98 protein-coding genes and 2 pseudogenes (2 of these 100 cut by a window edge) are annotated in these 115,343 nt (G+C 59.9%); 47 read left to right on the top strand and 53 right to left on the bottom strand.

All coding sequences use genetic code 11. The features are described from left to right. Both ACIQWO_RS17125 and ACIQWO_RS17120 read right to left on the bottom strand, forming a co-directional pair. Positions 1-1,273: the 5' portion of a Na+/H+ antiporter gene (locus ACIQWO_RS17125; protein ID WP_402826432.1), read on the bottom strand. Its footprint begins 416 nt before the window's first position; the window shows 1,273 of its 1,689 coding nt (coding positions 1-1,273); it begins with the start codon at positions 1,271-1,273; the stop codon falls past the left edge of the window. An 88-nt stretch (positions 1,274-1,361) separates the two neighbouring features. After that, the gene (locus ACIQWO_RS17120) at positions 1,362-5,357 is read right to left on the bottom strand and encodes a DUF3683 domain-containing protein (RefSeq protein WP_402826429.1); all 3,996 of its coding nucleotides are present in this window, start codon (positions 5,355-5,357) and stop codon (positions 1,362-1,364) included. Positions 5,358-5,943: 586 nt separating this feature from the next. Here ACIQWO_RS17120 and ACIQWO_RS17115 point away from each other — a divergent pair. Both ACIQWO_RS17115 and ACIQWO_RS17110 read left to right on the top strand, forming a co-directional pair. Beyond that, a complete protein-coding gene (locus ACIQWO_RS17115; protein WP_402826426.1) occupies positions 5,944-6,402 on the top strand; it encodes a (2Fe-2S)-binding protein in 459 nt (152 codons plus the stop codon). A gap of 17 nt (positions 6,403-6,419) precedes the next feature. Beyond that, entirely contained in the window at positions 6,420-8,642 is a 2,223-nt protein-coding gene (locus ACIQWO_RS17110) for a molybdopterin cofactor-binding domain-containing protein (protein ID WP_402826423.1), read from the top strand. Positions 8,643-8,781: 139 nt separating this feature from the next. On the opposite strand, the gene ACIQWO_RS17105 is transcribed toward ACIQWO_RS17110, so the two are convergent. Next, positions 8,782-9,396, bottom strand: coding sequence for a YqaA family protein (locus ACIQWO_RS17105; RefSeq protein ID WP_402826420.1), 615 nt, complete (start codon positions 9,394-9,396; stop codon positions 8,782-8,784). Positions 9,397-9,538: 142 nt separating this feature from the next. Here ACIQWO_RS17105 and ACIQWO_RS17100 point away from each other — a divergent pair, with 142 nt between their 5' ends. The 4 genes from ACIQWO_RS17100 (at position 9,539) to queF (ending at position 13,652) form a co-directional block, all read left to right on the top strand. Then, positions 9,539-10,159: an NTP transferase domain-containing protein gene (locus ACIQWO_RS17100; protein ID WP_402826417.1), complete on the top strand. Its 621-nt coding sequence runs from the start codon at positions 9,539-9,541 to the stop codon at positions 10,157-10,159. A gap of 120 nt (positions 10,160-10,279) precedes the next feature. After that, positions 10,280-11,809 carry a threonine ammonia-lyase, biosynthetic gene (gene ilvA / locus ACIQWO_RS17095; RefSeq protein WP_402826414.1) on the top strand — a complete coding sequence of 510 codons (1,530 nt, stop codon included), beginning with the start codon at positions 10,280-10,282 and terminating at the stop codon, positions 11,807-11,809. Between the two features lie 57 nt (positions 11,810-11,866). Further along, on the top strand, positions 11,867-12,838 hold the full coding sequence (locus ACIQWO_RS17090; protein ID WP_402826411.1) for a 5'-nucleotidase: 972 nt from the start codon (positions 11,867-11,869) through the stop codon (positions 12,836-12,838). Then, the gene (queF, locus tag ACIQWO_RS17085) at positions 12,825-13,652 is read left to right on the top strand and encodes an NADPH-dependent 7-cyano-7-deazaguanine reductase QueF (RefSeq protein ID WP_402826408.1); all 828 of its coding nucleotides are present in this window, start codon (positions 12,825-12,827) and stop codon (positions 13,650-13,652) included. Before ACIQWO_RS17090 ends, queF begins: the two co-directional genes overlap by 14 nt. 15 nt (positions 13,653-13,667) lie before the next feature. Here the strand turns inward: queF and ACIQWO_RS17080 are convergent, their stop codons facing one another. The 5 genes from ACIQWO_RS17080 to ACIQWO_RS17060 form a co-directional block, all read right to left on the bottom strand. Next, positions 13,668-14,141 (bottom strand): hypothetical protein, encoded by a 474-nt coding sequence (locus tag ACIQWO_RS17080; RefSeq protein WP_402826406.1) that lies wholly within the window; start codon positions 14,139-14,141, stop codon positions 13,668-13,670. 43 nt (positions 14,142-14,184) lie between these two features. After that, a complete protein-coding gene (locus ACIQWO_RS17075) occupies positions 14,185-14,661 on the bottom strand; it encodes a hypothetical protein (protein ID WP_402826404.1) in 477 nt (158 codons plus the stop codon). A gap of 190 nt (positions 14,662-14,851) precedes the next feature. Then, positions 14,852-15,238 carry a RidA family protein gene (locus tag ACIQWO_RS17070; RefSeq protein ID WP_044457733.1) on the bottom strand — a complete coding sequence of 129 codons (387 nt, stop codon included), beginning with the start codon at positions 15,236-15,238 and terminating at the stop codon, positions 14,852-14,854. Between the two features lie 58 nt (positions 15,239-15,296). After that, the gene (locus tag ACIQWO_RS17065) at positions 15,297-16,805 is read right to left on the bottom strand and encodes an amidohydrolase family protein (protein ID WP_402826401.1); all 1,509 of its coding nucleotides are present in this window, start codon (positions 16,803-16,805) and stop codon (positions 15,297-15,299) included. Between the two features lies 1 nt (position 16,806). Further along, complete coding sequence (locus ACIQWO_RS17060) at positions 16,807-17,685, bottom strand: MurR/RpiR family transcriptional regulator (RefSeq protein ID WP_402826398.1); 879 nt, start codon at positions 17,683-17,685, stop codon at positions 16,807-16,809. 141 nt (positions 17,686-17,826) lie between these two features. Between ACIQWO_RS17060 and ACIQWO_RS17055 the strand changes: the two genes are divergently transcribed. Next, the gene (locus ACIQWO_RS17055) at positions 17,827-19,098 is read left to right on the top strand and encodes an amino acid deaminase (RefSeq protein ID WP_402826395.1); all 1,272 of its coding nucleotides are present in this window, start codon (positions 17,827-17,829) and stop codon (positions 19,096-19,098) included. 96 nt (positions 19,099-19,194) lie between these two features. On the opposite strand, the gene ACIQWO_RS17050 is transcribed toward ACIQWO_RS17055, so the two are convergent. The 3 genes from ACIQWO_RS17050 to ACIQWO_RS17040 all read right to left on the bottom strand — a co-directional run bounded on the left by ACIQWO_RS17050 (position 19,195) and on the right by ACIQWO_RS17040 (position 22,150). Further along, positions 19,195-19,710 (bottom strand): MarR family winged helix-turn-helix transcriptional regulator, encoded by a 516-nt coding sequence (locus ACIQWO_RS17050; RefSeq protein ID WP_402826392.1) that lies wholly within the window; start codon positions 19,708-19,710, stop codon positions 19,195-19,197. A gap of 4 nt (positions 19,711-19,714) precedes the next feature. Continuing rightward, the gene (locus ACIQWO_RS17045; RefSeq protein ID WP_402826389.1) at positions 19,715-21,316 is read right to left on the bottom strand and encodes an MDR family MFS transporter; all 1,602 of its coding nucleotides are present in this window, start codon (positions 21,314-21,316) and stop codon (positions 19,715-19,717) included. Positions 21,317-21,634: 318 nt separating this feature from the next. Beyond that, entirely contained in the window at positions 21,635-22,150 is a 516-nt protein-coding gene (locus ACIQWO_RS17040) for a DUF6471 domain-containing protein (RefSeq protein ID WP_402826873.1), read from the bottom strand. Positions 22,151-22,959: 809 nt separating this feature from the next. Here ACIQWO_RS17040 and ACIQWO_RS17035 point away from each other — a divergent pair. From ACIQWO_RS17035 to ACIQWO_RS17020, 4 genes are all read left to right on the top strand, one after another. Then, positions 22,960-24,312 (top strand): hypothetical protein, encoded by a 1,353-nt coding sequence (locus ACIQWO_RS17035; RefSeq protein ID WP_402826386.1) that lies wholly within the window; start codon positions 22,960-22,962, stop codon positions 24,310-24,312. 1,342 nt (positions 24,313-25,654) lie between these two features. After that, the gene (locus tag ACIQWO_RS17030) at positions 25,655-26,719 is read left to right on the top strand and encodes a hypothetical protein (RefSeq protein WP_402826383.1); all 1,065 of its coding nucleotides are present in this window, start codon (positions 25,655-25,657) and stop codon (positions 26,717-26,719) included. After that, positions 26,716-27,513 (top strand): hypothetical protein, encoded by a 798-nt coding sequence (locus ACIQWO_RS17025; RefSeq protein ID WP_402826380.1) that lies wholly within the window; start codon positions 26,716-26,718, stop codon positions 27,511-27,513. Before ACIQWO_RS17030 ends, ACIQWO_RS17025 begins: the two co-directional genes overlap by 4 nt. Positions 27,514-27,739: 226 nt before the next feature. Continuing rightward, positions 27,740-29,887 carry a hypothetical protein gene (locus tag ACIQWO_RS17020; RefSeq protein ID WP_402826377.1) on the top strand — a complete coding sequence of 716 codons (2,148 nt, stop codon included), beginning with the start codon at positions 27,740-27,742 and terminating at the stop codon, positions 29,885-29,887. Positions 29,888-30,454: 567 nt separating this feature from the next. Here ACIQWO_RS17020 and ACIQWO_RS17015 read toward each other — a convergent pair. Together ACIQWO_RS17015 and ACIQWO_RS17010 are read right to left on the bottom strand one after the other, a co-directional pair. Continuing rightward, on the bottom strand, positions 30,455-30,928 hold the full coding sequence (locus tag ACIQWO_RS17015) for a hypothetical protein (RefSeq protein ID WP_402826374.1): 474 nt from the start codon (positions 30,926-30,928) through the stop codon (positions 30,455-30,457). A 39-nt stretch (positions 30,929-30,967) separates the two neighbouring features. Next, a complete protein-coding gene (locus tag ACIQWO_RS17010) occupies positions 30,968-31,315 on the bottom strand; it encodes a hypothetical protein (RefSeq protein WP_402826371.1) in 348 nt (115 codons plus the stop codon). Positions 31,316-31,732: 417 nt separating this feature from the next. Here ACIQWO_RS17010 and ACIQWO_RS17005 point away from each other — a divergent pair, with 417 nt between their 5' ends. From ACIQWO_RS17005 to ACIQWO_RS16995, 3 genes are all read left to right on the top strand, one after another. After that, the gene (locus ACIQWO_RS17005) at positions 31,733-32,065 is read left to right on the top strand and encodes a helix-turn-helix domain-containing protein (RefSeq protein ID WP_402826368.1); all 333 of its coding nucleotides are present in this window, start codon (positions 31,733-31,735) and stop codon (positions 32,063-32,065) included. 426 nt (positions 32,066-32,491) lie between these two features. Beyond that, entirely contained in the window at positions 32,492-32,743 is a 252-nt protein-coding gene (locus ACIQWO_RS17000; RefSeq protein WP_402826365.1) for an excisionase family DNA-binding protein, read from the top strand. A gap of 308 nt (positions 32,744-33,051) precedes the next feature. Continuing rightward, positions 33,052-33,357, top strand: a complete 306-nt coding sequence (locus tag ACIQWO_RS16995) for a phospholipase D-like domain-containing protein (protein ID WP_402826362.1) — start codon at positions 33,052-33,054, stop codon at positions 33,355-33,357. A 155-nt stretch (positions 33,358-33,512) separates the two neighbouring features. On the opposite strand, the gene ACIQWO_RS16990 is transcribed toward ACIQWO_RS16995, so the two are convergent. Both ACIQWO_RS16990 and ACIQWO_RS16985 read right to left on the bottom strand, forming a co-directional pair. Further along, positions 33,513-36,044: a S8 family peptidase gene (locus ACIQWO_RS16990; protein WP_402826359.1), complete on the bottom strand. Its 2,532-nt coding sequence runs from the start codon at positions 36,042-36,044 to the stop codon at positions 33,513-33,515. A gap of 58 nt (positions 36,045-36,102) precedes the next feature. After that, positions 36,103-37,119, bottom strand: coding sequence for an AAA family ATPase (locus ACIQWO_RS16985; RefSeq protein ID WP_402826356.1), 1,017 nt, complete (start codon positions 37,117-37,119; stop codon positions 36,103-36,105). A gap of 512 nt (positions 37,120-37,631) precedes the next feature. Between ACIQWO_RS16985 and ACIQWO_RS16980 the strand changes: the two genes are divergently transcribed. Both ACIQWO_RS16980 and ACIQWO_RS16975 read left to right on the top strand, forming a co-directional pair. Further along, the gene (locus tag ACIQWO_RS16980) at positions 37,632-38,453 is read left to right on the top strand and encodes a hypothetical protein (protein ID WP_402826353.1); all 822 of its coding nucleotides are present in this window, start codon (positions 37,632-37,634) and stop codon (positions 38,451-38,453) included. A 132-nt stretch (positions 38,454-38,585) separates the two neighbouring features. Next, positions 38,586-38,987: a helix-turn-helix domain-containing protein gene (locus ACIQWO_RS16975; RefSeq protein ID WP_402826350.1), complete on the top strand. Its 402-nt coding sequence runs from the start codon at positions 38,586-38,588 to the stop codon at positions 38,985-38,987. A 1,438-nt stretch (positions 38,988-40,425) separates the two neighbouring features. On the opposite strand, the gene ACIQWO_RS16970 is transcribed toward ACIQWO_RS16975, so the two are convergent. After that, positions 40,426-40,821 carry a hypothetical protein gene (locus tag ACIQWO_RS16970; RefSeq protein ID WP_402826347.1) on the bottom strand — a complete coding sequence of 132 codons (396 nt, stop codon included), beginning with the start codon at positions 40,819-40,821 and terminating at the stop codon, positions 40,426-40,428. Positions 40,822-41,178: 357 nt separating this feature from the next. Here ACIQWO_RS16970 and ACIQWO_RS16965 point away from each other — a divergent pair, with 357 nt between their 5' ends. The 6 genes and pseudogenes from ACIQWO_RS16965 (at position 41,179) to ACIQWO_RS16940 (ending at position 49,656) form a co-directional block, all read left to right on the top strand. After that, positions 41,179-42,084 carry a transporter gene (locus ACIQWO_RS16965; RefSeq protein WP_402826344.1) on the top strand — a complete coding sequence of 302 codons (906 nt, stop codon included), beginning with the start codon at positions 41,179-41,181 and terminating at the stop codon, positions 42,082-42,084. A 163-nt stretch (positions 42,085-42,247) separates the two neighbouring features. Beyond that, on the top strand, positions 42,248-43,009 hold the full coding sequence (locus tag ACIQWO_RS16960; protein WP_402826341.1) for a hypothetical protein: 762 nt from the start codon (positions 42,248-42,250) through the stop codon (positions 43,007-43,009). Positions 43,010-43,162: 153 nt separating this feature from the next. Then, on the top strand, positions 43,163-44,590 hold the full coding sequence (locus ACIQWO_RS16955) for a DUF1254 domain-containing protein (protein ID WP_402826338.1): 1,428 nt from the start codon (positions 43,163-43,165) through the stop codon (positions 44,588-44,590). Between the two features lie 110 nt (positions 44,591-44,700). Beyond that, positions 44,701-46,194 (top strand): DUF1254 domain-containing protein, encoded by a 1,494-nt coding sequence (locus tag ACIQWO_RS16950; protein WP_402826335.1) that lies wholly within the window; start codon positions 44,701-44,703, stop codon positions 46,192-46,194. A 112-nt stretch (positions 46,195-46,306) separates the two neighbouring features. Beyond that, positions 46,307-46,528, top strand: a pseudogene (locus ACIQWO_RS16945) (transporter); the annotation flags it as partial. A gap of 221 nt (positions 46,529-46,749) precedes the next feature. Continuing rightward, positions 46,750-49,656, top strand: a complete 2,907-nt coding sequence (locus tag ACIQWO_RS16940; RefSeq protein ID WP_402826332.1) for an autotransporter outer membrane beta-barrel domain-containing protein — start codon at positions 46,750-46,752, stop codon at positions 49,654-49,656. 96 nt (positions 49,657-49,752) lie between these two features. Here ACIQWO_RS16940 and ACIQWO_RS16935 read toward each other — a convergent pair whose 3' ends face one another. From ACIQWO_RS16935 to ACIQWO_RS16925, 3 genes are all read right to left on the bottom strand, one after another. Further along, a complete protein-coding gene (locus ACIQWO_RS16935) occupies positions 49,753-50,565 on the bottom strand; it encodes a hypothetical protein (RefSeq protein WP_402826329.1) in 813 nt (270 codons plus the stop codon). 684 nt (positions 50,566-51,249) lie between these two features. Continuing rightward, on the bottom strand, positions 51,250-52,140 hold the full coding sequence (locus tag ACIQWO_RS16930) for a hypothetical protein (protein ID WP_402826326.1): 891 nt from the start codon (positions 52,138-52,140) through the stop codon (positions 51,250-51,252). A gap of 17 nt (positions 52,141-52,157) precedes the next feature. Then, positions 52,158-52,379: a hypothetical protein gene (locus tag ACIQWO_RS16925; RefSeq protein WP_402826323.1), complete on the bottom strand. Its 222-nt coding sequence runs from the start codon at positions 52,377-52,379 to the stop codon at positions 52,158-52,160. Between the two features lie 453 nt (positions 52,380-52,832). Between ACIQWO_RS16925 and ACIQWO_RS16920 the strand changes: the two genes are divergently transcribed. After that, the gene (locus tag ACIQWO_RS16920; protein WP_402826320.1) at positions 52,833-53,240 is read left to right on the top strand and encodes a RidA family protein; all 408 of its coding nucleotides are present in this window, start codon (positions 52,833-52,835) and stop codon (positions 53,238-53,240) included. A 155-nt stretch (positions 53,241-53,395) separates the two neighbouring features. Here the strand turns inward: ACIQWO_RS16920 and ACIQWO_RS16915 are convergent, their stop codons facing one another. The 6 genes from ACIQWO_RS16915 to ACIQWO_RS16890 form a co-directional block, all read right to left on the bottom strand. After that, a complete protein-coding gene (locus tag ACIQWO_RS16915) occupies positions 53,396-54,943 on the bottom strand; it encodes a DUF1254 domain-containing protein (protein WP_402826317.1) in 1,548 nt (515 codons plus the stop codon). A gap of 268 nt (positions 54,944-55,211) precedes the next feature. Next, positions 55,212-55,721, bottom strand: coding sequence for a flavin reductase family protein (locus tag ACIQWO_RS16910; protein WP_402826314.1), 510 nt, complete (start codon positions 55,719-55,721; stop codon positions 55,212-55,214). 121 nt (positions 55,722-55,842) lie between these two features. Then, positions 55,843-56,871 carry a methionine synthase gene (locus ACIQWO_RS16905; RefSeq protein ID WP_402826311.1) on the bottom strand — a complete coding sequence of 343 codons (1,029 nt, stop codon included), beginning with the start codon at positions 56,869-56,871 and terminating at the stop codon, positions 55,843-55,845. 26 nt (positions 56,872-56,897) lie between these two features. Then, positions 56,898-57,881 (bottom strand): DUF1852 domain-containing protein, encoded by a 984-nt coding sequence (locus ACIQWO_RS16900; RefSeq protein WP_402826309.1) that lies wholly within the window; start codon positions 57,879-57,881, stop codon positions 56,898-56,900. A gap of 32 nt (positions 57,882-57,913) precedes the next feature. Continuing rightward, complete coding sequence (locus tag ACIQWO_RS16895) at positions 57,914-58,585, bottom strand: epoxyqueuosine reductase QueH (protein ID WP_402826306.1); 672 nt, start codon at positions 58,583-58,585, stop codon at positions 57,914-57,916. Positions 58,586-58,720: 135 nt separating this feature from the next. Continuing rightward, positions 58,721-59,611 carry a LysR family transcriptional regulator gene (locus ACIQWO_RS16890; RefSeq protein ID WP_402826303.1) on the bottom strand — a complete coding sequence of 297 codons (891 nt, stop codon included), beginning with the start codon at positions 59,609-59,611 and terminating at the stop codon, positions 58,721-58,723. Positions 59,612-60,076: 465 nt separating this feature from the next. Here ACIQWO_RS16890 and ACIQWO_RS16885 point away from each other — a divergent pair, with 465 nt between their 5' ends. Further along, positions 60,077-61,144, top strand: coding sequence for a hypothetical protein (locus tag ACIQWO_RS16885; protein ID WP_402826300.1), 1,068 nt, complete (start codon positions 60,077-60,079; stop codon positions 61,142-61,144). A gap of 51 nt (positions 61,145-61,195) precedes the next feature. Here ACIQWO_RS16885 and ACIQWO_RS16880 read toward each other — a convergent pair whose 3' ends face one another. Together ACIQWO_RS16880 and ACIQWO_RS16875 are read right to left on the bottom strand one after the other, a co-directional pair. After that, entirely contained in the window at positions 61,196-61,942 is a 747-nt protein-coding gene (locus tag ACIQWO_RS16880; RefSeq protein WP_402826297.1) for an anti-sigma factor domain-containing protein, read from the bottom strand. Continuing rightward, positions 61,939-62,481 carry a sigma-70 family RNA polymerase sigma factor gene (locus tag ACIQWO_RS16875; protein WP_402826294.1) on the bottom strand — a complete coding sequence of 181 codons (543 nt, stop codon included), beginning with the start codon at positions 62,479-62,481 and terminating at the stop codon, positions 61,939-61,941. The genes ACIQWO_RS16880 and ACIQWO_RS16875 overlap by 4 nt, the downstream gene beginning before the upstream one ends. A 454-nt stretch (positions 62,482-62,935) precedes the next feature. Between ACIQWO_RS16875 and ACIQWO_RS16870 the strand changes: the two genes are divergently transcribed. The 4 genes and pseudogenes from ACIQWO_RS16870 (at position 62,936) to ACIQWO_RS16855 (ending at position 67,146) form a co-directional block, all read left to right on the top strand. Continuing rightward, complete coding sequence (locus ACIQWO_RS16870; RefSeq protein ID WP_402826870.1) at positions 62,936-63,451, top strand: fasciclin domain-containing protein; 516 nt, start codon at positions 62,936-62,938, stop codon at positions 63,449-63,451. Between the two features lie 169 nt (positions 63,452-63,620). Next, entirely contained in the window at positions 63,621-64,856 is a 1,236-nt protein-coding gene (locus ACIQWO_RS16865; protein ID WP_402826291.1) for an MFS transporter, read from the top strand. 28 nt (positions 64,857-64,884) lie between these two features. Continuing rightward, positions 64,885-65,390, top strand: a pseudogene (locus ACIQWO_RS16860) (GNAT family N-acetyltransferase). Positions 65,391-65,667: 277 nt separating this feature from the next. Then, positions 65,668-67,146 (top strand): amino acid permease, encoded by a 1,479-nt coding sequence (locus ACIQWO_RS16855; RefSeq protein WP_402826867.1) that lies wholly within the window; start codon positions 65,668-65,670, stop codon positions 67,144-67,146. Positions 67,147-67,239: 93 nt separating this feature from the next. On the opposite strand, the gene ACIQWO_RS16850 is transcribed toward ACIQWO_RS16855, so the two are convergent. Then, positions 67,240-68,370, bottom strand: coding sequence for an aminotransferase class V-fold PLP-dependent enzyme (locus tag ACIQWO_RS16850; protein ID WP_402826288.1), 1,131 nt, complete (start codon positions 68,368-68,370; stop codon positions 67,240-67,242). 139 nt (positions 68,371-68,509) lie between these two features. Continuing rightward, a complete protein-coding gene (locus ACIQWO_RS16845) occupies positions 68,510-69,316 on the bottom strand; it encodes a phosphodiesterase (RefSeq protein ID WP_402826285.1) in 807 nt (268 codons plus the stop codon). Between the two features lie 228 nt (positions 69,317-69,544). On the opposite strand from ACIQWO_RS16845, the gene ACIQWO_RS16840 reads away from it, so the two are divergent. Beyond that, positions 69,545-70,063: an RrF2 family transcriptional regulator gene (locus ACIQWO_RS16840; protein WP_402826282.1), complete on the top strand. Its 519-nt coding sequence runs from the start codon at positions 69,545-69,547 to the stop codon at positions 70,061-70,063. 73 nt (positions 70,064-70,136) lie between these two features. Here ACIQWO_RS16840 and ACIQWO_RS16835 read toward each other — a convergent pair whose 3' ends face one another. Together ACIQWO_RS16835 and ACIQWO_RS16830 are read right to left on the bottom strand one after the other, a co-directional pair. Continuing rightward, positions 70,137-70,730, bottom strand: coding sequence for an FMN-dependent NADH-azoreductase (locus tag ACIQWO_RS16835; RefSeq protein ID WP_402826279.1), 594 nt, complete (start codon positions 70,728-70,730; stop codon positions 70,137-70,139). Further along, positions 70,727-71,185 (bottom strand): GNAT family N-acetyltransferase, encoded by a 459-nt coding sequence (locus ACIQWO_RS16830; protein WP_402826276.1) that lies wholly within the window; start codon positions 71,183-71,185, stop codon positions 70,727-70,729. The genes ACIQWO_RS16835 and ACIQWO_RS16830 overlap by 4 nt, the downstream gene beginning before the upstream one ends. A 222-nt stretch (positions 71,186-71,407) precedes the next feature. Between ACIQWO_RS16830 and ACIQWO_RS16825 the strand changes: the two genes are divergently transcribed. Further along, positions 71,408-72,625, top strand: a complete 1,218-nt coding sequence (locus ACIQWO_RS16825; protein WP_402826273.1) for an NAD(P)/FAD-dependent oxidoreductase — start codon at positions 71,408-71,410, stop codon at positions 72,623-72,625. Positions 72,626-72,685: 60 nt separating this feature from the next. On the opposite strand, the gene ACIQWO_RS16820 is transcribed toward ACIQWO_RS16825, so the two are convergent. After that, the gene (locus ACIQWO_RS16820) at positions 72,686-73,612 is read right to left on the bottom strand and encodes a LysR substrate-binding domain-containing protein (RefSeq protein ID WP_402826270.1); all 927 of its coding nucleotides are present in this window, start codon (positions 73,610-73,612) and stop codon (positions 72,686-72,688) included. Positions 73,613-73,714: 102 nt separating this feature from the next. Here ACIQWO_RS16820 and ACIQWO_RS16815 point away from each other — a divergent pair, with 102 nt between their 5' ends. The 3 genes from ACIQWO_RS16815 (at position 73,715) to ACIQWO_RS16805 (ending at position 76,976) form a co-directional block, all read left to right on the top strand. After that, positions 73,715-74,920 carry an MFS transporter gene (locus ACIQWO_RS16815; RefSeq protein WP_402826267.1) on the top strand — a complete coding sequence of 402 codons (1,206 nt, stop codon included), beginning with the start codon at positions 73,715-73,717 and terminating at the stop codon, positions 74,918-74,920. A 67-nt stretch (positions 74,921-74,987) separates the two neighbouring features. Further along, positions 74,988-75,797, top strand: coding sequence for a 2,5-didehydrogluconate reductase DkgB (gene dkgB, locus ACIQWO_RS16810; RefSeq protein WP_402826264.1), 810 nt, complete (start codon positions 74,988-74,990; stop codon positions 75,795-75,797). Between the two features lie 63 nt (positions 75,798-75,860). Further along, a complete protein-coding gene (locus tag ACIQWO_RS16805) occupies positions 75,861-76,976 on the top strand; it encodes an alkene reductase (protein ID WP_402826261.1) in 1,116 nt (371 codons plus the stop codon). A gap of 15 nt (positions 76,977-76,991) precedes the next feature. On the opposite strand, the gene yddG is transcribed toward ACIQWO_RS16805, so the two are convergent. Further along, on the bottom strand, positions 76,992-77,900 hold the full coding sequence (gene yddG / locus ACIQWO_RS16800) for an aromatic amino acid DMT transporter YddG (RefSeq protein ID WP_402826258.1): 909 nt from the start codon (positions 77,898-77,900) through the stop codon (positions 76,992-76,994). A gap of 94 nt (positions 77,901-77,994) precedes the next feature. Continuing rightward, a complete protein-coding gene (locus tag ACIQWO_RS16795) occupies positions 77,995-78,906 on the bottom strand; it encodes a LysR substrate-binding domain-containing protein (RefSeq protein WP_402826255.1) in 912 nt (303 codons plus the stop codon). 180 nt (positions 78,907-79,086) lie between these two features. Here ACIQWO_RS16795 and ACIQWO_RS16790 point away from each other — a divergent pair, with 180 nt between their 5' ends. From ACIQWO_RS16790 to ACIQWO_RS16770, 5 genes are all read left to right on the top strand, one after another. Continuing rightward, positions 79,087-79,983, top strand: coding sequence for an amino acid ABC transporter permease (locus tag ACIQWO_RS16790; protein WP_402826252.1), 897 nt, complete (start codon positions 79,087-79,089; stop codon positions 79,981-79,983). Continuing rightward, entirely contained in the window at positions 79,983-80,783 is an 801-nt protein-coding gene (locus ACIQWO_RS16785) for an amino acid ABC transporter ATP-binding protein (RefSeq protein ID WP_402826249.1), read from the top strand. Before ACIQWO_RS16790 ends, ACIQWO_RS16785 begins: the two co-directional genes overlap by 1 nt. Positions 80,784-80,856: 73 nt before the next feature. Next, on the top strand, positions 80,857-82,173 hold the full coding sequence (locus ACIQWO_RS16780; protein ID WP_402826246.1) for an LLM class flavin-dependent oxidoreductase: 1,317 nt from the start codon (positions 80,857-80,859) through the stop codon (positions 82,171-82,173). 78 nt (positions 82,174-82,251) lie between these two features. Beyond that, positions 82,252-82,752: a flavin reductase family protein gene (locus ACIQWO_RS16775; protein WP_402826243.1), complete on the top strand. Its 501-nt coding sequence runs from the start codon at positions 82,252-82,254 to the stop codon at positions 82,750-82,752. Between the two features lie 40 nt (positions 82,753-82,792). After that, complete coding sequence (locus tag ACIQWO_RS16770; RefSeq protein ID WP_402826240.1) at positions 82,793-83,677, top strand: ABC transporter substrate-binding protein; 885 nt, start codon at positions 82,793-82,795, stop codon at positions 83,675-83,677. A 54-nt stretch (positions 83,678-83,731) separates the two neighbouring features. Here the strand turns inward: ACIQWO_RS16770 and ACIQWO_RS16765 are convergent, their stop codons facing one another. From ACIQWO_RS16765 to ACIQWO_RS16720, 10 genes are all read right to left on the bottom strand, one after another. After that, a complete protein-coding gene (locus ACIQWO_RS16765) occupies positions 83,732-85,141 on the bottom strand; it encodes a heavy metal sensor histidine kinase (RefSeq protein ID WP_402826237.1) in 1,410 nt (469 codons plus the stop codon). Further along, entirely contained in the window at positions 85,138-85,812 is a 675-nt protein-coding gene (locus tag ACIQWO_RS16760) for a heavy metal response regulator transcription factor (protein WP_402826234.1), read from the bottom strand. The genes ACIQWO_RS16765 and ACIQWO_RS16760 overlap by 4 nt, the downstream gene beginning before the upstream one ends. Positions 85,813-85,903: 91 nt before the next feature. Beyond that, positions 85,904-86,710: an alpha/beta fold hydrolase gene (locus ACIQWO_RS16755; protein WP_402826231.1), complete on the bottom strand. Its 807-nt coding sequence runs from the start codon at positions 86,708-86,710 to the stop codon at positions 85,904-85,906. 166 nt (positions 86,711-86,876) lie between these two features. Continuing rightward, positions 86,877-87,821 (bottom strand): NAD(P)H-dependent flavin oxidoreductase, encoded by a 945-nt coding sequence (locus tag ACIQWO_RS16750; RefSeq protein ID WP_402826228.1) that lies wholly within the window; start codon positions 87,819-87,821, stop codon positions 86,877-86,879. A gap of 105 nt (positions 87,822-87,926) precedes the next feature. Beyond that, the gene (locus tag ACIQWO_RS16745; protein WP_402826225.1) at positions 87,927-88,442 is read right to left on the bottom strand and encodes a MarR family winged helix-turn-helix transcriptional regulator; all 516 of its coding nucleotides are present in this window, start codon (positions 88,440-88,442) and stop codon (positions 87,927-87,929) included. 132 nt (positions 88,443-88,574) lie between these two features. Beyond that, positions 88,575-89,951, bottom strand: coding sequence for an MFS transporter (locus ACIQWO_RS16740; protein ID WP_402826222.1), 1,377 nt, complete (start codon positions 89,949-89,951; stop codon positions 88,575-88,577). Positions 89,952-90,030: 79 nt separating this feature from the next. After that, on the bottom strand, positions 90,031-91,698 hold the full coding sequence (locus ACIQWO_RS16735) for an AMP-binding protein (RefSeq protein ID WP_402826219.1): 1,668 nt from the start codon (positions 91,696-91,698) through the stop codon (positions 90,031-90,033). Further along, positions 91,691-92,500: an enoyl-CoA hydratase/isomerase family protein gene (locus tag ACIQWO_RS16730; RefSeq protein WP_402826216.1), complete on the bottom strand. Its 810-nt coding sequence runs from the start codon at positions 92,498-92,500 to the stop codon at positions 91,691-91,693. Before ACIQWO_RS16730 ends, ACIQWO_RS16735 begins: the two co-directional genes overlap by 8 nt. Positions 92,501-92,528: 28 nt before the next feature. After that, entirely contained in the window at positions 92,529-93,722 is a 1,194-nt protein-coding gene (locus ACIQWO_RS16725; RefSeq protein ID WP_402826213.1) for a CaiB/BaiF CoA transferase family protein, read from the bottom strand. Then, positions 93,719-94,480 (bottom strand): enoyl-CoA hydratase/isomerase family protein, encoded by a 762-nt coding sequence (locus ACIQWO_RS16720; RefSeq protein ID WP_402826210.1) that lies wholly within the window; start codon positions 94,478-94,480, stop codon positions 93,719-93,721. The genes ACIQWO_RS16725 and ACIQWO_RS16720 overlap by 4 nt, the downstream gene beginning before the upstream one ends. 250 nt (positions 94,481-94,730) lie before the next feature. Between ACIQWO_RS16720 and ACIQWO_RS16715 the strand changes: the two genes are divergently transcribed. The 5 genes from ACIQWO_RS16715 to ACIQWO_RS16695 all read left to right on the top strand — a co-directional run bounded on the left by ACIQWO_RS16715 (position 94,731) and on the right by ACIQWO_RS16695 (position 98,509). Beyond that, on the top strand, positions 94,731-95,675 hold the full coding sequence (locus ACIQWO_RS16715) for a hydroxymethylglutaryl-CoA lyase (protein ID WP_402826207.1): 945 nt from the start codon (positions 94,731-94,733) through the stop codon (positions 95,673-95,675). After that, positions 95,672-96,112 carry a PaaI family thioesterase gene (locus ACIQWO_RS16710; protein ID WP_402826204.1) on the top strand — a complete coding sequence of 147 codons (441 nt, stop codon included), beginning with the start codon at positions 95,672-95,674 and terminating at the stop codon, positions 96,110-96,112. The genes ACIQWO_RS16715 and ACIQWO_RS16710 overlap by 4 nt, the downstream gene beginning before the upstream one ends. A gap of 44 nt (positions 96,113-96,156) precedes the next feature. Then, positions 96,157-97,218 (top strand): porin, encoded by a 1,062-nt coding sequence (locus ACIQWO_RS16705; protein WP_402826201.1) that lies wholly within the window; start codon positions 96,157-96,159, stop codon positions 97,216-97,218. Positions 97,219-97,323: 105 nt separating this feature from the next. Continuing rightward, on the top strand, positions 97,324-97,953 hold the full coding sequence (locus ACIQWO_RS16700; RefSeq protein ID WP_402826198.1) for a glutathione S-transferase family protein: 630 nt from the start codon (positions 97,324-97,326) through the stop codon (positions 97,951-97,953). Between the two features lie 82 nt (positions 97,954-98,035). Then, the gene (locus ACIQWO_RS16695) at positions 98,036-98,509 is read left to right on the top strand and encodes a hypothetical protein (RefSeq protein ID WP_402826195.1); all 474 of its coding nucleotides are present in this window, start codon (positions 98,036-98,038) and stop codon (positions 98,507-98,509) included. A 22-nt stretch (positions 98,510-98,531) separates the two neighbouring features. Here ACIQWO_RS16695 and ACIQWO_RS16690 read toward each other — a convergent pair whose 3' ends face one another. Next, on the bottom strand, positions 98,532-100,133 hold the full coding sequence (locus tag ACIQWO_RS16690; protein ID WP_402826192.1) for a PLP-dependent aminotransferase family protein: 1,602 nt from the start codon (positions 100,131-100,133) through the stop codon (positions 98,532-98,534). A 297-nt stretch (positions 100,134-100,430) separates the two neighbouring features. Between ACIQWO_RS16690 and tauA the strand changes: the two genes are divergently transcribed. The 4 genes from tauA to ACIQWO_RS16670 all read left to right on the top strand — a co-directional run bounded on the left by tauA (position 100,431) and on the right by ACIQWO_RS16670 (position 104,963). Continuing rightward, positions 100,431-101,489, top strand: a complete 1,059-nt coding sequence (gene tauA / locus ACIQWO_RS16685; protein ID WP_322881420.1) for a taurine ABC transporter substrate-binding protein — start codon at positions 100,431-100,433, stop codon at positions 101,487-101,489. Between the two features lie 82 nt (positions 101,490-101,571). Continuing rightward, entirely contained in the window at positions 101,572-102,390 is an 819-nt protein-coding gene (locus ACIQWO_RS16680; protein WP_150665506.1) for a taurine ABC transporter ATP-binding protein, read from the top strand. A 154-nt stretch (positions 102,391-102,544) separates the two neighbouring features. Beyond that, positions 102,545-103,360, top strand: a complete 816-nt coding sequence (locus ACIQWO_RS16675) for an ABC transporter permease subunit (RefSeq protein ID WP_150665603.1) — start codon at positions 102,545-102,547, stop codon at positions 103,358-103,360. 199 nt (positions 103,361-103,559) lie between these two features. Next, positions 103,560-104,963, top strand: a complete 1,404-nt coding sequence (locus ACIQWO_RS16670; protein WP_402826185.1) for an amino acid permease — start codon at positions 103,560-103,562, stop codon at positions 104,961-104,963. A gap of 83 nt (positions 104,964-105,046) precedes the next feature. Here ACIQWO_RS16670 and ACIQWO_RS16665 read toward each other — a convergent pair whose 3' ends face one another. From ACIQWO_RS16665 to ACIQWO_RS16630, 8 genes are all read right to left on the bottom strand, one after another. Then, on the bottom strand, positions 105,047-106,132 hold the full coding sequence (locus tag ACIQWO_RS16665) for a hypothetical protein (RefSeq protein WP_402826182.1): 1,086 nt from the start codon (positions 106,130-106,132) through the stop codon (positions 105,047-105,049). Positions 106,133-106,269: 137 nt separating this feature from the next. Further along, on the bottom strand, positions 106,270-107,649 hold the full coding sequence (locus tag ACIQWO_RS16660) for a hypothetical protein (RefSeq protein ID WP_402826179.1): 1,380 nt from the start codon (positions 107,647-107,649) through the stop codon (positions 106,270-106,272). 45 nt (positions 107,650-107,694) lie between these two features. Then, a complete protein-coding gene (locus ACIQWO_RS16655; RefSeq protein ID WP_402826176.1) occupies positions 107,695-108,936 on the bottom strand; it encodes a hypothetical protein in 1,242 nt (413 codons plus the stop codon). A gap of 94 nt (positions 108,937-109,030) precedes the next feature. After that, entirely contained in the window at positions 109,031-110,260 is a 1,230-nt protein-coding gene (locus tag ACIQWO_RS16650; RefSeq protein ID WP_402826173.1) for a hypothetical protein, read from the bottom strand. Positions 110,261-110,565: 305 nt separating this feature from the next. Further along, positions 110,566-111,711, bottom strand: a complete 1,146-nt coding sequence (locus ACIQWO_RS16645) for a hypothetical protein (RefSeq protein WP_402826170.1) — start codon at positions 111,709-111,711, stop codon at positions 110,566-110,568. 267 nt (positions 111,712-111,978) lie between these two features. Further along, on the bottom strand, positions 111,979-113,265 hold the full coding sequence (locus tag ACIQWO_RS16640) for a hypothetical protein (protein WP_402826167.1): 1,287 nt from the start codon (positions 113,263-113,265) through the stop codon (positions 111,979-111,981). A 126-nt stretch (positions 113,266-113,391) separates the two neighbouring features. Next, on the bottom strand, positions 113,392-114,540 hold the full coding sequence (locus ACIQWO_RS16635; RefSeq protein WP_402826164.1) for a hypothetical protein: 1,149 nt from the start codon (positions 114,538-114,540) through the stop codon (positions 113,392-113,394). 118 nt (positions 114,541-114,658) lie between these two features. Then, on the bottom strand, positions 114,659-115,343 hold the 3' portion of the coding sequence (locus tag ACIQWO_RS16630; protein WP_402826160.1) for a hypothetical protein. Its footprint extends 461 nt past the window's final position; 685 of the gene's 1,146 nt are visible here — the last part of the coding sequence; the start codon falls outside the window, past its right edge; the stop codon is at positions 114,659-114,661.

Here is a 115,343-nt window from a genome sequence, read left to right as displayed (position 1 = left end):
GCCAGCGCACGCCGCGCAGCAGAATCGGCAACCCGAGGCTGCCACCAATAAGCGAGAGCAGAATCACGCCAGCGGCGAGGAAGATCAGCAGATCGCGTCCCGGGAACGGCGCACCGCCCGGCAGCGCCAGCGGCACGGAAAGTGCACCGGCGAGCGTCACCGCGCCGCGCACGCCGGAGAGCGCCGTCACGCCGGTAAATCGCATGCCCGGCTTCATCGTGATCTCGCCGCGACGCATGCCGAGGAAGTACATCACGCGCCACGCTACCCAGACCCAGCAGAAGCGCAGGACGATGAGCACGGCGGAAATCGCGCCGACGTAGAACATCAGCTCGCCGAGATTCGTCAGCGTCCCCCACAGATGCTCGCTCGGACGCAGCGCCGCGCGCACGATGTCCGGCAGTTGCAGGCCTAGCAACACGAACACCGAGCCGTTGAAGACGAATTCGAGCATCGACCACACCCCGTTGCCGAGAATGCGCGTGGCCGTGCGGGAATTCAGCAAATCGGTCGAGCTCACGGTCATGCCCGCCGCCACGGCCGCGAGAATCCCCGAGAAACCGAAGTGCTCGGCGAGCAGGTAGGCGGCGAACGGCATCAGCAGCAGAAGCAGCACGACGGTCGCGGGCTCTTCCGTGGAGGCGTCCAGCACACGGCGATGGAATTGCGTGAACAGCCACGTCACCGCCCAGCCCGCGAGCAGGCCGCCCAGCGCGATGATGAAAAAGGAAAACGTGGCGTTACCGATGGAGAAGATGCCCGTGGTCGCGGCGACCAGCGCGAACTTGAACGCGACGAGGCCCGACGCGTCGTTCATCATCGCCTCACCTTCGAGCACGTGCATGAGCCGCGTGGGCATGCGCATGCGTCCGGTGAGCGCTGAGACGGCGACGGCATCGGTCGGCGAGAGCACGCCGCCGAGCGCGAACGCGACGGCCAGCGGAATCGACGGAATCATCCAGTGGATGAAGTAGCCTACGCCGAGCACCGTGAAGATCACGAGGCCGAGCGCCATGGCGACGATCGGCACGCGCAGGTGCCAGAACTCACGCTTGGGCATGCGCCAGCCATCGGCAAACAGCAGCGGTGGGATGAACAGCAGGAAGAAGATCTCGGGATCGAGATCGATGTGCAGGCCCGCGCCCGGATAGGCGAGCGCGGCGCCCACGGCAATCTGCACGAGCGGGACCGGCAGGAATCTGACGAAGCTGACCAGCACGCCGGTCAGCGCCACCACAAACAGCAGGATCAGTGCTGTGTAGACTACCTCCATGCCACCTCCGAGGTCCCGGGAGTCCATCGTGTCCGACGTTCAAGCATCGGTCGCGTCCCCCAGAGGCGCACGAGGGGTGAGAGGTGCATCAGACCAGCACGCGTTCGATGCCGCCGTTGTTTGCATCCTTGACGTAGTCCACCAGCCACTGATCGCCCAGAATGTGCTTGGCGATCTCGACGACGATGTAGTCGGCGGTGACATCAGCGTCGTCGTTGTAGCGCGACAGACCTTGCAGGCACGACGGGCAGCTCGTCAGGATCTTGACGTCTTCCACCTTGCCGTCCGCCCGCAGCTTCGCCGCGCCCTTGCGCATTTCCTCTTCCTTGCGGAAGCGGATCTGCGTCGAGATATCCGGACGCGTGACCGCCAGCGTACCCGATTCGCCGCAGCACCGATCGTTCTTCTCGATCTTGTAGCCGTCGTTCTCGCTGCCCATCAACTGGTTCACGAGCTTGACCGGGTCCATCGTCTTGATCGGCGTGTGGCACGGATCGTGATACATGTAGCGCGTACCGTTCACGCCTTCGAGCTTCACGTTCTTCTCAAGCAGGTACTCGTGGATGTCCACGATACGGCAGCCCGGGAAGATCTTCTCGAATTCGTAGCCCGCGAGCTGATCGTAGCAAGTACCGCACGACACCACCACCGTCTTGATATCGAGGTAGTTCAGCGTGTTGGCCATGCGGTGGAAGAGCACGCGGTTGTCCGTCACGATCTTCTCGGCCTTCTCGCCCTGCCCCGATCCGCGTTGCGGGTAGCCGCAGCACAGATAGCCCGGCGGCAGCACCGTCTGCACGCCCACGTGCCAGAGCATCGCCTGCGTGGCGAGACCGACCTGCGAGAACAGACGCTCCGAGCCGCAGCCCGGGAAGTAGAACACCGCTTCCGAATCCACCGTGGTGGCCTTCGGATTGCGAATGATCGGCACCACCTTGTTGTCTTCGATGTCGAGCAGCGCGCGCGCCGTCTTCTTCGGCAAGTTGCCCGGCATTTTCTTGTTGACGAAGTGGATCACCTCTTCGCGCAGCGGCGGCTTACCGACCGTTGCGGGCGGGTGTGCCGTCTGCTTCTTGGCGATCTTCTTGAAGATGTCCGCACCGAAGCGTTGCGCCTTGTAGCCCCAGTCGATCATCACCTTGCGGGTGATGTTGATCGTCTCGGGATTGGTCGCGTTCAGGAAGAACATACCGGCGGCCGCGCCCGGATTGAACTTCTTCTTGCCCATCTTGCGCAGCAGGTTGCGCATGTTCATCGTCACGTCGCCGAAGTCGATCTTGACCGGGCAAGGCGTGGCGCACTTGTGGCAGACCGTGCAGTGATCGGCCACGTCGTTGAACTCGTCCCAGTGCTTGATCGACACGCCACGGCGCGTCTGCTCTTCGTACAGGAACGCCTCGATGAGCAGCGACGTTGCGAGAATCTTGTTACGCGGGCTGTAGAGCAGGTTCGCGCGCGGCACGTGCGTGGCACACACCGGCTTGCACTTGCCGCAGCGCAAGCAGTCCTTCACGCTGTCGGCAATCGCGCCGATGTCCGACTGCTGCATGATCAGCGACTCGTAGCCCATCAGCCCGAAGCTGGGCGTATAGGCGTTGCGCAGATCGGCGGGCAGTTCGGGCAGATTGAGCAGCTTGCCCTTGTTGAAGCGCCCTTCCGGGTCCACGCGCATCTTGTACGCGCGGAATTCGCCGATTTCGGCTTCCGTCAGGAACTCCAGCTTGGTGATGCCGATGCCGTGTTCGCCCGAGATCACGCCGTCGAGCGAGCGGGCGATGTCCATAATGCGGGCCACGGCCTTGTGCGCATCCTGGAGCATCTCGTAGTTGTCCGAGTTCACCGGGATGTTCGTGTGCACGTTGCCGTCGCCAGCGTGCATGTGCAGAGCGACGAACACACGACCGTGCAGCACGCGCTTGTGGATCGCCTGCGCTTCGTCGAGGATCGGCTTGAACTCACCGCCCGTGAAGATCTGACGCAGCTCGGCGCGAATCTCCTGCTTCCACGAAATGCGCACCGTACGGTCTTGCAGCAGATCGATGAGGCGCGTTTCCGGATGCTTGTTCAGACGGTCGTTCAGCGCGACGTTGATATCGCGAATGCCGTGACGGTTGAGCAGCGGAATGGCGTCGGCGAGCGACATCTCGAAGTTGTCGCGCAGATACTCCCAGCGAGCGCGCACCTCGCGCAGCATCGTAAGCGCCGTCTGCACGCGATCTTCGAGAAGTTCGGCCGACGGAATTTCGTTCGCGTCGTCCGTTTTGCCGAGCGGCAGGTTGCCCGCTTCGAAGAACGTTTCGAGCGCGTCGACCAGTTGCAGCTTGTTCTTGAGCGAAAGCTCGATGTTGATGCGTTCGATGTGATCCGTGTACTCGCCCATGCGATGCAGCGGAATCACCACGTCTTCATTGATCTTGAAGGCGTTCGTGTGACGCGCGATGGCGGCAGTACGCGAGCGGTCGAGCCAGAACTTCTTGCGCGCCTCGGCCGACACGGCGACGAACCCTTCGCCGCTCTTGCCGTTGGCCATGCGAATGACTTCCGACGTCGCTTGTGCGACCGCGTTGTCGTCGTCGCCGACGATATCGCCGATCAGCACCATCTTCGGGAACGCGTTGCGCTTCGACTTCGTGGCATAGCCCACGGCGCGCAGATAGCGTTCGTCCAGATGCTCCAGACCGGCGAGAATTGCGCCGCCCGCAGCCGTCTGCGCGAACATGTAGTCCTTGATTTCGACGATGCTCGGAATCGCTTCCTTCGCCTGGCCGAAGAACTCCAGACACACCGTACGCGTGTGCGCGGGCATCTTGTGCAGAATCCAGCGCGCGCTCGTGATCAGACCGTCGCAACCTTCCTTCTGAATGCCCGGCAGACCGGCGAGGAACTTGTCCGTCACGTCCTTGCCGAGGCCTTCCTTGCGGAAACGCTTGCCCTCGATCTCCAGCATCTCGGTCTTGAGCAGCACTTCACCCGGGGCGTGATTGCCGTCGAACCATTTCAATTCGAAGCGGGCGACCGGAATGTCGTGAATCTTGCCGAGGTTGTGATCGTGACGCGTGACTTCCAACCAGTTGCCTTGCGGATCGACCATGCGCCACCAGGCGAGGTTATCCAGCGCGGTGCCCCACAGCACGGCCTTCTTGCCGCCAGCGTTCATGGCGACGTTACCGCCGATGCACGAGGCATCGATCGACGTCGGATCCACGGCGAACACCAGACCGGCGCGCTCGGCGGCTTCGGCCACACGGCGCGTGACCACGCCTGCGCCCGAGAAGATCGTGCCGACCGGCTTGTCGACGCCCGGCAGTTGCGAGTATTCGACTTCGTCGAGCTGTTCCAGCTTTTCCGTATTGATGACGGCCGAGAACGACGTGAGCGGAATCGCGCCGCCCGTGTAGCCCGTGCCACCTCCGCGCGGGATCACCGTCAGCCCCAGTTCGAAGCAGCCCTTCACCAGCGACGCCATTTCGGCTTCGCTATCCGGCGTGAGCACCACGAACGGATATTCCACGCGCCAGTCGGTCGCGTCCGTCACGTGCGAGACACGCGACAGACCGTCGAACTTGATGTTGTCGCTGGCGGTCGTGCGGCCGAGCACCTTCTTCGCGCGACGGCGCAGTTCCGCCATCTTCTCGAACTCGGCGGCGAAGTCTGCCACGGCACGGCGCGCGGCCACTTCCAGTTGCTCGACGCGGGCAGCGCGTTCGCGGCCATGCGCGTCGGCGTGTTCGGCCACGTCGGCACGGCGACGCTTGTCGATCTCGTTCAGACGGTGATCGAGCGCGTCGATCAGCAGCTTGCGGCGCTTCGGATTGTCGAGCAGGTCGTCTTGCAGATACGGGTTACGGCGCACCACCCAGATGTCGCCGAGCACTTCGTACAGCATGCGTGCCGAGCGGCCGGTACGGCGTTCGGCACGGAGTTCGTCGAGGATCGCCCAGGCGTCCGCGCCGAGCAGGCGCATGACGATTTCGCGGTCCGAAAACGACGTGTAGTTGTAGGGAATTTCACGCAGACGCGGGGGTTGAGCGGCTACGGCATGCTTAGCGTCGTGCGGCTCGAAGGCGGGCAAGGGTGCGTTCATCTTGTCGGGCTCGTCATTGCGGCGGTGCATCCGCCGTCGGCGTTCGTCTCGCGGGACGCGCCGAAAGTCAAAATCGGGTATGCGCTGGGCGTGCCGACCGCAGGCGCAAGGGGTGCGCGCGGGCCGGCAACGGTCAATCTGCGGTCAACGAGATCGACGACTGCCGTGCAAGGACGCCGATGACGAATCGTGTTCGGTCATCGAGCAGAAGCACAGAGGGGTGAGGCAGTTGGTGCGCATGCCCAGATCTTTCTTCCGGCTTGGGAAAGTGTTGGTAGGGGAATGTAGGTCGAATTGTACTTCATTGCACCGCAACACGTCGGCGCCGCGCCGAAAACCCCTGCGTGACGCGTCAATCCACTCTTTTCCATCGCGTGCGAACCTGCGGCGCGCTTCATCGCTACGTTGATGGCGGCTTCACAACGACGCCGACGCCAGCACTCGCCCCTCACTTTCACCATAAAAGCAGACCGCTATATTCCTTTAGATACAACGACTTGCGTCGCACTTCTGAACTGAAATTTCCGTGGAATGGGAGTATGTTCTAGCCGTCCCCCGACTTATCCACCCATCAAGAGGTGTTTCCATGGCTTCGTTCCAACTGAACGGCAAAACGGTGAAGGTCGACGTCGACCCCGCCACTCCCCTGCTCTGGACCTTGCGCGACGCGCTCAACATGACCGGCACCAAGTTCGGTTGCGGCATGGCGTTGTGCGGTGCCTGCACCGTCCATCTCGACGACCAGCCCATCCGTAGCTGCGTCACCCCAGTCTCCGCCGTCGAAGGCAAGAAGATCACCACCATCGAGAACGTCGGTGCCGATCCGGTCGGCGCTGCCGTGCAGGCCGCATGGGTCAAGCACGACGTGCCGCAGTGCGGCTACTGCCAGAGCGGCCAGATCATGTCGGCCACCGCCCTGCTGCGCGACAACAAGTCGCCGAACGACGAACAGATCGATACCGCGATGGCGGGCAACATCTGTCGTTGCGGCACGTACGCCCGCATTCGCGCGGCCATCAAAGACGCCGCATCGTCGCTGGCCTGAGACGAGGAGACACCAACATGCGTGAACTTCGTTTCTCCCAACGTCCCGGCGTGGCCGTGGGCGACTTCACCGGCGTGAGCCGTCGTGGCTTCCTCAAGACGTCCGCGATTGCAGCGGGCGGCCTGATGCTGGAAATGTCGCTGCCCGGCATGATGCGCACGGCCAGTGCGCAGGGTGCGGCCCCGGCAGCGGTCGTGCCGTCCGCCTTCGTGCACATCGCCCCGGATGACACCGTCACCATTCAGGTCAACCGACTCGACTTCGGACAAGGCGTGCAAACGGCGCTGCCGATGCTCGTCGCAGAAGAACTCGATTGCGACTGGTCGAAGGTCCGTGGCGAGTTGGCCCCGGCCGCCGACGTCTACAAAGACCCGTTGTTCGGCATCCAGATGACGGGCGGCTCCGGCTCCATTGCGCACTCGTGGATGCAGTACCGGCGCATTGGTGCGTCGGCGCGTGCGATGCTGATTGCGGCAGCGGCCCAACAATGGAAAGTCCCGGCCGACCAGTTGCGCACCGAAAAGGGTGTCGTGCTCGGCCCGAACGGCAAGCGTGCCACGTACGGCAGCCTCGCCGCCAAGGCACAGGCCATGCCGGTACCGGCCAACGTTGCGCTCAAGGATCCGTCCGCCTTCCGCCTGCTCGGCAAGCCGACGGGTCGCCTGGACGCCAAGGCCAAGTCGACCGGCACGCCGATGTACGGCATGGACTTCAAGCTGCCGAACCTCAAGGTCGCGGTCGTGGCGCGTCCGCCGGTGTTCGGTGCCAAGGTGAAGTCGTTCGACGCCAAGGCGGCGAAGGCGGTCAAGGGCGTGCGCGACGTCCTTGAAATTCCGGACGACCGTGGCGGCACCGCCGTTGCTGTCATCGCCGATGGCTACTGGCAGGCGAAGACCGGCCGCGACGCACTCAAGCCCGAATGGGACACCAGCGGCGTCGAGCATGTCGACACCACGGCGCAGTTAGCCAAGTACAAAGAGATGGCGAAGACGCCGGGCACCGTCGCGATCGACGCCGACGTCTCCAAACTCAAGGGCGCACCGAAGACGTTGGTGGCCGAGTACAGCTTCCCGTACCTTGCGCACGCCCCGATGGAGCCGCTGAACTGCACGGTGCAGATCTCGGGTAAAGGCGCGGAAGTGTGGACCGGCACCCAGTTCCAGACCGTCGATCAGGCAGCGATTGCACGCACGCTCGACCTCAAGCCTGAGCAAGTGAAGCTGCATACGCTCATGGCGGGCGGTGGTTTCGGCCGTCGTGCGGTACCGACGTCCGACTATGGTGTCGAAGCCGCGCAGGTCGCGAAGGCATGGCATGGCGCGGGCCATCGCGAGCCGGTCAAGGTCATCTGGAGTCGTGAAGACGACATACACGGTGGCTACTACCGTCCGATGTACGTGCATCGTGCCGAGATCGGTCTGGATGCCAAGGGCAATGTACTTGCGTGGAATCACACCATCGTCGGCCAGTCGATTCTGGCGGGCACGCCGTTCGAGAAGATGATGGTGAAGAACGGCATCGACGGCACGAGTGTCGAGGGTGTCTCGGGCACCCCGTACGCCGTGCCGTTACGCCTGACGTTGCACAGCCCGAAGGTCAACGTGCCGGTGTTGTGGTGGCGTTCGGTGGGCAACACCCACACGGCGTTCGTCATGGAGACGTTGATCGACGAGTTGGCGAAGAATGCGGGCCAGGACCCGGTCGCGTACCGCTATGCGTTGTTGGGTGATAAGCATCCGCGTCACCGTGACGCACTGGCATTGGCCGTGGAGCGTTCGGGTTACGGCAAGACCAAACTGCCCGCGGGACAAGCGTGGGGTGTGGCCGTGCATGAGTCGTTCGACTCCGTGGTGGCGTACGTGGTGGTGGCGGAGATGCGCAACGGTGCACCGCGTCTGGTGAGTGCCACGGCGGGCGTGCATTGCAACTTCGCGGTCAATCCGTTGACGGTTGCAGCGCAGGTTGAAGGTGCGGCGTTGATGGGATTGGGCACGACACTGCCGGGTGCGGCGATCACGCTCAAGGATGGCGAAGTCGAGCAGAGCAACTTCCACCAGTACACGGTGGCGCGTCTGACCGACATGCCTGCGATCAATGTGCACGTGGTTAGCTCGGGCGATGCGCCGACGGGGATGGGCGAGCCGGGGTTACCGCCGTTGGCCCCGGCGTATGCGAACGCCGTCTTTGCGTTGACGGGCAAACGTCAGCGTGCGTTGCCGTTCGAGGTGACAAGCGCGTAAGAAGGTGGGTCCTGGGAAAGCATGATGGTGCGCCGGACCGGGGCCCCTTTCTGAACCGAGTTGGGTCTATGTCTGAGGGGCGGAAAGGGGCCCCGGTCCGGCCCCCGGACTTCGTGAGAACCACCGAAAGGGGCCTCACTCAGCCGATAAGCAGATGCTTGAACGGCGCGAAGATCCCTTGCCAGAACGATTCGGGCACACGAAGCATCAGGTAAGTGATGGCGATGTAGCGGAGTGTCTTACCGATGGCGATGTAGACGAGGCATGAGCGCCACGAGAGCCGGAGCCATCCAGCGAGGGTACACAGCGGATCGCCAACAACAGGCAGCCAGGAGAGCAGGAGCAGCGGCGGCCCGAAGCGGCGCATCCAGCGGCTGTAGCGCTCGTTCATGGGCGCTTTGCCGTCCGCGTCCCCCTTGCCTGCCTTCCCCTGCGGCACATCGACAGTCACGGCGACGCCACCCGCAGCAGCCGCCCGCGCATGGGCCCGTCGGCGCGCCTTGAGCCGCACGAACGCGCGCCGCGCCGCGAACCCCATCCACCAGTCCAGCATGCCGCCAAGCGTATTGCCCACGCTCGCCACGACAATCGCCGTCCAGAACATATGCGGATTGAGCGCCACGTAGCCGAAGAGCGCGGGTTCCGAGCCCATCGGCAGCAGTGTGGCTGAGAGAAACGACACGAGAAAAATGGCGGGCAGGCCCACGCCGGGCAACGCCAACACGCCCAGCAGCCAGGTGATGAACGACTCCATGCAGCTCCGCAGAAAGCAAAATCCGACCGAAAAACACCGCAACGCCACCGTCCCCGACCGACCAGACGGTCAGCTAACGACACGGCGAATGCGTGCACACGCGTTTGGCAGAAACAAAAAGTCTGGCGCATAATGCGTGACCATGACCCGACCCTCGACGCCGCCCGTGGCCATTCTACTGGCAGGCGGACTCGGTACCCGCTTCGACGCGGCGGGGCGCCGGAACAAGCTGCTCGCGCCGCTTCCCGGAGATCCCCTGAACCGACCCGTTGCCCTCGCCAGCGCCCACGCGCTGCTGGCCGCATTGCCGCGCGTGATTGCGGTCGTGCGCCCGGACTCGGCCGAGTTGGAGAACGTGCTGTTGCAGGCGGGTTGTGAAGTCGTCATGAGCCACGCCACCAAGCGCGGCATGGGCGCGACGCTCGCGGCGGGTATCAACGCCGCCGTCGACGAAGATCCGCCCCCGGGGCTCGAACATCTCGACGGCTGGCTCGTCGCGCTGGCCGACATGCCCTACATCCACCCGAATACCCTGCGCGCGATTGCGAACGGCCTCACGTCGCCCGAAGCCATCGTCGCGCCGAGTTATCAGGGACAGCGCGGCCATCCCGTCGCGTTCGGTTCCGCCTATACCTCGCGTCTTGCCGCCCTCGATGGCGACATCGGCGCGCGCGACCTGTTGATTAGCGAGCACATTACGATCGTCGATGTCGACGACGCCGGAATCGTGCGCGACATCGACACCCCAGACGACCTACGCTAGGGCGCGCACTCCCCTTTCCTGTTTCTCCCGAAAGACCAAGCGCGACCGCCCCGGCGGAAGTGCTGGTCTATCATTGTCCTTTTGTTCCTTGATGTGCCTAACCTGAAGAAGCCCTAAATCATGTCTGACGCAGCTCCCGACTACCTGAAGAAGATCCTGACCGCCAAAGTCTACGACGTCGCCTTTGAGAGCGAACTCGAACCGGCTCGCACGCTTTCCATGCGGCTGCACAATCGAATTTATCTCAAGCGCGAAGACAACCAGACGGTGTTCTCCTTCAAGATTCGGGGCGCGTACAACAAGATGGCCAACCTCAGCGAGGCCGAGCGCGAGCGCGGCGTGCTGACCGCGTCCGCCGGGAACCACGCGCAGGGCGTGGCCTACTCGGCCGCACGTCTGGGCTGCAAGGCCGTCATCGTCATGCCGGTCACCACGCCGCAGGTCAAGATCGACGCCGTGAAAACCCACGGCGGACGCGCCGTCGAAGTCGTGCTCGCGGGCGACTCCTACAGCGACGCCTACGCGCACGCCATGACACTGCAAGCCGAGCGTGGCCTGACCTTCGTGCCGCCGTTCGACGACCCCGACGTCATCGCCGGTCAGGGCACCATCGGCATGGAAGTCCTGCGCCAGCACCAAGGCCCGCTGCATGCCATCTTCGTGCCCATCGGCGGCGGTGGACTGGCAGCCGGTGTCGCCGCTTACGTCAAAGCCGTGCGTCCGGAGATCAAAGTCATCGGCGTGCAATCGGTCGACTCCGACGCCATGGCGCAATCCATCCACGCTGGCGAGCGCGTTCTGCTGAACGACGTCGGTCTGTTCGCTGACGGCACCGCCGTCAAATACGTCGGCGAAGAGACTTTCCGCCTGTGCAGCGAGTATCTCGACGAAGTCGTGCGCGTTGACACCGACCAGCTATGCGCCGCCATCAAGGATGTCTTCCAGGACACGCGCAGCGTGCTGGAGCCGTCAGGCGCACTGTCCGTGGCGGGCGCAAAGCTCTATGCCGAGCGTGAGAAGCTCAAGGGCGAAACGCTCGTCGCGATCACGTCGGGTGCCAACATGAACTTCGACCGCCTGCGCTTCGTCGCCGAGCGCGCCGAGGTCGGTGAAGCGCGCGAAGCCGTGTTCGCCGTCACCATTCCCGAGGCGCGCGGTAGTTTCAAGCGCTTCACCGAAGTGGTGGGCAGCCGCAATGTGACCGAGTTCAACTACCGAATTAGTGAAGCGTCCAGCGCCCACATCTTCGTGGGTATCCAGATGCACAACCGCGACGAAGGCGAGCGCATCAAGGCCGGTTTCGAGCGTCACGGCTTCCCGACGCTCGATCTGTCGAACGACGAACTCTCCAAGCAGCACATCCGCTACATGGTGGGCGGCCGCTCGGCACTGGCCAGTCACGAAGTGCTGTACCGCTTCGAGTTTCCGGAGCGTCCGGGCGCGCTGATGAAGTTCCTCTCGGCCATGAGCCCGAACTGGAACATCAGCCTGTTCCATTACCGGAATCAGGGCGCGGACTACAGCAACATCCTCGTGGGGATTCAGGTCCCGACCGACGAGAAGGCCGCGTTCCGCGACTTCCTCGCAACGCTCGGCTATCCTTACTGGGACGAAAGCGAAAACCCCGTGTACAAGCTGTTCCTCGGGTAAGTCACAACGTCCCCAAAGCACTCAACCACTGATACACGACAGGAAATCGCCGCCGCCATGCCCATCACGCTCGAGAACAAACTCGTTGTCGCGATCTCGTCGCGCGCGCTGTTCGACTTCGAAGAAGAGAACCGCGTGTTCGATGCGGGCGTGGCGAGCGGCGACGATCAGTCGTACATGCAGTATCAGCTCGACCGCCTCGACACGCCCGCACCAGCGGGTGTCGCCTTCCCGCTCGTGCAGAAGCTGCTCGCGTTCAATCAGGGCGGCGACACCAGTGGTGTGAATGGGGCCAGCGGTGCCGGTGACACGAAAGACAAACATCGCGTGGAAGTTGTAGTGCTCTCGCGTAACGATCCGGTGAGTGGCATGCGCGTGTTCCGCTCGGCGCGACAGCTCGATCTCAAGATTGAGCGCGGCGTGTTCACGCGCGGACGCGACCCGTTCGGCTATCTCAACGCGCTGGGGGCCCATCTGTTCCTGTCGGCGAACGAGCGCGACGTGCGCGGTGCCCTTGCCGCCGGTTTCCCGGCCGCACGCGTGTATCCGGACTCCGCGAAAAAAGCCGAATTGCATCCCGACGAAATCCGCATCGCTTTCGACGGCGACGCGGTGCTCTTCTCCGACGAGGCCGAGCAGGTCTTCCAGCGTAACGGCCTCGACGCCTTCCAGCAGCACGAAATCGAGCGCGCCGCCACGCCGTTGCCACCCGGCCCGTTCAAGCCGCTGCTGCTCGCGCTGCACCGTTTGCAAACCCTCGCAGGCCATGAAGTGCCGGTCAAAATCCGTACCGCGCTCGTCACAGCGCGTTCGGCCCCGGCACACGAGCGTGCCATCCGCACGCTGATGGACTGGAAAATCGACATCGACGAGGCGATGTTCCTGGGCGGGCTCGATAAAGGCGCATTCCTGCGCGAGTTCGAGCCCGATTTCTTCTTCGACGATCAGACTCGCCACTGCGAATCGGCGGCCCGCGTCTCCCCGACCGGTCACGTCATCAGTGGCATCGCCAATCATGACCACGCCTGAACAATCCTCGCTCGGCAAGGAAGTTGCCTACACCGAGCAGTACGACCCGTCCCAACTCTTCCCGATCGCCCGTGCGCCCGCGCGCGCGGAAATCGGTGTGCCTGAGGCCCTGCCGTTCTTCGGCGCGGACATCTGGAACGGCTACGAACTCTCGTGGCTCAACGAGAAGGGCAAGCCGCAAATCGCGCTGCTGACCGCGATGGTGCCCGCCGATTCGCCGTTCATCATCGAGTCGAAGTCGTTCAAGCTGTACCTCGGCTCATTCGCACAGACGAAGCTGGCGAATGTCGACGCCGCGCGCGCTCTGATCCAGCAAGACCTGTCGGAAGCCGCAGGCGCATCGGTGCAAGTGAAGCTCGTTGAGCCGAGCGGTTTTGCCAAGCTCCAACTCGACGAACTCGACGGCTTGCTCGTCGACCGACTCGACATCGATACCGACATCTACGTGCCGGATGCGTCGCTGCTCACCGCCGCGTTCGACGAAGCGCCTGTGGACGAAACGCTCGTGTCCAATCTGCTCAAATCGAACTGCCCGGTCACTGGCCAGCCCGACTGGGGCAGCTTGCAGATCCGCTACGTCGGCCCGCCGATCAATCAGGAAGGCTTGCTCAAGTACGTGATTTCGTACCGACGTCACACCGGCTTTCACGAGCAATGCGTGGAAGGGATCTTCATGGACATCATGCGTCGGTGCAAGCCGACCCAGTTGGCCGTCTACGCCCGCTACACGCGACGCGGTGGCCTCGACATCAATCCGTTCCGTACCAACTTCACGTTGCCGATGCCGGACAACGCGCGTACGGCACGTCAATAAGCGATACCTGGGCTGTCAGCCGAGATAGCCCAGCTTCGCCATCAGTCTCACCGCGGCGTTTCTGACGTTGGCGTATTTCGGCTCGCCGCCGCAACGCGCCATCGTCTCCCGCAACGCCTGGCACGCGCCGTCGAACTGCCTCAGTTCGATCAGACATTCCCCTACGCGATACATCGGCCCGGCGGCGTCCTCGTCCAAAAGCGCCGCCGCCATGAACAGCGGCAGTGCCGCCTCGGGCTCGCCCTGACGTTGCATCGATAGCGCGAGCGCCACTGCGTAGTCTGCTTCAAGCGGGCACGCTGACAGCAGCGGCGCAAAGCACTCGATGGCGTGCGCAAAGTCACCGCGCTCAAACGCCCCGTGACCACAGCGATAGACGGCGTCGCACTGCGCGGCGTCCCACGCGCCGGGACGCGGCAGGTCCATCGCGTCACGCTGCGCTTCGGCATCGCGCACCACCGCGAGCGCCGCCTCGATCTTTCCAGTCATGGACGTCGACGACGGTGCATGGCCCACAGGTTCCAACGGATCGTCAGACATAGTCACGTGACCCGCCCTCCCTCGGCGATTCGAATTGCACGCGCGTGCTCAGCGTCGTCATCTCACGCTCCGCCTCGCGCCGCTTCTTCAGACACTGGCAGACCTGTGCCAGACCGAAAGTCACCGCGAGCGCCGACAATCCCGCCATCCCTGAACCGATGCCCAGCCCCATCCACCGGTCCTGCTGCGCGACGTCCGAATCGTCGTCCGAGGCGGCGGCTTCAAGGCAGTAGTACGCGCCGGTCGTCAGCCCCAGCATACCCAGTACCGTAATCGTCACACCGGTCAGTCCCCCCGATAGCCCACCGCGCCCCAACCGGCTCATGGTCTGGGAGCGCAAGCGGACGTCGTCCGGTGTCACGGGGAAATCGATGGTGATGCGGGCGTCTTCGGCGGACTCGATGGCAGCCCGGTGCATGGGCGCAGTCGGTGCACGCGCCCCTGTCCCGCCAATGGCTCCTGATGTCACAGTGACCTCCTTTCGAGTTAGGAGGCTGAACATTGCACGCTTCCGGGACAACGAACCATCGAAGGCAAACCGCAGACTTTGCGAAACGGTAACGTCCGTCACGGTTAATCGGAAGGCACAACGTCGAAATAAAAAAAGCCGACGATGATCGTCGGCTTTCTCCATACACGGGACGCTCGGCAACGGTGACTTACGCAGCAGGCTTCTTGTACGCCACGCAGTCCACTTCCACCTTGCAGTCGATGACCATGCTCGACACGACACAGGCGCGTGCGGGCGGATGGTCGCCGAAGTACTCCTTGAACACTTTGTTGAACGACGCGAAGTCGCGCGGATCGTCCAGCCACACGCCGATGCGCATGACGTGCTCGGTGCCATAACCGGCTTCGGTCAGAATCGCGATCATGTTCTGGATCGCCTGATGCGACTGGGCGACGATGCCCCCGTCGATCACTTCGCCGTCTTTCATCGGGGTCTGTCCCGAGACGAACAGGAAGCCGTCGGCTTCGGTCGCGCGTGCAAAGGGCATGCGCTGGCCACCGGTGCCTTGCCCGCCTTCCACGCCATATCGTTTGATGCTCATCATCGCTCCTTTCAACGAATCGTTTTCAACAACACCGGCTCATGACAACAGTTCAAAGCACCGGCTGTGGCGTGCCGCGACGCACGAAGCGTCCGGCGCGCGCGTTCTGCGTCGGTGCGCGGTCCTGCCACGAAAGCACACCGTTGACCCACACCGCCGAAATGCCATACGCGGGTTGCATCGGATCGGTAAACGTCGCGGCGTCAGCCACGGTCACCGGATCGAACAACACCAGGTCAGCCCAATACCCTTCGCGCACGAATCCGCGCTCGCTCAGACCGAAACGCTCGGCGGAGAGGCCAGTCATCTTGTGGACGGCTTCCGCCAGCGGGAACAACGCCTGCTCGCGGCTATAACGTCCCAGCACGCGCGGGAACGCGCCCCACAGACGCGGGTGCGGCAACGGATCGTTGGGCAGCCCGTCCGAGCCGACCACCGTCGCCGGGTGACGCAGAATGCGGCGCACGTCATCTTCTTCCATGCAGTGATACACGGCACCGGCCGGTTGCAGACGCTTCGCCGCTTCCATCAGATCGACGCCCCAGTCGGCGGCAATCGTCGCGAGCAGCTTGCCGCCCTGATCGGGATGCGACTGGGACCACGTAACGAGAATGTCGAAGTCGTCGGTGACTTGTTTGAGATCGAGCGTCGACGAACTCGCCGTGTACGGATAGCAGTCGCAGCCGACCGGCTGAAAGCGCTGCGCCTTGTCGAGCGCTTCGAGGATTTCGGTGCTGCGTCCCCAGTTGTCGACGCCCGCACACTTCAGGTGCGAGACGACCACCGGCACGCGCGCATGACGTCCGATGCGGAAGGCTTCGTCCAGTGCTTCAAGAATCTCGGCGAATTCGGTACGCAGGTGCGTCGCATAAAGACCGCCTGCTTCAGCCAGCGGTTCGGCCAGTGCGAGAACTTCCTCCGTCGGTGCGGCATTCGCGTTCGCGTAAGCCAATCCCGTCGACAGCCCCAGCGCGCCGTTGTCGAGCGCCTCACGCAATTGCGCGCGCATGCCTTCGATTTCGGCTTCCGTCGCAGGCCGGTCGAGACGATCCATATGGTTGTTGCGCAGCGCCGTGTGGCCGATGAGCGCCGCCACATTGATCGACGGTTGCGCCTTTTCCAGCGCCTCGACATACGCGGCGAACGTCGGGTATTGGAACGCGTTCGCCTCGCCCAGCAGGTTCATCGGATCGGGCGGGTCGCCCTTAAGCGTGACCGGCGACGCGCTGATGCCGCAGTTGCCGACGACGACCGTCGTCACACCTTGCGACAGCTTCGGCGTCATTTCAGGCGCGCGCACGACGTTCGTGTCGTCGTGCGTATGGACGTCGATGAAGCCGGGGCTCAGCACGTTGCCGTTGCCCGCGACGACTTGCGTCGCCTGCCAGCCTGAGTGCCCACCCGCCGGTGTGATGGCGTGAATGCGGCCGTCGCGCAACGCCACGTCGAAGCGGTTGTCCGTCATGGGTGTGCCGGAGCCGTCCGCCAGACGAACGTCGGTGATCAGCGTATCGACCGTGCGATCGGCAAGATTTTCGCTGCGATCAATGATGTCAGTCATGTCAGTCTCCAAGAGGCTGACGATCGCCGCCGCCCCGATGTGTGTCGAGCACATATTTGATTCGTCGCAACAGCGCCTGACTCTGCGGCTTGGCGAGCAACGCCAGCTCCGTAGCCAGCACGTCCATAGCAAGCAGCATCGCGTAACGCGACGACGACGGTTTGAAAATGAAATCGGTTTCCAGCGCGCGGATCGGCAACACCTCGTCGGCAAGCGCCGCCAGCGGCGAGCCGGTTGCAGTGACGGCCACGACCTGTGCCCCGTATTCGCGTGCAATTTCGCAGGCGGACAGCAGCTCCGGCGTGTGACCGCTCACCGAGAAGGCGAGTACGACGTCCTCGCGTCCGAGCGTCCCGGCGACCATGCGGGCCAGCACGGCGTCCTGATAGCTGGCGACCGGACGCCCCAGACGCACGAGGCGGTAGCGCGCCTCGTCGGCCAGCAGCGACGACCCGCCGCCCATCCCGAACGCGTACACCATGCGCGCCGAGAGCAGTCGCGCAGCGGCACGTCGCACGGTATCGGGCTTGATGAGTCCGCGATGCACCTGCAACGTCGTCTGAATATCGTCGGCAATCCGGTCGATGGTTTCGCCGCCGTCTTGCCCGTTGGCCGCGCTCGCGCCAAGAAAGCGCTGGCCGACGACCGCCGCCTGCGCCAGTCGCAGCTTGAGGTCGCGCACGTCGCGGCAGCCCATCGCCTTGGCGAAGCGGGTCACGCTCGCCTCGCTCACGCCAGCGCGCTCGGCAAGCACGTTGATCGACGCCGCTGCGGCGCCCGCCACGTCTTCCAGCACGACCTGCGCGACTTTGCGCTCTGCCTGACTCAGGGCGTCGCTGCGTTCGGCAACGCGGGTCACGATATCGAAGGTTTCGGCCATATATCCAGTCTGTGCGGCGTCCCGAGAGTCGGACGCCCAATATTTGTTACTTTATAACAAAACTGTCAAACGCTGGTAATTAAACGCTATTATAGGAGCCATCCGGCGGCTTTCAGCGCACAGACATGAGGAGAGATGGGAATGAGTGATACAAACTATCAGCACGGCATGATCGATACCCTCAACAAGGGTCTGGGTGCGTTGGACGCGCCGCTCGCGCCCTCCAACGCGACCGGTCTGGGCTGGAATCTGCTGAACGAAGACCTGAGCCTGCCGACGGCGGTGCTCTACGAAGACAAGATCCGTCACAACCTCGCGTGGATGCAGCGTTTCGTGCACGAGTACGGCGTGAAGCTCGCCCCGCACGGCAAGACGACGATGGCCCCGAAGCTGTTCCGTCGTCAGTTGGACGGTGGCGCATGGGGCATCACGCTCGCCACGGCACAGCAGACGTACGCGGCCTATCACCATGGCGTGCGACGCGTGCTCATGGCGAACCAGCTCGTCGGCAAACGCAACATGACGATGATTGCCGACCTGCTGAAGGACGCCGACTTCGAGTTCTTCTGTCTGGTGGACTCGGCTGCTGCGGTGGCGCATCTGGGCGAATTCTTCCGCGCGCGCGGCCAGACGATTCAGGTGTTGATCGAACTCGGTGTGACGGGCGGCCGTACGGGTGTGCGCGACGCAGCGCAGCAGCAAGCCGTACTCGATGCGCTCACGCAGTATCACGACGCCGTCAAGCTGGCAGGCGTGGAAGTGTACGAAGGCGTACTGAGCACGGAAGCCGACATCCGCGCCTTCCTGCAACGCGCGGTGAGCATCACGCGCGAACTGGTCGCAGCGGGTCGCGTCGAGCGTAACCCGGCCGTGCTCTCGGGCGCGGGTTCGGCATGGTACGACGTGGTCGCGGACGAATTCGCGCACAAGGACGTGGGCGCGCCGCTGGATGTGGTGCTGCGTCCCGGCTGCTATCTCACGCACGATGTGGGTATCTACAAGGCGGCGCAGGCACAGATCGCGACGCGCAATCCCATCGCGAAGCAAATGCGCTCGCAACTGCAACCGGCGCTGCAACTGTGGGCGTACGTGCAATCGATTCCCGAACCCGAGCGCGCCATCATTGCGCTGGGCAAGCGCGACGCAGCGTTCGACGCGGGCATGCCGGAACCGGCACAGCAGTTCCGCCCGGGCGAAAGCAAGTCACCGAAGGCGACGCCCGAGCATTGGGAAGTCACCGGCATGATGGACCAGCACGCCTATCTGCGCATTGCGCCGGGCGACGACATCCGCGTGGGTGACATGATTGCGTTCGACATCTCGCACCCATGCCTGACATTCGACAAGTGGCGTCACCTGCCGGTCGTCGATGGCGACTACAACGTCGTCGAGATCGTGCAGACGTTCTTCTGATCGTCGTCACACCGTTTGTCGCCAACGTCGCAAAGAAAAAGCCGCTTCGAATTCGAAGCGGCTTTTTTGTGGCCGATGTCCAGCGGGGCAAGCGACCTATGAGGCGTTCTTGGAGGCTCGCTTCCGTGCGGGCGTGGTGTCCGTAGCGTTCGCAGCGTTCGGTGCAGCAGCCCCCGATTTCGCCCGGGACGCCACCGACTTGAACTGCGCCTCCAGGTGCACAAGCGCGCTCTCCAGCGTGGCGATCTCATCCGGCGTCATGCCTTCGAGCGTGTCGTCGAAGAAAGCCTGACGGCGTGGCGTCGCCTCGTCGTGCACGGCCATGCCCGCCTCCGTCAGCGTGACATTCGTCAGACGATTATCGTCGGGGTCGGTTGCGCGCGACAGCCAGCCAAGCGCTTCCATCGACTGGAGCTGTCGGGTGAGCGACGCTGGATCGAGCCGACAATGTTCGGCAAGAAACTTCTGAGAGCAGGTGCCGCGTTCGGCCAGCGAGAGAATGATGCGCCAGCGCGGGAGCGGATGCCCGACCTGCGCGTCGAAGGCGAGCATCATCGCGCGGTAGGTCAGACTCAGTTGCTGAATGACGTTACGTTTCAAAGCGGTCGGCATCGCGTCACTCCCCTGCTGGCGGCTGCGGCTGCGTCTTTACGCCGCGTGTCAGACGAATGAGCGGCACGCGTCGTACGAACCACAACCCGGCCAGTGCCGCTGCGAGCGATACCATCTGCCCGCTGTGAATGGCAGCGACGAGCGACGTGCGCGCCGATTCGATAAACAGCGCGCCGTTCTGGCCCATGTGCGCGAGCGTCATCAGAAAATCGCTTTGCGCCGTGGCGTTCACGAGGATCTGCGGGTCGGACAGTTGCGATGTGAAACGTGTGCCTTCGTTCGCCGCCAGCGCATCAGTAACGCGTGCCGTATAGCTGTGATTCACCAGCGTGCCGACGATGGCCGTCCCGAGCATCCCGCCGATCATACGTAGCGATTGCATCAGCGCGGTGGCAATGCCGAGGTGCGCACGCCCTGCGACTTCCTGTGCGAAGACCGTCAGGTTCGGCATCACGAAACCGAGGCCGAGACCTGCGAGGAACATGTACGCGGCGATCAGCAGATGCGAGGTGCCGCGATGCGTGGTGATGATGCCTGCGCAGGCCAACGCGAGCAGTAAGAAGCCGCCGTACAACATCACGTTCGGATTCCGCAGACGCGTAATCAGACGCCCGTTCACGATGCTGCCCACGGTGATACACACAACGAGCGGCGTGATGAGCAAACCGGTTTCGCGCGGCGAGAGTCCGAAGCCGCCTTGCAGCAGCAGCGGCGCGTAGAACAGTAGCCCGAACATCGAGAAGCCCGCAAAAACGGACAGCACGAAGAGCGGCGCGAGCGATTTGTCGCGGAACATCTCGAACGGCAGGATCGGATGCGAAGTGCGCTGCTCCCATCGATAGAGCGCGAACGACGAGACGACCAGCACAACGGCCAGCGTCACCACACCGCGCGAGAGGCCGTCGGCAGGCAGCCATTCGACGAGCATCTGCAAGCTACCGAGCGCTGCGGTGATGAGCACAGCGCCGAGCCAGTCGATGCTGGCCTTGCTGTGTTCTTCGGCGCGCATTTGCGGCAGGTGGCGTCCGATGAACCAGATGCCGAGCAAGCCGACGGGCAGATTGACGTAGAAGACCGAGCGCCAGCCGTAGGCTTCGGTGAGGAAACCCCCGAGCGACGGCCCGATGGCGTTCGCGATGCCGAAGGCGGAGCTGAGCATGACCTGCCAGCGCAGACGCACGTGAGGATCGGGGAACAGTTCCGGCACACACGCGAACGCGGTCCCGACGAGCATGCCGCCACCGATGCCTTGCAGGGCGCGAGCGAAAACGAGGAACGGCATACTGTTCGCTGCGCCGCAGAGGACCGACGCCGCCGTAAAGACGACGATCGCCGCCATGACGAAGCGCTTGCGGCCGTAGAAATCGCCGAGGCGTCCGAAGATGGGGACGGTGATGACTGAGGTGAGGAGATACGACGTTGCGACCCACGCGTAGTACTCGAACCCCTTGAGTTCCGCGACGATAGTCGGCAGCGCAGTCCCGACCACTGTCTGGTCGAGCGCCACCATCATCGTGCAGAAACAAAGGCCGAGCATCGCCACGAGCGACTGCCGGAAGGGCAACACCTGCCCCGCCGAGTGCGGGGTGCTAGGACTGGGAGCCATTTTTGGACGGATCAATGTTTGATCAGTCAACGATTCTAGCACGTTTGCTGCGTAGGGGATTCGGGGAGTGTTATGGAACGTTGCATCAGAAGTGACTATCGAATTGCATTAGAAGCGACTATTGGAGTTTTCAACGCCCCGGAACTCCCCGCCGGCAAAGCGATAGTCACTTCTAATGCAATACCGCGTTTTCCAGAAAGCAGCCATCCAGAGCGAGCCGCTCCCCGACAACAACGGCGAAGTGCCTGCTTACAAATTTGGCTTGTATTTACGGCAAACTGAGCTAGATTGGTAGGTAAAATAACCCACTCAAGGCACTTACTGCGACGAATTTAATCTTCCGTCCTGGGCTGCAATCACGTCCTTTCGGTCCAGAAATCGGTCGAGTGCAGGCATGGGCGCATCGCATGCGAGCATGATTAATCGCGCGAAAGAGAACGTCCCACCGAGTAACTCAGCACTCTGGGCTCCTTGGGCGAACGGCCCTTCTTGCTCGGCCATGATTCGCGCTACGCCCGCGGCTCCGCCAGGCGTAATGGAGGCGAGCTCCTGAAGATAGATGGCTGCACTGACCGCAAACCAATCCGAAGTACGCGCAAAGCAATCTAGCCACTCCTTCGGCATCTCATCGTCGCAAACGTGGAGCAGTTGCAGGAAGAAGGCGCACTGAAAGGAGCCTCGTTGGACTTTCCCATCGACACTTCTAGTTGATTCATCGAAACCCCGCCGACGAAAGGCATTGGCGACGTCGTCAAGCGCCATATCCTTTCGAGCCAGCACGACATGTGCTGCGCGCGAAGCAAGAGCAGTCCAGGGAGTCGGGACATGAGGCACGATTTGAATTTCCCTTGAAGTCGAGCAAACACAGGCGAAAATCGCAAGCGAAGCTGCGACGTCCTTGAGTAGCTGCGGAGGGGATGCAGACACCAAGCGTATCGCGTCACCTTCGTGGGCAGCAAGCCAATTTGCCCGCGAACCGCGTCGACATGAAGCGCATTAAGTTCGCGCAGAAATCGAGAATCATGGCAAACACACTTGCACACAGAAACCCTATCGCGTAACATGCGCATCGAACTCAACCAACAAACACAGATACCCCATTCGAATTTCTCCGAAATGGGGGTCGGCCGGCACCATCGCGATACCAGCAAAAACGGCAGTAGGTCACTACAAATGTCTATTTAGTACTATACGCCCGCCCGCCGGTTTCGTCAAACTCAACGCCAGGAGGACCGCACAACAAGAGCATTAACACACGCATATCCGAGGGAATCAGCCCCTCATTGTTGGAAAACGACCCGGTTGCACCCGGGTCGCCTCCGTGTGGACGACCGAAACGGCAGACCGCACGCGCATTCGCACACGCGCGCGCATTCTACCACGCCCGGCCCGCAGGCGTTCGTTCGTCCAGAGAAAACGAAACAGGTAGAAATGTCCGCACTCGCCATAACATCGGCGGGCGACCACAGCTGCGCATTTTGCGAGCGGCGCCCGCACATCACTCCCGACTTTGGCAACGCGCCCTGCGCATTCGCGCGGACGCCCGAGTCGCCACTCCGACTCGTGTCGTTCTGCGCTGCCTTACGGCCCGCGCAAATGAACACACTCGACTCTGCGTCGAGTGACGACTCGGGGGCGATGCGATGAATACAACGCTCGAGGACCAGCCGGAGCCCGCCGAATTCGAGGTTATCGCGGGCAATCCTTTTCTCGATGGTCTCCCGACGCCTCCAAGAACCTGTGCGGCCGCGATAAATCTTCTCAACGATACGGCGCGCAGCCGGCGGTACGTGAATAGCGCCGCGCCAGTCCACGAAGATGTCTTGCGAAACGCTGGTAGCGTCTACTGCGCGACGGCAGTGGACGGCACGATTCTGACGCGACTTCTTTCAGCGATAGCGGATTCATACGAGGAGCGTGATATTCGGCGCAAAAGCGCGCTCGTGATGGCACTCCGAGTGAACCAGCTCCTCTACACCCCGAGAGCTGAGCGGATACGGATGGAATTGCAGAGGCGGGCTGGGACCGTTCGCGGGCTTTCACCAAGCAACGCGGAAAACGAGATACGCATCCCCAACACCCAGCCACGTGCGCTGCTCGTGAAAGCTCCGTTGCGCATGGGACGACGAACACTTGCTAGCTTGCTTGAGGAGGTGATTGGCGCGGGGTATCGCCCAATAACGCTGGACGGCAATGGCGGTGCGATACGCAGTATTCAGCTACGCGTAGTCCGAATCAGTTGGCCGAACGACGGAACAGTGAAAGGCTTGGTACACGAATTCGCGGCCGCGATTGATAGGATTGCAGGCCGGAATAACGAGTTTGTCGAACTGGTAAGGCTGGGCTTCAAGACGGCCGGCGAGTTGGAAATCGCGATGCAGAGCGTCGCGCTTGCAGCCAACGTTGGCACATTGTTCGTCGAAGGTATCAACGTATCCACAACGAAATCCTCCGAATGCGAACAGATTTGGAACGTGCTTGCCACGTTCACTCGCAAAACCGGAATAGTGCTCGTGTGTTTCGCTACTCCGGCCGCTGCAGCCCTCGGATTGCAAAAATACATCTCCGTTATCGGAGACCTTACGACACTGGGAACGCACGAGCTCATACCCTCACGCACGTGCAGCAACCATTGGCACCAAGTCTGCAAGGCCAATTTCAACGCATTCGTTCGGCCCGTCACTGGCAACGATATGCCTGAGTGGCTGCCCAAGCTTCTCCTCGAGGTTACTAGAGGGCGCAACAGCTTGGTCAAAGCTTCGCTGCAGCATGTTGCGATGACTCTACTCGAGTCAGGCCTAGACAAACTTGAAGAAAAACACTTTCGCAAGTACTTGGAAAACGCTGTCGAGCCGTATCGCGAATCGTTTGAGGCGTTAACTATGGTCGCCGATAAGACGGTGCGCCTTACCTATACGTCGCTTCAGACCTTCGGCGATATGTTCACTTCCGTGCAAGCTGAGCACCTTCGCGTGAAGCCGCTGCTGGACGAATGAGGAGGCGCCAAATGTTCTTGACTCTTTTCAACGCCGCTCCGGGCGAATCTGCGTACAGCATCGCACGCTGCGCAAACGATACGAGCTACGATAGGCTCATCCACAGTGCGCTTTTGCCCTCGCATTGTCCAAACCCACCTTTGCTCGGCACCATCCCATGCAGGCTCGAGAAATTCTGCTCGGCAACCGAGGGCCACTACGGAACAGAACAGCAAATTCTTGCGAAGCGCACGCTGTTTCCTATGTATCACTCATGTTTGTCACTCGACGCATCGACGCATTTGTCGAAACAGATATGCCACGGGACCACTGGGCGCGTGATTTGCCCTGACATGCCCGCAGCCCAACGCGGGGTGAATCGATATGGATTGTATTGTCCCGAGTGCGCGAAACGGACGCGGGAACAAACCGGTCGCCATTGCTCTCTCGCTATTCATTGCATCCCGCACCTCGCTCGGTGCCCGACACACGACTGCCTTCTGCTGCTGTGTTCCCCGATTAGCTCTGACGAATTGAGTCATCGTGCAACTTCGACACCGGCACGCAGACGCAATGGCCGCCGACTCGCCGACGCATACGTCTCAATGATGAACTCGCAGGCGGTGGGGATGGCAGCACGGAGTACTCGCGAAGCGTTGATTGCGAGGGGATATTTCAGCAACGAAGGTCGATTAAAAACACTCGTGCTCATTCGTGACGTCACGTCAGCGCTCTCCGGTGGATTCGAAGACGCCAGAACCACAGCTTGCATGCACGCACTCGCGGAGCACCCCGCCCACCTGATTCCGATGCAGCATCGAGCTCAGCCTGTGCACCCGACGCACGTCGCATTGCTCATGTGCGCAATTCGGGCGTTCGACGGAGAGTCCGCGTGATTTTCACACTGACACCAGAGATTTGCTACGGGGAAGCTCTCGGACCGTATGTTGTGCGAGAAGCTTACCGGACAATGTCGCCCGAGTTGCGGAGGCACTTTACAGATGAGTCTTCACTGCTCGCGCCAGGCGGTGCCCGGCATATTACCGAGGCGTTCGGCCCTCTCGTCGGCTCTGAAGCAATGATATTTCGTCGCAACACGCTTCTTCCGGCATACGAAAGAATTCGGCCGGCATCCGAGTCACTCGAAGCCTTGTATCCGAGAATCGACCTAGAGGGACGCCCCTTCCGACGACGAAAAATTCTTGGATATGGGGTTCTTCCGAAAATGAGTCTCGGAATATGTCCAGATTGCCTAGAAGAAGAGGCTAATGCTCTGGGCGAACCCATCTACTCTCGAGTGCTTCTGCTACGCGCCGTCCGATTGTGTCCAGCACACGGTAGCGTGATTCTCGAGCCCTGCGAGATGTGCAACTCACAATGGACCCAGGTGGCAAAGTCCCCGCCTAAGCTGTCATGTAACTGTGGCGCCGCGCGCGCGCCGCGTACGTCGTGCACAACCGGTGCTCTGGCCACCACCGAAATCAACGTCGCGGTTGGATTGTCGCGTTTCTTGTCGCCAGAGACCGAACACTATCTCACGGAACGCGGCCTGCGATATGCGATGCACACTTCCGCACAAGCACGCGGTCTCATTAAGAAAAACGGGACCATTAACTGGTCACGCACGGCCGAACTTATTACGAAAAATGACGCGGTCGAATACAACCGCTCCATGGGATTCGGCTGGCCAGAAAGTCAGGCGCTGGGCAAAATTTTGAAGGGAAGAATACTCCCCAAAGACCCGATTCAAACCATCTACTTGCTCACCCTTCTAGCCGAAAGCTGGGGGGAAGTTGAGGAGTTCGCTCGGGACATTGAAGCAGTGGAGCGCTTCACGTCTAGGGCAACCCTCGTCCCCCAAAAAGCCAAGGGGACTGGCGCAAAAAGATATAGCGACGAAGAGATTAGGCGCGGAATGGAGTCGTTCAAGAAAGTACTCGATGCAAAGCCGCATCTGTCTCATCGGTCAGCAAAATTGGCTGTTCACCCTGACCTCCGAGGAACTATTACCGTCGCTCGGGCGAAAGAACACGGCATCAAATCGACTTCGCGTCGTGCAAGGACACCGGAGATTTCGGCACGGGATGCCAATGCGGAACAAAAACTACGCGACAAGTTGCCGGCGCTAATTCTGGCTAATCCCCCTTATCGATTTTCTGTAAAGCGATTGCTCAGCATTGCGCTTCCCTCGCACAGTGACCTCGCATACAAGTCCCCGCGATACCAACAAACTTTTGCGGCCGCGATAGAACTTGAAGAATCGCGGGCAGCGTACCTTCGTCGTCGACTTGCAAAATCGTTGTCTGAAGGAACGCTCTTGAGTCCCAGCATCGATGCTTCTACTTTGGCAAACATGTCCGAAGAGGAGATGGAGCAGCTCAAAAGAAACGAAAGATATCTTTTGCTCACGTGGGACAGCGTGAAATGAAAATTCTTGAGCTTCCCAAGGGGTTCGTTACGCCAGCCAGCTCCCGGCCCATATGGAGAGATGACTTTGGCGTACGCCATGGACAGACGTACAAGCCGCTTCATACCTCACAAAAGCCTGGACTGGGTTTGCGCGCGCAGGTTCAGTCTCCCAAGCTGGAGCGAAGCGTCCACCTGCTTTCCAGAGGGGAAATCGCGGCATTCTTCTACCTTCTTTACTGTCCATATGTCGTCGATATGCGCGAGCAGTATCCGGTCTACGATTCGGAAGCATTCATGCGCGCCCTGCGACAAGGCAAGCGTTTGCATAAATCGAAGTGCCTCACCATTGATTTCCACCTAACGCTTGCACTACCTCCAGATTTCCGGCACCACAGCCACTGGGTGTCAATCAAGTTCGATAAGACTGTCCTCAGTCAGCAGGATATTCAACGCGCCGAGCGCGAGTTTAACCTCGCAGACGACAGACAAAGCACATGGGAAATGATGGATAGTCGCGACTTCCCAGCTGGTCACCTTCGCAACTTCGCTGCGCTGTGGACTCATTTCAAGTTCACCCGGGCATGGGACCTCTACTCCGAAGCGAGCTATTTCGCACGTCGAATTCCCCAACGTTCACTGCGAGGGACAACGCATGACGTAATGACTCGCCACGCACGAAGCCTAGGCATTGGCGTTGACCATGCCTTTAGGCTGCTATCGACCGCTGTCAGCTTTGGGCATCTGTGGCTGGACCACAGCTTTCACTACTCGGCCGATAGAGCATTGCATTTGGATAGCCTGCACTATGAGTGATGAGCGGATTTCGACGAATACAGACATCCTCCTCCCTAGGCCTGTGGGAGCATTTGAGGCTGCTGAGTGCTTGGAACGCACTGACACTCGCTGGCCGGCAAACCTAGCCCGCTATTCCGTCTTTGAGTTCCTGTCAACGACTTACGTAGCCGTTGCATGGGTCCAGGATGTCCAAACCCTTTGGGCGATGAGGGTTGAGCTCGGCGTTCCGCCTCCACGGTGCAGAATGCCTGTCGCACTGCAGGTTCAGGACTCATCTCTATTGAAACTTGTGCCAGAGGATATCGTCAACGAGCACATGAGGGGTATTCTGAAAACTCCCGTCGACGCTCTGCCCGAAGAAAAGCGCCGCGGATACGTAACCCGTACGCGCCTGCTAAATGCGTTGGTCATGGTCGACCCATCTCAAATTGGCGATACAGACCGGTATTTGCTGGATATCCGATGCTTCATTGACGGGAAGTATCGTGAAGCACGCATCAAGCAAATCGCTGAGGAAATTGGCAGTTCACCGAGCTGCAAGCGCACTCACCTTTTAGAGCTTCTTACCGTCCACCTCTGGTGGCGCGGCGAACCGAACGCAATGCTATGCCGAACTGGCGCGCGAGGAGGCAAGGGAAAAGTGCGGGACACCCTGCCCGCAATGAAACCGGGCCCGCTTTCGCCCTCGGAGAAAAGAGCGAAAGCTGCAACCGAGGCCGGTGGCGGCGTGTGGAGTCGAACCGCCCAACGGTCGACGGCGACTGACGATGACGACGTCCTCGCTGCTTTGAAAACGCACTGGGCATGCGGTCAGAAGATTTCACTGACTAGCACCTACATCGAGTACAAGCGAGAATCAAGGAACCGTGGCGCGAAATCCCTTAGTTGGTGGTACTTCTATCGTACCGCGGATGTACTCATTCGGTTGCACAAGCTCGACGCAAAGCGTAACGGCAACAGAATCATGGCGCAGTATGGAACTGTACGACCAGGGAACTCAAGCGACGTAACCTGGGGTTCCCTGATGATTTCCGACATGGATGCATGGACGCCTAAAGTGGGGTCCATTTGGGGATGGGTGGCTGGGACCTATGAGCCACTTCCCGGCCTGGTCGTGCTTTTTTCAGTATGCCGATTAAGCGGCGCAATTACCGGGTACGAGATAGAGCTAAAGTCGGAGAAAGCGAGTTCTTATCGCTTCTGCGCGCTGTCGTCGCTTTCGGACAAGAGCGCCCGAGCGTTGGAACTCGGAATAACGGAGCACCTGGATGCGCTGGTGCACGGGTGGGCGGACGTCTACCTTGTGGACCACGGCCCCGGAAATGCGGCTGACGCGCGTGAGCCATTTGTCGAGAAAAGAATTGCTGGCGCACTGTTTACCCCCGCTCCCGCCCGTGGCGATTTTAAGCCGAACGTCGAGTCGATAAATAATTGCTTCATGAAAATTATGGCTGAGACGGTTGAAGGAGCCTTCACACGCAAGAGCGACCCGCTCAGTCGCGAAATTCGCAAGAAAGCAAAGAACGCTCCGGGAATTGACTTTGATGACTTTGAAAAGTGCATTCTCGAGACAATAATCTATCTCAACCGGACACGAGATTGCAGCCATTTACGTGACGACGTGATGCGCCGGAACGGCGTGACTATTAGGCCGCACTCAATTTTCAATTACCTCCAAACAGAACGTCGTCGGGGAGATGCCGCATTGAAGCTCTCCGAGAAAGAGCTACTTGACGCAATCATCCCTTGGATTCCGCGCCGGTGTCGGTCAGGGACTGTCAGCTTCGCAAACGCCACGTTTACGTCAAAGGAACTGATGGAGTATTCCAACTCATTGCCAGCGCGAGAGCGAAAAACGTTTCCCGTCGAAGCAAAAAGAATCGGTCCGCAGGGAGGTACGATACTTTGCAAACTTCGCGACGGCGCGATTCTAGAGCTACGTTTGACTGATGAATGCGCTCGTCAGTATGGCAATGCGTCATGGAAAGGTATGGAATACGTGCAACACGACATCAACGCTTCGAACGAAGAAGATGAGGATATACAGGTTGACTTGAAACCCCGTCCCCCGCGGAAAGAGAAGAAGAAGAAATCTAGCACGCTCACTGAGAATCAAAATGACATCCTGAGGGACGCTGAAGCTGGTCGCGGTAATCCAGAGTTATCGAAACAGCATCCGCGCCGCTCAAAGCCTGGAGCAGCCAGCACCGCTCACAACGACATCGCCGGCAGGCAACGTGCTGCCCATAAACCTCGGACGCCAGAGGAACCTTTCAACGGCGGCAACGGAAATATCGATTCGGAGGAAGAGGATGACGACCCCGTCATACTTGCCGCGCGTCAAGCCGAACAGCAGAGTCGAGAAAGAATGAAGGAAACGAGCAATAGCTAAGCACGTAATGCGTGTCAGCGCAGCGACCCGTGAGCTCAGCATTCGCACGTCGTTCCCGATGACGGCATGGTGCAATACCACGCGCTTTCGGCGGCGAAAGTTTGTTTACAACCAAAAGAGGCTGATTAGCCGGGTGATTGCTGCGACTAACCGAGCCATCTCGCGGTCAATACCGCTGACCCCGTGCCGGAACCAAATGAGTTTGTGAGCCGAACTTCCGATGCGTGCGGCACAAGCCAGAGTTCCTCAAGTCAATTAAGCCCGTAGGAAAGCGTTGCGCTATGCACGTAGCGCTGGAAACTAATGCTCCGTGCTTCAGGCGGCCCACATATTACCCTCCCACGGGAAGCATCGTTGAGGCCCTTCTCACACGAAGCTCCCGGTTCGGGACGTCGAAAATGGCTCTGCGCGCGATTTCGCCCCAGCCCATTTCACCAGCATCAGAAGTGACCCCGAATACGCATACGCCGTCCGAGGCGCCGTTGATGACGCTTCATGGCAATCAGGAACGGTAGTTGATTGACGTCGCTCACCATGGCTGCAAGCTTGAAACACTATTCGTTCCAACTACTGACCAGTAAGCAGGCGAAGTACGGATTGATTCGCCTGCTTCAGTGCATCAACATCGACTTGGTAGCCCAAAAGTCGATGCAAACCCAAAACAACCGCACATGACCTTGAATACCCGCCTTCGCAATGGACAACCACAGTGGTTATAGCAGCAGGCAAAGCGTCGACGAACTCGCGAATTTGTCTCGCATGGGCGGTTGTGAACGCGTCCGGAACCCGTTCCCGGGCTCGCGGAGAAATATTGGGATTGAGGTGGTCGACATCAGAAAAGCTGAGTCTCAACAGATGCTCGAACCCGCCGAGTTGCGCCGGCAGTCGGTCACTCGCAGTAATGGAAATTACGGCGACTGAGGACAACCGTGGCAGTTGTTCCGCATCGGCCCGTGACAGTGCGAATGCCTGACGCGGACCAGGGAGAGGCTTGTAGAGTCGTTGTATAACTTCTTTTAGTCGCTTTTTTTGCGCTGACATGTCGACTCCCTTCACACGCCAAACTCTCGTGTCCTCCGGCTACACCACTTCATCGAGCAACCTTCGCATCAGCGCCAGCATCCACTCACATTCAGCTACACTAAACACCCACTCGTGTGACTTCACCTTCCTCCAGACCGCCGGTTCGACGCGCTCGATGGTGAGCAGGAGCGTCCAGCCATTCTCCGTCGCCTTCTTCCTGCAGTAAGTGGCTAACTGACCTGCCATCCGTACGCACTCATCGTATCGCTCCTGCAACTCCTCGTTTGTGTAGCCGACGATGTACTTTCCATCGACGCGGCGCGCACCAATTTTCGGCTGGTAGCCCGGCACAACAGGAATAGTCACGTCGCGGGGAAAATCATCAGGAACCTGGGCAGAGGTCATCGCATTACTCCAGAGGCGCTGCTGTCATCGCGTTCCCCGTATCAGCACGACACCGAGTACGTTCAACACTGCAACTCCCGCAACTCACGTTACACGCGCTCGAGCTCTCTCCTCATGAGTTTTCCGTTGTGGCTCCTCGTTGGAGATGGTCGTGCATGCCTGCCGCAACAATATCGATGCGAATGAAGCGATAGCCAATCTCGTCGTCATCATCTAAGGGTCCGCTTCCAGGCGGTCTGGCTTGTCAGTTGGTACCCTCGAATCCGGGCGACTAGACGACCGGTCGAGCAAAGCCGCGTCGACACGCCAACATCTCGTCATGCACGCCACCTGAGCAAACGAAAAATTCGAGCTAGGCTCTGTAAATTCTACGAATTACGTAGAGATTGAGCAAGCCAATTCTACGAGTATCGTAGGATGACTAGCCAGCAACCTGCGACCATATTCGGACGTCGGCTCAGAGAAGCTCGGCGGCGGTTGGGTATTCCACAAGACGTGCTAGGGGTCCGGATTGGCTTGGACGAAGGGACCGCGAGCGCTCGAATCAGTCGTTATGAAACCGGCGTTCATGAGCCAACTTTTGGTATAGCGTTAAAGCTCGCTGAAGTCCTAAGTGTTCCGGCGGCGTACTTCTACTGCGACGACGACGGGCTCGCGGAAATAGTTCTGCTCTGGGGACGTTTGCCGAAGAGTAAGCGCAAGCACCTGCGAGCAATGGCTGAAGCTGAGCAATCGGGCGAAGGCGGATAACCGAGCATCGTGTCCATAAGAAATAGAAACGCATCTCTCGGCGGGCGAAAATCCGTTCGAAACCTTGTATCACGGGACTCCCAACCGTCTTTCTGGTGCGCAGCGAACCTCGAGGACACCCCCACGAAACCAAAAAAATCCTGTTTTCGAGCGCTTTTTCCAAAGAAAGGTGTTCGAAAACCGAAATATCCCTTCGCGCTCAAGCACTTGTCCACGCAGAATCTGCGCATACCCCCCCCGAAAACCGCTACAAATTCCTTCGTTTTTTGCACTGCTCGTCAACCTGCGGAACCGGCGTTCGTCGGTGTCGTTCACAGATGAACCTTTTGTATTGAAAAGGAGGCTCAATTCCTCCTCCTGCTTAATTGCCTTTGTCTCTGGCTTTGGCTAGGCTCGAATGGTGTATTGGCCACAAAGGACACCATCATGCCGACAGACAAGGACAAGTCGAGTCGAGCCTCTAGCTCAAAGCGAGCAGACGAGTTCATGTCCACAACGGACGCCGCGAAGGTGTTGTTTGTCTCCAGGTCGCACATCCTCAAACTCATCGACCAGGACAAGCTCAAACTGCACCACGTTACCGGGAACAACCGCTTTGTGAGGACAGACTCAGTGCAGGCATACCAAGCCGACCAGCAAGCAGCGATAGAGGCTTACCAAGCCGCGGCGAAGGACTAGGTTTGAGTCGGTGGCAGATGGCCTGGGGCGACGCGGAGCTGAACGCCAACAAATCTGATGACGCACATCACCACCGACTTGCCGTTCGTAGTAGCTCAGTTTGTCGAAGCCGGTTCGCCACGCACGCGTTCGCAGGCTGTGAATGCCAGCTTCGTCAATGTCTGCCAGAACCGCGGGTACCCACCGCAAGTCCGAGCTTCTTAGCAACCAGGTATCGGAATCCAATCTCGAGCTATTGGTAACCACGTATAACCACGCCCGTTGTACGTCTTGAACGACTGTGAACTACCTGCCCATGGCCTTGCGGCTTGAAGCTCCATGTAACTCCCTTTACTCGAGAAGAACATGTTGTCTCCGGGGTCGTAGTCGATTATTCGTTCGCCAGTGCGCCGATTGCAACCGCGATTAAACGAGCGAAGGACCGTTGCGTAGATGTGAAGGTGATTCTCGACAAGAGCCAAAGGTCACAGAAGTATTCCCGCGCGACGTACCTGCGCAACGCAGATTTCGAAGTGGTCATCGACACGAAGCCGGCCATCGCACACAACAGAGTGATGATTTTTTATAACAACGCGGTCTTCACGGGGTCGTTCAATTTCACCAAATCGGCTTAGCAGCGCAATGCTGAGAACGGGATGCTTATCCGCGGTGACTCGGCAACGGCGAAGGCCTACCGCGATAACTGGGAGAAGCGTTACAGCGTGTCGACCAGGTTCTAACCTGCGATAGACGAGTAGCCCCTGTCGCAGGTTGTAACGCTTGGTTAGCCTTATGAGTCGTCGCCAGGTATTTCGACGACAATTCCATTTTGCTCAATTGTGGTCGCTATCGGCGAATAGATGTCTGTATCTATGTCTTCGGCGACTTTCAGCGAGACGATAAGCGCATATCTGGCTGGTTGCTTCCATTGTTTTAGCTGCTTCCAGTCTTTCCACCATCCGCCCACAGGGAATACGGCTAGTTGCGACTTCGCAGCCAGTTGGACAGCGGTACCGGTCCACACATCCGAGTGCAGTGACCCCCGAGAACGGACGTGCATTCCGTAACGCCACAACGGAGAGTCGGGGTCATTGAATCCCGCCTCGTCCACCTCTCGTTCCACTTTATTTATCCGCTTCCTGAACTCCTGCGCGTCTTCAGTCGCTGCCTTCACTGCAAACCGAAGGGCGTGAGACTGATAACGAAACTTGCTTTGCCATCCGCGAGAGCTCGGATTTGGCTCAACGAAGTAGGAAAGAGTCACACGCAGCTCAACGTGCGTAGGGCCCAGTGCCTTCAGCTCCTCCGCAGGCCACGGCAGGTCATGCATTTGAAGCTCTCCGAGCGTTATATTCCCTTTGTCCCCTTTGATATAGGGGGTGAATTCACGCTGCAAAACGAGTGTTGGTCGATGATTGGTCGAGAACTCGGACCGCTCAAGGCTGGCCATGCCATAACCGTATGTGCGAAGAAGTTTTTCCCTATCATCTCGTTTAGGCTGCTCAGGGAGAGTTTTCTGCATAGCCGACGTGTATTCGGCTCCGTGAACTACCAACGCACGAATGGTCTCGGGCCAGTAGTCGGGATATCTGGCCTGTAGGTGCGCGCAGATGCGTGCCACTTCGGCTGCGGCGGCACTGGTATCTCCCGAAGCGGAGAAGGTATTGTCGTGAGGGGTGTGGGACGTGCTGAGGACTCTTAAGGAATCGGGCCCTATGTCGACCATGCCATATTTGTCATATGAACCGTTGCCGCCTTCAGCAACTACCTCGGGCTTTACCGGCCACGGCGAGCCCGACCAAAGCACAGAAGTTGTCGACGCGGGCGATATCTGTCCGGCAGGAGCGATGACCTTACTACCTTTGTGCTTCGCTTCGCCGACGTCGACAAGGTTTGTGCATGCCCCGACGGTCAATGCGTTCCATGACTGGGAAGGATTCTGCACGGGACTCTGCGCATTCTTGTCTGGATACTCTACCCATTCAGGCCAAGGAACATTTCCCGCGGATTGAACGAAGAGTCTCGGCACTCTCACATTCCCGTCCGCCTTGCCGTTAGGTGCGCCGATGTCAAGTGCAGCTCGGCCAAAAGCAAGTTGGTCTACTGACGCAGACCACTCTGATGGATTACCTAGTAAGTGCCCCACAGAGGTGGTCATCATCGCGAACACGCGCGACCGCTTAGCGTTCGCAATCTCCACTCGGCTTACGGAGTCGATGGTCACTGCCCCCCATAGCTTCGGAGGATTCACCCCATTGGGCGGGAGAATTTTTACCGATTCGAGTCGGTGAGGCAACTCAACCGATTGTGTAGATGCCAGTGCAGCGGAGAGGTCTCCATAGAGCGCAATGCCGGCCATCTCACTTCCGTGGCCGATATGGTCATCTTTCGGCCACTCGGGATGATAAGCGTGGATGTCGTCGGCATCGAGGGCTTGCTCCAACAACGGATGCCCGTTGTTTACACCCGTATCTAGAATGCAGACGTGTGGCGAGTCTTTGCCACCCACAGTTGTCCTGGCGGCGAGGCTAATCGCCCATTCGGCCTGCTCGGCCGGAGTCAGGTCATTAACGAAGAAGTCTGCATTTGGCTCAACAAAACGAACTTCTGCAATCATGTCGAGAAGCTCCATGGCTTGCTGGAATGCAGGGCGAGTACCATGCGCCGCAACTACCAGCCGGCCAGGAAACTGCACATATCCGGGCTCTACAGCGATGCCAACCTTCGCTGCTAGCTTAGCGAAAGAATTCGTGGCACCAATCGCTTTCCCCTCGGTGTGGCGAAGCCAAACCTGGAACCAATGCTTTTGCTCGTCTTCGGGTAACGCAGCAGAATCAGTCCACAACTCCGAGAATGCGGCACGCCGAATCTGGTCGATAGCGTTAACTAACAGGGCGTTCTTCGGTTTATCCGAATCCTTAGCGTTTTGAGTGATGTATTCGCTTACTCGTTTAACGAAGGCAGATAGTTTTCCATCTGGGACATGAAGAACTACCACGTCGTGGTCATCGTGAGATATGACGGTCAATATCTCGGTGCCATCCCGCTTCCACTCGAGCCCGGTATAGTCATAAGCGTTACGCGGTCGGAATTCTATGGCTATGGAAAGGCCGCGACGCACGGGAAGGCCCAGCGCATCGCGCTGAGCTTCAAGTTCTTCGATATCTACGGATAAGTCCTCAAGTTGCTTGAGGAGGCGCATACCATGCTGACCTCGGTCGCGCTGCGGAGCGGCGTCGCGTATGACATTACGAGGTGAGCGAAATTTTTCCCCGGTCACATATCCATCAATAGACAGGTGACTTTTAAGTTCGTCTGCCATTTCTCTTGAGTATGTATGTAGTTCTAATTACTCAAGAGTCTACCGCAAGTTTTACGAACTACTGAGCGCGGACATCGCGCCCCTGTGCGCGCTCCTCTAAATGCCGTGCGACACTGGACTGAGTGACGGATTTCTCCCCCTCCATAATGGCATCCTTAAGCGAGTCCAAGCATGCCTTCACGATATCAGCGTGCGACTCACCCTTTCCCATTTTCACAAGGTGGCGAAAATCCATTTCGTCGGTGGCAAATGTGCCCAAACTGTTCCTCAGCAGAGATTCAATCTGGCGCTCATCGGGCGCCTCATACTTGATAACGTCATCAAATCGACGGAATAACGCCGCGTCAAGGTCTTTTCCGTGATTTGTCGCAGCAATCAGCAGGCTCTCGGACGAATCCTGCTCGATAAGCTGCAAAAACATATTGAGTGTTCTTCGCATTTCTGCGACGTCGTGCTGGCTGCCTCGCTGCAAGCCGAGCGAATCAAACTCATCAAAGAAATACACGCCTCGCGTGGATTTCAGTGCGTCGAACACCAATCGTAGTTTCGAAGCACTTTCGCCCATGAACTTCGTTATCAGGCTATCAAAGCGCGCCGTAAAAAGCGGCAAGCGCAACTCACCAGCAAGCGCTGCAGCGCTCATCGTTTTGCCTGTACCTGGGGGACCGACAAGCAATAGCTTTCGTCGCGGACTTAGGCCATGAAGGCTCAACTGCTCATGATGACGCTGCTCCCTCAAGACGCGGTCCAACTTTCGCCGCACCTCCTCCGAAAGAACCATCTGTTGCAGGTTTTCCCGCGGATATTGAACCGTCAGTAACTCGGAGAGCTGCCCCTTAGGCTGCGCGAGCGGAATTGGACGTGCGCCCCCCTTTTCTTTTCCTGAGGGCACTGTGGATGTAGGCGTCCGGCCGGCCTTGGCTGCGTCGACAAGGTCACGCAACTCTGAGGCTAGCTTCGTATGCCCTCGATGTGCTTCATCGGCCGCCATTTGCATAGCAACCGCGAAGAAATGCTCTTGGTTGTCACCAGCATATGCGCGCAGTAGTGCCTTCAATTGGTCGGAACGAGCCATTCATAACCCCAAAAAGTCTTGGTGCAGAGTATAGAGCGATATCATAAACTGATGATGCTATTATGGCATTTACGTTGCAACTACAGCACCAATCATGATATTCCCCAAGTCTCAAGGTGAACTAATTCGGATGGTCCGTGGTAACAGTACGCAAGCTGAATTCGCTGCGTCACAGGGAATCAACAAGTCATGCCTATCACGCTACGAGTCTGAAAAACTCGGTGCCCCGACAAGGCTAATCAATTACTGTTTGCAGCGCCTCGCAGCAAGCGCAATGGAGAATGTCGGAGGCGCCAGTGCAATGGCAGATGCACTCGATTCGGCGAGACGGACTGTTGCTCAGTTGGAGCAAGCGCTTGCAAGCCCTCCCCAATAACTGTATGTATATACAGTATTTTCGCAAAATACAAGTGACCTCCTGATAGGCGCCTGTCGCGCGCTCCCTCCACTCACCCAGTGACCGCACAAGCGGTCGGTATAATTGCGCAAACCATCCACCAGGGAGTGTCCAATTGACACAACACGCCCACGCGGAGTATCAGCAGCACGTCGTTCACGCGAAGCGCCTGAAGTCACTCCCACGCCGGGACGTGCTGCGTGACTACTGGGCCAAAACCCTTCTCATACCCGATGGAGCTCGCCGCTTCCTGACAAAACACTTGCGAGCTGGAGATTCAGTACCAATCAACTTCGCCGTTCTCGTTGCCGATTGCATTCTTGCGGCACAGGATGTCTCGCCAGCACCGTCGGCGGCTAGCCCTCGAAAGGTCCAGCAGATTCGGACAGCAGCCAATCGCCTGCATGAGACTGTCTCGAATGTCGCTGCATTAACCCCAATAACGACTGACCTTGGGTTTCAGTCAGGCTTGGATGTTTTGCGTCATTGGGAGCCCTCGTCCGAAACGCCGTCGAGCAACAACAAAGGCAATCCGGAACGACGCGCATACATTGAGTACGTGGCACTGCGCTTTTATGAGAACTTCCGAGAGATTCACGTCGAAGCAGTCGGCGAGATAGTGATGTTGGTTTGGCCAAATACCCAGGACCGAACCGTTCGGCATGTGCTTTCAACAAGGCGCCAAGAAGAGCTCATTAAGGAGTTTGAAGCTGGCCTGCGCCAGAGAAGCGGAGCTGACACCGTCGCGCAAGTCGCTTTGGCCCGCATGAGAACGGACCGAGGGATTCAGTCGCTTGCTGCTGACGAGGAGAAAGTTGTGGCAGCCATTCTTCAGTTGGACCCAGCGAAGGGCAACACCGAACTGAGACAAGCCCTGCATGCGGCTATTGCGGTGCACACCTCACCCCCACTAGTAGAAGAGAAAGCTCCCGCTTAGGAAACGAAACTGCAGAATTCTGCAATTTGGCTTCCGGAAAACAGATTGCAGATTGCCGCACATTGTCGACCTTCGTTTCGAAGAGGCGGTGAGCGAACATTGCAACCACCCAAACACCACTTGGAGGTTGCATTGCTAAATCTCGAGCTCTTCCCGAACACGCTAGCTGGTGCTGACGCTCGTCTTCCGGAATTTCCTGTTGACCGTTCCGCAACGTTTGAAAAATTGCTCGAACGCTACCCTGGGAACGGCTATGGCCAACAATGCGCTCGAATGGCCCAAGCATTGTTTTTGCTCAGAACGGTCTCCACCCACGAGTGCCGCGCATTTCTCGACATCTACCATCCGAATGCACGCAAGCATGAACTCACTCTTGCCGGCATGCGAATAATCACCGAGCGCGGCTCAATGCGCACATCTCGCGGTGACGTTCGTCACATTGGCGTGTATGTGTTGCGAAGCCGAGAGCCGCAATCAGTCCAATGGGAAATCCCGCTCGACCAAGAATCTGCTCCGCGAACGACAGACGCGTGACCACAATGTGGCGTTCACTACGGGTCTACGATGTCGTAGTCTATGGCCAGTTTGACCTCCCGTAGTAGCTCTCGAACTACTACCTGCAGTACAGCATCTTTTGGCAACTTCATCTTCCGTCGACCGAAGGGCAAGATAAGCTCCACACCGTCTTTTGGCTCAACATCAATTGAGATGTCCCATGCGGGTGCTGCCGCTTTCACCACGATTCGGACGACGCATCCGCGGTAAGTCTCGTGCAATGAAATCACATACACCTCGAGGCGGGTTCATAGCAAACGATGCTCCGGCGCATCAACCAGGGGGACTGCCGAATAGTGACCCAGCCAGTGTAACCGCTGCGCCAACACTGGAAACGCCGTGGACATTCCTTACGCAGCTTTTAGCTCACAAGGTTGCCAAGCTGCCCACCAGTCTCGCCAAGTTAGCCCCGACACGCCACACAGCAAACACCCAAGCGCACGTGCATGACGATGAACTGGGTCCGCTTGTCGCATCGGGCCTCCGTGCGAACCTGTGCCAAACGACTCGCCCGGTATCGAAATACTGTGATTGCGGAGCGCGAGATGGCTATCGGCCAATCTCTCTGACGTTCAGGTCCGCGTAATTGCCTTCGCGGCTAACCCCGTTTGAATACTAACGCGCGGACCAACGGCTCTGGGGAGATTGACGTTTGACCTCTGTAGGGCTCGTCAAAAATAATGACCAGGGCCACGACCATTCCAATGGCTCCCATGTGGAAAGCGATGACAGTGTATCCGGCCGGCGTTCTCGGGAAGCGTCCGTTCATAACCGTGGCGCCGAGAATGAAAACCGACAACACCCACCAGAAGATGTCAGGCACCGTTTGCGTAGCACTTTCAAGCCGGCTCATTCGAAGGGTTTCAAGGTCCTGCACGGAGGACCTCAAAAAGGGGCCATACGTCGGGGAGGTGACCGCGAGAATTAATGTCTCCCCGACCAGCTTCGCCAGGACGTCTTCAGCGTCGGGAGAAAGTGCAGGGTCGTCTCCTCCAAGCGCCGGCCAATCCTTCGCGACGACCGTGTCCACATAAGCCTTCAGTGTTTGTTGTGCGTGTGCGGCATTTCTACCAGACGTGCTTCATTCCGACACGCTGCGCGTATTGATAAAAGCTCTGTGCGCCCCACGCCCCGGAGACATTGCTCCAGACATTCCAACGCATACCAAGGTCTGCATTTACGCCAATCGTCACCTCGTAGCGGTTGCTGGGATACATGCTGCTCAAGGGCAAATCGTTGAACGAGATGCTGCTCGAGACGTTGGAGTGCCAACACTTGGAGGTGATATAGACGGTATCTACGTGTGCACTGAAGACTGAAAAATAGCTGCAGGAATCAACCGATTTTCGCAGAGGGCAGAGACGACCGTAAGCGTAGAAACCGCCCCCCCAGCCCAGCCAACATTGGAGTGGGTGGACTAGCTTGGATTATCTGTTGATTTCCCTAGCGAAGATTCTGAAGGCTTCGTCAAAAACGACGCCATGCGTGTCAGTGAAGAATTCGCCAAGGTAACGCTTTTCGTTGACTCTTCACGCCCAGCGGTCCTCTGTGATTCGATGATTCTCTCGTATCGGCTTACGCCAAAATTGTACGCATTATCAACTGCGTCTTCTAGGCTCGAAAATGTCGGACCATCGTCACGCCGGAGACAGACCCACGCCGCCTTCTTCACGCCAATCGTATCCAGGCGCAGGAAGCACTGAGTAGAAAATTCAGTTTCTACTGGAGCGATGCGATAAATCCGAACCCTTAGCATCGCACCACGCAGTGGAAAAACTTGAAACTCATCTTTCCCTGGACTTGCGACTTTCATGATTTATCCGAAAATAGTAATTTAAATTACTAAAAATATCGACCACACCACATTAATAACTTCACGGAACATATTTTTTAAACAACAAAATAAATTCGTAATACAAATTACTACACGAATTATCTTCTGCTCAAGTTGTTGCAATCAACGCCGTTGCCTAAGTATATTTACTGCGACGTTTCATGGGTAACCGTCGACGGCGTGCAGCTTCGAACCGGAGTGCATTTCATGAACCAGCATTGTCGCAACTCGCGTTTATGGATTGATGAGGCTCGCGTCTACGCGGCAGCTACGCGAGCCCGCCACCGGCCGGGCTCTACGAGATTGATGTGCAGCATTGTGGCAGCGGGAACTTTCATGCTGGCACCAGACGTATCAGCTACCGAAGGAGCGTTGGGGCGACCGGTGGCAGGCACAAGCGTGTTGTCAGGTGTGGGCATAGTCCCACCTGAACCGATGACGCTATTTAGCCTTCAGCAGATTTATCTCGATGGAAGCGTCAGCGGAAATCGCCAAGTCCCGATTGCCGGAAGCACATCACTGGGGATTGACGCAAAAATCGCTTTCACCCTGGCTTCCATCTTGAGGGTTTGGGGAAGCAAGGGAAGTTGGAGCTTCGCGAGCGGCATCACGGTTCCATACATCTGGACAGAGGCGACGGCTAGTTTCTCAGCGGGCAGTCTAAGTCGCTCGAACAACGACCGCGCGTCCAACCTGTTCGACATGTACTTCACGCCTATCTCCGCGGGGTATCACTTCTCCCAGACAGACCATGTCGCGCTGAGTTTCAATCTGTGGGCACCAACCGGTCGGTACGACCCGAACGCGCTAGCAAATCCTAGCTTGAACAACTGGACGTTCGTCCCGCAAGTCGCCTATACCAAGCTCATCCCTGCCCATGGCCTTGAGTTCAACGCGGTGTTGGGATTTCAGTTTTACACGCGCAATACCGCAACGAACTATCAAAATGCGCCGCTGATGACACTCGACGTTATGGGACTTAAGAAATTCTCAAATGGCCTGGGTTTCGGTCTCGTGATGGGGACGGTGCAGCAGCTTGGCAACGACAGTGGTCCGACTGCCGACCGGCTAAACGGTTTCGTCGGCCGGGATTTCACATTGGGCCCCATCATCACGTTCGACACCAAGATTGCTGGAAAACATCCGCTCTCCGCAAGTCTTCGATGGGTCCCCAGCATATCCAGCACCAATCGCCTGAAGAGCACTACCACGGTTCAGGCGACAGCAACCCTGGCGTTCTAGAGCGCGATTCAGTCGGCTCTGTCATCAGAGCATTTGTCTACAGGCGCGCGTTGTTTCAACGGGGGCAGAGCGGCACATGTCAAGAAAAGTGAATGCAGGGTCAAGCCCGGTTTGTTGGCTGCGGTCGCGAACCAAATGTTTCCGGTCGCTTTCGCGGAGCTATGTGTTGCTGCTGGCGCTTTCGATAGGCCAATCCGCAATAGCACAGACGAGCGCCGATGACGCAAACAAGAGCAACAACCCGCTGAATCTCGCTGCATCGTTCAACGTCCAAAACTTCTACACGCCCAGCCTGTTTGGCGTGGGAGGTCACACGAACGACCTTTTATTGCGCCCAACGATTCCTCTGGGGCCGAATGGCCTTGTTCCAGTGCCTCAGATTTTTCGTGTCACGGTGCCCGTCAGCACTCGTCCGGACCCGAACGGCGGGTACAAGACCGGGCTGGGAGATATCAATCTCTTCGACATTTTCCTGCTTCATTCTGGAGAGACGGAAATCGGCGTGGGTCCGCTGGTCACGCTTCCTACCGCCACAGATAGAACACTCGGCACCGGGAAGTGGCAGGCTGGATTGTCTGCGGTCGTCGTCAATGCAAACAAGCAACGACTGCTCGGCGCGCTCGTCCAATGGCAGCATTCGTTCGCTGGCCAGAGCGACCGTCCAACGGTGCAATCGCTCACCACACAGCCATTTCTCATCTGGAACCTCCCGGAGGGGTGGTATCTCCGGTCCACGGGAACTTGGACTTTCGACCTTCAGCATGGGAACTACTACATCCCAGTAGGGCTGGGTGTCGGCAAGGCATGGAAGGGCGGGACCACGATTTACAACCTTTTCATCGAGCCGCAGTACTCGGTAGCACACTCAGGCAATGTACCCAAGTGGCAGATATTCGCCGGGTTGAACATGACTTTCGGAAAGTGAGCCGGCCGACGAGCAGCGTGTCTTGATGCAAGTAATTTCATAATCATTGCGGAGAACATGATGAGGAATCGACTTTTCAGTGTGTCCACAAGTCTTTTGGTGATTTCCACCATCGCGTGTGCGCCATCCTCATTTGCGCAGGGGACTTTCAGGATGACGACGCCGCTGCCGCCACAGATTCTCACGACCTCCCCCACACAGACACGACTCGGTCAACTCGAATTCACTGACGGTGTACCTACCCAAAAGACTGCGCAGTTGGTTTACGACAATCTTGATTTCCAGCGCGGCGTTGAAGCGTTTCTGAGCGGAATACCTGGGGCATCCCTGGTTGCAATGCGAAGCGGCCTACGAAAGCTTGGTCCGGACAATGGGACCATCGCTATCTTCGAAACGCTAATGGATTCGAAGTCACTTTTCCTGACGACAAACACGGAATCGGTGTACTTCTTTGGGTGGCTTGATTTGAAGAACGGCCCCGTCGTCGTCGAAGGCCCCCCTAATGTGCTGGGTGTGATTGATGACTTCTGGTTTCGCTATATCTCGGACTTTGGAAACGCAGGTCCGGACAAAGGCAAAGGCGGCAAATATCTCGTCGTGCCACCTGATTTCAAGGGAGACTTGCCAGCCTCTGGCTACCATATCGTCAAATCTGCTACGTATGGAAACTGGCTGGTCGGACGGGGCTTTCTTCAGAACGGGTCGTCTGGTCCGGCGGTGGCAAGCATCAAGGCGCATTTGAGGGTCTATCCGTACTCGCAAAAAGGCAATCCGCCGCAAACGCGATTCGTCAACACGTCTGGTATGTCGATGAACACTATCCATGCCAACGACGTGACGTTCTATGACGAGGTCAACCAGATTATTCAGGAGGAGCCCGCCGGTGCCTATGGACCGGATATGACCGGGATTTTTCGTTCAATCGGAATAGAGAAAGGCAAGCCGTTCACACCTGATGAACGGATGAAGAAAATCCTGGTGGACGCGGCTGCAGTTGGAAACGCCACGGCCCGGGCAATCGATTTTGCAAATCGAGACAAGGCCGCGCGTATTTACCCCGACAGGCATTGGAATACACCCTTTGTTGGCGGTAGCTATCAGTGGCTGGCAGATGGCGCACGCAACTTCGACGCGCGCACGATGTTCTTCTACGCGGCGACCGTCGACACGCCGGCCATGGCAGTTGCCATGCCAGGTGTTGGCTCGCAGTATGCCTCATCAAATACTGACGGCAACGGAGTGCCATTTGATGGGGCGAAGACCTACGTGCTGCACGTTCAACCAAACGTTCCTGTGAAGGACTTCTGGTCCATCGTTCTGTACGACACACAGTCCCGCTCGATGCTGCAGACGGACCAGCAGTTTCCCAGTGTTTCCAGCCAAAAAGACCTTGTGAAGAATGCCGATGGTTCCTATGACGTCTATTTCGGCCCGAAGGCGCCCGAAGGGAAAGAGCGGAACTGGGTCCAAACTATTCCTGGCAAGAGCTGGTTCACCATCTTCCGTCTCTACGGTCCGCTGGCACCCTGGTTCGATAAGTCATGGAAGCTTGACGATATCAAGGAGTTAGCGAGCAGATGAGCGGCGCTGCGTTTAGCCCGCCACCGATGCAATCCGTCTGCGCCTCTCCACTCAGGATGCGCCGAGTCGTAGCGTCTTGATAAACCGCAACACGCAACCGGGAGCACTTCATGAAGCAGAAGCACTGGCATAGACGCGCTTGCACTGTATTAGTCGCTACTGCATTGGCGCTGCCGGCGATAGCTCAAGCAACGGCGGCACGCACTGCAGCCGAGACATCACCCAACGAGAAACCTCCTCCAGGCCCGGTAGCAGGCACGCATCTTCCTGAGGCCTACGTGCGTCAGGTCGGAAAGCTAGCCTACTTATGGGGCTGGCCGATGGTGAATATCTACAATCGGTACATGGTCTTCTCAAAGGTGCCAGAAAACGGTTTAGGCGATGGCGTCTTGCCGGTTGGCCCACTGAATCGGCTCACCATGCTTGTCGACTACATCAAACCTGAAGAGCGTGCAGTTGCGACACCGAATCAGGACGTCGTCTATGGGTTTGGCATTCTCTCGCTCGATAAGGAGCCTGTAGTTTTTCAGGTGCCCGATTTTGGTGACCGATTCTGGGTCTACCAATTGGGTAACCAGCGAACCGACACGCTCGGTGGTGTTGGCAAAATGTATGGCACGAAACCTGGGTTCTACGTGGTAGCCGGGCCAGGTTGGAAGGGAACTGTCCCCAAAGGTATTAAGGGTGTATACCGCTCGCCGACCAATATCGGATACATCATCCCACGCGCATTCATGGACGATACCGCAGAAGACCGCCAAGCTATCCGGCCGCTCGTGAATCAGATTGTGTCGTATCCGTTGAGCGAGTTCGATGGCAAGGTCAAGACCAAGGACTGGAGTTCTATCCCCAAGCTATCAGACCCTGCGGGTGGCACTCAGGGAAGTGGTGGGGAGACGCAATGGGTTAAGCCTGAAAAGTTCTTTGACGAGCTCCCACAAGTCATGAAAGATGTCCCACCCCAACCGGGCGAAGAGGCGTTGTATGCGTGGATTAACTCACTGCTTTCCGCGGCTACTAAGGACCCTAATGTAGCGGAGACGCTTAGGCAATCTGCGGTCGAGGCCGACAAGGAATTGGTCACCGGGATGCATAGCTATTACTACGCCGGCGTTCCGGTGGGGAACAACTGGATTGCGCCACAGAACGGCGCACAGTTCGGAACCGACTACTTCAGTCGTACCGCGGCGGCCAAGGCAAACATTTTCGTAAACCCGAGAAGAGAATCCGCATATTTCGCGCAGGAATACGATGGGCAGAACCAGAGATTAACTGGCGAGCACGAATATCGGGTCACTTTCCCGAAGGGCGAGCTACCTCCCGTCAATGGCTTCTGGTCCGTCACGCTGTACGACGAAGCCCATTTTTTTGCGCCCAACGAACTCAACCGATTCTCGTTGGGAACGAAGAATAAGGACTTGAAGTACGCCGCAGATGGCTCCCTCACGCTTTACGTTCAAAACAGACGACCGAGTGACGACAAAGTTTCAAATTGGCTGCCGACGCCCAAAGGAGCATTCGAGCTATTCATTCGGGCCTACTGGCCGAAAGACAGAATCATGGGCGGGCAGTGGTCACCGCCTCAGGTAGAGCGGAGCAACTGAGTTCGGAACTAACATGAGACGCTAAGGGAGGCTGGGGCTTCTCTTAGCGTCGCTTTGGGCGAGACTCGCCGTGCGTTGTTTGGACGAAGACGTTGGGTTTCCGTCTAGTGATGGGACAGTTTCGCAGCTTGGCAACGACAGCGGCCCGCCCGCAGACCGGTTAAATGGTTTCGTCGGTCGCGATTTCACCTTGGGCCCCATCGTCGCGTTCGACACCAAGATTGCTGGGAAACATCCACGCTCCGCAAGTCTTCGATGGGTGCCCAGCATATCCAGCACCAATCGCCTGAAGAGCACCACCACGGTACAGGCGACAGCAATCCTGGCGTTCTAGGGCGCAATTCAGTCGGCTCTCCGCTCCACTGGAACCTGGATTTTCGCCCTTCAACATCGGAACTACTACATCCTCGTCGGGTTTGGTGCAGGCAAAGCATGGAAGAGCGGCACGACCATCTTCAACTTATTCGTCGAACCGCAATACTCCGTAGCCCACTCGGGCAACTTTCCGAAGTGGCAAATTTTTGCTGGATTGAACATGACTTTCGGAAAAATGAAATGAATCGCAAGCTCAAGGAACGCTCCGTTGTTTTCGGTAATGGGCGGCAACCACATTTGACCGCCGTTTCCGCAGCATGCGCCGTAGCCTTGAGCGTTACGGGCGTGGATGCATACGGACAGGCACTCCCTCCATCAACTGCGATATCCGTACCCGCCGGGACAAATGCCATATACACGAGTGGCACACAAAATTCGGCCACTGCGGTGCGTGTGAGCTCATCGGCAGGAAAAACCACGACACTTACGTTCGCCCCCGTGAGTGATATGTCAGTAACCAGCCCCATCAACACTGCAATTCAAATAATGGCGACGGGAGCTAATTCAATCGCCACTTTCAACATTGATTCAACCAGTGGTTATGGCGTTTCCATTCAGGGGATAGGCGGGTACTCATTCGGCGTTGTTGTCAGCGGCACTTCAGGCGGACAGGCCAGTGCGAATTTGGGTACGGGAACACGCATCACGACTGGAGGCGGCGCCTCAGGCGCTGGCTTGTGGGCGACGTCTGGTGGAACAATCGTCGGCGACCGAACGACGATTGTGACGAGTGGGGATTACGGCCAGGGCGCTGGCGCCGTAGGCGGAGGCTCAATCAAGCTATCCAACTCTAGCATCACGACATATGGCATCGGAGCGTACGGTCTGCTGAATCGTGCGAGCCACGGAACCTACGAAGGTACGGCAGCACTCGAATATGACGTAAGCTCAATTATCACGAGCGGGGCCTCGGCTCACGGCATTGATGCCGAGGGGAATGGCGCCACGATTGTGCGAGACTCGACGATAGTGACGTCAGGTACCGGCGCTTACGGTATCCGCCTCGTAGATTCAGATTTTGGCACCGTCTCCACTGGCAACCCGACTCTGACCATCATCTCCACAGGAGGCGGCGTCCCTTCGTCTGTAGCGACAAGTGGTGACAGTGCCCATGCTGTGGTCCTTCGAAATCTCTTTAGCGGAGATACAGCTTCATTGAACGCGACCGGAACGACGTTCCATGCGCAAGGAAGCAATGCTTACGGCTTGTTTATGACCGGGGTACCAGGCTCACATGAACATGCGGCGTTCAGTGCCTCAACGATTCAAAGCAACCAGTCCGACGCCATTCACGTTACTGGCCCAGATGCATCAATCACCTTGACGAACGGTTCAAGAGTGATAGCAGCTCAAGGGTTTTCCGCACTCAACGTCAATGCGGACGGCACTTCTGCCGGCAACGCGACGCTCACTTCCGATAGTTCGACACTCACAGGTCGCATTCTTACCGATGCCCTTAGCGTTGCGAACGTAGCCCTTCGCAATGGCTCGACATGGAACGTGACCGGCGACTCTAATCTAACGTCGCTGGAGAATAGCGCCAGCCGGGTCAACATTATCGCGAAAGCCAGTCAAAGCAGCACTCCAACAGCGCCAACGTCGTATACACCCATATTTGTTTCGGGAAACTACACCAGCAACAGCGGTAACCTTGAAATCAATACCTATCTGAATCTCGGCGGTCCACTATCGCAACAGTTCACAGACCGGCTGCTCATTGGCGGTAACGCGTCGGGCACAACATTGGTTGAGGTCAATTCTGTTTCCGGCAGCCCGGGACCAACGACCGCGTATCAAGCTCATACGCTTCGACGCACGTTAGCAGCACCTGAATATCATCTTTTCTCAGCTACGGACGGCATCTCTATCATTCAGGTCGCCGGGAACTCGACGCAGAATGCCTTTGCACTCAAGAACGGCTACGTTACCGCTGGGAATTTGCCGTTCCAGTACCACTTATACGCGTATGGCCCCGGCTCTGAGTACGGTGCCGCAGACGCATCACAGTCATTAGTTGGAACTACTTCCAGCTTCTGGGACTATCGGCTGCAGGCAGCATTTGTTACGCCTGACGGGCCGGTGACTCCCGAAGACCCCGTCCAGCCTGAACCTATCCCGGAGAACGCACGCCCAGAGGTCGCACCACAGGTTGCCTCTTACCTCTCGGCACCGGCTGCACTGTTGTATGCAGGATTGGTTGACATCGATACGTTGCATCGGCGACTGGGCGAAGTCAGAGACGACCGCGCGCTTGGGCGGGACCTCGGCGACGGGGAAGCATTTGTTCGTGTTTATGGTGGACATTTCAACTACAACAGCAACCGTTCGTTCATGCAGTACGGCTACAACGCGAATGGCGACTACAGTGCCGTTCAGTTTGGTGGCAACCTTTTTAAGCAGCGCGACACCGAGGGGATTTGGCGATTTGGCCTTGCCGGGTCCGTCGGCTGGCTGCACTTTGAGCCCGAGGCAGTTGACGGATATAGCGCGACTGCGGGCAATACTTACAGGCTCTCAGGGTACGCGACTTACCAAAGCACTCAAGGGTGGTATGTGGACAATGTGCTCTCCTTCGGTTGGTTCGACGGCAGAGTCAGTACTTCCGCCTACAGTACGGCAATGGACCTGCGTGGACGCGATGTTGCGCTGTCCGTCGAGACCGGCTATCCGATGTCCGTTGGAGCCGGCTTAAATCTTGAGCCTCAGTTGCAACTGGTTGGCCAGCATGTGTCCTTTAAGAATCAGGTTGATTCCGACGGTCTGCCAGTCAATATCGGAAGTCAGAACCAGTTTCTCGGTCGCATTGGATTGCGCCTGACGCGCCCCTTCGAGGTGGGGTCCGGTCGCGTGACGCCCTATGCCGCTATCGATTACCTGCATTCGTTCACTGACGGTACGCAAGTGAGCGTGGCTGGCGTGGGATTCACCAGCGGGAAACTGGGTGACTCGTTGCGATTGTCACTCGGGGCCAACGCGACCATGTCCGAGCGAATGTCGTTGTATGGGCGAATTTCCTGGGCTCAGGACGTGGGGAGCGCTGGTATGCGTGGATGGCTTTTTAATGCTGGAGCGCGGTTTCTCTTCTAAATTGCCGCTCGCATCAGGTTTTCCCTCGAAGGCTAGAAACGTCTGCTCAAACCTATAAGGTAGCAGCTTGCTGCAGACTGCGGCACGCATGTATTGCTATTCAGATGAGTCTTGAGTCGCCGCAGCAACAGGAACCGAGCGCTCTCGCGCGAACGTTGCCTCGGGCCCAAAGAGAATGGCGCTTTCGCCCGTGGGAGCCTCAGGCCAATGGGGGTGAATCAAGGAGCGGCAGTCGACCATGATTTCCTTCACATCCCCGTCCACGCAGTCGCGGTGTGCAGAAAGCTCACAACCGAGAAACGTCACCTCGTCTGGTCGGTTGACGACCACCAGGAAGGCCAGCGGGAAGAACTTCATAATCCAGATGGTCATCGAGTGACCGGACCGGATGTCCAGATAAGCAGCGTCTCTCACGAGCACTTGGTCTCGGTACGGATAGGGCCACCAATAGACTTCTAGACTCGCGGGGAGTGTGGTTCGTCTGTCGGTCAGGTACCGCGCTAGAACTTCGGTAATTTCACCTTTGCCGTACCGCCCCACGCCCTGTGCGCAGAGATGTCCGAGAACCGAGCGCATGATTTTCTGGGGCATGAGCCTCCGATGCGAGATTGGCCATGGCGACGTCATCACTTCGTGCACCCCTACCGAAAACTCAATCAGTGCTGGGTCATCGTAAGCCCCGAGGCCGTTGTTGCAGCCCGCGCATAAAGTTCGGTACTTCACGCCGTTCTGAAACTGACGGAACTTATGAGAAATCGGCTCGGCAGATAGCCTGCTGGCAATGTGGCGAAGCTCCATTTGCTTGACCAGCACTACGCCCTTAGGCGGTGTGTGGTCCTCCGTTAGCGCCCCATAGCCCCCGCAGATGTTGCAAACACCAATTTTCGGCCCCCTCGTTTGCAATAGCATCTCCCCCTCCACTTTCAAGTCTTGCGGTCTTTTGCGTGAAGTTTAGTGCCGGTTCAGCGGGGCTGATAGTCGCTTCAAATCTAGGATACATTCCGCAATCCTAACGCGCCCTAGATGTACACGCCCTCCGAGCCGGGCGCACCGCAATTAGCTTTCGCTGCCTCTTGCGCGGCTTGGTAGGCGAGTATCGACGCGATGGTGGGAGTTTCCTAGTGGCCCGATTACAGCAGCCTCGATGCTCAATCGAAAAAAACTGCAAAGCCAAGCTCAGCAAGCAATAGTCACTTCTAATGCAAAAATAGGAGCGAAAACTGAGCAAACAAACGACTCGCACGATACGCGTGCTTTAAAAAATCCCTCCATCCAAAGACGTGCGAGAAATCTCCTGAAAAATCACGGGCTTGAATTCAATAGTCACGTCTAATGCAATCTACCATGTTAATCGCAATAAAAACGGTAACGGCGTAGCGGGGTCGGGGTGCCCCGTAGGCCACGCTGCCGGGCAGCGGTCAAAGTGTTACGACCGCTTTCGGCCATGAACAGACCCTCGCTAGTTGCTTTGCTCCGACGTTCAGGAGACCGTTCGCGTCAGTAAACGGACATTTAACCGCGGAGAGCCCGCGTCGCGTCGTCGGCCATAATGGTTATGGGGCTATGCACCGATGGACGGTAGAAAAAGACTACTTACCGGACGTCGGGTAAACCAAAATTCACGATACGGGTGCAGGTTGGCAGCGCGTGCAGATACTCCAAGAATCTGTCTTTCGATAAATCAACGTCCGTTATCTCTATTTCCGAGTAGTCGATCTCGACAGGCCCATCCTCTCCTGTGAAGTTAGCCTTCATCATTCTCAATAAATTCAAAGGAGAAATTAGTCTTGGCACTGGCGGGTCATTCCGAAGCGTTGCGTGCAATGGCGCGGAACACCAAGTCGGGTTTTTCCCGAACAAGTTTTCGTAATAAAGATAATGAACCTTTCCGTCATTAAGCTCGGGAGTTCCATTAATCACGGGAACAACATTTAAATCCGTGAGCTTCCGTTTCGGCTCAGGCGGGATGCCTGTCGATTCAAGGAATCGCGGGGTACAATAAGAAACGTCAGCACCTTTGACTCTTGCTAAACGGCATAATGCTTCATGCTGACTAAAGGGGCGAATTTTAGTGCCTTTTGCATACACGTTTCGCCGCGTATCGAGCTTTGCCCGGAAAGAATTAGCTCCCGCAACGTATCCAAATGCACCAATCAGAGTGTCTCGCGTTTCTTTATCCTTTATCTTGCTTAAATTTCCCACCTTCTCCGTGAGTTTGTATTGGTAGAAATAAGCATAAAGAAACGCACTATCTGGTGAGGTTGTACCTGCTATTCGATTTTTCATCCATTCGAAAAACTGATCACCGGTGAATTTGTACGACGAATTATTTCTCGCGAAACCAAGATCGAATCCAACGTGAACTTCCTCTACCCCTGGAACAAAGGTTTCAAACCCATTAGCTGATAGAAGAGTTGAAAAATGCCGCTCCCAAACTGCGTGATAGCTGCGCTCGACCAATCCTTCGTTAAATTTTGCACTCATGCCACTTCCCCCGTGTATTAGAAAATAACGCATGGCGTTGGTTTTTTAGTTCCCTCGCGATCTTCGACGATCATACGCGATTCTATAACCGAGTTGCCTCTCGCCAACAGGGTCATAAACCATTTTTGCACTTTACGTAATTGCTCCAGCCACCGAAGTTCGATTGAAACGTCAGGATTGGAATATGGCCGCAGCACCGATTCGGTGTTGGGATCTTCGAAACGGTCAATAGTAGCCATTCGCCAGGGCTCCGCTCAGGGACCACTGAGGTCGAAGACTCATCCGTGACCTTCCTGCACCGAACGTCCGCTTCGCATTATGAAGCGCCGTTGATGTATCGACGTGCCGAGAGTCTGTCATGGGTCGCAATCCGCCGCTCGTTATCATCGGCGTAACCGACTTTATTCCTTTGCACTACGCAACTCGCTCGCCGCGGCGTGACCGTAACCGTTTGAACGAGGAATGGCGATCCCATTTGTTTTCAAGTAGTTGCTACGCGTCGTGGTAACCGTTTTTATTACTAATATCAGGAGGTGCTGTTAATCAAAAGGCGACGACCGTTTTCGGCCAATCGAAGTGGTGCAGTCCGATGCGACAGATGGCCGCGTCGGCGCGGATTTGACAAGCTTCCGCGTATAGTCGCGTTGACTTGAACACCGAATCGCCCCTCACTATCACGAAGGACCTGTTGCATGACCGACCGAGAAATCATTGTTCCCGATGGAATGGAGCAGATCGTTGAGCGCGCGGGCTACGCGCCAGCCGTCAAGGTAGGAACAACCGTCTTTTGCGCCGGGCAAGTCGGGCGTACACGTGAACTTGAGGTCATCCGCGATCCTGAGGCACAGTTCCTCGCGTGCTGGGAAAACTTAAAGACACTTCTCGATGCGGCAGGCTGTACGTTTGAAGACGTTGTCGAAATGACGACTTACCACGTACAAATGAGCGTACACATGCCGGTCTTCCGCGAGGTGAAGAACCGCGTCTTTCCGCGTGGCACATGTGCCTGGACCGCGATTGGAGTATCGGAGCTTGCGCATCCGGGACTGCTGACCGAAATCAAGTGCGTCGCGATACAACGAAGCGCGGCTAACGTGTAACCGTCCGCTATAGGTTTGAATGCGGCCGTCCGGTGCCAATGTTTGACTGTCTCCGTTAGGTCGAAAGCTGTCGTTTGCCCGTGGCTACATCCACCAGAAACAGACGGCCCCGAGCGAGGGGCCATCAACGTTCCCATGGAATGCTGCATGACGATCTATCGTACCTTCTCGACGTCGCTTGGCTTCCAACTCTGGTCGAAGAACGCCTGCTTCGGCCCGTACAGCCGTAAGATCACGAAAAAGCCTTCACCAGGCACCGTCTTCATCCAGTTCTTGCTCTGATTGGCAGGCGCCGTAGGCCCAAAGTACATATCCAGCGAGCCATCAGCGTTCATATCGGGCTTGTCCATCGTATTGATCGACGGGAAGGGCTGACCGTTGTCCAATCCGGAAGCAGTGTCCGGCTTGTAGACCGTGACCGACCAGAAGATGCTAGCCGGAATGTCCTTGGGCAAATGTAACTTGTACGACTTGCCGCCGGAAAGCGGGTCGCCATCCGAATCGGTAAACGCCACTGGGTACTTCGCCCCCATACCCGCCATGTTCACAGCCATTGCGGGACTTGCTGAATATGCAAGGGCAAAGAATCCTGTGCGCAGATCAAGGTACTTGAATGAGGGGCCTGTGAAGTCGGTATTGGCTGGGAACGGATTTACCCATTTGCGATCCGGATACCAACGTGTGTTCGGGACGATCGGCGGCGGATCATAGGCGATCGCGCGGCCAATTCGGAATGCCGTTTTCCCAGCTTTATCCAAAATGTCGCGCGCATGGTCGTCAGGCTTAAAGGGCTGTCCCTTGACGATTCCGATGCTGGCCAACATACCGCGCATGTCCGCGTCGGCCGAATCGACATATTCGCTGTCGACGAAGCGCGAGAGCATGTCGAATGCGGAACCGTCAGTCGGATAGAGCATGTACGGAGCCGCCGTCGATCCGTCAGGAAACTGCATCGCCTTCGCGGTACTCTTCTTGCCCAGCGGATAGATCCGGGTTCGCATGATCAGATCCACCGGTTCCGATAGATTGGCTGGGTCTTTGAAAAATGCCCGCCAGAACACGAACACGTTGTACGTTTTGGACTTGTAGACGATGTACCCCTTAGGAATCTCGCCCTGATAGTCCGGAGGGATAATCAGATAATTCGCGCCCTTTCCCTTATCAGGGCCAGGCAAGCCTACGTCACCGCACCAGACGTCCTTTGCATAGGGTGCCGGATACCAAGTTTTCTCCTTGACAGGCGCAGGGTTACAGATCGGACGTTGGAAAAAATCGTCCAAAATACCCTGCAGCCCCGGTGGAACCTCCAATACCATCGGACCATCGGTCTTAAGATCCAAATAACCCATCGCATAGATCACGTCTGAGTTTGGAGTCGTGACTTGGGTTTTTGCGTTCAACCGCTCCTTCCAGATCGGGAGAATGTTGTAGCCTTTACCGAACAGCTTCTCCGAGCCTTCCTTCATCGCGAAGATACTCAAGGCTGGCTGCGCCCAAAGATATGACTGCACCGCACGCTGAAAGAGAAGCTCGTCCTTGAGCGTGCGCGAGTCGCTTTGCGAGAGGTAGCCCTCAGTCAGTGGAATTCTGGCCAGTTCATCAAAGCGCGGTGTCTGCGCCCGGACGTTCAAAGCGCTGGTCGATATAACCGATACCATCGCGATCAAGATGACCTCGCGCATCCTCAGCCAATACGATTTCATTGTTTTCTCCTTGTCCGACGAGTCGATGCATTCAACTTGGCAGAGGCAAAAACATTCAGCTGACCCGAAGTGTCAGCTGAATTTTCAATACGTTTGCTTGAAACGAGAGCGATCTTAGGGCGCAGACCATGCGGCATACGCCGCTTCCCCTGAGATGCGGTGAGAGATCGATCCGCAAATGGATTACATCACTTGAACGATAAACAATGCAACACTCGACCGATATTGCTCGCGATTTGATAATTTTTATTACTAATATCACGAGCACTCACACCACTCCGTGATCGCCGATGTTGCGATACTGCCCTTTGAAGTACAGCAACGGCTGATTCGCTGCCGCATCCTGCGCGTCTAACGCCTTTACCTCGCCGATCACAATCATGTGATCGCCTGCGGCGTGCTCCGCGTAGATTTCGCAATCCAGCCAGTGAAGGCTTCCCGGAATGATGGGATTGCCCAGCGGCGAAATCCGCCAGTCGACGCCACGCCATTTGTCCGTGCCTCGTCGGGCGAACTGGTTGGAAATTTCCGCTTGATCTTCCGACAGGATGTTGACGGCGAAGCGTCCCGCCTGACGGATCTTGGGGTAGCTGGCCGACGTGGCCATCACGCTGAACGACACCAGCGGCGGATTCGTCGACACGCTATAGAACGACTGGCAGGTGAAGCCTAGCGGCTCGTCGTCGATGTGCGACGTGATGATCGTGATACCGGAGGCGTAGTGCCCGAGCGCTTCGCGAAAGCGCAATGGCTCGATGGCCGGACGGGGAAGTGACATAGCGGGGGAGAAATACCGGGGGGCAATTCAACTGGCGCAAGCCAACCCGCTCGCCACGCAAACCGATCCGTTCAGATCGGTAGCACGCCTGCGGGCCGACTTGCGCCGGACGGCTCAGACCTTAGTTCGACAGTTCGCGACGCACGATTTCCGCACCGGCACTCAGTGCAGCCAGCTTGCCGCGTGCCACCGCACGGGGCAGCGGTGCCATACCGCAGTTGGTGCACGGAAAGAGCTTGTCGGCATCGACAAACTTCAGTGCCTTACGCAGCGTGCTGGCGACTTCTTCCGGCGTTTCAATGGTTTCGGACGCCACGTCAATGGCCCCGACCATCACCTTCTTGCCGCGAATGAGTTCGATCAGATCGATGGGCACATGCGAGTTGTGGCATTCCAGCGAGATCATATCGATGCTGGATTTCTGCAGCTTCGGGAAGGCTTCTTCATACTGACGCCACTCCGAGCCCAGCGACTTCTTCCAGTCCGTATTGGCCTTGATGCCATAGCCGTAGCAAATGTGAACCGCGGTCTCGCACTTGAGGCCTTCAATGGCGCGCTCCAGCGTCGCCACGCCCCATTCGTTGACTTCGTCGAAGAAGACGTTGAATGCCGGTTCGTCGAATTGAATGATGTCGACGCCCGCAGCTTCCAGTTCCTTCGCTTCCTCATTGAGAATCTTGGCGAATTCCCAGGCCAGCTTTTCACGACTCTTGTAGTGATCGTCGTACAGCGTGTCGATCATCGTCATCGGGCCGGGCAGCGCCCACTTGATCGGTTGCTTGGTCTGCGCACGCAGGAACTTCGCGTCTTCGACAAACACCGGCTTCTGGCGGGCAACAGCGCCCACGACCGTCGGCACACTCGCGTCGTAGCGGTCGCGAATTCGCACGGTCTGACGGTTATTGAAATCGACGCCGCTCAGGTGTTCGATAAACGTCGTCACGAAATGCTGACGCGTTTGCTCGCCGTCGCTGACGATATCGATGCCCGCATGTTGTTGTTCTTGCAGAGACAGACGCAGTGCATCTTGCTTGCCCTGCACCAATTCTTCGCCTTCCAGCTTCCACGGCGACCAGAGTTTCTCCGGTTCTGCGAGCCAGGACGGTTTCGGCAAACTACCAGCAGTCGAAGTCGGCAACAATTTTTTCACGATGAATGACCTTGCGTTTAAGTGAGTCAATGAGCGTAGTTAGCGGACCACTGATCAAGCGTGGCGCGGTAGGGTTTGACGAAGTGCTCCTCGACAAACTTTCCCTGCTCGATAGCCAGACGGCTACGTTCTTCTCGATCGTAGACAATGCGAGTCAGCGAGTAATCCTGATGCTTCAGACTCGGCTGATAGGATTCCCCTGCGGCGGAATTCGCGTTGTAAATCTCAGGGCGATAGATCTTCTGGAACGTGTCCATCGTGCTGATGGTGCTGATCAGTTCGAGATCCGTGTAATCGCCCAGCAAATCGCCGGAGAAATAGAAGGCCAAAGGCGCGACGCTATTGCGGGGCATGAAGTAGCGAACTCGCAAGCCCATCTTCGCGAAGTACTCGTCGGTCAGCGAATACTCGTCCTGCAAGTATTCGGTGCCCAGCACAGGGTGCACATTGGCCGTCCGACGATAGGTGCGCGTGCTCGAAACGCTCAGGCAAATAACAGGCTGCTTGTTGAAGTTGGCTTTGTAAGTGTCAGAACTCACGAACGCCTTGAAGAGCTTGCCATGCAGGTCGCCGAAATTCTCCGGCGTGCCGAACTTCGGCTGATCCTTGTTGTGCGCCAGCAAGAGCACGCTGAAGTCGTAATCGCGCACGTACGAGGAGAAGTTATTCCCCGCCATGCCGTCGATATTCACGTTGTTCTTCTTGTCGAAAATACTGGTTTTCAATATTTCGATCAGCGGCAGCGCGCTTCCGTTGCTTTCACCACCAATGCTCATCTCGACGGAAATGATGTCGAGTTTGACGGTGTAACGGTCGCCCTTCGGATTGTCCCAATGCGCCAGCGCATTGAAACGGTTGTCGATCATCTGGAGGGTATTGCGCAGGTTTTCCTGACGGCTGCTGCCACGGGCCAAATTAGCGAAGTTGGTCGTGATGCGCGTATTGTCCGACGGGCGATAGTCCTCGTCGAAACTGATGCGCTTGATGGCGAATGTGAAATCTTGACTCATGATGATCTGACGCTCTGATTCTGAAATTAAACTTACTCGCCCTGTTCTGCGGTGTCGTCACCGTAGAACGTCACGCCGAGCTGAATGCGTTCACGACCGCTCTCTACACGATGCTTGTTCGTGTCGCGCAGCGAATAAACGCAGCCGCAGTACTCTTGCTGGTAGAAGTTCTCGCGCTTGCTGATCTCGATCATGCGAGCGGACCCGCCGCCTTTGCGCCAGTTGTATTCCCAGTACAGCATGTCGGGGTAGTGAGACGCTGCGCGCACGCCGCAATCGTTGATCTGCTGCATGTTTTTCCAGCGCGAGATCCCGAGCGAGCTTGTGATGACCGGGAAGCCATGCTCATGGGCGTACAGCGCGGTGCGCTCGAAGCGCATGTCGAAGCACATCGTGCAACGCACGCCGCGCTCCGGTTCGTGCTCCATACCTTTGGCACGTTCGAACCAGTTGTCGCGGTCGTAATCGGCGTCGACGAACGGAATCCCGAACTTCTCGGCAAAACGGATGTTCTCGTTCTTGCGAAGCTCGTATTCCTTGAGCGGATGGATATTCGGGTTGTAGAAGAAGATCGTGAAGTCGATGCCGGAAGCCTGAATGGCTTCCATGACTTCACCGGAGCACGGTGCGCAGCATGAGTGCAGCAACACCTTCTTGTGCCCGCCGGGTAATGCTAATGGCTTGCGTTCGATTGCGGACGCCATGAGAAGCTCCATGAATAACGCCCGCGTACATCGGACTAAGAGCTTCGAATTATGGTGTCCGACCCACCATTATGAAAATCGATAAATTCTCATGTTTCTATGAATGCCGTTCATGTAGGTTACGGCGATAGCGCCTCAGGCCTTGGCGGGCTTCTTCGCCTGCTCGATAAAGGCGCGCAGATAATCGGTGCCCATATCGGCCTCGCGAGCACCTAGATAGATGTGTTTGGCGATACCGTTCTTGCCCAGCCGGACGGGCACGACATCCATCTTGTCCGCGTACTCCAGCACCAGCCAGCGAGGTAGCGCCGCCACGCCCCGGCCGCTGGCGACCATCTGCATCATGATGTCGGTGGTTTCGATAGGCTTGTGACGCTTCGGCGTAATGCCCGCCGGTGTGAGGAACATGTTGTAGATGTCCAGACGGTCGACCGGCACCGGATAAGCCACCAGCACCTCGTTGGTCAGTTGCTTGGGCTTGATGTATTCCTCTTTGGCCAGCTTGTGATTGCTGGCAACGACCAGCACCTGTTCGTAATCGAACACCGGCTCGAAGACCAGCCCGGGCTTGTTCAGCGGATCGGGCGTGACCAGCAGGTCGATCTCGTAACCGAACAGCGCGCCGATGCCACCGAACTGAAATTTTTGTTTGACGTCGACATCGACATCCGGCCATGCGGCCAGATAGGGCGACACGACTTTGAGCAGCCACTGGTAGCACGGGTGGCATTCCATGCCGATGCGCAGCGCGCCCCGCTCACCTTGCGCGAACTGCTGCAAGCGTTCCTCGGCCAGGTCCAGTTGCGGTAGCACTCGGTTGGCCACCGCCAGCAAATATTGTCCGGCCTGCGTCAGACGCAGACTCCGGCCCTCGCGCAACCAGATGTTGGTGCCTAGCTGTTGTTCCAGCTTCTTCATGCTGTGGCTCAACGCCGACTGCGTTACGTGCAGCACACCTGCGGCGGCGGTCAGCGACCCTTGCTTTTCCACCTCCTGAACGATGGACAAATGGATACGGTCAAGCATGATGGATGAGCAGAATTCATATTTCGATGGGATGTCCGGATTCTACGTCATCAATTCGTGACGCAGCGAGAGGCCAAGCGACCCTCTACAGATTTTCTGGTTTTGGTCGATAAACCTTCGATCGACACCCTCCACCCTCTCGCTGCGCCAATGAAATTTACGTTCGTCACAACGGTCACTGTGCTCTGCGCCCTCGCGTCCTGCCCGTCCTTCGGGGTCAGTACACCGGGAGCGTTGCCATCCGCTTCGTCACCGGGGAAACCGCCATCGCCAAGCGGACGGTTCGGCATTGAGACGCCGATACCGGTTGAGGTCATCCGTCATGGGCTTCGCAACGAACGGATCGACCCGGACAGCCCTCAGGGCAAGCGGCTGACGGCGTTTCTGATGGCCGTTGCTAACGACCCTCGGCCCTCAAAGGGATTCGCGAGTTTCCCCGACATTTCATACAGTCCCGAGTCACGCATGCGTTTGCTGCGATTACTGGCAGCTCGTAGCAACGATCCGGCGAGCTTGTGCAGCGAGACGCCCTCGGCGCAGCCGGACTGGTTTCAGATGTCACGCACGATGTCACCGAAGGATTTCGACAGGAATATGACGCTGCTCGAACTCGTCACCCGGCAGGCCCCGAACGTAGCCGAGGAGCACTACGATCTGGGGGCACGGCTCGAAGCCAACGCCTGGCTACACAAACTGGAATCGAAGGTGGAGTCGTCGCCGGACACATCAACGACGCGAGACCAAGTTTGTCGTGGCATCCGTGCAATGGTCGCGGGTCTGGACAAGATGCCCGAGTCGGAGCAGCGGCGTACTTCTTACGAGGTATTCCGCGTGATGCAGCGAAAGACTACCGCCGCCGCATCCATTGTTGCGTCACCCCAGCGCTATTTCGACGAGACGTTTGACGAAAAGGCGTTGCCTGCGACGTTGCGTCGGCGACTGCCAGCCGACGGCAGCCATCCATTGCCATTCAAGCGCATCGTCTTCGAAGGCCGATGGGTCAGCGAGCTAGCGGGGGAATCGGGGCCTGTTCGCAACATCTTCGTCAACCGGAGGAACAACGGCGTTATCGCCGAGATGACGGAAGCGGGCGGTACAGATAGCGAAAATGCGCGAGTGTCCTATGCACTAAGCTACGGCTTTCAAGGCTTGAGAAATCAGCTTGTCATCGCAAAATGGGCTTATCACCTGAGTCAATTACGCACATTTCCAGATGTGCCGCTTAAGCCCGGCGATGCGTTGCCCGTCCCGGGCAGTCTGATTCAGGCTGTGGCGACGGAACCCCCATTGAGCGGCGACTATTTGCCGGTCAATCAATGTGAAATCGGAGAGAGTCGGCCAGCGTCCGAAATCGCACAGGGACTTTCCGGTGTGGCCGTCAGCGTGCAGTGCGTGTCACCTCGTCCGGGAAAGGGGCCTCCGTACATGGACCGCAGCGTCTGGCTGCAAGACTATGGCGTGGGGGTAAATCTTGAGTGGCGAGTCGATGGTCTGGCTGGCAGCTTTCAGATCGATAAGGTCGTGGTCGAGTAACGACCGTAGCCCCCTAACGCGGCCAGCGCTTCCTCCATCTGACACTCAGCATCAAGCCGGATGAAGCGCCCCCGTCGCGATGACCGGGCCGGTGGGTTGCCCGGTCGGAGATCCCCCAGGCGGTTCGAGAGAGACGGCAAGAACCGCAGCGGCACCGCGCAGCGCGACGGCCGTCGCATGGGGCAGCGGGATCGTCACCGTTTGCGCGGGATCGAAGACGCCGAGCGGGACGGGTTTGGCATCGCCCTGTACCAGCCAAAGCTCGGTCACTTTGTTCTCGGCAATCGTCGGCCGAGTCGCGGGGACGATGAGGAGTTGATCCTGTTGCGACGCGATGGTCGCCGTCCAGTGCGCAACACCATCCTGTCGCGCGATGGTCGCCACGCGATAGTCGAGCGAGACGGATGGCGTCGGCGTGCCACCCGGCAACGCGAACTTGAGCGCCACGGCGAGCAACACCAGCGCGGCAACACTCGCGCCGATGCCCAGCCATCGCCACAGTGGCAGAGAGTCCCAGAGCCCAATCGGCGGCACATGGGGCGTCGCACGGGTTGTTGCACTCGGTTGCGTCGGCCGGATCGCCTGCTCGACGCGCTGCCACACCCGATCCGGTGGCGCTTCGTGCGGCAAGTCTTCGGTCAGCGGCGTCAGATGATCCTGCCAGAACGTCAGTTGCGCCTGTAATGCCGGATTCGCCAATGCCTCCCGCTCCAGCGCCAGACGTTCGTCCGCCTCCATCACACCAAGCACATGCTCGGCGCAACGCAGATCGTCGTCGGAATGCGCGGGCGTGTTCATGGCTCAAGACACCCTTTTAGCTGCATCAGGCTGCGACGTATCCAGCTCTTCACAGTGCCCAGGGGGACGGCAAGACGCTCCGCGAGCTCGCTGTATGCCAGCCCACTGAAAAATGCCTCGCACACGGCATTGCGTTGTTGTGGCGGAAGAAGTTGCAGACAGTGTTCCAGTCGACGCCGGGCTTCGCTGGCCTCCGCCATCCGCAACGGCGAGGGGGTGTCGGCAGGGATATTGAGGGCGTGATCCTCGTCTAGCGACGCCTCACGAGACTGCCTCAGGCGGTCGATCACGCGGTTGCGAGCCAGCGTAATCAGCCAGGTCATCGCCGTGCCACGGGTGGCATCGAATGCTGAAGCGCGCCGCCACACGTTGACATAGACATCCTGCAGCAGATCCTCGGCTTCCGCACGGTCGGAAACCATGCGCACGATCACACCGAAGATCCGTGCCGACGTCTTTCGATAAAGCGCAGCGAACGCCTCGCGATCTTCGTTCGCGACGGCGCTCAGCATCGCGCCGAGCTCCTCGCGCGCAGCCATGCGTGCCTCGTCCGCAGGCGGGCGTGCAGACGTTGGGCGAGACCGATCTTCGCTTTCCCGGGATTCGTTCATGCGTGCAAGGCAGTCGCGAAAATCGCTACGGTGAGGTTCTGCGGAATATAGCATCTTCGCCTCCCGTCCGGATATGCATCGACATCAGGCCATTCAGGGCATTCGTGCCGTCAACAAGGAACGGCTTTCCTATCGACAGATACGTGCGGCAAGGGCAGACGGATGCATACCGGTCGCGCGTATCAGTCGCTTTTCGTTCGCGTCGGCCCTCGCTTGTGTCTGCGCAAGCGATCTTTTCGTCTCTTTGCATCCGATGGCGACATCGACTCGTATTTGACGTTGCTTCCACTTCGCGAAGCGCCATAGAACGGGTGAAGACATGAGAACGCAACGATTTGGTGGATTTCTGCTGGTTCTTCTCGCAGCCGGTTACTTCCCGGGCATGCACGCCACGGCGGCGTCGATGGACGGCAGCGAGAAGACCGTCATGGTGGGCGGGGCGGCGATGTACCCATCGAAGAACATCATCGAAAACGCCGTGAATTCGAAGGACCACACGACATTGGTCGCCGCCGTGAAGGCAGGCGGTCTGGTCGACACACTGTCAGGGCCGGGACCGTTCACCGTCTTCGCGCCGACCAACGAGGCCTTTGCTGCGCTTCCCGCAGGCACCGTCGACACGCTGCTCAAGCCTGAGAACAAGCCGACGCTGGTCAAGGTGCTGACGTATCACGTCGTCCCCGGCAAGCTTGGCGCACATGAACTGATGGGCATGGTCAAGAGCGGCGGCGGCAAGGCGATGCTCAAGACCGTGGAAGGCGACTCGCTGACCGTCCAGCAAAGCGGTAATGGGCTGACCGTCACCGACGACAAAGGCAACGTCGCCAAAGTCACCATCGGTGACGTGTTCCAGTCCAATGGCGTGATTCATGTCGTAGATAAGGTGTTGCTGCCCTGAGCGCACATCAGGCGCTAAGGGAAGTGAAGCCGCTGGCATCGCGCAGGCTTATTTTGCGCGGTGCCGCGTCCGACGTGAGGCGGTGATGTTGGTTTGGATGACGAGACGAATGCTCGAGGAACGCCGATAATGGCTCAACTCACTCCCCCTGCATCCACGCCTACTCGTCATGAAAGTCGCGCCTGGCTTTGCAACGCATCCGGACATCGATCTGGCCGAACGGTTGTCGCTTCGAATTCTCGTACCGTATCTCTTCGCCTCCATGACGCTCGCACTGGCGTACGGGTCGAGTTTTCTGCTGGCGGATGCCTTGCGCGCGACCGGGTTTCCTCCTGCCAGCGCAGGCACCGTCATCGGCATCGGCACCGTGGCCACACTGACCGGATCGCTGATCGCAGGCAGACTGGCGGAACGCATGGGCATCCTGCCGATGATCGCGGGCGCCGCGACGGTGATGGCGCTCGCCATGGGGTGCTTTTCGCGCGTTGGCGTCCACGGCATGCCGATGGCCTACGTCGGCGGATTGCTGCTGGGCTTCGGCTGGGCCGTCTTTTACATGCTCGCGCCGATTCAAATCATCCAGTGTCTGCAACCGAAGGCACGCATCGAAGCCTTCACGCTGCTATCAGGCGCGCAAATGTTGGGGATGGGGCTGGCCGCACCGCTGGGGCACGCACTAGTGCGTCAGTTTGGCAGCCCCACCCTCACGTTTGGTGTCTTCGCAGCACTATGCGTCGTTGCCGCAGGCTTCATGCTGCGAGTGAAGCACCATCTTTCGCAACACCCGCAGTTGCCCTTGAAGACCGTCGCCCTCACGACGTCTGCCGTGATGCAAGTATTGAGCTCGAAAACCGCATGGCCGATTGCGCTCATGGGCATCTCGGCGTGTTCGTTTACCGGCCTTTCCACGTTCCAGAGCCTTTACGCACAATCTCGCGGACTGAGCGCCGACCTGTTCTTCATTACGTTCACCATCACGACAGTGTTGCTTCGATTCACAGTGGCCTCCTCCATCGGCAAGTTGCCGCTGGGCCGCCTCGCCGTGTCATTGTTCGTCATCACGTTCGTCGGCATCGGCCTGCTCCTCGCCAATCCGGGAAGTGCGTCGATTTACATCGTCGCCACGGTGCTGTTTGCCACCGGTTACGGCCTGACCTATGCGACGTTGAACGCCATGGCCGTGAACGTCGCCGAGTCGCTAGGCATTTCGGCGGCAGTCGCATCGCAGGTCTTCACGCTCGGCTACTTTGCCGGGGCCTTCGGCTTCCCATTTGTCGCCGGACGTCTGGTCGCGGCTTCCGGCATCGATGCAGCCATCGTGACGATGCTCTGCCTCGTCGGCTTCAACGTGCTCGCCGCCGCCATCGCGCCGACGTTCCGAACCTTCCGGACGCTTAAGCGCTGAACGTATACTGCGTCCCTCCCCCCAATTGATGCACACCATGGAACCCCTGCTGCAACTGCGCAACGCGCGCCCGGCTGACGTCGACCGCTGTTATGAGATCGAAATCAGCGCCTATGAAGGCGACGAAGCCGCCACCCGCGAGAAGATCGCCACGCGCATCGACCAATACCCCGAGGGCTTTCTCGTCCTGACGCGCGACGAGCAGGTCGTCGGCTTCATCAACTCGGGATGCGCGCACGAAGTCGTCATGTCCGACGAAGCGTTCAAGGAACTGGTCGGCCATGATGCGGCCGCACCGAACGTCGTGATCATGTCCGTCGTGCTCGCCCCGGACGAGCAGGGCAAAGGCTACGCCCGCATGCTGATGACGGCCTTCGTCGAGCGTATGCGCGCGGCCGGAAAGGCGACCCCATCCACCTGATGTGCAAGGAGCGGCATGTCCCGCTGTACGAGCGCTTCGGCTACACATACGTCAAGCCGTCCCCGTCGGACCACGGCGGCATGGCGTGGCATGAAATGGTGATGACGCTCTGACGTCCACGGCTGGCAGGGACGGCTCAGACCATTCCAGCCAGCCCCGCCGCACCATTCCTTCGTGCCCAGCGCCCCATTGGGCGATTTGTTGCGCCAAAGCGGCACACCATAGGGAAAAGTAGTTCCACATCTGTCTCCCGCAGTACAATCCCCCCCACTCCGCATTCCCGGGGACATTTATTCGCACTTGAGGAACAGAACTTTGGCTTCATCGGAACACGACCCGTCCCGTGCTGGCAGTGAGCCGGGCGCATCGGCTTCGTCCGCACCGTCCGAATTGCGCCGCACCTTGTCGGCACGCCACCTGACGATGATCGCCGTCGGCGGGTCCATCGGCACCGGCCTGTTTGTCGCCTCGGGCGCGACCATCGCGCAGGCTGGCCCCGGCGGGGCGCTGCTCGGTTATGTGCTGATCGGCCTCATGGTCTACTTCCTGATGACGAGTCTGGGCGAACTGGCTGCCGCCATGCCCGTGTCCGGCTCGTTCTCGACCTACGGCGCGCGTTACGTCGACGAAGGCTTCGGCTTCGCACTAGGCTGGAACTACTGGTACAACTGGGCCGTCACCGTCGCAGTGGACCTCGTGGCCGCCCAGCTCGTCATGGCGTACTGGTTCCCCGACATTCCCGGGGTCTACTGGAGCGCCCTCTTCCTTGCGATTACCTTCGGCCTGAATGCGTTGTCGGCACGCGGGTTCGGCGAAGCCGAATTCTGGTTCGCGCTCATTAAGGTGATTGCCGTGCTGGCTTTCGTGGCGATGGGCGTGATGATGCTGCTGGGCATCATTCGCGGCGGTGAAACCGGCGGCGTGGCCAACTGGGCAGTGGGCGACGCGCCTTTCGCTGGCGGCTTTGCGGCACTGATCGGTGTAGCGATGGTCGTGGGTTTCTCGTTCCAGGGCACCGAACTCATCGGCATCGCAGCGGGCGAGTCCAAGGATCCGGCGCGTAATCTGCCGCGCGCCGTGCGTCAGGTCTTCTGGCGCATTCTGCTGTTCTATGTGGCAGCAATTCTCGTCATCGGCCTGCTGATTCCGTACACCGACCCGCATTTGCTGCGCAATGACGTGACCGATATCAGCGTCAGCCCGTTCGCATTGATCTTCGAGCGCGCGGGTCTGCTCGGCGCAGCGTCGGTCATGAATGCCGTGGTGCTGACCTCGGTGCTCTCGGCAGGCAACTCGGGAATGTACGCCGCAACGCGCATGCTCTACAGCCTCGCGCGCGACGGCAAGGCGCCGAAGATTTTCGGCAACATCTCGCGCAACGGGGTGCCGATGTCCGCACTGCTGGCGACGGCCGCGGTCGCCGCTCTGTGCTTCTTCACGTTCGTGTTCAGTCCCAACGCCGTCTACATCTGGCTGCTCAACACCTCGGGCATGACGGGCTTCATCGCGTGGCTGGGCATTGCGATCAGCCATTACCGCTTCCGTCGCGGCTATGTCCGGCAGGGCCACGATCTGGCCAATCTGCCTTACGTCTCGCCGTTCTTCCCGTTCGGTCCGATCTTCGCCTTCGTGCTGTGCCTGATCATCACGCTGGGCCAGAACTACGAGGCCTTCCTTCAGGACAAGATCGACTGGGGCGGTGTGGTAGCGACGTACATCGGCATTCCACTGTTCTTGTTGATCTGGGCGGGGTACCGGCTCGTGCGCGGGTCGCATTTCGTGAAGTATCGCGACATGCATTTCCCGCACGGACAAATGCGCGCTCGCACGAATTCGACGGATGGGGAATCGGTTGGGGAGACGGCCTGAAAGGCTGACGCTTCAGACGCACATTCGGACATTCTGCAAGGGCGAAGCGGTTGATCTCCAGTCCGCCCTTGCAGTAATTTACGACTTCAGAAATTACTTCAACACGCTGTCCAGCGCCTTCTCGAACCGGTTCACGGCCGCGTCGACATCGTTGAGCTTGTCCAGGCCGAACAGGCCGATACGGAACGTCTTGAAGTCTTCCGGCTCGTCGCAACGTAGCGGCACACCGGCCGCGGTCTGCACGCCCACCTCGGCGAACTTCTTCCCCGTGCGGATGCCATCGTCGTCGGTGTAGCAGACGACAACACCCGGCGCTTCGAACCCTTCCGCCGCCACGCTCTTAAAGCCCTTCTCCGCCAGCAGCGCACGAATGCGTCGGCCGAGTTCGAGCTGTTCGTCGCGCACTTTCTCGAGACCGTCGGCTTCCGTTTCCTTGATGACCTCGCGCAGCACGGCGAGACTGTCGGTGGGCATGGTGGCGTGGTAGGCGAAGCCGCCCTTCTCGTAGGCTTCCATGATCTGGAGCCACTGACGCAGATCGCACGCGAAGCTGGTGCTCGTGGTGCTGTCGATGCGCTCACGCGCGAGTGCGCCGAGCATCACCAGTGCACAGCACGGCGATGCACTCCAGCCCTTCTGCGGGGCGCTGATCAGCACGTCCACGCCGCACGCCTGCATATCGACCCACACCGTCCCCGACGCAATGCAATCGAGCACGAACATGCCGCCCACGGAATGCACCGCGTCGGCCACGGCGCGAAGATACGCGTCGGGCAGCATCATGCCCGAGGCCGTCTCGACGTGCGGCGCAAACACCAGATCCGGTTTCTCTGCCTTGATCGCGGCGACCACTTCATCGATGGGTGCGGGGGCAAACGGTGCTTGCCGTCCTGCCTGAACGGGACGCGCCTTGAGCACCACCGTCTCCGACGGAATGTTGCCCATGTCGAAAATCTGCGACCAGCGGAAGCTGAACCAGCCGTTGCGAATGACCAGACACTTCTTGTTCGTCGCGAACTGGCGCGCCACGGCTTCCATGCCGAAGGTGCCGCTGCCCGGCACGACCACGACCGACGTCGCGTTATAGACCTTCTTCAGGCCATCGGAAATGTCGCGCATCACGCCCTGAAAGCGCTGCGACATATGATTGACGGAACGGTCGGTGTAGACGACCGAGTATTCGAGCAAGCCGTCGCGATCGACGTCGGGGAGTAATCCTGGCATGTCTGCCTCCGATAATAGTTATGTGAATCGGGCTGGAACAGATTCTAACGAAATCCCATTGCCAGCGCCCTGATGGAAAGCCCCGGCCCGCTCAGGGTTCTCCATGACACCCGCCTGCCACCTGCTGCCTGCCTCCGACTTACATGCCGCGCATGCCCGCGTCCTCGTCCACGAGCGCCGACTTGTCGAGATAGTCGTGGAAGCGCACCGTCACCTGATCGTCGGCGAGCAGCACCACGGCGTACGCGGGCGGCTCGTGGCTCTGGCGGACCAGATCGACCGTGTGCATATCGAACGGCACCTGATGGTTCAGACCCCGCATCGTCGAGTACGGAATGCCGTGCCAGCTTCCGCACACCGGTCGGTGGACGTGACCGAAGAACAGGTGCCGCACGTTCTTGCGTCCGCCTACGCACTTCAGGAACGCCTCGGGATTCGCCAGCCCGAGGTGATCGAGGCTAGGAATGCCGATGTCGAACGGCGGGTGATGCATGAACAGATACACCGGACGATCACCTGCCTCGTCCAACTGACGCGCAAGCCACGCCAGTCGCGATTCGCAGTAAAGCCCGCCATGCTGACCTTCGTCCAGCGTATCGAGCATCAGCAGCGTGCCGTCGCCCAGATCGAAGCGGCCCTGCACGAAACCGTCTTCGTCGCGCAGACGCTCCGGAAACGATCCGGTAAATGCCGAGCGCAGGTCATGGTTGCCCATCAGCGGGAAGACGGGGAACGGCAGGCGGTCGAGTTGCTCGCGCAATGCAGCATAGCCCGTCGCTTCGCCGCGATGCGTCAGATCGCCGGTGATGACGCAGCACTGCGCGTCCGTGTGATTCTCGAGAATGTCGTCGACGCACGCGACCAGACGCGCGTAGGGATCGAGGCCGTACAACGGCTCGCCCGGCGTGACGAGATGGGTGTCGGTGATGTGAATGAACTTTTCCATGCGGATACGCTTTCCCGGGGGGAGGAACAGGTGTCGAGGGGATAGGCCAACAATGCCCATCGCGCAAGAATAGCGTGTGACAGACGGGTGCCATCGTACCCCGGACGCTCAACACCGGGATGAGCTGCCAGCATCATCCGCAGCTTCGGCGTTATAATTACGCCGATCCGCTCGGTCGCCGTTATGAAAACGCCGCCCGCGAACGCAAACAACGTCACCCCCAATACCATGTCCTTCATCAGCACTGGCGTCGAATACAGCCTGCACTGTCTGCTCTACCTTGCGGATTCGTCCGCCGGTGTTCGCGACGCCAGCGTGCGCGATCTCGCCGAGATGCAGGGCATTCCGGTGGAATATGCCGCCAAGCTCTTTACCCGCCTGTCCAAAGCCGGGCTGGTCGTGGCGACGGAAGGGGTACGGGGCGGATACTCGCTGGCGAAGGACAGCAAGGACATCACGGTGCATGACGTCGTGGTCGCCATCGATGGCGAGAAGGGCCTGTTCGACTGCCGCGAAGTGCGACGTCAGTGCGCGCTGTTCGAAGGGGATCCGCCCGCGTGGGCGTCGAAAGGAAAGTGCTCGATCAACGCGATCATGCAATCTGCCGAAGAGAGCATGCGGGCCGAGTTGCGCAAGCACACGCTCGCCGATCTGGCCGCAGGCGTGAACGCGAAAGCACCGGCCACGTACGGCAAGCGCGTCATCACGTGGTTCGACGACCGCGCTGCGGCACGGCGTGCGCATTAACGCCAGACACCGGCACTAACACGCACGCAATACCTGGCGGCCGCGCCACCTTCGCGCGACCGCGTCCCATCATTCACCGTTCGAGATAACGGCTCAGATCCCGTTCGCAGTCGAGCATCGCCTGCTCAGCCTGCGGCGGCATGACCATCCCCTGCATGGGGAAGAACGTCACATCTTTGATGCCGATGCAGCCCAGCGCGTGCCGGAGGTACGGCGTCAGAAAGTCCGGTTGACGGGCATTCTCACCAGTGTGAAACCCGCCGGACCCGATGATGACGATGGTCGGCCGGTCCTTCAGCAATCCCACTTTGCCTTCGGGCGTGCTCGCGAACGTGCGCCCGATGCGCAACACATAGTCGATCCACAACTTGAGCGCCGCTGGCACCGTGAAGTTATGCATCGGTGTGGCAATCGCAAGAAACGACGTGGCCTCGATCTCTTCGATCAGTTGCTCGGACAAGACAAAATGCGTTGGATCCGGCTCTCTCGACGTAATGGCCGTCGCGTAGTCGACCGAGATCGGCGGCAAGGGCGACGCAACCAGATCGCGAACGATCACCGGACCGTCGCCGTAGCGCCGGGCGTTGTTTTCCAAAAACGTGTGGGCCATGCCGAATGCACGGCTGGCCGGACCATGCGGGCTGGCGTTAAGCAGAAGACTTCTCATCGGCTCGCCTCACGCGACGTCGTCAACGGTTCCACAAAGTGCATGCCCTTCGCGAGCAGACCGTTGCGGAAATAGAACCGTTGCGCGAGCGGCATATGCAGCCCGGTATCCAGCACGAAGTTGGCACATCCCGACTCGCGGGCAATCGCCTTGACCTCGTTCAACAGTTGCGACCCTGCGCCGCCCCGCTTGTTATCGGCCGCCACGACAAGATCGTCGACATAGACGAACCGACCGTACAGCAGGTTCGTCACGTGACGGTAGCCCGCGAGGCCCAGCAGGCGTTCGCCGTCGAACGCGCCCAACAGCCGGTATGACTCCTTGCGCTGAGCCTCCACCTGCTCGACGAAAGCCTCGGCGCTCGCCAGATGCGGGCGAAGTTCCTTCATGACGGCATAGGCCGCGTGCACCGCGTCGGGCGTCTCAAGGTGTTTGAAAGTAAGCAACGTATTCATGATCTCTCTGACAGTCGTTCACTGAAGACTCTATCCGCCGGGTTTGCGATGGACCAGTGACAAGAACTGTCGAAACTTCCGGGACAAGACACGAACCGAGCATGTCATCTGCAAAAAATACTTGCGCGATGAAACGCCGACTCATAGAATCGGCGTTATCGGATCACAACGATAACCGCCGCAATTCATCTCCTCCCCCCCGAGTTTTCAGGAGTAATCAGCATGACCCAACGTATTCTTGTCATCGGCGCAGGCTTCGCCGGAACGTGGAGCGCTCTGGCTTCTGCGCGTCTGCTTGACATGGTCGGACGCACCGACGTGGAAATCGTCCTCGTCGCGCCGGAACCGCATCTTCATATTCGTCCCCGTCTGTACGAAAAGAACCCCGGCGGCATGAAGGCCCCGTTGCAGAAGCTCTTCGACACGGTCGGCGTCCAGTTCATTCAGGGACGTGTCGCGCACATCGATGTCGAACACAAGATGGTGACGATCGCCGATCTCGACGCCGAGACGCCGCACGGCGCCATCAGCTACGACCGTCTGGTGCTCGCCGCAGGTAGCCGTCTGTTCAGCCCGCCGATTCCGGGCATTCAGGAACACGCGTTCAACGTCGACCAGATTGCCGACGCCGTGAAGCTCGAAACGCATCTCGACGGTCTGGCGAGCCGCCCGGCAACCGTCAGCCGCAACACCGTGGTGGTGGCCGGTGCAGGTTTCACCGGCATCGAAACCGCCGCCGAAATGCCTTCGCGACTGCGCGAGATCCTTGGCGAGAACGCTGACGTGCGTGTGATCATGGTCGAGCGCAACGACGCCATCGGCCCGGATCTCGGCCCGGGTCCGCGCCCGGTGATTACGCAAGCGCTTCAGGAACTGGGCGTGACGTGGAAGCTGGGATCGGGCGTCGCGAACATCGACGCCGACGGTGTGACGCTGGAGAACGGCGAGCGCATCGACGCCGACACCGTCATCTGGACGGCTGGCGCACGCGCCAACACACTTACGGCGCAGATTCCCGCCGAGCGTGATGCCTTCGGCCGTCTGCACGTCGACGCGAACCTGAAGGTGATCGGTCTGGACGCTGTCTACGCCACGGGCGACTGCGCCCGCGCGACGACCACAGACGGCGGAGACAAGGCCACCATGATGGCGTGTCAGCACGCGATTTCACTGGGACGCTCGGCTGGCCACAACGTGGCGGCGGACCTGATCGGCGAAGCGCCGATTCCCTACAACCAGCCGAAATACGTGACGTGTCTCGACCTCGGTCCGTGGGGTGCTGTCTACACGGAAGGTTGGGATCGTCAGGTCGTGTTGCAGGGTGCGCAAGGCAAGAAGCTGAAGACGGAGATCAACACGCAGTGGATCTATCCGCCGAGCAACGCCACGCGTGCGGAGGCTTTGGCAAGCGCAGACCCGCGTCAGGCCGTGGTCGCGTAATGTGGCGGCGCGGTGGGGTCCCCCCGTCCCGCCGCGCCAATGCATTGCGGCATGGGTGCACTACTGCGCCACCCATCCTTTCGCTTGCCCCGTCGCCATCTGTGCGCGAAGCTCAGCCACCAGATAGTCGACGAACGACGCGATGCGCGCCGAGATCGCCGTGTTGCGGTAATACACGGCGTGAATCGGCTGACGCACGTCCTGCGCCTGACGCGCCAGCACCGGCGCAAGACGGCCCGCTTCACAGTCACGCACTGTCATGAAATCGGACAGACACACGATGCCTGCCCCTTCCAACGCGAGTTGCCGAAGCGGCTCGCCGCTCGACGACATCACATCCGGCACGATCCGATACGGCTCGCCGTCTGCACCGAGAATCGGCCACACGTTCAGCGATTCCGGCTGCGAGAAGCCAAGCAGCGTGTGCTTCGCCAGATCCTCCACGCGGCGCGGATGCCCGTGCTTTTCCAGATAAGCCGGACTCGCGAACATGCGCGTACGGCTGTTGCCGATGAGTCGGCTATGCAGCGTCGAATCCTTCAGCCGTCCGATCCGGATGGCCACGTCCGTGCGGCGCTCCAGCAGATCGATGAAGCCCTCGTTGCTGTTGAGCTCAAGCTCCACCTCGGGATAGCGCTCGCGATAGCCCGGCACTAGTGGCACGATCACGTGCAGCATGAATGGCGTCGCGGCATCGACACGCAGTCGTCCGGACGGCTTTTCGCGCCGCGTGACCATCTGCTCCTCCGCGCTCTCGACCGAATCGATGATGGCGCGCGCATTCAGCAAGAACGCGTTGCCCTCCTCCGTCAGCGCCAGCCGACGGGTTGTGCGGCGCAGCAGCGTCGTCTTCAGCTTCTCTTCCAACCGCCCCAATGTCCGGCTGGTGGCCGACACCGTCAGGTCCAGCTGCTGGGCCGCCGCCGTGATCGACCCCGTATCCACCACGGCCACAAAGGCTTGCAGTTCGTCGAGCGTGATCTTCATTGTTGATTTCAAATCAAAATAATTTCGTTTATAGGCTACTTTTTCCGCAAAAGTAAAGAGCGCAGACTGCGCTTCAACTTCACCGACCCGGGAATTCCCGTCATGAACCAGTCCTCCCCCCAAACCTCGACATCGTCGGCGCACACCACGCTGTCGCTTCTGGCCCTGGCCATCGGCGCATTCAGCATCGGCACGACGGAGTTCTCGCCGATGGGTCTGCTCCCTGTGATTGCCGAGGGCGTCCACGTCTCGATCCCGACGGCGGGCATGCTGATTACGACTTACGCCCTGGGCGTGATGATCGGCGCGCCCATCATGACGCTCATCATGTCGCGCTGGTCGCGCCGCACGGCACTGATCGCGCTGATGGCCATCTTCACCATCGGAAACCTGCTCTCGGCCGTCTCGGCAAACTACACGACGCTGCTGCTCGCCCGTCTTGTGACCAGCCTGAACCACGGCGCGTTCTTCGGGCTGGGCTCCATCGTTGCCGCCAGCGTGGTGCCGCGAGAAAAGCAGGCCAGCGCTGTCGCCACCATGTTCATGGGGCTGACGATTGCGAACATCGGCGGGGTACCTGCCGCCACGTGGCTAGGCCAGACCATCGGCTGGCGCATGTCGTTCGCCGCCACCGCCGGGCTCGGCCTGATCACCATGCTAACGCTGCGCTTCGCACTACCCAAGGGGGAAGCCGGACGCATGCCGGATATCCGCCGCGAGTTGTCGGTGCTCACGCGCCCGGTCGTGCTGATGGCGATGGCGACGACCGTGCTCGGTGCAGGCGCGATGTTCACCCTGTACACGTACATCGCACCGACGCTGCAAACGATCACTGGCGCATCGCCCGGCTTCGTCACCGCGATGCTCGTGCTGGTGGGCGTCGGCTTCTCGGTCGGCAACATCGCCGGTGGCAAGCTCGCGGACCGCTCGATCAACACCAGCCTGATCGTCTTTCTGGTGCTGCTCGTCGCGATCATGCTCGCCTTCCCCATTCTGGCCCGCACGCACATCGGCACCGCCCTCGCGGTCGTGGTCTGGGGTATCGCAACGTTTGCCCTCGTGCCGCCGCTGCAGATGCGAGTGATGCGCGCCGCCTCCGAAGCGCCGGGACTCGCATCGTCGGTCAACGTCGGCGCCTTCAACCTCGGCAATGCCGTGGGGGCTGCTGCCGGTGGTGCCGTGATTTCCGCCGGATATGGCTACACAGCAGTGCCCATCGTCGGTGCGCTGATTGCCGGATCGGGCCTGTTGCTGGTGCTGCTGCAAATTGCGATGCACCGCACGCCGATGCAGACCGTTGGCAACTGAACCCCGGCTTCGACTCACAACACACAGCAGCACGTTTTTCGTTACCTAATTGATCAAGGATTTCACCATGAGCCACATTCCCGCATTCGGTCTCGGCACCTTCCGCCTCAACGGCCAAGTTGTCATCGATTCCGTCCGTACCGGCCTTGAACTGGGCTATCGCGCTGTAGACACCGCGCAGATCTACGGCAACGAAGCCGAGGTCGGTCAGGCGATTGCCGAGTCCGGCGTCGCTCGCGACGATCTGTTCCTCACCACGAAAATCTGGGTCGAGAACTACGCCAAGGGCAAGCTCGCCGCCAGCCTCGAAGACAGCCTCAAGAAGCTGCGCACCGACCACGTCGACCTCACGCTGATCCACTGGCCCGCGCCGAACAACGGCGTGTCGCTCGACGAGTTCATGACCGCGCTGGCCGACGCGAAGGCTAAAGGTCTTACGCGTCAGATCGGCATCTCGAACTTCAACATCGAGTTGACGAAGCAGGCGATGGCCGCCGTGGGCAAAGACGCCATCGCGACGAACCAGATCGAACTGAGTCCGTACCTGCAAAACCCGAAGCTCGTAGGTTTCCTTGAGGAACAGGGTATTCACGTCACGTCGTACATGACGCTCGCTTACGGCAAGGTGCTGGGCGACGCCGTCATCGGCAAGATCGCGCAACGTCATCAGGCCACGCCTGCGCAAGTGGTGCTCGCCTGGGCGCTGCAACGCGGTTTCTCGGTGATTCCGTCGTCGACCAAGCGTGAAAATCTGGCGAGCAATCTGCTGGCGCAAACGCTGCGTCTGACGGACGACGACATGGCACAGATCGCCGCGCTCGACCGCAATGGTCGCGAAGTCAGCCCGGACGGACTCGCCGCCAAGTGGGACGACTGATCCCCTTGCTATCGAACCTTTGAGCCGTTGCCTGCGGGCAACGACGACAACATTGCACACATCATGACTCAGGACCCTCTGTTTCAACCGCTGCAACTCGGCGCGATCACGCTGCCGAACCGTATCGTGATGCCGCCCATGACCCGCTCGCGTGCGAGCCAGCCCGGCGATGTCCCTAACGCTTTGATGGCCGAGTACTACGCGCAACGTGCCGGGGCTGGCCTGATCGTCAGCGAAGGCACCTACATCGCCCCGCTCGGCAAAGGCTATGCGTGGACGCCCGGCATCCATTCGCCCGCGCAGGTCGCCGGCTGGCGCACCGTGACCGAGGCGGTGCATGCCGCTGGTGGTCATATCTTCGCGCAGTTGTGGCACGTGGGCCGACTAAGCCACACGAGCCTGCTGGGCGGCCGTCAGCCCGTGTCTTCGTCGCCGATTCAGGCCGAAGGCGTGAACGTCTTCATCGCTGGTGAAGACGGCACGACGCCCGGCTTTGTGCAGGCTTCCACACCGCGCGCGCTGAGCATCAAGGAAATCGGCGAGATCGTCGACCAGTACCGTGCGGCGGCGCGCAACGCCATCGAAGCGGGTTTCGACGGCGTGGAACTGCACGGCGCCAACGGCTATCTCGTGAATCAGTTCATCGATTCGAACGCCAACACGCGAACCGACGCCTACGGCGGCACGCTGGAAAACCGTCTGCGCTTCCTGCGCGAAGTGACCGAAGCACTGATCGAGGGCGTGGGCGATGCGAAGCGCATCGGCATCCGTCTCGCGCCGCTGACCACGCTCAACGGCTGTGTCGACGCCGATCCGGAAACGACTTACCTCGCGGCCGCGAAGCTGCTGGGCGAGTTGGGTGTCGGCTACATCCACATCGCGGAAGCCGACTGGGACGACGCACCGGTGATGCCCGTCGAGTTCAAGCTGAAGTTGCGCGCGGTGTACCCGGGCGTGCTGATTTACGCAGGCGGCTACACGGCAGAGCGCGCGCGTGAAGCTGTCTCGGAAGGATGGGCGGATCTCATCGGTTTCGGCCGTCCGTTCGTGGCCAATCCGGATCTGACGGAGCGCCTGCGCGTCGGTGCGCCGCTGGCCTTGCACCATCGCGACACGTTGTTCGGTGGCGGTGCACGCGGTCTGACGGATTATCCGACGATGGTCAAAGAAGCGGCCTGAGTGGACTAGCAGACTTCACGACGACGTGGCGACGCGCGCCTTCCCGGCGCGGGTCGCCCGCCAGCAGAGAATCGATCCGCCGCAGACCATGCACGCGCCCTGCCAGAAGGGTGCGGACAGCGGCGTGTGCAGCAGCAGCGCGGCCAGTGCCGCAGACAGTACGGGGATGAAATACGACGCGCCGACGAGGATCGTCACATTACCGCGCAGGATGCCCACGTTCCACGCCGCATAACCGAAGCCCATCGCGGCGGCGGCCAGTACGAGATAGATCCCCGAGTGGAGGTCCAGCGACATCGCACCACCACCACCCGCGAAGTACTTGATCCAGAGCGCGACGGCCACGAGCATGAAGAACGGCGTCACGCCATTCTTGCCCTCGGCGATGCGCGCCGTTACCGTGCAATAGCCCGCCCAGATAATCGCGCCGACGAAGGCCAGTCCATAGCTCAACGGGTTATCGGCAATGTTGACGAGCATGCCGGGCAGATCGAGCCCCTGATCGCCGCCGAGCACCCAGCAGATGCCAAGCATCGACAATACGAAACCGGGCACGACCAGCCAGTTCGCGCGCTGCTTGTTGAAGAGAATTGCGGAAACGAGCGTGAACGTCGGCCACAGGTAATTCACCATGCCGACTTCAATCGCCTGACGTGCAGTGTTCGCGTAGCCGATGGACAGCGACAGACAGAGTTCATAGGCGACGAACAGCAAGCCGCCCCACATCAGATAGCGGCGCGGGAACGTGCTGAGCTTCGGGAAGCCGACCGTCAGCACGAGGAACAGCGATGCCACCGAGTAAATCGCCGCAGCGCCGCCGGTCGCACCCAAGCTTTCACTCACGCCGCGAATCAGCGCCACGATGGACGACCAGAGCACCACCGCGCTCAGCCCAATGAGTGTCGCCTTGTTCCTGCTGTTCATGCGGTTTCCTGCGTCGATGGAAGGTAAGTGGTCAGCGCAGGATTATACGAAAAGCGGATTTGCGTAGCGGCGTCGCTCAGGCCGTCGGCAGCCGCTATACACCGGCAAGATTGCCGTCGCCCAGCTTCTCCCGTGCAAACGCCCGCACGTGCTCCACAAACGAATTGAGCAACAGCGGCGCCGGGCGCTGCGAAGGCGTCAGCACCGAAGTGTCGGTGAATATGGCTGGCTCGAAGCGCTTGAACACCACACCGGTGCCGCGGTAGCTCCACGCACTGAACGCGTCGATCAGCGCAACACCGGCCCCCGCTTCGACAAATGAGCAAATGGCGTACGAAATCTGGCTCTCCATCTGCATTTTGACTTCCACGCCGTGCGACGCGAGCAAAGCATCGATCTGCAATCGCGCCTCCACGCTGCGTGGGTGTGCGACAAATCGCTCGCCTTCGAGATCGCTCGGCCCGACGACGTCGTGCCCGCAAAGGCGATGCCCCGCAGGCAGGGCGCAGATCATCTTGGCCGAGACAAGTCGCGAGGCATTTGCCGTCGGATGACTCAGCGACAGACGGGCGAAGCCCACGTCGCAGCGCTGCCCCATGACCATATCGACGATGGAGCGTGTTGAGTGCATGACCATCGAGACATGCGCCTCCGGTCGTGTCTTCAGGTAATCCGCAATCGCATGCGGCATGAAAGAAAGCGCCAGCGCGGGCGCCGCCGCCACGTGAAGCGTGCCTCGCTGCATGTTCCGGATCTCATCGGCCGCTCGCGCAATCCGGTCGACGCCGACCAGCGAACGCTGCACCTCCTCGTACAACGCGCGGGCTTCCACCGTCGGATACAGCCGTCCCTTGACCCGTTCGAACAATGTGAATTTCAGCGACCGCTCCAGATCGGCGATCAACCGCGTGGTCGCGGGCTGCGAAATGTGCAGCATCTCGCTGGCGAGCGTCACCGTCTGATGCAGCATCACGGCGCGAAAGGCTTCGAGTTGGCGGAGTTTCACGTGAGCACCCAATAACAAAACATTATCGATTTGCAAAAAGAAAGCATTTCACAAGCGGATTTTGACTTCCTAATCTTCCGATATCCCCAATTCTATTTGGTTGTGCGTGGGGATCATCAGCAATAACGATATGTGTTGAAAAGGGGGTTTACCCCAATCTTCCGGAGGACGACTCACCTTATGAGCAACGAAACTGCGTACACGCTGCCACCCCCGGCGACGCGTGACGACACCTCAACCACGCCCGCGCCGGACCTGCGTATCCATCCGCGCCCGAAGAAATCGGACTGGCTTTGGTACGGGTTGTTCGGCATCGGCCTGATCCTTTTCTACCAATGGTTCATCGACAACCCGCGCTGGCAGTGGGACGTCGTCGCCCATTACCTCTTCAACGCCCGCGTACTCGCGGGCCTTGGAAACACACTGATCCTCACGGCACTTGCCAGTGCACTCGGTTTGGTGCTCGGCGCCATCGTGGCCGCGTGCCGCATGTCCGGAAATCCGGTTTTGCGCGGTGCGGCGTTCGCCTACATCTGGATCATTCGTGCGACGCCGACGCTGGCGATGCTGCTGTTCCTGTTTTTCATCTCGGCGCTCGTGCCTCGCCTCTATCTGCCGATACCGTTTCTGAACCTGAGTCTGTTCGACATCGATACCAGCAACGTGATCTCGCGGCTGAGCGCCGCCGCGATCGGGCTGGCAATCTATCTGGGCGGTCACAGCGCGGAGATCTTTCGAAGCGGCCTCGGTGCCGTCGACAAGGGACAACGCGAAGCCTGCAAAGCGATGGGCATGAGCGACGTGCGGATGATGTGGCACGTCGTCATTCCCCAGGCGGTGCGCGTCATCATCCCGCCGCTGGCCAACGAGCTCATCACGATGTTCAAGAACACGTCGCTGGCCTCGGTCATCGGTTACGTCGAGCTCCTGACGACCGTCCAGCTGATCTATTCGACGACCTTCGAAACCATTCCGCTGCTGACCGTCGCCTGCCTCTGGTACCTGTTCCTGACCAGTCTGGCCATGTGCGGACAGTTGCTGCTCGAAAAGCGCTTCGGCAAAGGAGTCCACCCGTGATGAACTCGCACCACGACGCCCTTCATCTGCAGGCGCAGCCACCGTTGCTGCAAATGCGTAACGTGACGAAGCAGTTCGGCGCATTTACTGCGTTGCACGGCATCGATTTCAATCTGTATCGCGGCGACGTCGTTGCCATCATCGGCCCCTCCGGATCGGGCAAGAGCACCCTGCTTCGCTGCATCAACATGCTCGATCTGATAGACGCCGGTGTCGTGACGTTCAACGGCGAAGTGCTCGGCAGCGAGATGCGCGGCACACGTTGCGTCAGGTTGCCGAAAAAAGCACTGGACCGGCAGCGCCGGTACTTCGGCATGGTGTTCCAGGGGTTTCATCTCTTCCCCCATTACACGGTGCTCGACAACGTGCTTTCCGGGCCGCGCATCGTCGGCGGCGCCGCGCGCAAAGACGTCGTCGAGCGTGGCAAGTCGCTGCTCGCCCGCGTCGGCCTGTCCGACAAGATGAATCATTACCCGTCGCAACTCTCCGGTGGGCAAAAGCAGAGAGTCGCTATCGCTCGGGCGCTGGCGATGGAGCCGGAGGTCATGTTGTTCGACGAACCGACCAGCGCGCTCGACCCGGAGTTAGTGCAGGAGGTGCTCGACGTCATGAAGGAACTGGCAAGCACCGGCACGACGATGGTGGTCGTCACCCATGAAATGGAATTCGCCCGAAAGGTCTCGAACCACGTCGTATTCATGGACGGTGGCCGCATCGTCGATCAAGGCTCGCCCGACCACATCTTCCAGGGCGGTGGCACAGCGCGAAGTCAACGCTTTCTTGCGAACGCTCGCACATAAGTCCGGCGAGGGGTGCCCGCGACGCTCGTGCGACGCGCGCCCCGCCATCACACTCGATTAAACAGGATTCGAAATGTCAAACGACGGAATGATGAGACTGGGTGTCTCGATGCGCTATCTGGGCTATCACATGGCGGCGTGGCGGCATCCCGATGTTCCCGCCGATGGCGCAATCGACTTTCACTACTTCCTTGAGAGCGCGCGCAAGGCCGAAGCGGCAAAATTCGACATGATCTTCTTTGCGGACGGCGTTGGCGTGCGAGCCTCCGATACGCCCCCGGGATCAGCGGCGCGCGACGCGAAAAACGCCGAACTCGAACCTTTGACGCTGCTCGCGGCAATCGGCGCCTGCACGAAGCATATCGGCCTCGTGGGGACCGCCTCGACGACCTATAACGAGCCGTTCCATATCGCACGCAAGTACGCCTCGATCGATCACATCAGCGCCGGACGCGCAGGCTGGAACGTCGTCACCTCGTGGTCGCAGCAAGAAGCGTGGAACTTCAACCGCGACGAACACCTGGGCTACGAGGAGCGATACGAGCGGGCCGACGAATTCGTGGACGTCGTCAAGAAGCTCTGGGATAGCTGGGAAGACGATGCGTTTATCCGCGACAAAGACAGCGGCATCTTCTACGACGAGCGCAAGTTGCACGTCCCGCACCACAAGGGCAAACACTTCAAGGTGCGCGGCCCGCTGAATTCGGCACGCACGCCGCAGGGTCGCCCCATCATCGTTCAGGCTGGCGCTGCCGACGCCGGGCGAGAGATTGCCGCGAAAAACGCCGATGTGGTGTACAGCGCATCGTTCGACATTCAGTCGGCCAAGGCTTATTACGACGATTTGAAAGGCCGTCTCGCGAAATACGGTCGCACGCCGGACCAACTCCTGATCATGCCGGGACTGACGCCCTACGTGGGCCGCACACGGCAGGAGGCGCAAGACAAGTTCGATCAGTTGCAGGAGCTGATCGACCCGCTCAGCGGCCTGTCGATTCTCCATAGCGTACTCGGCGACCTCTCCGGCTACGACCTCGATGGCCCGGTGCCCGCCACCAGCGCCGGTCCCGTGAGCAGCATCGGCAATGGATTGCTGGAGATGGCCCGTCGCGACAATCTCACGATTCGCCAGCTTTACAAGATTCGCGCCTCGGGTGGCCGCCAGTTGATCGGCACGGCGCAGGACATCGTGGACGATATGGAATCGTGGTTCCGCGAAGGTGCCGCCGACGGCTTCAATCTCTGCCCCGCGACCCTTCCCGGCGGTCTCGACGACTTCATCGAATTCATTCTTCCCGAACTGCGTCGTCGCGGCCTGTTCCGAACCGAGTACGCGGCACAAACGCTGCGAGGCAATCTGGGACTCGGTTCACTGTCATTCGGCGGCTGAAAGCGATCCGGTGCGACGTGTGCGGCCCGAACTTGCCGTGCACGTCGCGCGCTTCATCAGAACTCAAGAGGTATCCGTATGAACGACCAAGTTTCCTCCGACGTCTTTCGACACGCCATGACGTGCTTCGCCAGCGGCATCACGGCGGTGACCACGTATGAGGACCGTGTGCCGTCTGGTCTGATCGCTACGTCGGTGTGCAGCCTGTCTGCCGATCCGGCCACGATCCTCGTGTGCGTGAACAAGACTGCGTCGGCGCATGACGTCATCCTTCGAACGCGACGCTTCGCCGTCAACTTGTTGTCCGCCGAACAGTTGGCCGTGGCGAAGCGCTTCACGTCACTGCGCGGCCCCGAGCGCTTCGACCCCGTGAACTGGCAAGCCGGGGAACTCGACGTCCCCACCCTGACGGGGGCGGTCGTGGTGTTCGAATGCCAACTCGCCAAAGTGCATGACGGTTTCACGCACAGCATTATCGTCGGACAGATTACCCGGGCTACCGTGAACGACGAAGGGGCAGCCGACTGTCTGCTCTGGCACCACCGGGATTTCGCCCGCACCGTTCAGCAAGCCGCCTGATACGCCACCGACCTGCCGACATCCACCCAGAGGTTTTCGTATGACGATCGACTTCAAATTCGCGACGGCATGTCTCGTCGCCGGGCTCGGGATTGTGAGTCCCGCGCACGCGCAGGAGCCGCCAGCACGCCCGCCCATCAAGGTCGACCCGGCGCTCGCTGCGCAAGTCCCGAAGTTCTACCGGGAGCGCGGCACGCTGATCGCTGGCGTCAATCCCGATGTGGCGCCGATCAAATTCGTCGACGGCGACGGCAACATCGTGGGGTTCACCCCGGAACTGCTCTCGGCCGCAGCAGCGGTGCTGGATCTGAAGGTCAAGCTTGCCCAGTCGTCGTTCGACGCCCTCATTCCCGGTCTGGGCGCCAACCGCTTCGATGTGCTGCTCTCGCTTGCGGACTTTTCATCGCGTCAGAAAGTCGTGACCTTCGTCGATTACCTCGACATGGGCATGACGGTCGTCGCCATGCCCTCGAAGGCGGTCACGATCGCGTCGCTCGACGGGCTCTGCGGAAAGCAACTCGCGCTACCACGCGGCACGGCCTCAATGGCAAAGGCGACCAAGCTGAGCGAAAAATGTCAAAAAGACGGCAAGCAGCCCATCTCGGTGGCGACCTATCCCGACTCGAACATGACGCTGCTCTCGCTATCGACTGGCGCCAGCCAGGTCGCCTGGGTGGATTCGCCGGTCGGTTACTACAACGAGACCAAATTTCCCGCCAAGTACAAGGTCATCCACTACAACGCCGAAGCGCCTTACGGCATCGGCTTCGGTGTCGACGAGAAAGGGCGGCAACTCGCGAGCGTCATGCGGCAGGCCCTGCTCAAGCTGCAACGAGACGGCACCTATGACGCGCTGATGAAGAAATGGGGACTCGCCACCAAGGATGCCAAACCGGACTTCCCCATCAACGGCGGCATGCGCTGATACAGGGCACACGGGACCGCCGAACGGCAAACGGCGACAGCCCCGCCACCGGCGTCACCCCTTAGGGAACACCAGCGTAAAGCGGGTCACACCGCTCTCGCTGGTGACGCGCCACGCACCGCCGTGCAACTGCATGATGCTGCGCACGATCGACAGCCCCAGCCCGCTCGAATCCGACGAACGTTGTCGCGACGCGTCGGCGCGGTAGAACCGGTCGAACAGCCGCTCACGATGCGCCGGTTCTATCGTCGGGCCGCGATTCTCGACGTGCAGCCACGTTCCCCCCGCGCGCTGCTCTGCAATCAGACGAATCACACTGCCCTCATCCGCATGCCGTACCGCGTTCGCCAGAAGATTCGCCATCGCGCGACGCATGAGTTGCGCGTCGGCCATCACTTCACCGCCCCCCTCGCGCTCGATACGCACGCCACGCTCGTCGGCCAATCCTTCGAAGTAATCGGCGATGCGCTCGAACTCATCCGCCACCGACAGCAAGTGCCGATCGATAGCGTGATCGGCATGTTCCGCGCGAGCGAGGAAGAGCATGTTGTCGATCATCTTCGAGAGACGCTGCAACTCTTCGAAGTTCGATCCCAGTAGCCGCTGGTAATACGCCGGATCGCGCGTCTGGCTCAAGCCCACTTCCGTCTGCCCGAGCAAGTTGCCGATCGGTGTGCGCAGGTCGTGCGCCATATCCGCTGAGACCTGCTGCAACTGCGTGAACCCGCGCTCAAGCCTGCCGAGCATCGCGTTGATCGACGTGACGAGTACGTCCAGTTCCGCAGGTGTATCGCGTTGTGGAAGACGGGTGGAGAGCGTGTCCACACCGATGGACGCCGTCTGCACCGCCAGCCGTCTCAGCGGACGCATGCCGCGTCGCGCCAGCCAGAACGCGAACAGCGCCGCCAGACAAGCCGCCGTCGTGGCGAACAGAAAAATCTGCGTCCGGTAATCGCCCAGCATGCGCGTGCGCTCGGTCATCAGACGCCCCGACATGATTTGCAGATCGCGCTGGCCCGCCACACCGTGCGCTGTCGCTGCGACATAGATGAACGGCGTGCCGTCGGCCGTTTGCGTGTGATGGACGGCGTCGAGCGTGAGCGGTGTGTCCGGCGCGACAGGTGTGACCGGTGGCACTCGCGTGTGCCCGGGATTCACTTCGATGAGCGGCCGCTCGCCCGGGTAGCCCACAACCAGCAGCGACTCCGTGTTGCCGAGCATATTGGCGAACAGATGCGGCTTGTCGCGGATGAGATCGTGCGCGTCGACGTCCTGCATCAGGGTCCGCAACTGGTCCACACGCGTGACCAGCGCGCCGTCGTCACGCACGACCAGTTGCGCCTCCAGCTTCCAGTACAGCACGAAGCCGACGACGGCCATCGCCGCGAACGCCATCAGCGCAAAGCCGAGCGCCAGACGCGTGCTGAGCGACATCCGCTTGCCAGTCACCGACGCGCCCGTCATTCGAGGGCCTCGCAGCGATAACCGACGCCGTGCACCGTATGGATCAGACGGGTGGCAAACGGCTCGTCGATCTTCTGACGCAGACGCCGCACCGCCACGTCGACCACATTCGTGTCGCTGTCGAAGTTCATGTCCCACACACGCGACGCGATCAGCGCGCGCGAAAGCACTTCGCCCGGATGCTGCACGAAGAACAGCAGCAGATTGAATTCCTTGTTGGTGAGCGTGATGCGCGCGCCGCCTCGCTCCACGCGACGCTTCGTCACGTCCACGCAAAGGTCGCCGACACGCAGCATGTCGTCCGCCGGTTGCGGCTGCCCGCGTCGCAGGATGATGCGGATGCGCGCCAGCAACTCCGCAAACGAGAACGGCTTGACGAGATAGTCGTCCGCGCCGAGATCGAGCCCCTTGAGCCGGTCTTCGAGCGTGCCGCGTGCGCTCAGGAACAACACCGGTGTGCGTATGCGGTCGCCGAGCTTACGCATGACGGTCCAGCCGTCCATGCCGGGCATCATGACGTCGAGCAGAATCAGGTCGTACGCGAGTTCCTGCGCCATGTGGAGGCCGTCGATGCCGTTTGGCGCGACGTCCACGACGTAGCCCGCCTCGGTCAGCCCGTTTTGCAGATACTCGCCTGTCTTCGCTTCGTCTTCTATGACCAGAATGCGCATGGTGTCTCACTCATCCAGCACGCCAATAGCAACAGGATGGCGGCCCGAACGGACCGCCATCCTGTTGGCCTCAACCGCTCGCGCCGCGAACTTACTTGCCAGCGGCGGTTGCGGCTTCCTCGATCAGACGAGCCACCGCCTGCGGGTGCGACTCGTACACCGAGTGGCTTGCACCTTCGATCTCCACGGTGTGCGCGTGCGCACGTGCAGCATACATCCGCTCCAGATCCGGATTGATGATACGGTCGGCCTTCGCGACCATATACCACGACGGCTTCGTCTTCCAGGCCGGATCGGGGATCAGCGCCGTGAATACCGACGCGGCCGTCGGCATCTGGGCGTTGGCTTCGAACTCGGCCTGCGCGCGCGGCAGATCGGCGGCGAAGTCGGCCGGATAATCCTTCGGATTCAGGTAGAGATAGTTGTCCGGCGTCTTCACGACCGCCTTGGTCAGATTCGGAAACTTCTTGCCGTTGCTGGCTTCGGTCTCACCCACGTCGAGCGCGTGCGCCGCGATGTAGACCAGCGCCTTCACATGCGCATCGTTACCCGCCTCGGTGATGATCGCGCCGCCGTAGCTATGACCGACGAGCACCGCAGGGCCGTCGAGGCCGTCGAGCACGCGCTTGGTGGCCGTCACGTCTTCCTGGAAGGACGTCAGCGGCTCCTGCACCAGCGTGACGTGATAGCCGTCCTTGACCAGCAGGTCGTAGACCGGACGCCAGCCCGCGCCCCCTACGAACGCGCCGTGCACCAGCACGATGTTCTTGATCGGACCGCTGGCCGATTGATCCGTCGGCGCGGCGTGGGCCGACAGTGCGGGGAAGACGGCGGCGGCAAGCAGCGCGCCGACGGTGGCGGTACGCGCAGCAATGGCGCGCAGTTGACGAGTGGGCATGGTAGCTCCTTAGATTGACGCGATGACGTCGTGGCTTCACAACCGGGTATTGGGACGTTGCGGTGAACAACGTGAAGCCAGTCTAAGGAGCGGGGGGCGTCAGCGAACTGACGCAGAAATTACAAAAAAATGACGAAATCCGCGAACGTGTGGACGAGGCGAACGCTCAACCAACCAACCGGCGTACTGCGCTCTCGCACTCCTCCACCAGCCGCGCCATCACGTCTGCCGCTGCGGGCAGATCGCCGATCAGCCCGGCCGACTGACCGAGTTCGACCTTGCCCCATTCGACGTCGCCATCGAGCGCCGCCTGTTTGAGCGAGCTGGATTTGAACAGCGTGTCGTACGCAGCGGCATCCGGCTCTTCCTTGTCGGCCAGCAACACGCGTTCGGCGAACTGATTGCGCGTCATGCGAACAGGCAGGCCGCGCACGCCGACCAGCGTCGTGCCGTCGATATCGGTATCGAGCACCGCGCGCTTGTAGTTCTCATGCACGCCCGCCTCACGCGTCGCAAGAAACCGCGTGCCAAGCTGCACGGCATCCGCACCGAGCGCCAGCAACGCCGCCACGCCATAGCCATCCGCCACGCCACCGCCCGCCACAATCGGTAGGTCGAACTCGACGACCGCGCGACGTACGGCCACGAGTGTGCTCACGCCGTTCACCGGCGGATGCCCGCCCGCCTCTGCGCCTACGACGACGAGGGCATCCACGCCTGCATCCGCTGCCTTACGCGCGTGCGGCATTGTCGAGACCACATGAATCCAGCGAACACCACGCGACTGAAAGCGTTCGAGATGCGCTTTCGGGCCGCCTTGCGACGCAATCACCACCGGCACGCCTTCCTCTTCGATGACGTCGAGAAACTGCTCGGCCTGCGGGCGATACAGCGGGATGTTCACGGCGAACGCGCCATCGGTGGCGGCCTTCACTTCGCGCACGGTGTCGCGAAAGGCATCGAGATACATCGGACCTGCGGCGATCACGCCGAGCCCGCCTGCATTTGAGACGGCAATCGGCAGCGCCGCGTTGGACGACGCCCAGCTCATCCCGGCCTGGATGATGGGATATTTGATATTCAACAGCCGAGTGAGGCGGGTCTGAAGCATGAAAAGTCCCTCGAAATACCGCGCAGACGCGCATTGACGATGCTCGTCAATCTAAGGGACATATGATGCATTGTCAAACAATTTACCGCAAAACCAGCAACTCAATCAAAGCCCTTCTCCAGCCTCTTCCCGCTCCTGATCCAGCATGATCCTCGCCTGATACGTGAGCTTGTCAAGTATCTTGGGCAGCGCATCGCGCTCTGCGCGCGTGAGCACGGACAACAGACGGTCGTTGAGTTCTTCGGCGACGGGGAACACCTGCTTCACGAGATCGCGGCCGTGGGTGGTGAGCGAGATGACGACACCGCGCGCGTCCGCGCTGTCGGTGCTGCGCTGGAGAATGCCGCGCGCCTCGAGCGCGGTGACCGTACGGCTCATCAACCCCCGGTCGAACTGCGCCTGCTCCGCGAGCCGATTGAGCGACATGCCGTCGCTGCTGTGCAGCAACGCGATGGAGCGCCATTCGTTGAGCGTCAGACCGAAGTTGCGCTCATACACACTGGACGAACCCTTCGTGTAGATGTTCGTCAGTTGACGCAGTTGAAACGACGTGAGCTGCCGCAAGTCGGACGGTGCTGCGCTCACCGGTTCGGGCGAGCGCGAGGGGTTGGGCTTGGGCATGTGACGATTCAGCCGGTAGGCGGGGAAAGGAATGGCGTCATGCTATCGCCTCGCCCGTGCCCGGTCAAACCGGCACATGCCTTGATTCCACACGGATTGCACACCGTCTCAGGCGCGCAATCACGAACACCCTCACGAACGGGAAACACCCTTGGGCAACAGCCGCGCAGAAATGCCCACGAGCAACAGAATGCTGCCGAACAGCACGAAGCATCCAGCGACCTGCAAGCCGAGCGCGAGACTGCCCGTCGTCGTCTTCACGTAGCCGATCACGCTCGGCCCGACCAGCCCGCCCAAGGCACCGATGCTGCTTACCACCGCGATCCCGGCTGCCGCGCTGGCCGGTGCGAGATACGTCGACGGAATCGTCCAGAAAACGGACAGGCTCGACAGGTGCCCCGCCGTCGCCACCGCCAGCAGGATCACCGCCAGCTCGACGTTATGCGACAGATACGGCATGACCATGAGGCTCGCCGCCGCAAACATCAGCGGCACCGAGGCATGCCAGCGACGCTCGCGCTGGCGGTCCGAATGACGGCTCACGATCAGCATCGACACGATGCCGACGACCGGCGGAATCGCCGAGAGCAGACCGACGTGGAACGGATCTTTCACACCGGTCGACTGAATCACCAGCGGCGCGAAGAACGCGATGGTGCTCGCCAGCACATAGGCACAGAACGACACCAGCCCCGCCACGTACACACGCCAATCGCCCAGCGCCGCCAGCGTGCCGCCGTGCCCATGACCACCCTTGCTGGCCTTCTGACGACGCTCCTCATTGAGCACGTGCGTGAGCCGCGCCTTTTCGTCGTCGCTCAACCACTTCGCCTGCTCCGGCCGGTCTTCCAGCGCGAAGAACACCACGACACCGAGCAGGATCGCGGGAATACCTTCGAGCAGAAACATCCATTGCCAGCCAGCGAGACCGTGAATCTGATGGAAGCTACGCATGATCCAGCCCGACGTCGGCGCACCGATCATCGTCGCAATCGGAATCGCAACGAACGACAACGCCGTCACACGTGCACGCCGCTCCGCCGGAAACCAGTAGCTGAGATACAGAATCAGCCCGGGGAAGAAGCCCGCCTCCGCCGCACCGAGCAGCATGCGCGCGACGTAGAACTCCGTGGGCGTGCGCGCGAACATCATCGCGCATGCAACCGCGCCCCAGAGCGTCATGATGCGCAACAGCGTCTTGCGCGCGCCCATGCGCGCGAGCATCAGGTTGCTCGGCACCTCGAACAGCAGAAAACCGACGAAGAACAACCCCGCGCCGATACCGTAGACGAGATCGCTGAAATGCAGATCTGCCTTGAACTGGATCTGCGCGATGCCGATGTTCGCCCGGTCGATGTAGTTGATGATGTAGCAAACGAACAGCAACGGCAGCGTGCGCCAGGCGATCTTGCGATAGGTCGATTCCTCGACCACCTGACCGGCCGCGTTTGCGCCGGGCGTGTCCGTCCCGCCGAACGGCTGTGACGCCGTCGTCGTATGTGAAGTCATGTCTCCTCCAATCTTGATTTTTTGATGAGGTTCGGTTGCGGGGCGGACGTCGTGTCCATCGACGCCCGGCCGTCAGGTGTCAGGACAAACCGAACTCCCGAATCGCGTAGTCGCGCAGCTTGTTCTTCTGCACTTTCGAGCTACCCGTCATGCCGATGCCGTCGAACGAATCGACGAATCGCAGGTATCTCGGCACCTTGAAATTCGCAGCACGCGCGCGGCACCAGTCGATCAGCGCTTCGCTCGTGACGTCCGCACCGGGGCGCAGCACCACGAACGCCGCAGGCACTTCGCCCAGACGCGCGTCCGGCACTCCCACGACCTGCGCCAGTTGCACCGCCGGGTGCGTGAACAGCGTCTCCTCCACTTCGGCGGGCGCAACGTTCTCGCCACCAACGCGGAACACATCCTTCAGACGCCCGAGCATGCGCATGCGTCCTTCACCGTCGATCACACCGAGATCGCCCGTGCGCAGCCAGCCGTCGTCGCTGAACGCCTGCGCCGTCTCCTTCGGCTTGTTGTAGTAGCCCTTCATCACGCTCCAGCCGCGCACTTGAATCTCACCGGGTTCGTCCGCACCGAGCACGTCGCCCGTCTCCGGGGACACCGTGCGGATCTCGATACCGGGATGCGGGCTCGCCCAGCCGCCCACGCGCAATTCGAGCGGATCGCGCCAATCGTTGAGCACCACGTTGGGCGACGCTTCCGATTGCCCGTACGCGCCGACCATGTAGGGCACGCCCATCACGTCGTGAATCTTCTGCATGATTTCCGGCCCCGCCGCCGCCCAGCCGCCACGCAGGTGAATGCGTTCGCGACGGAATTCGGGGTGGCCCATCATCATCAGGAAAATCGTGTCGTTGCCGGACGTCAGCGTGCAGCGCTCTTCATCGAGGATGGTCAGCACGCGCGCCACGTCGAACGACGGCACCGACAGCAGGCACGCACCAGTGACCAGCGAGACGAGCAGCGACATCGTCGTGCCCGCCACATGGAAGAACGGACGCACGCTGAAGTAGCGGTCATCGGCACGCACGCCAATGCGCAGCGCCGAGGCAGCGGCATTCATCAGCATGTTGCGATGACGCAGCAGCACGCCCTTCGGGAACGACGTCGTACCGGAGGTGTACTGAATGAGCAGCACATCGTCGGGCGAGACTGCGGCGGCGCGGCGCGCAACTTCGTCACGCAACGCGGGTGTGTCCGGCAATGCGTCGAAATGTTCGACACCCTCCGGCAAGCCGCGCGCGCTGTCGCCCACCATCACGGCGCGGCGCAGCAGCGGCAGGAAATCGCCCGGCAGTTGCGCATCGAAGGCAGGTTCTACACCGCGCAGCAACGCCGTGTAGTCGATATTGAGGAACGTGTCGACGTAGAACAGCACGCGCACGTCGCCCTGACTCAGGCAGTAGTTCAGTTCGTCGGATTTGAACCGAGTGTTGACGGGTACGGCGACCGCGCCGATCGATGCCGCCGCGTAGAACAGCACCACCCAATCCACCGAATTGCCCATCAGAATGCCGACATGCTCGCCGTGCTGAACGCCGAGGTGCACCATGCGCGCGGCCGCCTGCGCGACACGCTCGCTCAGCGTGCGGTAGTCGATGCGTTCCCCTTCGATCACCAGCGCTTCGGCTTCGGGCGTTGCGCGCGCACGCGTCGCGAGAACGGCGGGCAGCGTGACCGGCCCTTCAAGCCCGAACTGGCTAGCGTAGGTTTCATGCCCCACGTCGTGAACTTCAGGCATGACCGCCTCCCTGCTTCGAATCCTGGTTTGCCGCATGATCGACGTCGTTGCTCGTGCCGCTGCCGAAGCGCGCGATCTTGCTGCCCCAGTCGGGACTTTGCAGCAACGTGTCGATGGCGAGCAGCTCGATAGCGAGCGCACCGGCGGGGTCCGTCTCGACGCCACGGTCGATACAGTCCTTCGTGAGACGCATCGCCAGCGGCGGCGCGGCGGCAATCGTCTGCGCCATCACACGCACGGCGTCCAGCGCGCCGTCCGCTGGCACGATGCGCGACACCAGCCCGGCGTCGCGCGCTTCCTGCGCCGACAACGTGCGACCGGTGAAGGCCATGTCCTTGGCGAGGCGCTTACCCACGGCGCGCGGCATGCGCTGTGTGGCACCGACCGTCCCCCACAGTGCTTCGGGCGTGCGGAACGCGGCGGCATCTGTCGCAACGATGAAGTCGCATGCCATTGCGATCTCTCCGCCCGACCCAATAGCCGGACCCTCCACAAGCGCGATGCACGGCTTGCCGATCTGCTCGATGGCGTCGTAGGCGGCGAACGCCTTGATACGGCGCGCGCGCACATCGTCAAGACTCATACCCTGACGCTCCTTCAGATCCGCCCCCGCGCAGAACACCGGCCCGTTGGCGCGAACGATCACGCAGCGCACCGAGTCGTCGTCGCGCAACGCCTGAACGGTGGCGCGCAGTTCGTCGCACATCGCGGCGTTTAGCGCGTTGCGCTGCTGCGGCCGGTTCAGCACGACTTCGACGACCGCGTCCTGACGCACGATCTCCAATGTCTCCCAATCTTTCATGCTTGTCTTTCCTAACGTCGAATCGAATTCAGATGGCGCCTTCGCGACGCAAATCCGCGATTTGCGCCGGGGCATAACCGAGCGTCGCCAGCACTTGATCGGTGTGCTCGCCCAGCAACGGCGGACGCCCCACTTCGGGATCGGCAAAGCCGTCGAACTTGAACGGCACCGGCAGCGCGCCGAACTTGCCAATGGATGGATGCTCGAACTCGCTCACCATGCCGCGCGCCAGCACGTGCGGATCGGCGAGCACCTCGTCGACATGCTGGATGGGACCGGCGGGGACATCGGCGGCGGCGCACGCGTCGCACAACTCGCGACGCGTTCTGCCCGCGATGGCAGTCGTCAGCGCCGCCATCAGGCGGTCGCGATGCTCGACGCGGCCCGCATTGGTCGAGAGCGTGGCGTCGGCCGCCAGCTCATCGAGGCCGAGCAGTTCGCACAGCGGCAGCCAGTGCTGATCGCTGCACGTGATGTGGACGTAAGCCCCGTCGCTGCACTCAAACGTGGCCGACGGCACACGCCCGGGATGTTCCGTGCCCAGACGTGGCGGCACTTCACCCAGCGCGAAGTAGCGGCCAGCAGCCAGCGTCAGCAGACTGACCTGACCGTCGAGCATCGAGAAATCGATGTGACAGCCTGCGCCCGTTTGCGTGCGGCCCTGCAAGGCGCTGAGAATCGCAATCGCGATCCACAAACCCGACGACAGATCAGCGATCGGCAGCCCCGGCTTGACCGGACCGCCGCCGCGTTCGCCCGTCAGGCTCATCAGCCCGCCCATCGCCTGAAAGACGGTGTCGTAGCCCTTGCGTTTCGCGTACGGGCCGGTCTGGCCGAAACCCGTGCACGAGACGTAGATGAGCTTCGGATTGGCTTCGCGCATCGCCGCTTGATCGAGGCCGTAACGCTTGAGGGTACCGACGGGGAAATTCTCCAGCAGCACGTCGGCGCGCGACGCGAGATCGCGGATGATCGCGCGCCCCGCTTCCGTCTTCATGTTCGCCGTCACGGACTGCTTGCTACGGTTGCAGGCGAAGTAGTACGCCGACTCGTCACCGACTTTCGGCTCGAACGTGCGTGTCTCGTCCCCGCTGCCCGGTTGCTCGATCTTGATGACCGTCGCGCCAAGCTCCGCAAGGATCATGTCGGCGAACGGGCAAGCGAGCACGCGCGCCAGTTCGAGGATCGTCACACCGGCCAGCGGCTTCATCGGTGCGCTCACGACTTCGGGGCGCGCTTGGGGAAGCTGCGCATCATCAGGTTCGTATCGAGCGAAACGTCGAACGCCTGCGTGAGCGGCAGATCCGCCACGCGATGGAACAGACGCTTGGTCGCCGTCATCGACACCGGATCGTAGTCGGCCAGACGCGCGGCAAGTGCCACGGCGTCGTCGACCAGCGTGCTGTCGGGGCTAACACGGTTGGCAAGTCCCAGCGCCATTGCGCGCGTTGCGTCGACGGTATCGCCTGTCGACACCAGCTCAAACGCAGTCTTGCGGCCAACCTGACGCACCAGATTCGCCATCACGATGGCCGCCACGATGCCGTGCTTCAGCTCCGGATAGCCCAGCTTGAGGCTCTCGCCCACCACGAGCAGATCACAAGCGAGCGCAAGTCCTGCGCCGCCACCCATTGCATAGCCCTGCGCCGCACCGACGACCGGCGTGCCGATCTCGACGAACGCCCGATGCAGCGACGTGGTGAGGTGCGCGCGCTTGAGCGCAGCCTGCGCGGCGTCGGCATCGCTGCCACCCGCCACGAAGCCGCCGAACTCCTTGACGTCCGCTCCGGCACAGAAGCTCTGCCCTGCACCGGCGAGCACGATGGCGTTCACTTCGGGATCGGCATCGGCCTCACGCAACGCCGCCAGCAGCGCCTGCGTCAGTTCGTTGTTCAGCGCGTTGCGCTTATCGGGGCGATTCATCGTGATCACGCGCACGGCGCCGCGATCTTCGATCAACAGGGAGTCGGGATACGTCATGTTTCGGGACATCGGATTCATCAGCCAGAGGTGAGTCAGGGTATGGCGGCTAGCCTAATCCACAAAATGTGACGTCGTCAAACAAAATTATCCAATCACCATCTCAACATCGTGAAAACATCGCAGTTAATCGAATAATTTATGGGAAACCCCTTGTATGACGATTTATAAATTATTTGACATTGCATCACATTAAGTGATTTCATGCGCTCCATCCGAACTCACTTCCGGCGCATTGCGCCCGCATGTCATGTCCGATCTGATTCTGTGCGAATGCTTCGCCCGTGACGGCCTGCAGCACGAGACCGCGTTCCTCCCGACCGACACCAAGCGAGACCTGATCGATCAGTTCGCGCGCGCCGGATTTCGTCGTGTGGAAGCCACGTCCTACTCCAACCCGGCGGTGGTGCCGCAGTTCGCCGACGCGAGCGAGTTGCTCGCGGTGCTGCCACGTGTTGACGGCGTTCACTACAAAGCGACGTGTGCCAACACGCGTGCCGTCGAGCGCGCGCTGACCGATCTCGACGCCGGGATCGGCGTCAACGAAATCAGCCTGCTGGTCTCGGCGAGCGACTCGCACTCGGAGCGCAACCTCAAGCAGTCGCGGGCGGGTCAGTGGCTGCGCGTCGAAGCGATGGCGAAGGCGGCACAAGGCCGTTTCCGTCTGGTCGGCACGATTTCCGTGGCGTTCGGCTGTCCCTTTGAAGGCGCGATCGATCCGGCGAGCGTCATGGAAGACGTGGCGCGCTTCGCATCGCTCGGCGTGAAATACATCACGCTCGGCGACACCATCGGCGTGGCAACACAAGCGTCGACGAAGGCGCTGTTCGCACAGATGCTGTCGTCATTCCCGGACGTCCATGCCATCGCGCACTTCCACGACACGCGCGGCACCGGCATCGTCAACTACCTCGCCGCACTCGAAGCGGGTGTGACTCACTTCGACGTCGCCTTCGGCGGTACGGGCGGCCATCCCGCGAAGGTGCAGTACGGCGGTGGCGTGACCGGTAACGTCTGCACAGAGGACTTCGTCAACGTGCTCGAAACGATGGGGGTCGACACCGGCATCGATCTGACGGCCATGATGGCCGCGTCGCAAGCCTGTGAGACGGCGCTCGGCCGCCAGTTGGCGAGCCGCGTGGCCCGCACCGGTCTCAACCCGATGTTGAGCGCCAGTCCGGCGACGACGCAATGAGCCGCGACGCCGCCGACCTCGGCCGCGAACTGCGCATCGAATCGCAGTTCTGTCTCGATAACGGATTCGCACTCGTCGATGCTGGCGACGGCACCGCCGTACTCGCCTGCGAAGTGCTCGACCGACACACGAATCGTCACGGCAACGCGCACGGCGGCTTGATCGCGGCGCTACTGGACACCGCGATGGGCGTGGCCACGCGCGCCAGCGGTGCGTTCGACAACCTCGGCACCGCCAGCCTCACGATCAACTATCTGCGCCCCGCACGCGGACGCATCACCGCACACGCACGCGTGCGCCGCAGCGGCCGCACGCTCGCGTTCTGCGAGGCCGAGGTGCTCGACGCGGAAGGCCGCCCACTCGCGACCGCCAGCGCCGTGTTTGCCGTCGCCTCTCGTGATGCGTCGAACGCACGGAGTGACTCGCCACCGACCTGATCCACCACCGCAACACCACAAAAACCACATCGGAGACACGTTTCATGCCTTTCGCAACACGACGCCGCCTCGGGTACGCCGCGGCCTGCCTGTCCTTTGCCTCGCCGCTGCTACTCGTCCCCGCGAGTGCGCACGCCGAAGTCACCCTCTACGGCCTGATCGACACGGCCATCCGCTACGAGACCAACGCCAACGCGAGCGACGGCAAGCTGTTCAGCGCCTCGCAAGGCTCGTTCACCGGGTCGCGCTGGGGCATCAAGGGGACAGAGAAACTTGCACCGGATCTTGAGACGTTCTTCGTGCTGGAGAGCGGTTTCAGCCTGGATGACGGCACGTCGTTGCAAGGCACGAAGAGCGCTGGCTTCGGACAGGCGTCGTCCAACGGCGCGGGACGGCTGTTCGGTCGCCAGGCGTTCGTCGGCGTGCGCGGCAGCTACGGCGCATTGTCGGTGGGTCGCCAGTACAGCGTGGGCTATACGGCGATGGGCGCAGCACAGATCTTCAACAACCCGAACCTCGACACCCTGATCGTCGCGAGCAACTATGTCGGCAGCCGTCTCGACAACACGGTGAAGTACACGCTCGACGCCGGTGGCTTCTCGCTGGGCACGGCCTACACCTTCGGCAACGCCGCGAGCGATACGCATGCGAACTCAGGCGTGGGGGTGACCGCCGGTTACACGGCGGGCGGCGTCAACGGCACGCTGCTGTACCAGCGTCTGACATCGGCGGATGGCACTCAGTCGCGCAACACGTTCGGCTTCTCGACAGGAGCCGAGTTCGGCGCATGGCGGGCGACGGCGGGTTATCTGCACAGCCAGTTGACCGAAGTCGAGACGCGCAACAACGTCATGCTGCTCGGCCTGAGCTACAACCCGCTGCCTGCGTTGACGCTGGGGGTTGGGGGCTTTGTCGACTGGCAGGCCCAACCGGGAGGCAAGCGCACGGCTGTCTACGGCATGGCCGACTACCAACTGAGCAAGCGCACGGACGTCTACCTGGAAGTCGACCACAACAACATCAGCGGCAAATACACGCTGATCGCCTCGCAAGGCACCTACGGCAGCAAGGTCGGGGTCTCGCTGGGGTTGCGTCATACGTTCTGACAGCACGCCGAACTGTTCCGGCCGGGAACTGGCAAATCTGTATCTGTTACTGCGGTGACGGGGTGACTAGAATCTACTCACCCCTCCCACCCATGAAGGATTTCCATGCTCCGCATTCTCGGCAGACCCGCCTCCATCAACGTACGTAAGGTGTTGTGGCTCGCCCATGAGCTTGGCATTCCCTTCACCAACGAACCGTGGGGCGACGGCGACACCTCGCGCAAGCTCGATAACCCGGCGTTTGCGGCGCTCAATCCGAACCTGATGGTGCCGGTGATCGAAGACGAGGACTTCGTCCTCTGGGAGTCGAACAGCATCCTGCGTTATCTCGCCGCGTCGCGTGAGCGCACAGACCTCTATCCCGTCGCCCCGCGCGAGCGTGCGCGCGTCGATCAGTGGATCGACTGGCAGTCGTCCGATCTGAATCCGGCTTGGAAGTACTCGTTCCTGTCGCTGATTCGTCGCTCGCCCGGCTACAACGATCCGCAGGCGCTCGCCGCCAACTCTGCACGCTGGAACGACTTCATGCGCGTGCTCGACAAGCAACTGCAAACGACGCAGGCCTTCGTGAGCGGCGATAACTTCACGCTCGCCGACATCCCCGTCGGCCTGTCGGTGCATCGCTGGTTCAGCGTGCCGATCGAGCGTCCGCAATTGGAGGCCGTGTCGGTCTACTACGAAACCCTGTCCGAACGCGAAGGCTTCCACCTTTACGGACGCAACGGCACACCCTGACGTTTTAATTGACGAAACATGGGGGAATGGATACCGTCACATCTGTGAATTTCTCACCGTTAGGATGACTGACCTTCCCCCCATGAAAATCGATAACGGAATCACACAGGCGCTCACCGGACGCGCGTCGTCGGGCGCAGCCTCCGGGCATGGCCGTACCGACGTCGGTTCGTTTCGTGCCGTGCTCGCCGAAAAGACGCAACAGCCGGTCAGCACGAACGCCGACGCGCAACAAACCACTCGCCAGATCGACTTCGGCAACATGACACGTCAGCAGATGCGCGACTGGGTTAACGACCGGATTCGCAGCGGCCAGATGTCGCTCGACGATAGCTCGCCGTTCATGGCGATGACGATGAAGGTGCCGGTCGATGGCAGCGCCGAGATTCCGGCAGAGCTCGACCCGGAGCGCATCGACTTCGCGCAGCGTGCGCGTCAGGGCATCGCGGGGGCGCTCTCGCTGAACGATCCGGCCAACGCGAAGCGCCTGCAACAGGCGCTGGACATCATGTCGCGCTATCAAGGTCAGACGGTCGGCATTTCGACGTCCGCCTGACATCGTCACTCGCTCCGGCGATCTAGCGCGAGGCCGGTGTCGCCTCGGCCATCGTCTCGCGCATGACCTCCGCCAAAGCGATGACACCCGCTTCGATGTGCTCCAGCCGGATCGACGAAAAGCCAAGCCGGAACATGTTGCGCGGCGGGTTGTCCCCCATGAAAAACACGTCGCCCGGTTCGATCAGGATGCCCCGCGACTTCGCTCGCGTCGCCAGCACGTTCGCGTTCAACTGCGACGGCCCCTGCACCCAACACGACGCCCCACCCTTCACGCGCACGAACGTCGCTTCCGGCATATGCGTCGAGAGCGCTGCGCTCAGCACTTCGGCGCGCTTGGCGTAGGTATCGGCCAGACGTCGCAACAGCGCGTCGTGATGGCCAAGCGCCAGGAACATCGAGAACGAACGCTGAATGAACGCCGACGGGTGACGGATCATCAACCGGCGCAACGCACGTAGCTCATTCACCAGCGCCGCCGGCGCGACGATATACCCTAGCCGCAATCCGGGCGCGAACGACTTGGACAAACTGCCGATATAGATCACCCGGTCGCTGCGATCCAGACTCTTGAGCGCCGGAATCGGAATGTCCGAATAGCTGTTCTCGCTCTCGTAATCGTCTTCGATCACAACGAAGTCATCGGCCTCCGCGCGACGCAGCAACGCCTCGCGGTGGGCAAGCGGCATCGTCGTGGTCGTAGGACACTGATGCGACGGCGTGACGTACACGTAATCGCACTGCGACAAGCGCTCGTCCACCGGCAACCCATGCTCGTCGACCGGTAGTCCGACGAGCTTCGGCGTGCGCATCGCGAAGATGTTTCTGGCATCGGGATACCCGGGATCTTCGACGCCCACGGTCGTACGCGCGCCCACCAGCAAATCGGCGAGCAGATACAGCGCCTGTTGCGCACCATTGGTGAGCACGATCTGATCGGCATCGGCCCACACGCCACGACGCGGCAACACGCGCGTGCGAATCTGCTGGATGAGCGTTTCGTCGTCGCGCGCGATCATGTCCGGTGCCCAGTCGCGAATCTCCATGACGGTGAGCGCCTTCTGGCAGCATTCGCGCCAGTCGGCGGTCGGGAACATCGTGGGATCGAACTGCCCGTAAATGAACGGGTACTGGTACTGCTGCCAGTCGATCGGTTTCACGATGTTGCGCTGCGCCGAAGGCCGCACGACATAGCGCCCCTCCCAGTCGGGCGTGGACGGATCCAGCGGCGCGATGGTGCCAGCGGATTCCGTCTCCGCCCGCCCTTCCGGCGCGTGCTTCCCGTCACGCCCCTCCCGGCCATCACGCCCGTCCCGCGCACTCGCGGGCTGCGACCCGACGCGCGGCGCGAGGATATCGCCATTGACGAAGTAACCGCGCCGCTCCCGCGCGATCAGATAGCCCTCGTCGACCAGTTGCTGGTAGGCCAGCACCACAGTGTTGCGCGCCACGCCCAGCCCTTCGGCCAGCTCGCGCGACGACGGCACGGCCGCACCACGCATCAGACGCTCGTCCAGGATCGCCGACACGAGCATCTGGCGAATCTGGCTCTGCAAACTCATGCCTGCTCGCGCCGACACCGAAAACAACTGGTTCCACATCGCCGCAGAAATCCGGCTCGACATCGCGTCCCCTTTTTGTCTGTCACTTCTAGAACGTCAATTATTACTCATGAGACGGTGACGTTTATTCCGAATTGGGGTTTATCCGCAGACGAGCGAAAACAGGTGAGATTCGAGCATTCATGCGGCTTACGGGCCGATCACGGGGCAACTGGACCAGTTGGCATCATCAAATGCGGCCAACTGGCTCTAACGAACAAAAATGTGCGCGGCAATGATGCAGTCACTTGACGCCGATTTGTCATGCCAGATGCGTCAACCCGAGAGTTCCACCGAAAACCTTTCGAACTGAGGTGAACCATGACTGGACTTCCGAACCGGCTGCGACGGGTGTTCGCAGCGACGGCACTGGCGGCTGCGGCCTTGCCCGCAACCCTGATGCTCGGATTGACGGCGCCCGCTACGGCGCAGGCGCAGGAGAAAGAGGTGACGATCGCGTACCAGCAGATCGTCGATCCGTGGCTGGTCGCCATTTCGAGCGGCGAGTTCGAGAAGGCGACGGGTTACAAGATCCACTGGCGTCAGTTCGAATCGGGGGCCAAGGTCGCCACGGCGCTCGCCTCGGGCGACATCAAGATCGGCGTGCTTGGCTCCAGCCCGATGGCGGCGGCCGTCTCGCAGGGGCTCGACCTGCAACTGTTCTGGATCCTGGACGACATCAACCAGGCCGAGGCGATGGTCGTGCGCAATGCGTCGAACATCAAGACCCCGGCCGACCTCAAGGGCAAGAAGATCGGTGTGCCGTTCGTCTCGACCACGCACTACCACACGATGTTTGCACTGCAGCAATGGGGCATCAAGCCGACCGAAGTGCAGGTGCTAAACATGCAGCCGAACCAGATCGTGGCCGCATGGGAGCGCGGCGACATCGATGCGGCTTACGTATGGGATCCGGCCCTCGCGCAGATCAAGCAAAGCGGTCATGTGCTGATCACGTCGGGCGAACTGTCGAAGCAGGGCAAGCCGACGTTCGATGGCATCGCCGTCGACCGCAAGTGGGGTGAAGCGAACGCCGATTTCATGGCGAAGTTCGTGAAGGTGATCGCTAGCGCCGATGCGGCCTACCGTCAGAATCAGGCGGCCTGGACGGCGGGCTCCCCGCAGGTGAAATCCATCGTCAAGATGATCGGCGGCAAGCCGGAAGATGTGCCGGGCGCACTGTCGCTCTACGCCTATCCGTCGGCCGAGCAACAAGCGTCGGCGGAATGGCTGGGTGGTGGCAAGGACAGCCGCGCAGCCAAGGCACTGAAGGACACCGCCGACTTCCTGAAGGGTCAGCAGAAGATCAACGCCGTCAAGGCGGACTACACGCCGTTCGTCACGTCGCGTTATGTCGACGCCGCGCTCAAATTGAAGTAAGCCGCACCGGGGCCGACGCGCCGGCCGGTTGTGCGGCGCGCCATCCCCTCCCCAATCGCTGGATCGGCTGGAGAAGGGCTTCATGGAACAACTCATCGTCAACGACGTCAGCGTCGTATATCCCGGCCGGCGTCCCGGCGAGCAGGTGCAGGCGCTCGCCCACGTCGATCTGACCATCGCACCCGGCGATTTTGTTGTGGCGCTCGGCGCTTCGGGTTGCGGCAAGACCACGCTGCTCAGTCTGATGGCTGGCTTCATCGCCCCCACGTCCGGTGAATTGCTGCTCGGCGACGCCCCCATCGAAGGCCCCGGCGCCGACCGTGGCGTCGTCTTCCAGAAGCACGCGCTGCTGCCGTGGCTCAGCGTGATGGAAAACACCGAATTCGGTCTGAAGCTGCAAGGCATTCCCAAGACGGAACGACGCGCCCGTGCCGCACGCAATCTCGCGCTCGTCGGCTTGCAGGACTTCCACAATCACATGATCTATCAGCTCTCGGGTGGCATGCAGCAGCGTGTGGGGATTGCGCGTGCGCTGACCTGCAACCCGTCGATGCTGCTGATGGACGAACCGATGGCTGCGCTCGACGCGCTCACTCGCGAGACCATTCAGGAACTCTTGCTCGATGTCTGGCGCGAGACGCAGAAGATGATCTTCTTCATCACGCACAGCGTGGAAGAAGCGTTGTTTCTTGCCAGCCGCCTGATCGTGATGTCACCGCGTCCCGGTCGTATCACCCACACCTACGAACTCGACTTCAACAAGCGCTATCTCGAAAACCGCGATGCGCGCGCCATCAAGTCGAGCCCCGATTTCATCGCCATGCGCGAGACGGTGCTCAGCATCATCTACGGTGACGAGCGTGCCGGGCAGACTGCGTCTGCCGGTGCGGTCGCGGCCTGATGTGCCTGATCGAAGCCGGAGACGAGCCATCATGATGACCAAACCCGTCACTACCCCGCAGGCACCGTCCGCCAACAGCGGCAGCGGTATGCAGCGTCCGTCCTCTCCCCTGAACGCGCCGCGCGCACCGCGCCGCAAAGGGTTCTTCGCCAGAATGTTCGCCCCGCGCCCCGTAAAGGCCGGTGAATCGTTTGGCGCACCCGGTCAAGGGCCGAGCCTGGCGATCAGCGTCGTTACCGTGTTCGTGCTGCTGGCGATCTGGGTCGCGATCACCTCGTCGGGAATGATCAAGCCGCTGTTCCTGCCGGGACCGCGCGCCATCGTCGAGAAATTCATTCAGGTGTCGACCGAAGGCTTTGCAGGTTCGACGCTGTGGCAACACACGCTCGCCAGTCTGTATCGCGTGTTCGGCGCGTTTGCGCTGGCCTGTGTGACAGCGATTCCCGTCGGCATTCTGATGGGCGTCTCGCGCATCGGACGCGGCGTATTCGACCCGCCCATCGAGTTCTATCGTCCGCTGCCGCCGCTGGCCTATCTGCCGCTCGTGATCATCTGGTTCGGCATCGGCGAGTTCTCGAAAGTGTTCCTGATCTATCTGGCCATCTTCGCCCCGCTGGCGATTGCAGCACGGGCGGGCGTTCGCTCCGTCTCGATGGAGCAGATTCACGCGGCGTACTCGATGGGTGCGTCACCGCGCCAGATCGTGATGCACGTGATCGTGAAATCGGCGCTGCCGGAAATCTTCACCGGCATGCGCATCGGTATCGGTGTGGGCTGGACCACGCTGGTGGCCGCCGAAATGGTGGCGGCATCGAGCGGTCTTGGTTTCATGGTGCTCAACGCGGCGGAATTCCTCGCGTCGGACATCGTGATCATGGGGATCATCGTGATTGGCTTCTTCGCCTTCGGGTTCGATCTCATCATGCGCTATCTCGAGCGCGTACTCGTGCCCTGGAAAGGCAAGGTCTGACAAGGCAGAAGCGGTTTCGTTGGTCATCACAAAAAGACGCAGGGCGGCGCGCCCCCCAGTACCTACCGCGCCGCACCTGACGTCAGACAAGGTGTTAAGGAGGTTGTGTGGCAGTTGAGACATTCATCGGCAGTTCCCCCCCTCGTTGCAGTCCTCGCAGTGATTCCCCGCTTCGCGCACCCGCTCACAGGAGGTCGTCATGGCCAATCGTGATGCCGGAACGCATTTGCAATCGAGCCTCAAACAACGTCACATGAGCATGATCGCGCTGGGCGGCGTGATCGGTGCCGGTCTGTTCGTCGGTAGCGGTGTGGTCGTGCATGCGGCAGGCCCCGCAGCGGTGCTATCGTTTCTCATCACCGGCGCGCTGGTGGTACTGGTCATGCGCATGCTCGGCGAGATGGCTTGCGCCATGCCTGCGGTCGGTTCGTTCTACGAATACGCGCGGCTGGCTTGGAACGACAAGCCGGTCGGCGGTGAGCTGGCCGGTTTTCTGACGGGTTGGATGTATTGGTACTTCTGGGTGATCGTGGTCGCGGTCGAAGCGGTGGCCGGTGCGAACCTGATCCAGTTCTGGTTGCCGGACATTCCCGCCTGGGCCATCAGCCTCGTGCTGCTCGTGGTGCTCACGCTGACGAATCTGGTGTCGGTCGCGTCATACGGCGAATTCGAATTCTGGTTTGCGTCGATCAAGGTCGCGGCGATTGTGGTGTTCCTGTTCCTCGGTGGTCTGTTCGTGTTCGGCATGTGGCCGGGCGCGGTGGCCAGCACCGGGCACCTGCTCTCGCATGGCGGCTTTATGCCGAACGGCATCGGTCCTGTGATGTCTGGGGCGGTGGCGGCGACAGGGTTCTACTTCGGTGCCGAGATCGTAACGATTGCCGCTGCCGAAGCCGCCGAGCCGCAGCAGGCTGTGGCACGCGCAACGAACTCGGTCATCGGTCGCGTGCTGTTCTTCTACATCGGTTCGATTCTGCTGGTCGTGATGCTTGTTCCCTGGAATTCGGCTGGCATGGCAACGCCGTACGTGAGCGCGCTCGAAGCGATGCGCATTCCGGCGGCCGCGCACATCATGAACGCCGTGGTGCTGACGGCGGTGCTCTCCGCACTGAACTCGGGACTGTATGCCTCGTCGCGCATGCTCTTTGCGCTGACGCGTCGTGGCGATGCGCCGCGCTCGCTGGCCAAGCTGAATTCGCGTGGCGTGCCAGTGCGGGCGATTCTCATCGGCACACTGTTCGGCTACGCGGCTGTGGTGATGTCGTACGTCTCGCCGGATACCGTGTTCGCGTTCCTCGTGAACTCGTACGGCACCGTGGCGATCTTCGTGTACGTGCTCATCGCTTTCTCGCAACTGAAACTGCGCAAGCGGCTGGAACGCGAGTCGCCGGGCAAGTTGAAGATTCGCATGTGGGGCTTTCCATACCTCACGTGGGTGGCGATTATCGGGATGTTGTCTATCGTCGGTGCGATGGCTTTCATTCCCGATCAACGCACCCCGCTGGCGCTGGGCGTCGTGAGTCTGACGGTGCTACTGGTTGCGTTCACCGTGCGTTCGATCTGGCGCAAGCTTCGCTCGCCGGATCCGGAGTTCGATCTCTAAATTAAGTTGGATGAGACGACGGGGACAACCCGTCGTCTGCTTCCGGATTGGATTCCCCGGCGAGAAACGGATTGAGACTTCCGTCAAAACGTTTGTCTCGACGCAACCCCTTTACTCGCCTTCGCCCACAACCAGTCGAACTCGGCGCGCCCGAGCCAACCGTCATCCCTTCCCGGCGGTCTCGGATCGCTATCTTCGTTGTGCCCGGACGTCGATGTCGAAGCGTGAGGTACCCCGCTATCTCCGAGTTTCGCAAAGCAAGCTAATGCGTCCTTCCGGCACTCATCCGCATCACTGTCGCTTCGAACTCTCTTCAGGTCGAGCGCCTCGCGCCCCAACTCATTTGCCGCACGACGATAGGCGCTGACACCGTCTTTCGCATTGCCGGTGTGTAGATGCAGCGCCCCGATTTCCATCAGCCCCAACCCATACGCCCAACGGTCGCCGACATAATGAAACGCTTCGGCGCTCTTTGACAGAATGTCGTGCTGTGAGAAACCCGTGGCGTCATCAAACTCGGGGACGCGACGCCCCAGCGCACGCAACGACGATCCCAACGCCTCGATCACCGCCCCGGATACGCCAAGTTCCGCGATTCGCCGTTCGCCTACCCATCGCTCGATGGCGGCGTTCCACGCCAGACACGCATCCCGATCCAGTTGCAAAACGTGCTCGCCGTAGAAGCGCTCGGCGAACTGCGCGAGGCCCGACGCAGCCCCTTCCGTCTCAACCGAAAGCCATTGTTCGATTTCCTCGTGCGTGAGTAGCCCGTGCGTATTCTCGAAGCACTTATGCCCAAGCGGAAGGCAAAGGTCCATGTCGAGGAACTTCAAATAGATTTGCCCGCGCTGCCCGATCTCGGCCTTTGCAAGCATCCTTTTACGATCATCGTGCATGAGCAACCTCAGGACATCCGCAGCCCCCTCTTCCGCACGGTTGATCGCATCCTTGTCTTTGCTATTCAGATAGTCACGCCCCGCTTCCGTCGAGGCGATATGCCCCAGCGCCACGCTATTCAATATCTCCGACTTTCGACTGACCGACAGCCAACTGCAGAGGCGATCTATCACGCCCATGTGCGTGAAGTTCGCGAGAAATTCGTCGAACACGCTGTCCGACGCCGGTGGACCGGCGAGAAATTGCCGATTGAAATCGTCCAGCGTCTTCACGCGACGTTCGCTGAGGTGAAGATTCGGATAGTTCAGCACAGGAAACCAGCAAGCATTCGGACAAATGGGGGGCATGACTTTTCACATGAAAGAGACGAACTGACATCAGTCTGCCCTCTTCGCCCGACCGCTCACTTTCATTTATCGCCGCGTTTTCGAGCGGCTTCGGATCCACCTCCGGTGTCGCCAACGACCGCCGGATTCTCCTCCACCAATCTCAACTTCCGCAGATCCGGCAGACTCGTCATGGATTCGTACGCGCTAATAGGGGTATCGTTGGCGCCGCCATGTTCTAGAAGATCTAGTGGCGCTACTAGCCTGTCGGCCCGATTCCGCCAGTGCGTCGCGCTATTCTGATCGCCGGATTCGTCCAATATTTTCGCCAACTCAGCGCTGACGGAACGCGCCTCCGGAACGTCCCCGATCATCCAGTCGATCACAAAGAGTCTCTGCCCTGCGTACGCCGTCAACGCATTGTTTCCTGCCGCTTTTGCCGACTCAAATCCGAGTTGCAGAAGTTGACGGAGATACAGTTTCTCGTTTCGTGCGGCCCGCTTGCAGAACAGCTCGAGGAACTGGCCGCTGGCTTCCTGATTTGCGGTCCTGGCACCTGCCTCGTCCCCCGTCAAAGCAAGATGGACGGCAAGATCCCGCCACACAAACGCCTCGTTCGCAGACACGTCACGAACGCCGAACGACGCAGCACTGGAAACCAACAGAGGCATCGGCCGCGACACCCGATGACCCTTGTGCTTCGACACCCATTCGCCCAGCGCGCGGTAGGCACTTCCGATATCGTTGATGTCGGGCGACGTCACCTTGAACCCGCCGGATATGACGCCGTCTGTCGCCTGACGTAGCAGCGTCGCCCAAGTGAGTGCGACATCCAGCCCGTCGGTGCCCATCTCGCGCAGAGCGTGCCCGCCGACGAAGCGGCTCAACAACGTTCGGCCCTCGTCATCGCGACGCAGCACCAGTTCGCCCGCCTCGGCAACACTCAGCGCACCGCTAAGCGTCTCGAAGCAACTCGCGCCCAATGGCATACGTAGTTCGCTACCGGGCAACGCAACCACAATCCGAGCGTCGACATTCAGCACCGCGCTTCCCAGCAGTTCCGCGCGGCGATCGAAGTCAAATTCAGACAACAGCGTCAATGCGTCGTGATCGACACTGTCGAGCTGCTGCCGGGCGTGCAAGAACCTGGCACCGCCCCTGGAGGCCGCGATATGACACCGGGCGGCCCGGTGCAGCATCTGCGCTTTCTCAGAATCACCGAGGCAACTGCCACTCAATATGCCCAGACGCCCTGTACGCGTGAACCCGCTCAAAAAGACCTCGAATATCCGATCCGCCGGGGTCGTCGTCGCGCCGATCTGCTCGTTGAACCGCTTGAGGACATCCAGTCGACGATCGGTGAGGTGGAGTTCAGGGGGCGTGCACAACAGCGGATTCGCGCCGGAAACGGGAGGTACTGGTGGCATGTCGGCCTCGTAGATTTGACGGAAGGTTGGTTTCACTTCACCTGCTTCCTGGAACGTCGGCTATCGCTACACTTGCGGCGACTAAGTCGCGATTTCGGATTCGGATGGCGGCGTTGAACTCGCAGCGGCGGGCATGCCGTCGTTCACCGACAGCCCTTGCGTTGCCAGCGCTTTCCATCGACGGGCTTCCGCGACGTCTCCCATACGACGCTCCGTATTCGCGACAATGGCCGCGACAGCACCCGCTTGCGATCGCAAATTGCTGCGAACCCGACGCTCGTGCAACCTCATTCCCGTGCGACTCGTTTGTGCCGCGTTGCCGGATTCTCGGTAGGCGTCGAAGGCTATTTCAAGACATTCTCTGGCCTTTTCCTCTTGCGTTAGCTGGAGAAACAAATCGGACGCGAGAGATAGTTTGGCTCCAGCCCGGTCGAGGGCATCGATTTTCGACGTCGTTTCGCCCGCCTCATGGTGGTGCTTGGCAATGTCTCGCCAGACAAGTCCGCTCGCCTTGGGTTTATTGGCGGCATCGAACAGTTGGGCGCTGACGCGCAAGGCCGAGACCACCGGTATACCGGCGTGGTTTGGCTGGGTAGCAGCGCCTCGTGCGACGGCCCGATAGGCTAGCGCCAACGCCTCAAGCGTATCTCGGTCGCCAATCGATTCGATTGGCTTTTGACCGCGACAGCGCTCAAGAAAGGAACTCCAGGCACGCAGAACACCCGAGTCGTAATACCCTGCATGCGATCGCTTCTGCTCCCTTGCGAAATTGCAGATCAGCGTTCGGTGAGTGTCGTCGCAATTCGTCATCAATTGCATGGATTCGGCTTCCGAGAGCGCACCATCGCCGTCACCGAAGCAGTCGCTCTCCAGCGGCATGCGCAATTCGTAGTCCGGGAAGGTCAAGACGATCAGGTCACGCGCGCCCAACTTGGCGCCTTCGAGCATCGCCTGTCTCGCGGCAGGTGTCAGCCCGCGCAACAGCTCCCATGCGTCCTGATTCACCTGTCGGAGCATCTCCCTACAGGCCAGAAAATCGCGACCTGCGCTCGATGTCGCGACATGACAATGCGCCAGCCTGGAGAGGACTTCGGACTTCTTTCCACCGCTCGAAAAGCAGTCACGGATGATATCGACCGGTCCCATGTGCTTGAATCCGTTCAGGAAAGCGAGAAACACCGAGTCGGGTGGCCGAGCATTCTCGGCGATCTCGCTATTGAACCGACTCAGCACGCCCAGTCGTCGCTCGCTGAAATGATGATCGGGAAGCGACGTGATCGGCAGATTCGGTCCGTTGGTCAGCGAATTCGATGGGATTGTCATGGAGTCTCCTGAGACGCGTATTAGATTCAGTCTGCGCGCGCCCTTCCCGACTCACTTTCAAGTATCGCCGTACTCGCCCTGGGATATCTGACTGCTACGGGTTCGACCTTCGGGCCATCAATTTCGCGAATCTTCTCATGATCTCCAGCGTTCTTACGGTCGACTCAATTTCCGAAAGCGTTTCCTCGGTCTTTGCCTGTTGATCGGCCCACGCGGCTTCAAAATCAGACCGGCTGATATGCTCGACAACCTTGGGAAGTGGCACGATTTCATCGACTCCCCCGGATATCGGCACCGTAGGCACGCTGGAGATACCCCGTAACACGACTTCTCCCGTGTAAGCGCTCAATGCCGCCTCACGGATACAGACGGCGTCGGCATGTCGACCGTTCTCCCACAATTTGAGCGCATTTCTGGCGAGCACACTTGCCGCAAGCGCGGTCACCTCGACGGCCGCGTCACGATCGAATTTGCGCGTATGTAAAGCCGCGAGCCTTAATAGGGCGGGGGCACAGGACTTGTGATCCCCGGCAAGAAAATACGCTTCCGCGCTATTGGTGAGCATTCGAACCAATGGATATTCCTCGCCGCACCCCCGTCCGAAAATTCGGTCCGTCAGCGCCAATAGGATAGACGCCAGTGCTTTCAGCACCGCCTTCTCGTCACTGAATTCCGCAATCGGTTTACGATCAATGCATCGATTTATCAGATCACTCCAGAGACGACACGTCTCGGTATCCGGGGTCTCTGCGTCAAAATGCACAAGCTTGGAGGAGAATAGATCCAACAGACAGTGAAGTCGCTCCTCCGGGTCCGTGAGCAGTTTCTGTATCTCATGTGTCGTCAATGCGCCCTCCCCGGTCCCTAGCGAGGCGCGTCCAAGCGGGATGCATAACCCGATATCCGGGAAGGAAACGACAATCTGCCCGCGATCACCAATGTATGCGTCGGCAAACATCGCCGCTCTAAGCTCTGCTGGCAACGCGCCAAGCAGCGTTGTGGAATCCTGGTCGACGAGATGAAACTCGTTACGTTTCGCAAGAAAATCGCGGCCCTGGCCAAACGAAGCCACGTGGGAGCGCGCTAGGGCGCGCGAGATTTTCTCGTTTTTTTCATCCGACTGGCCGCGAAGCACGGAGCCCAACAGTGCCGTGGAATCGAAGTTTCGTATGAAGTCCTCGATCACCTGGTCCGTGGGACAGTTGCCATCGTCGAACCGACGAGTGAAGTCTTTCAGTCGACCGATGGCGCAATCGCGAAGACTTTCGTGCGGTGCGGCCGGAGCCGTGAGGTTATGACCAGGCGTTTCAGAAACATTTTGCATACAGGTTGTCTCGTCGAAGTCTCAGGGACACCAGTCTGCGCCGGCGCACCGGGCCTTCTCTTTCAGATTTCACCGCGCTCGCGATCATCGATTTCCTATCCGCGTTGAGGCAGGTGGAAACACTATCGGGAAGTCGGAACTTCGACGCGGAAGACAGGGCGACATGCCGGAATTGACGCTCCCTCTTGCACAACGTTTTACCCCGAGGCGCAGTTCGCTTAGTTCGATGTGCCTGGTCCAGACTGTTGGGTCCTCGATTTTTCTAGTCCTCCCATGATTCGCGAAGTTCTTGGGGCCAAAGCGGTTTACGAAGGCATTTCCTCGGTCGTTGCCCATCGATTTGCCCACGCGGCCTCAAAATCAGACTCGCTGATGTGCTCGACAAGCGTGGGCAGTGGCACGATTACATCGGCCATCCCAGATACCGGAGCCGAGGACGCCCCGCTTAAACCCAGTAACTTGGGTTCCTCCGCGTAAGCCTCCAATGCCCTTGCACGGCTATTCCGGGCGGCGGCAAGTCGACTGTCCTCCCAACATTTGAGCGCATTTCTGGCGAGCACACTTGCCGCAAGCGCGGTCACCTCGACGGCCGCGTCACGATCGAATTTGCGCGTATGAAAAATCGCGAGCTTTGTTAGCGCTCTGCCACAGGCCATATGATCCCCGGCAAGAAAATACGCTTCGGCGCAATGGGTGAGCATCCGAACCAACGGAAATTCCTCGCCGCACCCCCGTTCGGAAATTCGGTCCGTCAGCGCCATTAGGGTAGATGCCAGTGCTTTCAGCACCGCCTCCTCTTCACTGAATTCCGCAATCGGTTTGCGATCGATGCATCGATCTATCAGATCACTCCAGACATGACACGTCTCGGTATCCGGGGTCTGTCCGTCGAATTGCACAAGCTTGGCGGAGAATATTTCCAACCGGGAGTGAAATCGCCCCGTCAGGTCAGTGAGCAGTTTCTGTATCTCATGCGTCGTCAATGCGCCCTCCCCGGTCCCTAGCGAGGTGCGTCCGAGAGGAATACACAACCAGGTATCCGGGAAGGGAATGACAATCTGCCCGCGATCACCAATGCGTGCGTCGGCAAACATCGCCGCTCTAAGCTCTGCGGGCAACGCGCCAAACACCGTTGCAGAATCCTGGTCGACGAGATGAAACTCGTTACGTTTCGCAAGAAAATCACGGCCCTGGCCAAACGAAGCCACGTGGCAGCGCGCTACGGCGCGCGAGACTTTCTCCGTTTTTTCGTCTGACTGGCCGCGAAGCACGGGGCCCAATAGTTCCCTGGAATCGAAGTTTCGTATGAAGTCCTCGATCACCTGGTCCGCAGGACATTTGCCACCGTCGAGCCGAGCGGTGAAGTCTTTCAGTTGATCGATGGCGCTATCGAAAAGACCTTGGTGCGGAGCGGCCGGAACCGTGAGGTTATGTTCAGGAACAATTGGCATACAGGTCGCCTCGTTGAAGTCTCAGAGCCACCAGTCTGCGCTGGCACACCGAGCGCTCTCTTTCAGATTTCACCGCGCTCGCGATCATCGATTTCCTATCCGCGTTGGCGGCCGCTGAAATGATGACCGGGAAGCGGCGCTATCGGCAGATTCGGTCCGCTGGCCAACGAGTTCGATGGGATTGTCATGGAGTCTCCAGAGACGCGTATTGGATTCGGTCTGCGCACGCCCCTCTTGCGCAACGTGTCACCCTGAGGCGCAGCTCGCCTAGTTCAACGAGCCAGAGCCAAACTGTTGGCCCCTCAGTTTCCCGAGTCTGTTGACGATTGCCAGCGTACTTAGGTCGAACATAAGTTGCGAGTCCATGTCCACGGTCTTTGCCCGTCGACCGGCCCACCCGACCTTAAAATCAGATTGGCTGATGTGCTCGACAAGCTCAGGAAGCGGCACGATTTCATCGTCCGCTGCAGATGTTGGCCCTGGAGGCATGCCGCTGACACCTCGTCCCAGGGCTACCCTCAGGAACGCGTTCACTGCCACTTCCTGGCGGACGGCGGCTTCCGCTAGGTACGCGCCCACTGCCATGTGCTCGCTGACTTCGGCTTCGGTATATCGACCGCCTTCCCAACGTACGAGCGCATTTCTCGCGAACACGCTTGCCGCAAGCCTGGTGGCATTTACAGCCGCGTCGCGTTCTAAGTTGCGCACATGAGTAGCCGCGAGCTCTAATAGGGTGCTGCCGCAGCTCTGATGATCCTCGACAAGAAAATACGCTTCGGCGCAACGGGTGAGCATCCGAACCATTGGAAACTCCTGGCTGCGCCCCCGTGTGTCAATACGGTCGGTCAGCTTCGCTAAGGTAGACGCCAGAGCTTCCAGAACCCTCCGCTCTTTACTGAATTCGGCAATCGGTTTGCGATCGATGAATTGATCTACCAGATCACTCCAGACATGACACGTCTCGGTATCCGGGGCATGTGGGCCAAGACCCGCAAGCCTGGCGGCGAATATTTCCAACAGCCAGTGACATTGCCCCTCATGATCCATGAGCAATTGCCGTATCTCATGCATCGTCAATGCACCGTCCCCGGTCCCGAGCGAGGTGCGTCCGAGAGGTATGCACAAGCCGATATCCAGGAGGGGGAAGACAATCTGCCCGCGATCACCAACCCGTGCGTCGGCAATCATCGCCGCTCTGGACTCAGCGGGCAACGCGCCAAACAGCGCTGCGGAATCCTCGTCAGCGAGATGAAGCTGGTTGTGTTTTGCAAGAAATTCTCGACCTCGACCAAACGAGGCCACGTGGCAACGCGCTGCGGCACGCAGGACCGCCTCTTTTTTTTCTTCGAGCAGGCCGCGAAGTACAGGGCCCAACAGCTCAGTGGAATTGAAGTTCCGCATGAAGTCGTCGATCACCTGGTCCGCAGGACAGTTGTCATCCTTAAACCGACGAGTGAACTCTTCCAGTCGATCGATGGCGCTATCGCGATGACTTTGGTCCGGAGCGGACGATACCGTGAGGTTATGACCATGCGTTGCGGAAATATTTAGCATACAGGTCGTCTCGTTGAAGTCTCAGAGCCACCAGTCTGCGTCGGCGCACCGGGCCTTCTCTTTCAGATTTCACCGCGCTCGCGATCATCGATTTCCTATCCGCGTTGGTGACGGCGGAACGCTCGATTACATTGGCTGATTACGAGGCTTACGCGCGGCCCACAACTTTTCAAATTCGGAGTCAGAGATATTTTCTCCAAGTATGAGAGGCGGCGGGGATCCTTCCTGCGCAGGAGGTATGGTAGCCGTCCCCGCACCGGCGGCGGTCGCTAACGCCCTTTCGGCCACATAGGCGATGTATGCCAATCCTCGACACTTGTCTGCCTCGGCATATCGCCCGACGTTCCAGCGGTCTAGCGCGGCACCGGCAAGGACACTTGCCGCAATCTTGTGTGCCCATGCCGCGTTGCGAAAATCGCGTCTTCGCTGGTGGAAATCCGCCATTTCAGTCAAGCACTTCGCACAGGATTCGGGATCGTCGGCGTGAAAATACGCCGTCGCACTATGGGCGAGCATGCGTGGCATCGAAAATTCGTGATGAAGCGCGCGCTCCGATACCCGGCCTGCAAGTGCCCTCAGTGCGAATGCCAATGCGTCCAGCGTCGTCGGGTCATTGCCGAACTGTTCGATCGGCTTGGCGTCGATGCATCGCTCAATCAAGTCGTTCCAGACATGGCACGCCTCGTTGTCCGGGTATTTCGCATCGACACGCCCGAGCTCGGCGGAGAATTGCGCCAGCAGCGATTCCAGTTGCCCGTCCTGATACGTCAGCAGTTGCCTGACTTCGTCCATCGTCAATGCGCCCTGTCCGGTACCTAACAAGGTGCGTCCGAGGGGAACGCGTAACCCGATGTCCGGGAACGTAAAGACGATCTGCCCGTGATCACCGACACGTGCGCTAGCGAGCATCGCCTCTTTGATCGGTGCGGGAAGCGCTCCGAACAAGTCCGTCGCATCCCGGTCGACGTGGTGGAGCAACTTCCGGCGCTCAAGGAAATCGCGGCCTGCGCCAAACGTCGCTACGTGACAACGCGCCGCACGACACAATATTCGCTTCTTCTCTGCGTCGGACAGGCAGCCAAGCACCATATCCCGCAGTCCCATGTGCGCAAAGTGGCTCATGAAATCGTCGATGGCACTGTCCGAGGGGGAGCCGCCGCCATCGAACTGACAAGTGAAGTCCGTCAACTGATCGATTCGGCTGTCACTGAGACTTTGGTTCGGATAGTTCGGGACCGGAAAGTTTGGGCAGGGGGCGATAGAGATTTCTTGCATGAACGTCGTCTCTCAGGGGGCTTGGAGCCACCAGTCTGCGCCGGAGCGTCAGGCGTTCTCTTTCAGTATTCGCCGCGTAGGGGATCGTCGCATTCCCATCCTCGGCGCGGCGAATCCGTCATGAAGGCGAGTGAGATCCTGGACGGTTGCCTGCGGTATCGCTACTGGCTTCCGAGACATTTAACGGTTCGGTCGGGGCGGCGTGCACCTGCGCGACGGTCGCGACGGAAGCGCCACTGTTCACGGCCGCATTCGCGCGATGGAACTCCGCCTTCGTATAGGCGTCATGTGCCAGCGCGATGCATTCGTTCCCTTCGGCCGACTGCCTCTGCGCCATCAATCGCTCAGCCACCTGTACGAACATTCCCCCGGCATGCTGGTAAGCGTTGCTCGCGCGCTTTGCATCTCCCGCTTGCAGATGGTAACTCGCAATGTCGAGCCATCCTAATCCGACGTTCTTCCCATCCTTCGCGTGACTGAATGCGTCCTGGCTGTCGACAAGAATGCGGAAAAGCGGAAGGTCGCTGGTGTACGAACATCCGGATACCCTGCTTCCCAACGCTCGCAAGGCCAATCCGAGTGTTCTCAATTCGGCGGGATCTGCGCTGAATTCTCTGATCGGTTTGCCGCCGATGCAGCGCTCGATGCAGGCATACCATGCCGCCCAGACGTCAATGTCGGAATACGGCGTACGGGTTTGGTCCATCTCACGGGAGAATTGCTCCAGAAGCGATGGCGTCTCCCCATCGCGACCCAGGAGCAGTGTTCTGGCCTCGTCGTACGACAGCGCCCCCGGCTCGGCG

The sequence above is a fragment of the Pandoraea sp. NPDC090278 genome (assembly GCF_044772185.1).
In the GTDB taxonomy this organism is placed as follows: Bacteria; Pseudomonadota; Gammaproteobacteria; order Burkholderiales; family Burkholderiaceae; genus Pandoraea.
Note: the sequence above shows the minus strand (reverse complement) of the source record. Positions and strands in the feature narration are given on the sequence as shown.

Bases quoted from the DNA above. Each gene is read 5' to 3' on its own strand.
- ACIQWO_RS17120 (WP_402826429.1), bottom strand. From the start codon at position 5,357: ATGAACGCACCCTTGCCCGCCTTCGAGCCGCACGACGCTAAGCATGCC.
- ACIQWO_RS17115 (WP_402826426.1), top strand. From the start codon at position 5,944: ATGGCTTCGTTCCAACTGAACGGCAAAACGGTGAAGGTCGACGTCGAC.
- ACIQWO_RS17110 (WP_402826423.1), top strand. From the start codon at position 6,420: ATGCGTGAACTTCGTTTCTCCCAACGTCCCGGCGTGGCCGTGGGCGAC.
- ACIQWO_RS17105 (WP_402826420.1), bottom strand. From the start codon at position 9,396: ATGGAGTCGTTCATCACCTGGCTGCTGGGCGTGTTGGCGTTGCCCGGC.
- ACIQWO_RS17100 (WP_402826417.1), top strand. From the start codon at position 9,539: ATGACCCGACCCTCGACGCCGCCCGTGGCCATTCTACTGGCAGGCGGA.
- ilvA (WP_402826414.1), top strand. From the start codon at position 10,280: ATGTCTGACGCAGCTCCCGACTACCTGAAGAAGATCCTGACCGCCAAA.
- ACIQWO_RS17090 (WP_402826411.1), top strand. From the start codon at position 11,867: ATGCCCATCACGCTCGAGAACAAACTCGTTGTCGCGATCTCGTCGCGC.
- queF (WP_402826408.1), top strand. From the start codon at position 12,825: ATGACCACGCCTGAACAATCCTCGCTCGGCAAGGAAGTTGCCTACACC.
- ACIQWO_RS17080 (WP_402826406.1), bottom strand. From the start codon at position 14,141: ATGACTGGAAAGATCGAGGCGGCGCTCGCGGTGGTGCGCGATGCCGAA.
- ACIQWO_RS17065 (WP_402826401.1), bottom strand. From the start codon at position 16,805: ATGACTGACATCATTGATCGCAGCGAAAATCTTGCCGATCGCACGGTC.
- ACIQWO_RS17060 (WP_402826398.1), bottom strand. From the start codon at position 17,685: ATGGCCGAAACCTTCGATATCGTGACCCGCGTTGCCGAACGCAGCGAC.
- ACIQWO_RS17055 (WP_402826395.1), top strand. From the start codon at position 17,827: ATGAGTGATACAAACTATCAGCACGGCATGATCGATACCCTCAACAAG.
- ACIQWO_RS17050 (WP_402826392.1), bottom strand. From the start codon at position 19,710: ATGCCGACCGCTTTGAAACGTAACGTCATTCAGCAACTGAGTCTGACC.
- ACIQWO_RS17045 (WP_402826389.1), bottom strand. From the start codon at position 21,316: ATGGCTCCCAGTCCTAGCACCCCGCACTCGGCGGGGCAGGTGTTGCCC.
- ACIQWO_RS17035 (WP_402826386.1), top strand. From the start codon at position 22,960: ATGAATACAACGCTCGAGGACCAGCCGGAGCCCGCCGAATTCGAGGTT.
- ACIQWO_RS17030 (WP_402826383.1), top strand. From the start codon at position 25,655: ATGTGCAACTCACAATGGACCCAGGTGGCAAAGTCCCCGCCTAAGCTG.
- ACIQWO_RS17025 (WP_402826380.1), top strand. From the start codon at position 26,716: ATGAAAATTCTTGAGCTTCCCAAGGGGTTCGTTACGCCAGCCAGCTCC.
- ACIQWO_RS17020 (WP_402826377.1), top strand. From the start codon at position 27,740: ATGCCTGTCGCACTGCAGGTTCAGGACTCATCTCTATTGAAACTTGTG.
- ACIQWO_RS17015 (WP_402826374.1), bottom strand. From the start codon at position 30,928: ATGTCAGCGCAAAAAAAGCGACTAAAAGAAGTTATACAACGACTCTAC.
- ACIQWO_RS17010 (WP_402826371.1), bottom strand. From the start codon at position 31,315: ATGACCTCTGCCCAGGTTCCTGATGATTTTCCCCGCGACGTGACTATT.
- ACIQWO_RS17005 (WP_402826368.1), top strand. From the start codon at position 31,733: ATGACTAGCCAGCAACCTGCGACCATATTCGGACGTCGGCTCAGAGAA.
- ACIQWO_RS17000 (WP_402826365.1), top strand. From the start codon at position 32,492: ATGCCGACAGACAAGGACAAGTCGAGTCGAGCCTCTAGCTCAAAGCGA.
- ACIQWO_RS16990 (WP_402826359.1), bottom strand. From the start codon at position 36,044: ATGGCAGACGAACTTAAAAGTCACCTGTCTATTGATGGATATGTGACC.
- ACIQWO_RS16985 (WP_402826356.1), bottom strand. From the start codon at position 37,119: ATGGCTCGTTCCGACCAATTGAAGGCACTACTGCGCGCATATGCTGGT.
- ACIQWO_RS16970 (WP_402826347.1), bottom strand. From the start codon at position 40,821: ATGAAAGTCGCAAGTCCAGGGAAAGATGAGTTTCAAGTTTTTCCACTG.
- ACIQWO_RS16965 (WP_402826344.1), top strand. From the start codon at position 41,179: ATGCTGGCACCAGACGTATCAGCTACCGAAGGAGCGTTGGGGCGACCG.
- ACIQWO_RS16955 (WP_402826338.1), top strand. From the start codon at position 43,163: ATGACGACGCCGCTGCCGCCACAGATTCTCACGACCTCCCCCACACAG.
- ACIQWO_RS16950 (WP_402826335.1), top strand. From the start codon at position 44,701: ATGAAGCAGAAGCACTGGCATAGACGCGCTTGCACTGTATTAGTCGCT.
- ACIQWO_RS16940 (WP_402826332.1), top strand. From the start codon at position 46,750: ATGAATCGCAAGCTCAAGGAACGCTCCGTTGTTTTCGGTAATGGGCGG.
- ACIQWO_RS16935 (WP_402826329.1), bottom strand. From the start codon at position 50,565: ATGCTATTGCAAACGAGGGGGCCGAAAATTGGTGTTTGCAACATCTGC.
- ACIQWO_RS16930 (WP_402826326.1), bottom strand. From the start codon at position 52,140: ATGAGTGCAAAATTTAACGAAGGATTGGTCGAGCGCAGCTATCACGCA.
- ACIQWO_RS16925 (WP_402826323.1), bottom strand. From the start codon at position 52,379: ATGGCTACTATTGACCGTTTCGAAGATCCCAACACCGAATCGGTGCTG.
- ACIQWO_RS16920 (WP_402826320.1), top strand. From the start codon at position 52,833: ATGACCGACCGAGAAATCATTGTTCCCGATGGAATGGAGCAGATCGTT.
- ACIQWO_RS16915 (WP_402826317.1), bottom strand. From the start codon at position 54,943: ATGAAATCGTATTGGCTGAGGATGCGCGAGGTCATCTTGATCGCGATG.
- ACIQWO_RS16910 (WP_402826314.1), bottom strand. From the start codon at position 55,721: ATGTCACTTCCCCGTCCGGCCATCGAGCCATTGCGCTTTCGCGAAGCG.
- ACIQWO_RS16900 (WP_402826309.1), bottom strand. From the start codon at position 57,881: ATGAGTCAAGATTTCACATTCGCCATCAAGCGCATCAGTTTCGACGAG.
- ACIQWO_RS16895 (WP_402826306.1), bottom strand. From the start codon at position 58,585: ATGGCGTCCGCAATCGAACGCAAGCCATTAGCATTACCCGGCGGGCAC.
- ACIQWO_RS16890 (WP_402826303.1), bottom strand. From the start codon at position 59,611: ATGCTTGACCGTATCCATTTGTCCATCGTTCAGGAGGTGGAAAAGCAA.
- ACIQWO_RS16885 (WP_402826300.1), top strand. From the start codon at position 60,077: ATGCGTTTGCTGCGATTACTGGCAGCTCGTAGCAACGATCCGGCGAGC.
- ACIQWO_RS16880 (WP_402826297.1), bottom strand. From the start codon at position 61,942: ATGAACACGCCCGCGCATTCCGACGACGATCTGCGTTGCGCCGAGCAT.
- ACIQWO_RS16875 (WP_402826294.1), bottom strand. From the start codon at position 62,481: ATGGCTGCGCGCGAGGAGCTCGGCGCGATGCTGAGCGCCGTCGCGAAC.
- ACIQWO_RS16870 (WP_402826870.1), top strand. From the start codon at position 62,936: ATGCACGCCACGGCGGCGTCGATGGACGGCAGCGAGAAGACCGTCATG.
- ACIQWO_RS16865 (WP_402826291.1), top strand. From the start codon at position 63,621: ATGAAAGTCGCGCCTGGCTTTGCAACGCATCCGGACATCGATCTGGCC.
- ACIQWO_RS16850 (WP_402826288.1), bottom strand. From the start codon at position 68,370: ATGCCAGGATTACTCCCCGACGTCGATCGCGACGGCTTGCTCGAATAC.
- ACIQWO_RS16845 (WP_402826285.1), bottom strand. From the start codon at position 69,316: ATGGAAAAGTTCATTCACATCACCGACACCCATCTCGTCACGCCGGGC.
- ACIQWO_RS16840 (WP_402826282.1), top strand. From the start codon at position 69,545: ATGTCCTTCATCAGCACTGGCGTCGAATACAGCCTGCACTGTCTGCTC.
- ACIQWO_RS16835 (WP_402826279.1), bottom strand. From the start codon at position 70,730: ATGAGAAGTCTTCTGCTTAACGCCAGCCCGCATGGTCCGGCCAGCCGT.
- ACIQWO_RS16830 (WP_402826276.1), bottom strand. From the start codon at position 71,185: ATGAATACGTTGCTTACTTTCAAACACCTTGAGACGCCCGACGCGGTG.
- ACIQWO_RS16825 (WP_402826273.1), top strand. From the start codon at position 71,408: ATGACCCAACGTATTCTTGTCATCGGCGCAGGCTTCGCCGGAACGTGG.
- ACIQWO_RS16820 (WP_402826270.1), bottom strand. From the start codon at position 73,612: ATGAAGATCACGCTCGACGAACTGCAAGCCTTTGTGGCCGTGGTGGAT.
- ACIQWO_RS16815 (WP_402826267.1), top strand. From the start codon at position 73,715: ATGAACCAGTCCTCCCCCCAAACCTCGACATCGTCGGCGCACACCACG.
- dkgB (WP_402826264.1), top strand. From the start codon at position 74,988: ATGAGCCACATTCCCGCATTCGGTCTCGGCACCTTCCGCCTCAACGGC.
- ACIQWO_RS16805 (WP_402826261.1), top strand. From the start codon at position 75,861: ATGACTCAGGACCCTCTGTTTCAACCGCTGCAACTCGGCGCGATCACG.
- yddG (WP_402826258.1), bottom strand. From the start codon at position 77,900: ATGAACAGCAGGAACAAGGCGACACTCATTGGGCTGAGCGCGGTGGTG.
- ACIQWO_RS16790 (WP_402826252.1), top strand. From the start codon at position 79,087: ATGAGCAACGAAACTGCGTACACGCTGCCACCCCCGGCGACGCGTGAC.
- ACIQWO_RS16785 (WP_402826249.1), top strand. From the start codon at position 79,983: ATGAACTCGCACCACGACGCCCTTCATCTGCAGGCGCAGCCACCGTTG.
- ACIQWO_RS16780 (WP_402826246.1), top strand. From the start codon at position 80,857: ATGTCAAACGACGGAATGATGAGACTGGGTGTCTCGATGCGCTATCTG.
- ACIQWO_RS16775 (WP_402826243.1), top strand. From the start codon at position 82,252: ATGAACGACCAAGTTTCCTCCGACGTCTTTCGACACGCCATGACGTGC.
- ACIQWO_RS16770 (WP_402826240.1), top strand. From the start codon at position 82,793: ATGACGATCGACTTCAAATTCGCGACGGCATGTCTCGTCGCCGGGCTC.
- ACIQWO_RS16765 (WP_402826237.1), bottom strand. From the start codon at position 85,141: ATGACGGGCGCGTCGGTGACTGGCAAGCGGATGTCGCTCAGCACGCGT.
- ACIQWO_RS16760 (WP_402826234.1), bottom strand. From the start codon at position 85,812: ATGCGCATTCTGGTCATAGAAGACGAAGCGAAGACAGGCGAGTATCTG.
- ACIQWO_RS16755 (WP_402826231.1), bottom strand. From the start codon at position 86,710: ATGCCCACTCGTCAACTGCGCGCCATTGCTGCGCGTACCGCCACCGTC.
- ACIQWO_RS16750 (WP_402826228.1), bottom strand. From the start codon at position 87,821: ATGCTTCAGACCCGCCTCACTCGGCTGTTGAATATCAAATATCCCATC.
- ACIQWO_RS16745 (WP_402826225.1), bottom strand. From the start codon at position 88,442: ATGCCCAAGCCCAACCCCTCGCGCTCGCCCGAACCGGTGAGCGCAGCA.
- ACIQWO_RS16740 (WP_402826222.1), bottom strand. From the start codon at position 89,951: ATGACTTCACATACGACGACGGCGTCACAGCCGTTCGGCGGGACGGAC.
- ACIQWO_RS16735 (WP_402826219.1), bottom strand. From the start codon at position 91,698: ATGCCTGAAGTTCACGACGTGGGGCATGAAACCTACGCTAGCCAGTTC.
- ACIQWO_RS16730 (WP_402826216.1), bottom strand. From the start codon at position 92,500: ATGAAAGATTGGGAGACATTGGAGATCGTGCGTCAGGACGCGGTCGTC.
- ACIQWO_RS16720 (WP_402826210.1), bottom strand. From the start codon at position 94,480: ATGACGTATCCCGACTCCCTGTTGATCGAAGATCGCGGCGCCGTGCGC.
- ACIQWO_RS16715 (WP_402826207.1), top strand. From the start codon at position 94,731: ATGTCCGATCTGATTCTGTGCGAATGCTTCGCCCGTGACGGCCTGCAG.
- ACIQWO_RS16710 (WP_402826204.1), top strand. From the start codon at position 95,672: ATGAGCCGCGACGCCGCCGACCTCGGCCGCGAACTGCGCATCGAATCG.
- ACIQWO_RS16705 (WP_402826201.1), top strand. From the start codon at position 96,157: ATGCCTTTCGCAACACGACGCCGCCTCGGGTACGCCGCGGCCTGCCTG.
- ACIQWO_RS16700 (WP_402826198.1), top strand. From the start codon at position 97,324: ATGCTCCGCATTCTCGGCAGACCCGCCTCCATCAACGTACGTAAGGTG.
- ACIQWO_RS16695 (WP_402826195.1), top strand. From the start codon at position 98,036: ATGAAAATCGATAACGGAATCACACAGGCGCTCACCGGACGCGCGTCG.
- ACIQWO_RS16690 (WP_402826192.1), bottom strand. From the start codon at position 100,133: ATGTCGAGCCGGATTTCTGCGGCGATGTGGAACCAGTTGTTTTCGGTG.
- tauA (WP_322881420.1), top strand. From the start codon at position 100,431: ATGACTGGACTTCCGAACCGGCTGCGACGGGTGTTCGCAGCGACGGCA.
- ACIQWO_RS16680 (WP_150665506.1), top strand. From the start codon at position 101,572: ATGGAACAACTCATCGTCAACGACGTCAGCGTCGTATATCCCGGCCGG.
- ACIQWO_RS16675 (WP_150665603.1), top strand. From the start codon at position 102,545: ATGTTCGCCCCGCGCCCCGTAAAGGCCGGTGAATCGTTTGGCGCACCC.
- ACIQWO_RS16670 (WP_402826185.1), top strand. From the start codon at position 103,560: ATGGCCAATCGTGATGCCGGAACGCATTTGCAATCGAGCCTCAAACAA.
- ACIQWO_RS16655 (WP_402826176.1), bottom strand. From the start codon at position 108,936: ATGACAATCCCATCGAATTCGCTGACCAACGGACCGAATCTGCCGATC.
- ACIQWO_RS16650 (WP_402826173.1), bottom strand. From the start codon at position 110,260: ATGCAAAATGTTTCTGAAACGCCTGGTCATAACCTCACGGCTCCGGCC.
- ACIQWO_RS16645 (WP_402826170.1), bottom strand. From the start codon at position 111,711: ATGCCAATTGTTCCTGAACATAACCTCACGGTTCCGGCCGCTCCGCAC.
- ACIQWO_RS16640 (WP_402826167.1), bottom strand. From the start codon at position 113,265: ATGCTAAATATTTCCGCAACGCATGGTCATAACCTCACGGTATCGTCC.
- ACIQWO_RS16635 (WP_402826164.1), bottom strand. From the start codon at position 114,540: ATGCAAGAAATCTCTATCGCCCCCTGCCCAAACTTTCCGGTCCCGAAC.